We start from the raw sequence: 109,219 nt of genomic DNA, 5'->3' as shown, positions 1-109,219 counted from the left end.
GCTCGCAGCTCCGCGCCCTTGCCCGCGAAGCCCGCGAGCGCGGTGGTCTCCGTCGCTTGCGCCAGACGGCGTTCTAGGTCGCGTATGCGGGAGTGGATCGGGTCGCGCGCCGCGATCCACTCCCGTATCGTGATCGCCTTCTCCGCGTACAGCGCGGCCAGCTCCTCCAACTGCCGTTGGTCCTCGGTCAACGCCTCCGACAACGCCGCCGTCTCGACGTCTTCGCTCTCCTTACCGCTCATCTTCTTCGCCACAGCCGGGGAGTCCAACAGGTCGAGCACGGCATCGGTGATCAACTCCTCCACCGGCTCGGCCACCACGGTGAGCCGCCCGCAGCCGCCGTGGTCGGGGCCTTTGAGGCACACATACCGCCTGGTGCGGCGCTCCACGCCCTCGTACCTGGCTGCTGAGAACAACGTGTTCCCGCACTTCCCGCACCGCAGCATCCCCGACAGCAGGTAACGTCGCACGGCGCGCTTGCCAGAGCGCTGCCGAGCGGCGAGGCGGGCCAAGACCCGTTCGCGCTCGTCGGTCGTGATGATCGGCTCCCACACCGCCTTGCCCACGATTTCGCCGTTGTGCTCCCTGAGCCCAGCGATACGCGGGGAAGTCAGGATCTGCCGCAGCGTGTGCGTCTTCCAGACCGACGTGCCCGACATCGTCGGCACCCCGGTCTCGTTCATCCACGTCGCCAACGAGCGCATCGACTCCCCGGCCAACAGGCGCGCCACCAGTTCGCGGATGATCGCGGCCTCGGGTTCGCGGATCGTGGTCTTGTCGTCCTCGTACCCGAACGCGCGGCGGCTCCCGGTCGGCAGCCCTGCGAGCGCGCGCTGCTCCAGCTCCCGTTTCACTCGCGCGGACTTCCTGCCGGACTCCTTGGCCGCGAACGCCGCGAAGATCCGCGCCATGAAAAGGCCGTCGTCGTTGCCGAGGTCGATATCAGCGGTCACCGTCGCCACGTCGTGCATGCCCGCCTCGTCGCACAACGAGATGAACGACTCCAACTCGACAGGACGACGGTGCAAGCGGTCCAAGTTGTAGACGATCACCGCGTCACGCGAGCCCGACCGCAGATCCTCCAACATCCGCCCATACGCCGGGCGATCCTTCCCCGAGTACGCGGACACGTCGTTGTCCACGTACTCTTGACCCACCGGCCAGCCACGCGAAGCGGCCAGCTTCCGGCAGTCCTCCAACTGCCGCGCCACGCCAAGGCCCTCCCCCAATTGGTCGGACGAGATGCGCGCGTACACCGCCGCAGACTTGATCACACGTTTCGCTTCGCGAGCCCCAGAACCCATGAGGGCAGTTTAACGACATCTCGGCAACCTCAAACGATTGTGCCGACACCACCACCGAGCAAAAACACACGGACGCTGGCGAGACCAACAATCACCCGACGGAACCGTCCACTGGACCAGCCCAACCGGCCAGCACCACCTCACCAGCCCAGGCTGATCAGGCCAGCTCGTCCTCGGAGTCGAGCGGCGCGGTCTCGTCGATCTGGCCGGACAATGCCTCAAGGAAGGACCGTGCCCAGCGCCCCACGTCGTGGGAGAGGACTTGGCGGCGCAGCGCGCGCATCCGACGACGCGCTTCTGCGGGATTTTGCTCGATCGCGGCGACGATGTTCTCTTTCACGCCGTCCAAGTGGAACGGGTTGACCAGGTGGGACTGGCGAAGCTCGGCGGCGGCTCCGGCGAACTCGCTGAGGACCAACGAGCCGCCGAGGTCGCTGCGGCAGGCGATGTACTCCTTGGCGACCAGGTTCATGCCGTCCGCGAGCGGGGTGACCAGCATGACGTCGGCCGCCACGTAGAACGCGAGCAGCTCTTCCCGCGCGACCGGGCGGTGCAGGTAGTGCACAATCGGCCTGCCGACCTGCCCGTGCTCGCCGTTGATCTTGCCGACTTCGCGCTCGATCTCCGCGCGCAGCGTCTGGTAGCTCTCCACGCGTTCCCGGCTCGGGGTGGCGAGCTGCACGAACACCGTCCGCTCCGGGTCCATGCGCTTCTCTTCCAGCAGCTCCTCGATGGCCCTCAGGCGCACGTCGATGCCTTTGGTGTAGTCGAGCCGGTCCACGCCGAGCAGGATGTGGTCGGGGTTGCCGAGCTCGTCGCGGATCGCGAGGGCGCGGGTGCGCACGGCGCGGGTCTTGGACTGCTGGTCGATCTCGGCGGAGGCGATGGAGATCGGGAACGCGCCGACCCGCGTCGAGCGGAAGCCGGACCGGACCACGCCGAAGCGCCCGCGCACGCCGACCGCGTTGCGCGACGTCTCCTGCCCGGTGAGCTCGCGGGCCAGCCAGAGGAAGTTCTGCGCGGCCTGCGGGCGCTGGAAGCCGATGAGGTCGGCTCCGAGCAGGCCCTCCACGAGCTCGCGCCGCCACGGCAGCTGCATGAACAGCTCCACGGGCGGGAAGGGGATGTGCAGGAAGAAGCCGATGGTCAAGTCGGGGCGGAGCATGCGCAGCATCTTGGGCACCAGCTGCAACTGGTAGTCCTGCACCCAGACCGTGGCCCCCGGCGCGGCGCATTCGCTCGCGACCTGGGCGAAACGGCGGTTGATCTCCACATAGGAGAGCCACCACTGCCGGTGGAACTCCGGTTTGACGATGAGGTTGTGGTACAGCGGCCACAGGGTGGCGTTGGAGAAGCCCTCGTAGTAGTCGGCGACCTCTTGTCCGCTCAGCCGCACCGGCTGCATGGTGAGCCCGTCGTCGAAGACGATCGGGCTCTCGCCGACCCTGGGGTCAGTGGTGCCTGGCCAGCCGACCCAGGCGCCGCCGCGCTCGCGCAGCAGTGGTTCGAGCGCTGTGACCAGGCCCCCTGGGCTGCGCCGCCATTTTCCCGATCCGTCGGGGGTGCGTTCCCAGTCCACGGGGAGCCGGTTGGCGACGATGACGAATTCGCCTGTGCCCGCCTTGCCCGAGTCGGGCTCTGGGCCGTGCGGCACGGGGCCGTCAGACATCGGCGCGCTGGACAGGCCCAATCCCGAGCATCGCCAGCAGGGTGCGGCATTCGTCAACGTCGTTCGCGTATGCCGCGACGACGCGGCGGGCTTGCAGTGCGGTCTCGTCGGCCAAGGGCTCGAGCTCCTCGTCGAGGTCGAGTTCCCCCTCGGTCACCACGTCCGGTTCCTTCGTGGGCATGCTTCGCCTTTCTTCAGCTTCGGGCCTTCAGCAGTCTATTCTACTCTGCGGCGGTCTGTCGGTTATGCTGGACTTCCCCCGTCAGGGGCTGGCCGGAGTAGCTCAGAGGCAGAGCACCTGTCTTGTAAACAGGCGGTCGTGGGTTCAATTCCCACCTTCGGCTCACCGGGCTTCACGCCCAGAATGACGCCGCTTCCTGCTGCGATCCTCATCCGGCGTTCCGCTCGGCGAAGCTGCCGTCTTCCCGCTTTTGGGGCTCGCTGTCACGCAATGTCACAACTCGCCCGCAACTCTTCGCGGGCGTCGACGGGCTTTCCCGCCGGGGAGCCGGGGGCCGGGATCGTTGCGCCATGCCGCCGCGTGAAGTGCGAACCCGCACGTCATAGGCTATCCTGGGCTATTGTCCGCCGCCGCCCGGCGAGCGGATGCGATAGCATAATGTCTTGGCCGAGCGCTTGTCCTGTCAGCAGGCGGTCGTGGGTTCGATCCCCGCCTTCGGCTCTCCGGGGCGTTTGCCGCCCGAATGTGGACTGAGTGAAAGAACGACTGTCGTATGCAAGGTGCTCGTACCAGGCGGACAGCCGTGCTCGTCCTGGTGCTGGCGCTGGTCACAGCGGCTGCGGTCACCGCGTTCGTCGCCCTCGCGGCCAAACGCGCGCCAGGACAAGTGCTGCCGGTCCAGCCGATCCAGGGCAGCAGGATCGGGACGACTGTTCTCGGGACCAACGGCTGGCAAGTGATGAGCAGCGCGGACATCGCCGACCGTCCGTCGCAGATCTCGGACCCCTCGCATGCGGGCAAGGGCTGGCTCGTGGTGAAGCCGGACGACGCCGGGGCCCCGGGGACGCTCATCAACGCCCTCCTGCAGAACGGGGAGTGCCCGAACGTCTTCTACTCGCAGAACATGCGCGACTGCTTCGGCTATGTCACCGCGCCGGGGCCGGTCGAGACGCCGAGGTTCGCCGTGCCGTGGTGGTACCGGACCGATTTCGACATCGGCCCAGGCCTTGAGCCGGGGCAGCGCGCCGAGATCGAGATCCCTGGCGTGATGGGCGAGGCCGATGTGTGGCTGAACGGGACGGAGATCGCCACAAGGGACATGGTCAGCGGCGCGTACGCGCGACATGTGCTCGACGTGACCAGCGGTCTGCGTCCGGGCAAGAACTCCTTCGCCCTCATGCTGTACCCGAACGACCCGGCGGGGATGTTCACCACCTCCAGCGCCGACTGGAGCCAGATCCCGCCCGACAACAACACCGGCGTCCAGTATCCGGTCAGCCTGCACGTCACCGGCGCGCTCGGCCAGACGAACGCGCATGTCGTGCAGAACAACGCCCCGGACCTCTCCAGCAGCGAGCTCACAGTCAAGGCGCGGGTCGTCAAACACGGCGACCAGCCGATGCGCGGCGAGGTCCGCGCCAAGATCACCCCGCCCGACGGCGGCCCGCCGGTCGAGCTGCGGGCCGAGGTGGACCTGCCCGCGGACCAGAACTTCAAAGACGTGGTCTTCGACCCGACGACGATCCAGCGCCCGAAGGTCTGGTGGCCGTACTCGATGGGGGACCAGCCGCTGTACACGCTCGAGGTCGCGGTCGCGCAGAACGGGGTCGTGACGGACTCGTCGAAGAAGACGTTCGGGATCAGGACCGTCGAGTCCCGGCTGGTGGGCCAGACCCCGGAGGCCCCGGGCGGGTGGCGGCAGTTCAGCGTCAACGGGAAGGACCTTTTGATCCGGGGCGGCGAGTCCGCGCCGGACCTCTTCCTGCGCTACTCGAAGCCGGAGGTCGCGCGGCAGGTCGCGTTGGTGCGAAACCTCGGCCTGAACGCGATCCGCCTGGAGGGGCACGACCAGCCGGACGACTTCTACGAGCAGATGGACCGGGCGGGGATCCTGGTCCTCGGCGGGTTCATGTGTTGCAACGCGTGGCAGCCGCCGAGCGACGCGATCCTCACCGACCGGGACGAGCGGATCATTTACGAGTCGGCCCGGAGCATCGGCGAGCGCGAGCGCGGCCACCCGAGCGTCGTCACGTACGGCTGGAGCGACAACGAGCCGACGCCGACGCAGGAGCGGGCGACCCTGCGCGGCTTCCAAGAGTCGGACTTCGACGTCCCGGTCATCGCGGCCGCCATGTACAAGAACACCCCGACGTTGGAGTGGTCCGGGGAGCGGGAAGGCCCGTACGACTGGGTGCCGCCGTACTTCTGGTACGAGAACGGCCGGATCGGCCCCAACAACGAGACGCTGACGAATATGAGCGGCTCGCGCGGTTTCGGCAGCGAGCAGGGCGCGGGCGACAGCATCCCGACGCTGGCCTCGCTCAAGCGCTTCCTCTCCCCCGAGGAGCTGGACCGGCTGTGGCGCGACCCCAACTACAACCAGTACCACACGAATTTCCAGCCTGCTCGGGGCGGCAAGAACCTGCACGGGCCCGCGACCGGGGACGGCTACGCGTTCGGGACGCTCTACAACTTCTCGACGGCGCTCGCGCAGCGGTACGGGCAGTGGTCCGATGTGGAGACGTTTGTGCAGCTGGCGCAGCTGGCGAATTACGAGAGCGTCCGCGCGCAGTTCGAGGCGTTCATCCGGTACTCGACCGATCCGACGAACCCGTCGACGGGGCTGGTGTACTTCATGATCAACCAGGGCTGGCCGTCGCTCCTGTGGACGCTGTACGGCAGCGACGGCGACCAGCCCGGCTCGTATTTCGGGGCGGTGGAGGCCAACCGTCCGGTGCACGCGCTGCTCAGCTACGACGACAACACCGTGACGGTGGCGAATTTCGGCCTCGGCTCGCAAGACCATCTCGTGGTGCAGACCAAAGTCGTCGGCGTCGACGGGAACGTGCTCGACGACCAGTCGGCCTCGGTCGGCGCGCTCGCCAGCCAGGAGGTCAGGGCCGGGCTGCTGGCTCCGAGCGTCCCGGTCGAGGGGCCCGCGTACTTCGTCGAGGTCCTGCTCAAACGGGGCGACGAAGTGCTCGACCGCAATGTGTACTGGCGCTCCACCGTGCCGGACGAGGTGGATTGGGAGGCCAACGGCGGCAACCGGGTGAACTTCCCGAACGCGCCGATGCGGCAGTACGCGGATTTCAAGGCCCTGCGCGACCTGCCGCCCGCGCAGGTGGCGGTGACGGTCGGCGACCTTGGCCAGGGCAAGGTCTCGGTGCGGCTGGTCAACAACTCGGACAAGGTCGCGTTCTTCTTGCGGGCGGACGCGCCGAACGCCGCGTCCGCCATGTGGGACCAGAACGACATCACCCTGCTGCCGGGGGAGTCGCAAACGATCACCGCGACATACGAGCCGCAGCCGGGGTCGGGCCAGAAACCTCAGATCACCGTCTCGGGGATGAATGTCGCGGCGGTGACGGTCAACTAGCGGAACGAGCGGCGCGGGCGCCACTGCAGCACGTACGCGTCGAGCTTGTGGTAGCCGCGCACTTGCAACGCCCGGCGCAACGCCTTGATCTGCATCTCTTTGTCTTCGACGATCTCTGCGGCCAGCCCGTCGTCCACGAGGACTGCTCCCGGCTTGGCCGAGGTGGTCAGCCGCGAGGCGACGTTCACCGTCGTCCCGTAGAGGTCGCCGAAGCGGGTGAGCACTCGTCCGTACGCGACCCCGACCCGCAGCTCCGGCACCTCGTCCCCGTCGGGCACGAAGTCCTGGAGCGTGAGGGCTATCCGCGCGGCGGCCTGCGGCGACGTCGTGGCGAACATGACCTCGTCGCCGAGGTTCTTCACGACCCAGCCGCCCTCCTGGGTGATCACCGTTGTGGCCGTGGACTCGAAGGATTCGAGCAGGCGCTCGAGCTCGCGCTCGTCGAGGTTGCGGGAGAGCCTGGTGTAGCCGACCATGTCGGCGAAGCCGACGGCGAGTTTGTGCTCGGTCTGCCCCCCGACCCGCTGCGCGTGGGCAGCGAGATGGCGCCGCCAGAGGTAGCTCTGGACGAAGTCGAAGGCGGGCAGGACCTCGTCGAGGAGCGAGTCGGCGAGCGTGCCGGTCAGCGCCGTCACTTCCATCTGGGAGCCCTCGGGCAACCGCTCGACGGCCTCGGCCCGGATCCGGTCGTACGCGGACTCGGACTGCCATTCCGCGAGCCGGGCGAAGCCCTGGCCCAGATTCCGGGCGACGGTGTACTCCATCTCGGGGGCGAGGAGGTCCCGGTCGACCAGCGTGGTGAACAGGCGCAAGGCCTGGAGGTCCCCGTCGGTGAACATCTTCACCTCGGGATCGGGGTCGGTGGCGAAGCCGAACGCCACCCAGAGCCGCGCGATGCGGTACGGCTGCACCCCGATCAGCTCGGCGATCTCCCTGCGGTTGTATTTGCGCTCGCCGCCGAGCAGCCGGTCCTGCACTCGTTTGCGCATTTTTCTGCGCTCGGAGTCGGCGGCCTCGTCCGATTCGGAGTCGGCGGCCTCGTCCGACTCGCTCGTGCTGGCGCCGTCTTCGTCGGGCAGGCTCGGCTCCTGCTCCTGCGAAGCGGTCTCGTCCATGCCCCATAGCCTATATCCGTCTGTTGGCGAGGTCACCGGCGCTTGGCCCTCATCGCCCCGCCGCCCCGAACAGGTTCTTCGCGGTCGGCGAGGCGGGCACGGCAGACGGGTCGGGACAGGTGCCGAGGAGCTTGTCGGCGGTGCCGGACGAGGTGACGGTGAACCAGTAGTGCTCGTTCTTGTAGTGGTGGTGGCGGTGGTTCTGCCAGATCGCGCGGTAGAGGCGGCTTTTCGGCTTGTAGTCGGTGTGGATGAGGTAGTGCGTCCACTCGTAGACCATGCCGAGCGAGCCGACCGTGGCGAGAAAGGTGAGGCCGAGCGCGCGGCGGCGGAAGGCGGTCAGCCCGATGGCGACCAACGCGGCGATCACGCCGCAGAGGGTCTGCCACGGGATGAAGACGAGCGGGACGTCCCTCGGGTCGACATGGTGCGCGCGATGGTCCCGCGCCAGCTGGAAATCGAGCGTGACCCGCCCGACCTTCCTGGGTTTGAAGTGCAGCGCCGTGGTGTGGACGACCCATTCGACGAAGGGGAAGAGCAGGACGGCGACGACGGGCACGCGCGCGTCGCCCCAGCGCCAGTCCTTCGCCGAGATCCGCCCGGCCACGGCGGCCACGAGCGTCGTGGCGATCAGCCACGGCGACCGGTGCCGCCAGAACTCGGGGGCGACCGCGCGGAGCGTCGTCGCCGGGTTTCTGCGCTGCCGTGGCGTGGTCATGAGAGGGCTCCTTCTTCGAGCGTGGTGGCGAGGGCTTCGAGGGCGGAGGTCCCTCGGGCGAGGAGCTGGCGGGCGAGGGAGCGCGCTTCGGCCTCGTCGCCGTCGGCGACGGCGACGGCGAGGCCCGCGTACGCGCCGGCAGCCCCGACTTCGGAGCTGAGGACGACGGCCAACGCCTCGATCGCGGGCTCGTAGGCCTTCCACAGGCTGTTCGCCATGAGCCGGTGGGCGATGGAGTCCGCGCCGTCGACCAGCACGTCCCAGTAGGCCAGGGCGAGGCGCTGCTTGCCGACGGGGTCCTCCTCCGCGCCGAGGACTTCGCGGACTTCCGCGACGCTGCGGATGACTTTCGGGTCGGGGCTGCCGTCCCGCACGAGCAGCGCGGGCAACAGCTCCGGCCCGGCCTCTCGCCGGTAGTCCACGACCGTGGTGCCTTCGCCGTGCCGCGTCGCGACGAGCCCGGCCTGGGAGAGTTTCTGGATCGCCTCGCGGACCACGGGCCGCGAGACTCCGAACGCCTCGGCGAGGGCGCGTTCGCCGGGGAGCCCGTTGCCCGGCGCGAGCCTTCCGTCGAGCACTTGGGCGCTGATCTGCGCGAACACCGAATCCGCCACGGAGGTCCGCTGGATGGGCGAGAAGGTCATGTCCCCAGCATGCGCCCCCATTGGACAGATGTCAACTGGTCATACCAGTTGGATGCGACCATGCTGCGCCGAATGCCGGGAATAGCGCCGCGCCGGACCGGGTTGCCCTGGGGGTGAGCGAGATCCAACTTGGCCAATACGGCGTCTTCGGCGCGTTCGAGTACTTCGCCGGGCGCGCCGCCGCGATCGAGAAGCTGGGCTACGGCGCCATCTGGATCGGCGGTTCGCCGCCGTCCGACCTGGCCTGGCACGCGGCCGCGCTCGAGGAGACCGAGCGGATCGTCGTCGCCTCCGGCATCGTCAACGTGTGGACGGCCCCGGCGGGCGAGGTCGCCGAGACCTACCATCGCTTCGAAGAGCGGCACCCTGGCCGGTTCCTGCTCGGGATCGGGGCGGGCCACCCCGAGGCGCAGGCCGAGTACCAGAGCCCGTACCAGAAGGTCGTCTCTTATCTCGACGAGCTCGACGCGCATGGCGTCCCCAAGGGGCGGATCGTCCTCGCCGCGCTGCGCGGGCGCATGCTCAAGCTCGCCGCCGAGCGCACGGCGGGCGCGCACCCCTACTTCATGCCGGTGGCGCAGACCAAGTTCGCCCGCGAGGCGCTCGGGACGGGGCCGCTGCTCGCGACGGAGGCGAAGGTCGTCCTCGAGACCGACCAGGCCAAGGCCCGTGAGGCGGGCGCGGACACCGCGCGTTTCTATTTGGGCCTGTCCAACTACGTGAACGCGTGGCGCGAGTTCGGCTTCCCCGGCCTTGGCGTCGGCGACGACGCGAGCGGCGAATTCCTCGACGCGCTCGTCCAGCGCGGCACCCCCGAGCAAATCGTCGCAGGGCTGCGGGCGCACCTCGCGGCGGGCGCGGACCACGTCGCGGTCCAGGTGCTCCCGGGGAAGAGCGACCCGGTCCCCGTGCTGGCGGCGCTGGCCGCGCAGCTCGGCCTGGCCACCGAGGCCGGGCAGTGACCACGCCGCCGCTCGGCAAGGTCGGAGTCTGGGGCCTCTTCGACCGTTTCGGCGACGAGAAGGCTGCCGAGGTCGAGCGCCTCGGCTACGGGGCGATCTGGGTCGGCGGGGTGTTCGAGTCGGACCTCCGCAATGTCCAGGGGGCGCTGGAGCATTCGGAGTCCATCACCGTGGCTTCGGGGATCGTGAACATCTGGACGGCGCCCGCGCAGGAGGTCGCCGCCTCGTACCACCGGCTCGACGCGCGTTTCCCCGGCCGCCTCGTGCTGGGGGTGGGCATCGGCCACCCGGAACGCAGCGCCGCCGTCTACAAGACGCCGTACCAGGCGCTCGTGGCGTATTTGGACGAGCTCGACAGCGCCGGAGTGCCGAGGGACCGCCTGGTGCTCGCCGCCCTCCGGTCGGGGGTGCTCAAGCTCTCCGAGGCTCGGACTGCGGGCGCGCACCCGTACCTCACCCCCGTTGCGCACACGAAATTCGCCCGCGAGGCGCTCGGGCCGGGCGTGCTGCTCGCCCCCGAGCACAAGGTCGTGTTCGAGACCGACCCCGAAGCCGCGCACGCGGTGGGCCGGGAAGCGGTCGACTTCTACACCGGGCTGAGCAATTACGTCAACATGCTGCGCGAATTCGGCTTCCCGGACCTCCACGTCGGCGATTCCGCGTCGGACGAGCTGCTCGACGCGCTGGTCTCCTACGGCACGCCGGAGCGGATCGCCGCAGGCGTCACGGCCCATCTGGAGGCGGGCGCGGACCACGTCTCGGTCCAGGTGCTCCCCACGAAGGGCGACCCGATCCCAGGGCTGGCCGCCCTCGCGGAGGCGCTGGGGCTGCGCTCGGCTGCTTCGGGCTAGGCCGCGACAGCCCGCCAGCGCTGCCTGCCGCCCCATTCGTCGGTGAAGACGTCTTGGAACCCCGCAGTTTCGAGGCGGCGCGCGAGCGACTGCGGCGGCACCGGGTTGTAGGTGTCCCCGATGTGCAGCGCGCGCATGAACAGGCTGTGCACCAGGTCGCATCCGGCGAACACGCCGCCGGGCTCCAGCACGCGCCGTGCCTCGGCGAAGAGCTCGTTCTGCCCGTGCGGGGTGGGGACGTGGTGGAGCATGGTGAAGCAGACGACGGAGCTGAACTGGGAATCCGGCAGGTCGAGGTCCGTGCCGTCGCCCTCGACGATCCTGGCTCGGGAGCCGTGGCTGCGCCGAAGGCCCGCCGCCATCGCGGGGTCGATCTCCACGGCGGTAAGGCGCTCGGTCCGCTCGACCAAGACCTTGAGGTTCGCGCCGTAGCCGGGGCCGATCTCCAACGTGCTGTCGCCGAGCTCGACGCCCAAGAGCGCCCAGGGCAGCATCTCGTCGCGGACCGAGGCGGCCCATTTCTCCGAGCTGCAAATGCGTCGATGTATCCAGTTCATAGCCATGGCCTCGACGGTAACGGCCTTCGACGATGTCTGAAAGACGATAAGATGACACAGTATGTCGCAAAACAGCCACGACGCGCCTGCTGCGGCCGAACTGGTCGGCAGGCTCGTCGAGCCTGGGCATGCGATGGTGCTCGGCGACGTGCGGCTGCGCTCCGGCCACTGGTTCTCCGAGCATGTCCACGACGACCACCACCAATTGGTCTGGGCCGCTCGCGGCGTGGTCGCCGTTTCGGTGGAGATGGGCGCAGCCGCAGGGAAAGCGCAGTGGGTGCTCCCAACGACGCGGGCGTTGTGGCTGCCCGCAGGGGTGGCCCATCGCACCGGCGCCATCGGCGGCGCGGTGCTGCGCGGCGTCTACTGCCCGGCGAACCGGACAGGCGGGAGCCTGCCTCATGGCGACTGGCGGGCGCCTCGGCTGATCCGGGTCGGCCCGTTGTTGCGCGAGCTGCTGGGGCACTTGCTCCGCGCGGACCTGGCCCCGGACGCGCGGGAGCGGGCCGAGGCGGTGCTCTTCGACCTGCTCGAACCGATGTCCGTGATCCCGATCCGCGCTCCCATGCCGACCGACCCCAGAGCGGCAGAGCTCGCGAGACGGCTGGTCGCGAACCCCGCGGACGGCGCTGTCTTGCGTGATCTCGCTCGTGGCGTCGGCGCGTCGGAGCGCACGCTCTCCCGGATCTGGGCCGCGCAGACGGGGCTCAGCTTCGGGCAATGGCGCACGCAGGTCCGACTGCGCGCGGCACTGCCGCTCCTCGCCGAGGGCAAGACCGTCGAGCGCGTCGCCGAGCGGACGGGCTACTGCTCCGCGAGCGCGTTCGCGGCCGCGTTCCGCCGCGCGGTGGGTGTTTCGCCTGCCCGCTATTTCGCGTGACGCGCCCTGACTTATGCTGAACCGATGGTTAGCCACCTCACAGCAGAGCAGCGGCCGGCGAAGCCGCCGCTCGCGAAGGTGCTTTTCGTGTCCGCCTCCGCCGCGATGAGCGGGTTCCTGTTCGGCTACGACACGGCGGTGATCAACGGAGCCGTCCCCGGCATCCGAGGTCATTTCGCCATCGGCGACGTGGCGGTTGGCGCTATCGTCTCCACGGCCCTGCTCGGCTGCGCGGCCGGGGCGATGGGCGCGGGCAGGCTCGCCGAGCAGTTCGGGCGGCGAACGGTCATGCGCGTCGCGGCGATCCTCTTCCTGGTCAGCGCGCTTGGGTCGATGTTCCCGTTCAGCCCGTGGCTGCTCGCGCTCTGGCGGGTCATCGGCGGCACGGCCATCGGCGTGGCCTCGGTCATCGGGCCGCTGTACATCGCGGAGGTGTCGCCTCCCGCGTACCGGGGCCGCCTCTCGTCGCTGCAGCAGCTGGCCATCGTCGTCGGCATCGCAGTCTCCCAGCTGGTCAACTACCTGATCGCGGACGCCGCGGGCGGAGGGGTCCGCGACACGATCGCGGGCCTGGAGGCGTGGCAATGGATGCTCGGCGCCTGCGCCGTGCCCGCGCTCGTGTACTTCCTCCTCGCGTCCACCATCCCCGAATCGCCGCGATACCTCGTCGCCAACGGGCAAGACGACCAGGCCCGCGCGGTCTTCGCCGAGCTGGAAGGCCCCGACGTCGACGCCGAAGCCCGCGTCGCCGAAGTCAGGGCCGCCCTCGTCGCCGACCGCAAGCCCCGCTTCACGGACCTGCTCGACCGAAGGTCGCTCCTGCCCGTCGTCGTGTGGGTCGGCGTCGGCATGGCGGTGTTCCAGCAGCTCGTCGGCATCAACGTGGTCTTCTACTACTCCGCGACGCTCTGGCAGTCCGTCGGCGCGGACCAGGCGGATTCGCTGCTGCGCAGCTTCTCGACCGCAGTCATCAACATCGTCGGCACTTTCGTCGCGATCGCCCTCATCGACAGGATCGGGCGCAAAGCGCTGCTGCTCGCGGGCTCCGTTGGCATGGCGCTCGCCCTCGGCGCGGAAGCCTGGGCCTTCAGCCATCTCCAACGCCAGGGCGAGCACGCCTTCCTCCCGCACGACGCGGGCCTGACCGCGCTGGTCGCGGCGCATGTGTTCGTGTTCTTCTTCGCGCTCTCCTGGGGCGTGGTGCTCTGGGTGATCCTCGGCGAGATGTTCCCCGCCCGCCTGCGCGCCGCCGCGATCTCGCTGTCCACCGCTTTCAACTGGCTCGCGAACTGGTTGATCACCGTCTCGTTCCCGAGCCTGTCCACCTGGAACCTCTCGCTCACCTACGTCGGCTACGCGCTGTTCGCGGCGATCTCGTTCTTCTTCGTGCAGTTCCTGGTGCGCGAGACCAAGGGCAAGACCCTCGAAGAGGTCTGACAGCCGGGGTCCGCGCGGCGATACCTCAGACGGGCTTTTCGTCGGTGCAGTGAGAGAATGATCCTATGGCTGCTTCCTGGGATCCGAAGGTCTACCACCGGTTCAGCGACCAGCGCGACCGCGCCTACTTCGACCTCCTCGCCCGCGTCCCCGACATCGCGCCGAAAAAGGTCGTCGACCTCGGCTGCGCGACCGGGCGGCTCACGGCGGCGCTGGGCGAGCGCTGGCCCGAGGCGGAGGTGGTCGGGATCGACTCCTCTCCCGCGATGGTCGCCGACGCGGCCACGGGCCTGCCGGGCGGCGGCAGTCTTCCGAGAAATGTGCGCGTCGAGCTCGGCGACATCGCCGACTTCTCCGCCGAGGGGGTCGACCTCCTCTTCACGAACGCCGCGCTGCAATGGCTGCCGCAGCACCGGGAGCTCCTCGCCGGGTGGGCCGGGCAGCTGGGCTCGGGCGGGGTGATCGCCTGGCAGGTGCCGGGCAACTTCCTCGCCCCCTCGCATGTGCTGATGCGCACGCTCTCGTTGGGGCCGAAATGGAAGGCGAAGCTCGACGGGGTGCTGCGCGGCGGCGAAAGCACCGACACCCCGGAGCAATACGCGCGCCTCGCCCTGTCCGCCGGGCTGGTCCCCGACGCGTGGGAGACCACCTACCTCCACCTGCTCGAAGGCGACGACCCCGTGCTCGGCTGGGTCCGGGGCACCGGGCTGCGGCCGGTTCTCGACGCGCTGTCGCCAGAAGACGCGGCGCAGTTCGAGCGCGAATACGCGGGCCTGCTCCGCATGGCGTACCCGAAGGCGGGCCCGCTCACCCCGTTCCCGTTCCGAAGGATCTTCTGCGTCGCGGTCAAACCGTGACGGGACAGGCGCCGGTGCGCCCGGTCCGCGTCCTGGTCATCTGCTGCCTCAGCATCTTCGTCGTCATCCTCGACGCGAGCGTCGTGAACGTGGCGCTTCCGGCGATCGGCCACAGCCTTCGCTCCGGGAAGGAGGAGCTGCAATGGGTGGTCGACGGCTACACGCTGACGTTGGCGAGCTTCCTGATCTCCAGCGGGGTCCTCGCCGACCGGGGCGGCAGGCGACGGTTCTTCCGGTACGGGCTGGTCCTCTTCGGCCTCAGCTCGCTCTTGTGCAGCGTCGCCCCGACGATCCATGTGCTGATCGCGGCGCGGGTGCTGCAAGGGATCGGCGGGTCCATGCTCAACCCGGTCGCTCTCGCGATCATCACCTCGGTGTACTCCGAGCCCGCGAAGCGCGCCAAGGCCTTGGGCGCGTGGGGCGCGGTCGTCGGGATCGCCATGGCGCTCGGCCCCGTGTTCGGCGGGTTCCTGGTCGACACGGTCGGCTGGCCGTCGATCTTCTGGATCAACGTCCCCGTCTGCGCCGCCGCAGTCTGGGCGACCCGCTTCCTGCCGGAGTCGTTCGGCAAGCAGGCGCGCGGCCTCGACGTGCGGGGCCAGGCCTTCGCGGTCGCGGCCATGTTCGGGCTCGTCCTCACGATCATCGAATTGCCCCGGCGCGGGTTGTCCTCGCCGTGGATCTGGGCGGCGTTCGCCTGCTTCGTGCTCTGCGCCTTGGCCTCGGGGCATGCGATGCGCCGCGCGGAGAGCCCGTTCATCGACCTGCGCGCGTTCCGCAGCGCGCCCTATGCGGCGGCGAACCTCGGCGGGTTCTCCACCTCGCTCGGGCTCGGCGCCCTCGTCTTCACGGTCTCGCTCTACCTGCAGGCGCATGTCGGGGAGTCCGCCGCGACAGCGGGGGCGCACCTGCTGCCGATGGCGGTGGGGATGTTCGTCTTCTCGTCGGTGAGCGGCAGGGCGATGGCCGCGTTCGGCGCGAGCCCGCCCCTGGTGTTCGGCGGTATCGGCATGGCGGCCGCAGGCGTCGTGCTGGCCGCGCACATCTCGTCGCCGACCCACTGGATTCTCATCGGCGCGGGTTTGTACGGGGTCGGGCTCGGCCTGGCGAACGCGCCGATCTCCGCGATGGGGACCACGGGCATGGGCGCGAACGCCGGAGCCGCCAGCGGCGTGGTCTCCACGAGCAGGCAGCTCGGCATAAGCGTTGGCGTCGCGCTCGCAGGCTCGGTCGCCGATCCGGCTGACGGCAAGGTCGGGCCGTCCTGGGCCTTGTTGTGCGTCTGCGGCGCGGTCGTCACGTCCGTTGGGGCAGTGCTGTGGCTGCGCCAGAAGGCGGACGCGCCCGCCGTGTGAGAGCCTGGGGCGTATGCGTGTTCTCTCGGTCTGTTTGGCTTTGCTCGCGGTCGTGGCTGCTGGTTGTTCGAAGTCGGAGCCTGCGGGGAAGCCGCCGATCTCGGTGAAGGTCTTCGTCGGGGCGATGTTCGAGAAGGGGAAGAACACCGGGGACGCGCCAGGCGAGTTCCAGCTCTGGTACGAGAAGTACTTCAGCCATGCCGCGCCCGTCGAGGTCCGTGGCGCGGCGAACCCGGTGTACTGCACGGACTCGGGGATCTGCGGCGCGGTCCTCGGCATGGGCAAGGTCGGGTCGACCGCCTCGATGCAGGCGATCCTCTTGAACCCGGCCTTCGATTTCGACAAGGCCTACTACCTCTTCACCGGGGTGGCGGGCACCCCGCCGGAGCGCGGCTCGATCGGGGACGCGAGCTGGGGCAGCTGGCTGGTGGACTTCGACCTCGGGCACAAATGGGGGGACAAGGACGGGGCGCCGGGGGACGGCGGGTTCCGGGCGAGGGCCGAGTACGACGACTTCGCCCGCATCCGGCTCGACCCGAAGCTCGTCGCGGCCGCCGTTCGGCTGACCGAGCGGTTGCCGCTGCGCGACTCCCCGCAGACCCAGGCATATCGGGACCGTTTCCCGTACCCGGCGGCCCGGCGTCCGCCCAAGGTCGTCGTCGGCTCGCATCTGACCGGAGACACGTATTTCGTCGGCGCGGAGCTCTCCGAGCAGGCGCAGTTCATCGCGAAGCACTACGGCGCGGACGACTACGTCATGACCGAGATGGAGAACCTTGCCCTCGCCCGCACGGTCGGGCGCACCCACGGCACGGGCCGGGTGCTCTCGCTGCGCGGCGCCGTCGACTACGACCACGCGCCGCCGGGGGAGGCGCCGCTGTCGGTGCTCACCCCGGTCCCCGGGGTGACGTTCGCGGGCTTCGACGAGGCGGTCGAGAACCTGCTGCTGGTCGGCTCGGCTGTGGTGGACGACGTCGTCGCCCGTTGGGGCCAGTGGCAGAACGGCCCTCCTGCCTAGAGGCCAGGCCCCGCAGCCTTAGCTCCGTCCAGCTCGCCGTTTGCCATCCTGCCGACCACTTCGACAAGCACGCGCAGCCCGGCGAGCAGGTCCTTGTCCTCGGTGAACTCCCGCTCGTTGTGCGAGATGCCGTCGACGCTGGGGATGAACAGCATGACGGTCGGCACGAGGTCTTTCATGTTCGTCGAGTCGTGCCCCGCCACCGTCATGATGGTCCGTCTGGGCAGGTCGAGGCCGTCCACCACGTCGAGCGCGAGCTTCACGCCCTCGGACTGGTAGGCGAGGTTGCCCCACTCGTGCGCCGCGACCTGCTCGATCTTCACCTGCGCGCGCTCCTCGATCTGCGCGATCGCCGCGAACAGGTCCGCCTTCGCCTGCTCCAGCACGCGCTCGTCCGCGCAGCGGCTGTCCACATGCAGGCGCACTTCGCGGGCGGTGGTCACCGGGGAGTTCGGCTCCAAGGTCAGGTAGCTGACGCAGGCGTGCAGCGGCACGTCGGCGTGCCGGTCGGCCTGGTCGCGCACCGCAGCGATGACCAAAGCTGCGCCGAGCAGGGCGTCGTGCCGGAACTCCATCGGCGTCGAGCCGGTGTGCGACTGCTCGCCGCGCACCACGAGCTCGAACTTCTTCGCGGCCCATGTCGCGTCGACCACGCCGATGGCCAGCCCCTCCCGCTCCAGCTCGGGGCCTTGCTCGATGTGGATCTCGGCGTAGGCCGCAGGGGTGGGGGCCTCGCCCTCCGGGTCGATCGTGCCGATGTCGGCGAGCGCTTGGGCCACGGTGATCCCGGCGTCGTCGGTGATGGCGAGGGTGGCTTGGAGGTCGAACTTCCCGGTGTACACCCCGGAGCCTTGCAGGCTCGGACGGAACCGGCAGCCCTCCTCGTTGAACCAGTTCACGACGGCGAGATTGTATTTCGGCTCGGTCCCCTCGGCTTGCCACCGCTGCGCGAGCCGCCACGCCGCGTGCGCCCCGGCGAGCACGCCGTACGCCCCGTCGAACCGCCCGCCGAGGGGCTGGCTGTCCAAATGCGAGCCGACCAGCACGTACGGCGCGCCCGGCACGAGGTCGAGGAGCCCGAACTGGTTGCCGATCTTGTCGTAGCGGACCGTGAACCCCCGCTCGGCGAGCCAGCCCGCGAGCCAATGCCGCTGCTCGCCGTCAGCCGCTGTGGCGGCTTGGCGCTCCACGCCGTGCGCCGGGGTGGCCCCGAACGTGGAAAGCGTCCGGAAATCGTCGAGGAAAGCCTGGTCGAGCTGCGGTGTTGCCATAGGGCATTCTCGCACGCGCGGCCGTCGCGCGCATGTTGCGCCTGCCACATTCGGTGATCGATTCGCGCGTTCGCACTAGCCGGCTTTGCGGCCGAGCCGGTAGGATGGCCCAAGTGATCAATCCCCGCGCGTTGCTCGACCGCAGGAGGAGTGTCTCTGCAGCTCTTGTTTTGGCCCTGCTCTGGAGCGGCCAGTGGGCGATGGAGCCCGCTCGCTCCGAGGGCGACTCGTTCGCCGGGGCCTTGCTCTCGGGAGAGGTCAACGAGGCGGCGGCGGAGCCGGACGGGCAGTTGGACTTCGCGAGGCGCTACCCGGAGCTGATCGCCAACCGGGACGGGGTCACGGCGAGCGCGAGGGACCAGGCGAACCGCTCGCTCATCCCGAAGCGCCGAGCCGAGCTGGAGGCCGAGCGCGACCGGCTGCGGCGCGATCTGTCCGCCGACAAGTTCCACGGCGCGTTCAACGACAAAGACTCCGAGATCTTCTACGTCGAGCGCAAGCTCGAAGGCCTCGCGGCGGTGGAGCGCTCGCTCGCCGCGCATCCCGAAGCCAAGCTGCTGCTCCTCGACATGAGCGCGGGGGAGCGCGGCAAGGCCGCCGTCGCGGTCGGCGACCCGGACTCCGCGGACCACATCGCGATCACCACGCCGGGGATCAACTCCTCGCCGGGGCAGACGCTGGCGGGCATGGTCGACGAGGCCGCGAAGCTCAAGAGCGAGGGCGAAACCATCCTGCGCCAGCAGGGCGCGTCCTCCTCGGTCGCCGCCATCGCCTGGATCGGCTACGACCCGCCGCAGTTCAACTGGGACGGGGTCAACCCCGGCCCCGGCTGGGGCGACGAGCTCAAAGGCGTGTTCGAGCTCAGCCAGGACACGCGGGCGCGGGCCGGGTCGGAGAGCTTCGCGCGGTTCTGCCAAGGCGTCGCGGCGGTGTGGCGCCCGGCCCAGGGATCCGCGGCGCGCCATCCCGACATCACCGTGCTCGGCCACTCGTACGGCTCGCTCGTCGTCTCGCTCGCGCTGCAGCAGCTGCCGAAAGGGACAGTCCGCAGCGCCGTGTTCTACGGCTCGCCCGGCATCGACATGACCGAGACCGGCAACGCCGACCAGCTCGGCCTGGAGCCGGGCCGCGTGTTCGTGCTCGAATCCGACAACGACCCCATCCGGCGCATCCCGGAGTGGGGGCCGAAAATCGCGTACGGCGGCTTCCCGAGCATGTTCCCGTGGACCGTCCGGCTCTCCACGCACGAAGGGGTCGGGCCCGGCGACGGCCTGCGGCACGAGCAGGCGCACGGGCATGCGGAGTATCCGCGCACGGCGGCGGACGGCTCGCTCCGGATGAGCGGCTACAACATGGCGACAGTGGTCGTCGGGCGCCCGGACCTCGCGGTGCGGGGACGCTGAGGGCGCTGCCCGCTCAGGCGGGCACGGGCTCGCGCCCGCTTTCGAGCGTCTCGCGCATCTGCTCCTTGTCGAGCTGGCCCTCCCAATTGGCCACGACAAAGGTGGCGACGCAGTTGCCGAGCAGGTTGACCGAGACCCGCATGGAGTCCATGATCCGGTCGGCGCCGAGCAGCAGCGCGACCGCCGCGACGGGGATCGAGCCGTGGCCGATGGCCGCGATCGTCGCGGAGAGGGCGAGGAAGGACGAGCCGGGCACGCCCGCCATCCCCTTCGAGGTGAGCATGAGGACGAGCATCGCGGCGACCTGCTCGCCGAGGGTGAGGTTCACGCCGAGGGCCTGGGCGAGGAACAGCACGCAGATCGACAGGTACAGCGTGGCGCCGTCCAAGTTGAACGAGTACCCGGTGGGGACCACGAGGCCGGTCGTGGCGCGCGAGCAGCCCGCCGCCTGCAGCTTCGCCATGATGCGCGGCAGCGCGACCTCGGTGGACGCGGTGCCGAGCGCGAGGAAGAGCTCGTCTTTGATGTAGACGACGAACTTCCACAGGTTCAGGCCCGCGCCGAGCCGCGCGACGACCGCGAGGACCAGGATGAACAGCACCGCCGCGAGATAGCAGCAGGCGATGAGCTTGGCGTAGCCGCCGAGCGTCGCGATCCCGTACTGGCCGATGATGAAGACCATCGCGCCGAACGCGCCGAGCGGGGCGAGCCGCATCACCCAGCCGATGATCGTGAAAAAGAGCTTGCTCAGGTGGTCGACCAGCTCCAAGACGACCGGGGGGCCGGTCTCGCCGAACTTCGCGAGCGCCAAGCCGAACAGCACAGAGAAGAACAGCACCTGGAGCAGCGCGTTCTCCGCGAACGCCCCGACCACCGAAGTCGGGATGACGCCGAGCAGGAACTCGACCGTGTGCGGCAGCTCGCCGTTCCCGGTCTTCTTCGCGATCGCCTCGGCGCCGGTGGCCAGCGTCTTCGGGTCGACGTGGAAGCCAGAGCCAGGCCGGACGAGGTTGCCGACGAGGAGGCCGAACACCAAGGCGAACGTGGTGATCGCCTCGAAGTAGACCAAGGCCTTGATCCCGATCCGCCCGACCGATTTGAGGTCCCCGGCATGCGCGATGCCGAGCACCACCGTGCAGAACACGATGGGCGCGATGAGCATCTTGATGAGCTTGATGAACCCGTCCGCGAGCGGTTTGAGATCGGCGCCGACCTTCGGCCACAGCCAGCCGACGACGGCGCCGAGGACGATAGCCGCCGCGAGCTGGAGGAAGAGCGTGGACCGTTTGCCCTGTTGGTCTGCCATCCACGCAATCTACAACCCATGTGTTTCGGGAAGATCATCGACGTGTGTTCCACGTCGCAACGCGGACGTAACAGGCCGGACTGTCAGGGGAGGGGTGCGAGGTATGCCGGGTCGCCGGTGGACAACGAGGCTTTGACCTCGCGGGTGCGCTGGTCGACGAGCACTTCGTCCAAGTCGTCGGCGAGGCCTCGCAGGGCGGTCCGGGCGACGTCTTCCGGGGAGTTCTTCGCGCCGTCGACGCCTGCGGTCATGTCCGTGTCGACGAATCCGACGTGCACGCCGACCATCTGGACCCCCTGCGGGCGCAAGGCCCGGCGCAGCGCGTTCGTGACGGCCCATTGCGCCGCTTTGCTCGCCGCGTATCCCGCGAAGTCGGTCCGGCCGCTGGCCCAGGACGCGACGGAGAGCATGTTCACGACCGCCCCGCCGCCGTTTCGGGCGATCACGGGCGCGAACGCCTGGGTGGCCGCCCACGTGCCGAGGCAGTTCACTTCGAACTGCTCGCGGGCGTCGTCGAGCGAGGCTGCGAGCGGCGGGGTGGGGAGCAACAGGCCCGCGTTGTTGACGAGGATCGAAACGTCCCCGGCGAGTTCGGCGGCCTCCGCGACGCTCGCCGGATCGGTCACGTCGAGCCGGATCGGGACCACGTCGTCGTCGACGATCGAAGCGACGTCCCGCGCGGCGGCGTAGACCTTCGTCGCGCCGAGGCGGCGGAGCTCTCGCGCGAAAGCTTTGCCGATCCCCCGGTTCGCCCCGGTGACCAGCGCGACCCTGCCCTCGATCTGCATCCGTGCCTCCTGTTCGTGTTCGTCGGGTTCAGCCTAGAGCCTGGAGCGCCCTCCAGCGCAAGTGTGACGCGTGCCCCACTTGACCTAGAGCGCCCTCCAGGTTCTACGGTGTAGGCATGACCGCAGTGCGCATCAGGGAGCTCACCATCGGCGAAGTCTCGGCCGAGACTGGTCTGTCGATCGACTCGTTGCGCTGGTTCGAGCGCGAGGGGCTCTTCCCGGCGATCCGCCGAAACGCGGGCGGGCAACGCCGGTTCTCCGAGTCCGATGTGGAGCGCATCTCTCTGATGCTGTGCCTGCGGCGCACCGGGATGCCGGTCAGGGACATGCGCCGGTTCATCGAGCTGCTCCAAGGCGGGGAGGAGACCCATTCGGAGCGGCTGGAGCTGCTGCTCGCCCAGCGCGCGCGGATCTTCTCCGAGCAGGAGCGGCTCATGGAAGACCTCTCGGTGGTGGAGCACAAGGTCGCGTACTACACGGGCCGGGTCGGCAAGGCCGCGTGCGGCTCCGCCCCCTTGGCTGCCGAGCAGGAGTAGGGCGCGCCGCGCTCACGGCTGTCTATAGTTAGCAATAGCGAATCTTGTGTTCGCGGGCTGCATCGGACGGAAGGACGGCTATGGGCGACAACGGAGAGCGGGCGCAGCGCCTCTTCCAGCGGATCGAAGAGCTGCGCGCGACCGATCCCCAGTTCGCGGCGGCCGCGCCCGCGCCAGAGGTCGTGGCGGCGGTGTCGGAGCCGGGGCTCTCGCTCGTGCGGTACCTGGACGTCCTGATGAAGGGGTACGCGGAGCGTCCGGCGCTCGCCCACCGGGTCGGCGCGGGCTACCAGACGACCAGCTACGGGGAGCTGTGGGCGCGGGTCGGGGCGATCGCGGCGGCGTGGCAGGCGGACGGGCTCGTCCCTGGGGACTTCGTCGCCACTATCGGCTTCACCAGCCCGGACTACGCCGCTGTCGACCTGGCCACGGTCCGGTCGGGCCTGGTGTCCGTGCCGCTGCAGGCGGGAGCCTCGATCACGCAGCTCGCCGAGATCCTGGCGGAGACCGCGCCCAAGGTGCTCGCGTCGAGCGCGGACAGCCTGAACGGGGCGACAGCCTGCGCGCTCGGCGCTGCGAGCGTCGAGCGCCTTGTCGTGTTCGACGTGCGCGAGGAGTCGGACGAGCACCGCGCGGCCATTGCCGCAGCGCGGGAGAAGTTGGCACAGGCGGGCAGCGCCGTGGCCGTCGAGACGCTCGCCGAACTGGTCGCCCGTGGCGAGTCCTCGCCGGAGGCCCCGCTCTTCGAGCCCGCCGAGGGCGAGGAGGCGTTGGCCCTGTTGATCTACACCTCCGGCTCGACCGGCACGCCGAAGGGCGCGATGTACTCGCAGCGCCTCGTGGCCCAGTCCTGGGGGAGGGCCTCGGTCGTCCCGGGGATGCCGAGCATCTCGCTGCACTACATGCCGCTGAGCCACTCGTACGGGCGGTCGATCCTCAACAGAACGCTCGCCGCCGGGGGGATCGCGTACTTCACCGCGAACAGCGACCTCTCGACTCTCTTCGAGGACATGGCTCTGGCCCGCCCGACGTTCTTGGCCCTCGTCCCGCGCGTCTGCGAGATGCTTTTTCAAGAAAGCCAGCGCGGTCAAGAAAGCCAGCGCGGTCAAGAGAGCCAGCGCGGTCACGGCGGTGTCGCGGAGCTGCGGGAAAAGGTGCTCGGCGACCGCCTGCTCGCCGCGGTCTGCGGCTCCGCGCCGCTGTCGCCGGAGATGCGCGCCTTCATGGAGGACCTGCTCGGCTTCCCGATGTTCGACGGCTACGGCTCGACCGAGGCGCTCGGAGTCATGCACGACGGGGTCGTCCAGCGCCCGCCGGTCATCGACTACAAGCTGGTCGACGTGCCCGAGCTGGGCTATTTCACCACCGACAAGCCCTATCCGCGCGGGGAGCTGCACATCCGCTCGGAGAGCCTCGTGTCCGGCTATTACAAGCGCCCCGAGGCCACGGCTGAGGTGTTCGACGCGGACGGCTACTACAAGACCGGCGACGTGATGGCCGAAATCGCGCCGGACCGCCTCGTCTACGTCGACCGGAGCAAGAACGTCCTCAAGCTCTCGCAGGGCGAGTTCGTCGCCGTCGCGAAGCTCGAGGCCGCGTTCGGCACGAGCCCCTACGTGAAGCAGATCTTCGTCTACGGCAACAGCGAGCGCTCCTACCTCCTCGCGGTCGTCGTGCCGAACGCCGAAGCGCTCGAAGCCGAGGCGCGGAGCCCGGAGGCGAAGGCGCTCATCGCGGCCTCGCTGCAGAAGATCGCCAAAGAGGCGGGCCTGCAGTCCTACGAGGCGCCGCGCGACTTCTTGGTCGAGACCGAGCCGTTCACCACGAAGAACGGCCTGCTCTCCGAGGTCGGCAAGCTGTTGCGGCCAAAGCTCAAGGCGAAGTACGGCGCGGCGCTGGAGGCCAGGTACGAGGAGATCGCCCACGGGCAGGAGAGCGAGCTGCGCGAGCTGCGGGCGGGGGCGGGCGGGCGCCCGGTCGTCGAGACAGTCGCGCGGGCCGCCGCCGCGCTGAGCGGGATCGGCGGGACGGAGGGGGGCGAGATCGGCCCGGAGGCGAACTTCACGGACCTCGGCGGCGACTCGCTCTCGGCGCTGAGCTTCGCGAACCTCCTGCAGGAGATCTTCGAGGTCGAAGTGCCGGTGCGGATCATCATCGGTCCGACCGCCTCGCTCGGCGGGATCGCGAAGCACATCGAGGCCGAGCGCGCGGGCGGGACGGGGCCGACGGCCGCCTCCGTGCACGGCGCTGGCGCGGCGACGATCCGCGCGAGCGATCTGACGCTGGACAAGTTCCTCGAAGCAGGCCTGCTGGCCGCCGCCAGGGACCTCCCGGCGGCGGGCGAGGCCCGCACCGTCCTGCTCACCGGCGCGAACGGCTGGCTCGGACGCTTCCTCGCGCTGGAGCAGCTCGAACGGCTCGCAGCGGTCGACGGCGGCAAGCTGGTCTGCCTGGTCCGGGGGAAGGACGCCGCCGCCGCGCGCGCCCGGATCGACGAGGCGCTCGGCACCGACCCGGTGCTCGCCGCGCGGTTCGCCGAGCTGGCCGACGGACGGCTGGAAGTGGTCCCCGGCGACGTCGGCGAGCCGAGATTCGGCCTGGACGACGCGACGTGGGACCGCCTCGCCGCAGACGTGGACGCCATCGTGCACCCGGCGGCCCTGGTGAACCACGTCCTGCCGTACAACCAGCTATTCGGGCCGAACGTGGTCGGCACGGCGGAGATCGTCCGCCTCGCGATCACCGCGAAGCTCAAGCCGGTCACCTACCTCTCGACGGTGGCGGTCGCGGCGGGCACGGCGCCCGCCGAGTTCGACGAGGACGGCGACATCCGGGCCGTGATCCCCGAGCGCTCCGTGGACGAGGGCTACGCGAACGGCTACGGGAACAGCAAATGGGCGGGCGAGGTGCTGCTGCGCGAGGCGCACGACCTCGTCGGCCTGCCGGTGGCGGTGTTCCGCTCGGACATGATCCTCGCGCACAGCGAGTACGTCGGGCAGCTCAACGTCCCCGACCAGTTCACCCGCCTGGTCCTGAGCGTCTTGGCGACGGGGATCGCGCCGAAATCCTTCTACCGGCTGGGGGCCGGGGGCGAGCGGCTCCGGGCCCACTACGACGGCATCCCGGTGGACTTCACCGCCGAGGCCATCACGGCGCTCGGAGCCCGGCCCGGCTCCGGGTTCCACAGCTACGACGTGTTCAACCCGCACCACGACGGCGTCGGCTTGGACGAGTTCGTGGACTGGCTCGTCGACGCGGGGCACCCGATCTCGCGGATCGACGACCACAAGGAATGGTTCGCCCGGTTCGAGACCGCCGTGCGCGGACTGCCGGAGCGCCAACGCCAGCATTCCCTGTTGCCGCTGTTGCACGCCTACGCGTTCCCGCACCCCGCCGTCGACGGCAGCGTCTACCCGACCGGGGAGTTCCAGGGCGCGGTCAAAGCGGCCGAGGTCGGAGCCGACCACGATATCCCGCATCTGGCCCGTGGTCTGATCGTGAAGTACGCGGACGACCTCAAGGCGCTCGGCCTCGTGTGATATGTTCCTCAGGTCATATCCAATGTGGCGCATCTTGTGAAAATCCATTGTGACCTGCGGCATATGTCAGGTCTAAGATGGACTGCAGAATCCGAGAAAGGCAGCCCCATGTTCGACGTCATCGTGAAAAACGGCTTGTGGTTCGACGGCACCGGCTCGGACCCCGTCCACGCGCATGTGGGCGTCAAGGACGGCCGCGTCGCGGCGGTCTCCTCGGTTCCGCTCGACGAGTCCGGCTGTCCCGAAGTGATCGAGGCCGAGGGCAAATGGCTGCTCCCCGGCTTCGTCGACATGCACACCCATTACGACGCGGAAGTGCTGCTCAACCCGGGCCTCGGCGAGTCGGTGCGCCACGGGATCACCACGGCGATCTTGGGTTGCTGCTCGATGTCGACGGTGTTCGCGTCCAACGAGGACGCGGCGGACTTGTTCAGCCGGGTCGAGGCGGTGCCCCGCGAGTACGTGATCAAAGCGCTGGACGACTTCCGGACCTGGTCGGACGCGGAGGGGTACGTGAAGGCGATCGACTCGCTGCCGCTCGGGCCCAACGTCAGCTCTTTCGTCGGGCACTCGGAGCTGCGGGCGGCGGTCATGGGCCTCGGCAGGGCCACCGACAAGCGCGTGCTGCCCAAGCGCAAGGAGCTCGACAAGATGTCCGCGCTCTTGGAGGAGGCCATCGACGCCGGCCTGCTCGGCCTCTCGGGCATGGACACCGCGCTCGACAAGCTCGACGGGGACCGCTACCGCTCCCGCGCCCTGCCCTCCACCTACGCGTGGTGGCATGAGCGGCTGCGGCTCATCTCGGTCCTGCGCCGCCGGGGCCGGATGCTGCAAAGCGCGCCCAATAGCAAGAACCCCAGCACGGCGTGGCTGTTCTTCCTCGCGTCGAGCTCGTGGTTCTGGCGCAAGCCCTCGGTGCCGGTGAGCCTCTTGGTGGCCGCCGACGCGAAGTCCTTCCGCTACGCGCACCTGCTCATGCGGTACGGCGCGGCTGTCAGCAACTGGTTCTTCGGCTCGAAGGTCCGGTTCCAGCACGTCCCGGTCCCGTTCGAGCTGTACTCGGACGGGATCGACCTGCCGGTGTTCGAGGAGTTCGGCGCGGGCACTGCAGCTCTGCACCTGCGCGACCAGTTGGAGCGCAACAAGCTCCTGGCGGACCAGGGCTACCGGCGCAAGTTCCGCCGCGAGTTCGCGATCAAGCGCAGGGTGCCGGGCTTGTGGCACAAGGACTTCCGCGACGCGGTGATCGTGGAGTGCCCGGACCGGGCGCTCGAGGGCAAAAGCTTCGCGCAGGTCGCGGAGGAGCGGGCCAGGCAAGAAGGAAGCCCTGTGCACCCGCTCGACGCGTTCCTCGACGTCTTGGTCGAGCACGGCGAGCGGAACGTCCGGTGGAAGACCACGGTCGCCAACCACCGCGAGCGGGAGCTCGACGCGATGGCGAAAGACCCGAATCTGCAGATGGGCTTCTCCGACGCGGGCGCGCACCTGCGGAACATGGCCTTCTACAACTTCCACCTGCGGTTCCTCAAGCGCATGCGCGACGCGGAGCTCGCGGGCAAGCCGATCTTGCCCATGGGGCAGGCGGTGCGCCGCCTCACCTGGGAGCTCGCGGAGTTCTTCGGCCTCGAAGCCGGACGGCTGCGGCTCGGCGACCGGGCGGACTTCGTGGTGGTCGACCCCGAGCGCCTCGACGACTCGCTCGGGCAGTACCACGAGGCGCCCGCCGAGTTCTTCGGCGGCCTCAAGCGGATGGTCCGGCGCAACGACGCGACGGTGCCCGTCGTGGCGGTGGGCGGCGAGGTCGTCTTCCGCGACGGCCAGTTCGCCGAGGGCTACGGCCAGCAGAAACAAACCGGGCGCTACCTGCACGCGGTGCAGGCGTAGTCCTCACGGATGTGTGACGCAGGCCTTGTTGCTGGATGCGATGTGACCTAGGATCGCGCTATGGGACGACTGAGCTCCTTCACGAACGACGGCTTGACGTTCGACGTGCTGGACGAGGGCAGGCTCGACGGCCCCGTGGTGATCGCTCTGCACGGTTTTCCGCAGACCTCCAGCAGCTGGTCGGGCGTGATTCCGTTCCTGGTCGCGGCGGGCTACCGCGTGCTCGCCCCGGACCAGCGGGGCTACTCTCCGGGCGCGCGCCCGGAGGGGGTCAAGCCCTACCAGCTGGAACGCTTGGCGGAGGACGTGGTCGCGTTGGCCGACCAGGCGGGCGCGGAGCGGTTCGACGTGATCAGCCACGACTGGGGCGCGGGGATCGCATGGCGGCTGGCGGCGGCCCGCCCGGACCGGGTCCGCACGCTTGTCGCGCTGTCGGTGCCGCATCCGAAGGCGTTCCTGCTCGCCGGGCTGCGAGGGTCGCAGCTACTGCATTCGTGGTACATACTCGTGTTCCAGCTGCCCTGGCTGCCGGAGCGGTTGTGGCAGTTCTCGTGGGCGCGGACGAGGCTCGTCAAGCTGCTCGGCGCGCCGGAATCCGCGCTGCCCGACATCGAGTCCGTGCTCGGCGACCCGGATCGCGCCAAGGCTGCGATCAACTGGTACCGCGCGCTGCGACTGCCCTCGTCGCTGCGTGGCATTCCAGGGCGGGTCCATGTTCCGACGCTCTTCGTCTGGAGCGACGCGGACGTGGCGGTCACCAGGAAAGCGGCAGAGCTCTGCGGCGAGCAGGTCGACGGCCCGTACCGGTTCGAGGTCTTCGAAGGCGTGTCGCACTGGATCCCCGACGAGCGGCCCGAGGAGGTCGCCGAGCTTGTGATCGCGCACCTCTCGGGGCACGCGAAGGCCCAGGGGTAAGAAGGCCCAGGGGTGAGAGGCGGAGGCTAGCCGTTTGCCGCGGCTGGCTCCGGGGGCTGCTGCTTCGCGGCGAAACCGCCCGCGATTGTCGTCGCGGCGACTGTGATCAGCGCCCCGAAGATGAGCGCCGAGCCCTCTCCGGGGACCAGGAGGCCCATCTGGTCGCCCACTTTCGCGGCGGCGACCGGCACGCCGAGCTGGGCTGCGGCGAGCACGGCCAGCGGGATCGGCTGCCCGAAGAGCCGTCCGGTCAGGTGCGCGGCCAGCGCGCCGCCGCCGAGGGCGAGGCCGAGCAGGACCAGCGATGGATGCTGCAGCAGCTCGCGGACGTGCAACGAGGCGCCAAGCCAGACGAAGAACAGCGGGCCGAAGAAGCCTTCGGTGATGCCGAAGAGCTGGCGGGCCAGCCGCCGTGGCTCGCCGATAGCGGCGATGACCAGGCCGAGCGCGAACCCGGCCAACATGATCGAGACATGGCCTCGGACGGCGAGCGCGGCGAGGAAGAACAGGATCGCGAGGTTGATCCGCAGTTCGAGGGCGAGCTTGCGCGCCTTGGAGTAGTCGTGCATCCGGTCCAACCAGCCCGAGCGGTCGGCGGCCCGCATGAGCAGGAACACCACGACCGCGCAGCCCGCCACCGCGAGCGCCCCCAGCGCCGCGCGCCCGGCATGGCGCAGGTCGATCACCAGCGGGAGCGCGATGATGCAGGCCGTGTCGGCGATAGCGACCTGTGCCGTCGTGGCGAGGACCGCCGGGCCGGTCAGGCGCAGCGAGTCCACCACCGGCAGCACCAGTGCCGCGGAGGAGGAGGCCATGAGCACCGCGTAGACGGCGGCATGGCCGGTGTGGAACCAGGCGGCGAGGCCTGCGCCGAGGAGCGCGGCGGCCACCCCGACGGGGACGCAGCGCAGCAACGCTTTCGGCAGCGCCGAGCGCATTTCGGCGTTGCGGACCGGGACGTGGGTCCCCGCGACGAACATGACGAGGCCGAAGCCGATGTCCGCGAGGAACGCGAACGTGCTGTCGTCGGTGTCGAGCACGGCGAAGCCGCTGCGCCCCACGAGCACCCCGACGAGCAGCTCGCCGATCACCACGGGAACACGGGCCTTTGGGATCGAGGCAAGGAGCGGGCCCGCCAATCCGATGACAGCCACAAGGCAAAGCGCGCCGAAACTCATGGGACGAGGGTAGCCGCTGGTAGTCTGCGCGGATGGCGGCGGAGAGGGATTTGGGCGAGCCGGTCGCGCTGCGCTGGGCGCGCAAGGCCACGGCGACGGCGATTTTCCTCGCGCCCCTGCCGGTGGTGGGCGTCGTCTTCGCGGGGCGGCTGGGGGCGTTCCTCATGGGCGTGTGCTTTTTCCCGCCGATCTGGCTGTGCTGGATGGTGTTCGCGTTCGTCGTGCGGTCCTCGCGCCCGAACGGGTTCGCGCTGCGCGCCCCGCGCGCGCTGCTCTGGGCCGTGATCGGGATGCTCTGGGTCCAGTTGCTCGTCTTTTTGGCGTTCTGCTTGTTCATGCCGGGGGATCAAGACTGCTTCCAGGACTGCGAGGGGGTTCCGGTCGGGCCCTCGTTGTCCGAGTATCTGCTCGGGATTCGGACGGGGAGTCCGGGGGTCGGCGTGCTGACGATGCCGAACGGAGTGCTCACGGCGCTGTTCCAAGGGGCCTGCCTGTGCTTCGTCGCGGTCCCCGTCCTGTGGGCGGGCTGGCTGGTGTGGGACTACGTCAGCCGCAGGTCGCGGCCCTCGTCCAGCGGTTCTGCCTAGCGGTTCTGCGCGAGCTCCCAGGCCAAGGCGGAGATCTTGAGGCCGCGCGCGGTCCGCAGCGCGGTCGTGACGCGGTCGCCGACGTCGTTCCAGACGAGCGCGTAGGAGAGGCCGGTGTCCTGGTCGGCCCATCCGGTCGACCCGCCGATCCCGTCGTGGCCGAAGGCGCCGTCGGAGCGGCTCGGGACGCCGGAGGCCTGGTGGTAGCCAAGGCGCCACCGCATCTTCGCGCCGAGGATGACCCGGTCGCGCCGGTCGGTCTGCACGTCGCGGAGCCCGCGCGCGGTCTGCGGCGAGAGCAGCCTGCGTCCCCCCAGCTCGCCGCCGTTGGCGAGGGCCGCGTACATCGCGCACAGCCCGCTCGCGGTCACCATGCCGTTGCTCGACGGCATCTCGGTGTCGAGGATCCGGCCGCTGGCGATATGGCGCTCGACGCCGGGCGCGTAGAGCGCGCCGAGGAAGCCCGGCACGTACGGCGACTTGGACCAGACCGGCTCGAATGCGACCAGCGCCCCGCAGAGCTCCGGCATGGCGCCGACGGTCTCCGCGATCGGCACGCCCGAGGGCGGGCGGCCGATGTGCAGGCCGTCGAGGCCGAGCGGCTCGGCGATCTCCTCCTGCACGAGCTGGCGCATCCCGCGCCCCGTGAGCTTGCGCGCCAGCCCGGCGGCGAGCCAGCCGAAGGCGATCGCGTGGTAGCCGGGCACGCCGACGGACGAGGTGATCGGGGCCGCCGCGAGCCGTTCCTCCATGAGGAGGTGGTCGAGCCAGTCGCCCGGCTCGCGCACCAGCGGGCGCACATCCCACAAGCCCGCGCAATGCGAGAGCAGCTGGCGCACGGTGACGCGCTCCTTGCCCGCCTGGGCGAACTCCGGCCAGTAGGCGGCGACCGGGGCGTCGTAGTCGAGGAGCCCCCGGTCGGCGAGCCGGTGCAGGACGGTGGAGGCCAGGCCCTTCGCGACCGAGAAGCCGAGGCAGGCGGTGTCCGGGGTCCACGGGCGGGTTCTGGCGCGATCGGCCCATCCGCCGCAGATATCGACGAGGACCTGGTCGCCGCGCCGCAGTGCCAGCGCCCCGCCGCCCCGCCCGAGGGACGCGGCGAAAAGCTCGGCGAGCGGCTCGAACCCTGGGGCGACGAATCCGTTCGGCTCTGGCGCGGCGGCGCCTGCGGGGGGCATGCCGCCAATCTACCCGCCGGGCCGGAAGACGGGGGGAATCGCCCGCGCGAGGCCGCTGCGCCGGGAATTTGCCCTTCGGCAGTTGTTCCGCTAGGCTTGTCGAGCTGTCTTGAACAGACCTCGGCCGGTTCCACGGCCCTGCGTGTTCATGACACAAAGCCATACGCCCCACACCGATCGTCTCGATGGGGGTTGGGCGTTGGCTGCACTCGATGGAAAACAGTCCAGGAGAGAAGTACGTGATTCAACAAGAGAGCCGGCTGCGCGTGGCCGACAACACCGGTGCCAAGGAGATCTTGTGCATCCGGGTGCTCGGCGGCTCCGGCCGTCGCTACGCCGGGATCGGCGACACCATCGTCGCCACCGTCAAAGACGCGATCCCCGGTGGGAACGTCAAGAGCGGCGACGTGGTCAAGGCCGTCGTCGTCCGCACCGTCAAGGAGCGCCGTCGTGCCGACGGCTCTTACATCAAGTTCGACGAGAACGCCGCCGTCATCGTGAAGAACGACGGCGAGCCGCGCGGAACCCGCATCTTCGGCCCGGTCGGCCGCGAGCTGCGCGAGAAGCGCTTCATGAAGATCGTCTCGCTCGCCCCGGAGGTGCTGTAGTCCATGGCTGCGAAACTGAAAGTGCAAAAAGGCGACACCGTTCTGGTGATCGCGGGCAAGGACGCGGGCGCGAAGGGCAAGGTCTTGCAGGCCTACCCCGCCGAGCAGCGTGTTCTGGTCGAGGGCGTGAACCGGGTCAAGAAGCACACCCAGACCTCGCGCACCGAGCGCGGCGCGGCCTCGGGCGGCATCGTGACCCAAGAGGCTCCGATCCACGTCTCCAACGTGCTCGTCGTCGGCTCCGACGGCAAGCCGACCAAGGTCGGCCTGCGCGTTGACGAGGACGGCAAGAAGATCCGCGTCTCGCGCAAGACCGGGAAGGACATCTGACCATGACCGAAGCAGTTGAGAAGATCCAGCCTCGGCTGAAGCTGCGCTACCGCGAAGAGATTCGCCCGGCGCTGCTGGAGGAGTTCGCCTACGGCAACGTCATGCGCATCCCCGGCATCACCAAAGTTGTGGTGAACATGGGCGTCGGCGACGCGGCCCGCGACGGCAAGCTCATCAACGGCGCCGTCCGCGACCTCTCGCTCATCACCGGCCAGAAGCCGGAGATCCGCCGGGCCACCAAGTCCATCGCCCAGTTCAAGCTGCGCGAGGGCATGCCGATCGGCGCGCGCGTCACGCTGCGCGGCGACCGGATGTGGGAGTTCCTCGACCGGCTGATCTCCATCGCCCTCCCGCGTATCCGCGACTTCCGCGGCCTCTCGGACCGGCAGTTCGACGGACGGGGGAACTACACCTTCGGCCTCAACGAGCAGTCGATGTTCCACGAGATCGACATCGACTCGATCGACCGCCAGCGCGGCATGGACATCACGATTGTGACCAGCGCCAACACCAACGACGAAGGTCGCGCGCTGCTCCGCCAGCTCGGCATGCCCTTCAAGGCGAACAGCTGAGGCCGAGATGAGACAGATCGACCGCAGGACGCTGTACAAGGGGGCGAAGGCCCCGAGCTACATGAGCAGGACCAAGAAACTTGTGACCATGACGAATGTCGCCACAGGCCCCTCCTTCGAGGGGAACCGTGGCGAGAAAGGCGTGTCAGCTAAATGACTATGACTGATCCGATCGCGGACTTCTTGACGCGGTTGCGCAACGCTCAGACGGCGTACCACGACCAGGTGGTCGCGCCGCACTCGAAGATCAAGGAGAACATCGCCGAGATCCTCGTGAAGGAAGGCTACGTCTCCGGGTACCGGGTCGAGGAGAAATCCCCCGGCAAGAACCTGATCGTGGACCTGAAGTACACCCCAAGCCGCGAGCGCGGCATCGAGGGCCTCAAGCGGGTCTCGAAGCCGGGCCTGCGCGTGTACGCCAAGTCGACCCAGCTGCCGAGGGTGCTCGGCGGCCTGGGCATCGCGATCATTTCCACCTCCGCAGGTTTGCTCACGGACAAGCAGGCGGCCAAGCAAGGAGTGGGCGGGGAAGTCCTCGCCTACGTCTGGTAGGAGGAAACGCAGATGTCTCGTATTGGTAGAGCGCCGATCCAGGTCCCGTCCGGCGTGGACGTGACCATCGACGGCCAAGACGTCAAAGTGAAGGGCCCGAAGGGCGAGCTCGGCCTCACCCTCGTGGAGCCGATCACGGTCGAGCGCGAGGACGGCGTCCTCACGGTCGTCCGCCCGAACGACGAGCGGCGCAACCGCTCGCTGCACGGCCTGTCCCGCACGCTGGTGAACAACCTCGTGGTGGGCGTCACCCAGGGCTACACCAAGCAGCTGGAGATCGTCGGCGTCGGTTACCGCGTCCAGCAGAAGGGCAAGGACCTCGAGTTCGCCCTCGGGTTCAGCCACTCGGTGCCGGTCACGGCCCCGGACGGCATCGTCTTCGCGGTGGAGACCCCGACCAAGTTCTCGGTGTCCGGCATTGACAAGCAGAAGGTCGGCGAGGTCGCGGCCAACATCCGCAAGTTGAAGAAGCCGGAGCCGTACAAGGGCAAAGGCATCCGCTACGCGGGCGAGGTTGTTCGTCGCAAGGCTGGTAAGGCAGGGAAGAAATAATGGCTAAGGCACAGAAGGCTGCCCCGAAGGCTGGCGGCAAAAAAGGCGCCCCGATCCGGCGCAAGAAGAAGCTCGCGATCGAGGTCACCGGGATTCTCGGCGTCGGCAAGCCGACCGAGCGCCGTCGCCTCCGCGCGTCGCGCCACGACCGGCTCCGCAAGCGGATCGAAGGCACCCCGGCGCAGCCCCGCCTCGCGGTGCACCGCTCGGCCCGGCACATCCACGCGCAGCTCATCGACGACAAGGCGGGCGTGACGCTCGCCGCCGCCTCCTCCATCGAGGCCGACGTCCAGGCTGTGAGCGGCGACAAGAAGGCCAAGGCGGGCAAGGTCGGCGAGCTCCTCGCCGCCCGCGCCAAGGCCGCAGGCGTCGAGGCCGTGGTCTTCGACCGCGGCGGGCACGTCTACCATGGCCGGGTCGCGGCGCTGGCTGACGGCGCGCGCGCCGGAGGCTTGCAGTTCTGATGCGGCGCCCAGTTCAGGTCATGTGCCCAGCGCAAAAGACAGAGACGTTCAACAACGGAAAGGTTTCGTGATGGCAGGAAGGCCACGCAGCGGAGGCCCCACGAGCAACGGACAGCCCGGCGATTCGGGCTCGAACGACCGTCGGGACCGCCGGGACCGTCGGGAAGCCGAGGCTCCCCAGGACAAAGAGAAGAAAGACCACATCGAGCGCCTGGTCGCGGTCAACCGCGTCGCCAAGGTGGTCAAGGGCGGCCGTCGCTTCAGCTTCACGGCCCTCGTGATCGTCGGCGACGGCAAGGGCCACGTCGGCGCTGGCTACGGCAAGGCGAAAGAGGTTCCGGCCGCGATCGCCAAGGGTGTCGAAGAGGCTCGGAAGAACTTCTTCCGCGTGCCGCTCATCGGCTCCACCATCCCGCACCCGGTGCAGGGCGAGGCCGCCGCTGGCGTGGTCATGCTCCGCCCGGCCAGCCCCGGTACCGGTGTCATCGCCGGTGGCGCGGCCCGTGCGGTGCTGGAGTGCGCAGGCGTGCACGACGTGCTCGCCAAGTCCATGGGCACGGACAACGCGATCAACGTGGTCCACGCCACGATCGCCGCGCTCAAGGGCCTCAAGCGTCCGGAAGAGGTCGCGGCTCGCCGTGGCCTTCCGCTGGAGGACGTCGCCCCCGCAGGCCTGCTCCGGGCCCGCGAGCGCGCGTTGCAGGAGGCCGCGCACGCATGAGCGAGTTGAAGGTCACCCAGATCAAGAGCACCATCGGGGTCAAGCCCAAGACGCGTGAAGCGTTGCGCACGCTCGGCCTCAAGCGGATCCGCCACAGCGTGGTCCGTCCGGACGACGCGCAGAACCGCGGTCTGCTTCAGGTTGTGCGCCACCTCGTGGTCGTCGAGCCTGTCGAGGCAGCCAAGAAGGAGAAGAAATGAGCGAGCAGGAGTCGAGCGTTATCAAGCTGCACGACCTGCGTCCGGCTCCGGGGGCCAAGAAGGCGAAGACCCGGGTGGGCCGCGGTGAGGGCTCCAAAGGAAAGACCGCTGGTCGAGGCACCAAGGGCACCAAGGCCCGTTACCAGGTCCCGCAGTGGCTCGAAGGCGGCGGCATCCCGCTGCACATGCGCATGCCGAAGCTCAAGGGCTTCAAGAACCCGTTCCGGGTGGAGTACCAGATCGTCAACGTCGGCGACATCGCCGAGCTGTTCCCCAAAGGCGGCCAGATCGGCCCCGAGGAGCTCGTCGCCATCGGCGCCGTGCGCAAGGGCCAGCTGGTGAAGGTGCTCGGCGACGGGGAGATCTCGGTCGCTGTGCAGGTCACCGCTGACAAGTTCTCGGCAGTCGCGAAAGAGAAGATCCTCGCCGCAGGCGGCTCCGTCAGCGAGCGCTAGACCCACGCGGTGTAGAGTATCCCGGTCCGGTCGTAGGACCGCGCTGAACTGACCCACGAGACCTCAGGAGTATTGTTGCTTTCCGCCTTCGTTTCGGCATTCCGAACGCCTGACCTTAGGCGGAAGATCCTGATTTCGGTCGGGATTGTGGTGCTCTACAGGCTCGGAGCGACGTTGCCGTCGCCTGGCGTGAACTACAAACAGGTCCACGCGGCGTTGGACGACCTCTCCAAGAGCGACCAGAACGGCGTCTACTCGCTGATCAACTTGTTCTCGGGCGGCGCGCTCCTGCAGCTGTCGATCTTCGCCATCGGCGTAGTGCCGTACATCACGGCGAGCATCATCACGCAGCTGCTGACCGTGGTCATTCCCCGGTTCGAGCAGTTGCGCAAAGAGGGGCAGAGCGGCCAGACCAAGATGACCCAGTACACCAGGTACTTGGCCGTCGCGCTGGCCCTCTTGCAGTCCTCCGCCATCGTGGCTCTCGCGAACCGGGGCCAGCTGCTGCGGGGCCATGACATCCTCGACAGCCACGAGATCTTCCAGCTCGTCGTGATGGTGCTGGTCATGACTGCGGGCGCGACGCTGGTGATGTGGTTCGGCGAGATCATCTCCGAGCGCGGCATCGGCAACGGCATGTCCCTCTTGATCTTCGCGGGCATCGCGGCCCGCATCCCCGCCGAGGGCAAGCAGATCCTCGAAAGCCGGGGCGGCGTCGTCTTCGGCCTGGTCTGCGTCGCGGCGGTCATCATCATGGCCAGCGTCATCTTCATCGAGCAGGGCCAGCGCCGCATCCCGGTCCAATACGCCAAACGCATGGTGGGCCGGAAGATGTACGGCGGCTCGTCCACGTATCTGCCGCTGAAGGTGAACCAGGCGGGCGTCATCCCGGTCATCTTCGCGTCCTCGCTGCTCTACGTGCCCAACCTCATCACGCAGCTGCTGGCGGGCAAGGGAACGAGCGGGTGGCAGCGCTGGGTCCAGAACTACCTGGTGAACCCGTCCAGCTACGTGTACATCGGGGTCTACTTCTTCCTCATCGTCTTCTTCACGTTCTTCTACGTGGCGATCACCTTCAACCCGCAAGAGCGGGCGGAGGAGATGAAAAAGTACGGCGGGTTCATCCCCGGCATCCGCCCTGGGGCTCCCACCGCCGAGTACTTGAACTTCGTCCTGAGCCGGATCACCCTCCCTGGGTCGATCTACCTCGGTGTCATCGCCATCCTGCCGAACCTGTTCTTGCAGATCGGCAACAGCGGCGGAGCCCAGAACCTCCCGTTTGGCGGGACGGCCGTGCTGATCCTCGTGAACGTTGGTCTCGACACGGTGAAACAGATCGAGAGCCAGCTCATGCAGCGTAACTACGAAGGATTCTTGAAATGACGCGAGTGATCATGTTCGGCCTGCCCGGCGCTGGCAAAGGGACTCAGTCCGTGCTGTTGGCGAAATCGCTCGGCGTGCCGCACGTCTCCACTGGAGATTTGTTCCGCGCGAACATCGGCGAGAACACCCCGCTCGGCCAGGAGGCGAAGAAGTACCTCGACGCCGGCCAGCTGGTGCCGAGCTCGGTGACCAACGCGATGGTCAAGGACCGGCTCTCGCAGCCGGACGCGAAGGACGGGTTCATCCTCGACGGCTACCCCCGCACCCTCGACCAGGCCGAGGCCCTCGCAGGCATCCTCGACGAGCTCGACCAGAAGGTGGACACCGTGCTCTCGTTCGTGCTGCCGGAAGACATCGTGGTGGAGCGGATGCTCTCCCGAGGCCGCGCGGACGACACCGAGGAGATCATCAAGGGCCGTCTCGCGATCCACAAGAACGAGACCGAGCCGCTCCTCGACTTCTACAAGGACCTTGTCGTCTCGATCGACGCGGTCGGCAGTGTGGACGAGGTCCAGGCCAGAGCATTGGCAGCGCTCGGCAAGTAAGCAGCAAGCATGATGCTGAAACGCCGTAAGAAGGACCAGACGGTCCCGGTCCGCAGCGCCGCCGAGATCGAGCTCATGGCGGCGGCGGGCGCTGTCGTCGCGCAAGCGCTCATCGAAGTGCGGGCCGCCGCGGCGCCCGGCGTGAGCACCGCGAAGCTCGACAAGATCGCCGAAGAGGTGATCCGGGGCCAGCAGGCGACCCCCTCGTTCCTCGGCTACCACGACTATCCCGCCTCGACCTGCATCTCGGTGAACGACGCCGTGGTGCACGGCATCCCCTCCAAAACGTTCGTCCTCGCCGAAGGCGACCTCGTCTCGGTGGATTGCGGCGCGGTCCTCGGCGGGTGGCACGGCGACTCTGCGATCACCTTCGGGATCGGCGATCTCGCGAAGGAGGACGAGGACCTCTCCGACGCGACGCGGGAAGCGCTCTGGGCCGGGATCGAGGCGATGCTGCCGGGCAACCGGCTCACCGACGTCTCGCACGCGATCGAGCAGTCTGTCGCGCGCTCGGGGCTCAAGTACGGGCGGCGGCTCTCCATCGTGGCCAATTTCGGCGGCCACGGGATCGGGGACCAGATGCACTTGGACCCGTTCCTCCCGAACGAGGGCAAGCCGGGCAAGGGGCCGCTGCTGGCGGTGGGCTCGACGCTGGCCATCGAGCCGATGATCGCCCTCGGCGGACGCAAGACGCTGACGTTGCCGGACGGCTGGACCGCCGTGACCAAAGACGGCGCGCGCGCGGCGCATTGGGAGCACACCGTCGCGGTCGGCAAGGACGGGCCGAGGGTCTTGACGTTGCGGCCCGACGAGAAGCCGCCGGTATAAGGGGCGCGATGACTGCGGCTGAGCCGAGCCCGGCACACCCGAAAGACGCGGCGAGCGTCGTCCTGGTCCGACAGGGCGGCAGCGGCGTCGAGGTCTTCCTGATCCGTCGCGTGCCGCAGATGGCGTTCGCCCCAGGTTTCACGGTGTTCCCCGGCGGCGGCGTTGACGAGCAGGACCGGTCCGCCGAGACGACGTGCCCGGAGCACTGGCCCGCCCGGTTCCAGGACACGCCCGGACAGGTCGCGGCGCTCGGGCGCGCGGCGGCCCGCGAGCTCTTCGAGGAATGCGGCGTGCTGCTGGCGCGTGGCGCGTCGGCGCTCGACGGCGGGCGCGCCTATGCCGCGCGGGGGCGCATCGACGCGAAAGAGCTCACGTTCGGCGGCTTCCTCGGACATGAGGGGCTCTCGATCGATTTCGAGCTGCTCAGGCCGCTGGCCCATTGGATCACGCCCGTCTCTGAGCCCCGCCGTTTCGACACCCGTTTTTTCCTCGCCGTGCTGCCCGAGGGGCAGGAGGCGGACGGGCACACCACGGAGTCGGCGCAGTCCGTGTGGCGCAGCCCGGCGGAGGCGCTCGATCCCACGAGCGCGCAGCCCTGCCTGCTCTTGCCGCCGACCTGGTCGCTGCTGCGCTGGCTCGCCTCGCACGAGACGGTGGCAGGCGTGGTCGAGGAGCTCGACGCGCGCCGGGAGCCGATCCCGTCGGTCATGCCGGCCGCGGCCGCGTCGGAGGACGGGCGCTCGTGGAGCTTCCCCGGCGCGGAGGAGTATCTCGCCTGGTCAGCGGCGCTTGCCGCCCGGTAGTCGGCGGGCAGGCGCAGGTGCGCCTGCCTATGCGCAGTAAGCTCGGAGACAGAGCCGGAAACGACAACCATGAGGAGCTATGTCCATGTTGGGGATGAGACTGTGTCTCGTGGGCTTGTCCGTCGTCGGCGCGCTCGCCGGATGCGATACGGGGCGGCGGGTCCTGCCGCCGCTCGGCCAGCCGTCCGCTGCTCCGGTGGAGGTGTCGTCGGCGGCTCCGAGCCCCGTGCAGGACGGCTTGCTCCCGGCGACCGCGGTCGGGCGCGTCCCGCTCGGCATCGACGACGTCAACCGGCTCGCGGGCAAAGGGCTGTTCAAGACTGGCGACCGGCCGTTGACGGCTCCGATGGAGGTCAAAGGGACGGTGAAACCCCCGGAGTGCCAGATCGCGTTGCACGCTTTGCAGAACAAGGCGGTCGCCGGTGCGGCGTTCAACGCTTTCCAATTCGTGGTGTTCCCGGCCTCGGACGGCTCGAACGGAGTCTTCGAGGAAGCGGTCGTGACGTATCCGGAGCTCGCGTCCGCGAGCTCGGTGTTCCACAAGCTCGCGGACGCGGTCGGCCCGTGCGGGGGGAAGACCGTCGACGAGCAGCAAGAAGGCTCGAGCCAGTCGGTCTCCTATGAGATCGCGGTCGAAGACACCGACGAGGGCGTGCTGCGGTGGACCGAGCATGAGAAGGGCGCGGCCAAGGACGATGTGTGCGTGTTCGAGTCGCGCATCGTCAAGAACCTGGTCTTCGAAGTGGTCGAATGCGGCCCCGGGGCGGGCGACCTCGCGACGAAGGCGGCGGACGCGCTGGCTTCGAGGGCGGTGTGACATGTGCGAGACAGCGCGGCGGAGCAGTGTGTTTCCAGCAGTCGGGGTGTTCGCCGGGCTCGGGCTTTTGTTGATCGCGGGCTGCTCGGGCGAGATCGGGCGGCCGAAGCCGGTCGCGACGACCTCGCCCGCCTCGACCGTGGCGAGCACGGCCACCGCCGTGCTCGCGCCCACTGCGCCGCCCGCTCCGAGCGCGCTGTCGGCGAACCAGATCGTGTTGAGCCTCGAGGAGCTCAACGATCTGGTCGCCGAGGCGAAATACCGCAGCGGCCCGGAGCTCGCGGACGCGCAGGCGCCGCTGCAGGCGGGCGGCAGGGTCGACCCGCAGGAATGCGCGCCAGCGCTGCGCGGCCTGCAGAACAAGTCCGTCGCGGGCGACGGGACGACGTCGTTCCGGGTCGTGGAGTCGGTGACTGTCGGAGACTCCTCGCTTCCGGAGGCGAAACGGCGCAAGGACGACTTCGTCCAGGTCGTCGCGGTGTATCCGGACGCGGAAGCGGCGAAAAGCGTCTTCGCCGCGCTCGCGAACGGGGTCGCGGCCTGCCAGAACCGGAAAGCCACGGACGTCGAGCCGGGCGAGGAGGCGAAGACCGAGTACACGGTCAGGGCGGAGCGCGTCGTCGGCTCTGAGGACGACGGGTCCGCCAGAGTCCGCTGGAGCCAGCACCAGAGCGGCTGGGGGGAGAACCAGCAGTGCGTGTTGGAGGCGAGGGCCGCGCGGAACGTCGTGCTCCAGGACATCGAGTGCGGCCTCGGCACGGCGAAGGGCCCCGTCGGGCAGCTGCTCGCCCCGGCGCTGGACAAGGCCCTCGCGAGAGTCGGCTGAGTCACGTTCGCGGAGCCTTCCTCGGCTCCGGGCTCTCGGGATTTGCGGCAGGCTTCTTGACAGGAGAGTCGACAAGTCCTACCCCGCGTGAAGCAAGTGAGTAAGCACTGTATGATCGCCAAACGTGGAGAAAATCACTGTGCGCCCTCGCCGTTCGGCGGAAGACTTCCCGCTTGAGCAGCACCTGGCCTGGAAAGTAGCCCAAGTTGCCGCAGACCCGGTCGCGGTCGAGCCCGAAGTCGCCGAGATGATCATCAACCGGATCATCGACAACGCGTCGGTGAGCGCGGCCTCGTTCTCCCGGCGCCCGGTGGCGAGCGCCCGCGCGCAGGCTGTGGCGCACCCCTACGAGCCCGGCGCGAAGGTCTTCGGCGTCTCGGGCCGCTACAGCCCCGAATGGGCCGCTTGGGCGAACGGCGTCGCCGTCCGCGAGCTCGACTTCCACGACACGTTCCTCGCCGCAGAGTACTCGCACCCCGGCGACAACATCCCGCCGATCGTCGCGGTCGCCCAGCACGCCAAGCGCTCCGGGACCGACCTGATCCGAGGGATCGCGACCGGCTACGAGATCCAGATCGACCTCGTCAAGGCGATCTGCCTGCACAAGCACAAGATCGACCACGTCGCGCACCTCGGCCCGTCGGCCGCGGCGGGCATCGGCACGCTCCTCGGCCTCTCCCCGGAGATCATCTACCAGGCGGTGGGCCAGGCCCTGCACACCACAACCGCCACCCGCCAGTCCCGCAAGGGCCAGATCTCCAGCTGGAAGGCGTACGCGCCCGCCCTCGCGGGCAAGGTCGCGGTCGAGGCCGTCGACCGCGCGCTGCGCGGCGAAGGCGCCCCCGCGCCGATCTGGGAGGGCGAGGACGGCGTGATCGCGTGGCTGCTCGACGGCCCCGACGCGGAGTACCATGTCCCGCTGCCCGCGCCGGGCGAGCCCAAGCGCGCGATCCTGGACAGCTACACCAAGGCGCACTCCGCCGAGTACCAGAGCCAGGCCGTGATCGACCTCGCGTTCCGGCTGCGCTCGAAGATCTCGAACTTCGACGACGTCGAGTCCATCGTCCTGCACACCAGCCACCACACGCACTACGTCATCGGCACCGGCTCGAACGACCCGCAGAAGTTCGACCCCACCGCGAGCCGCGAGACCCTGGACCACTCCGTGATGTACATCTTCGCGGTGGCCTTGCAGGACGGGTCGTGGCACCACGAGCGCTCGTACGCCCCGGAGCGGGCGGGCCGCCCGGACACCGTGGCGCTGTGGAAGAAGATCTCGACGGCGGAGGACCCGGAGTGGACCCGCCGCTACCACTCCACCGACCCGAACGAGCTCGCGTTCGGCGCGCGTGCGGAAATCCGCTTCAAGGACGGGTCGGAGCTCGTGGACGAGCTCGCCGTCGCGGACGCGCACTCCCTCGGCGCCAAGCCGTTCGCGCGGGCCGACTATATTGAGAAGTTCCGCACCCTCGCGGAAGGCGTGATCGACGAGGGGGAGCAGAATAGGTTCCTGTCCGTCGTGCAGCGTCTCGGCGAGCTGGAGGCGGGGGAGCTCGACCACTTGAACGTGGTCGTGACGGACGAGGCGGTCCGGCGGGCGCCGGCAGTGCCGAAAGGAGTTTTCTGATGACCAGTGGGGTAGAGACGCAGCCAGAGATCCGCAAGGGCCTCGCCGGAGTGGTCGCCGACGTGTCGGCGGTCTCGAAGGTGGTGCAGGAGACCAACACGCTCACCTACCGAGGGTACGGGACCGACGACTTGGTCGCGAACTGCTCGTTCGAGGAGGTCGTGTACCTGCTTTGGCACGGCGAGCTGCCGACTCCCAAGGAGCTTGAGCAGTTCCAGCTCTCGGAGCGGGCGTTCCGCACGGCGGACCCCGGCCTCTTGCAGACCATCGCGAAGCTGCCGACCAAGAGCCACCCGATGGACGTGGTGCGCACGGCGACGAGCTTCTTCGGCGCGACCAACCTCGCCACCACCGACGAGTTCGTGCCCGCCGAGCAGGTCAACCTGGCGCGCGCGCTGAAGCTTTTCGCGGTCGTCCCGACCCTCGTCGCGGCGGACCTGCGCCGTCGCCACGGCAAGCTGCCGTTGCCGCCGAACCCGGACCTCGGGTACAGCGAGAACTTCCTGTGGATGTGCTTCGGCCGCAAACCGACTGCCGAGCAGGTCACGGCGTTCGAGACCACGATGATCCTCTACGCCGAGCACAGCTTCAACGCGTCGACGTTCACCGCGCGCGTCATCGCGTCGACCCTCTCCGACATCTACAGCGCGATCACCGGGGCCATCGGGGCGTTGAAGGGGCCGCTGCACGGCGGGGCGAACGAGGCCGTCATGCACCACATGAACGAGATCGGCGACCCGGCGAAGGCGCGGGACTGGGTCAACTCCAAGTTCGCGAACAAAGAGAAGATCATGGGCTTCGGCCACCGCGTCTACAAGGACGGGGACTCCCGCGTGCCTCGTGCGTACGCGGCGTTCAAAGAGATCGCGACCACTGAAGAGGGCCAGCGCTACCTCGCCATCTACCACGAGATGGAGGCGGCGGTCGTGGAGTCCAAGGGCATCAAGCCGAACCTGGACTTCCCCTCCGGCCCGCTGTACGCCCTCTTGGGCTTCGACGTCGAGTTCTTCACCCCGCTGTTCGTGATGAGCCGGATCGCGGGATGGACCGCGCACATCGTCGAGCAGTACGCCGCGAACGCGCTGGTGCGCCCGCTCTCCTTGTACAACGGCGTGCCGCAGCGCCCGGTGGTCAAACCGCAGGAGTGAGCGGGCCTCCCGTCGCGGGACGGGTGAGAACAGTCCTAGCAGGAAGCTGACAGCCAAACCGGGTACAGTTCGTAAGCGCAACGCCGAAGGGCTGCGACGAAGGAGCCCGTGATGAAGGAGCACCGTATGCCGAAAATCGCAATTGTTGGTCTGCTCGCGGGAGTCGCGTTCGCCCTCTCCCCGACGGCGGCTCTCGCCGACCCGGACGACAGCAGCGACGGCGGCGGTGGCGGCCGGGCGTACCCGTGTCCGAACGGGCAGTTCTGGTACCCGCAGTTCAACCAGTGCGTCGTGATGTGCAAGCCGGGGTTCGACCACAGCAGCGGTCCCGACTCCTGCGACAAAATCCCCACCACGTACCGGGACTCGTACCAGGGCGGCGCGGCGCGGCGCGCCTCGGCCAGCGCGTAGCGGGCCGATATGAGGCGCGCTCTCCTCGTCCTGCCCCTCGCGGCCCTCGCCCTCGCCGGATGCGACGACGTCCGCAAGGGCGCCGCGTCGGCGACGACCACGCAGCTGGCCGTCTCGTCGTCGAGCCAGGCGCCGTCCACAGCAAGGACGAATGCCGCGCCCACGACCTCTGCCTCGACCGGCGCAGGCGCCGACGCGGGCCTGAGCGCCTTCGTCGGCGTGTGGAACGGGCACGGGCGTGTGCTCACCGTCGGCGCGGACGGCGCGGGCAAGATCGTGGCGCGGACCTACCAGAAATGCGGCGACCCCGGCGTGAGCAGCCCATGCGACACGTTCGACGGAGACGAGATCAAGCCAGGCGCGGTCACCCAGATCAAGCTCACCGGGGCGCATGAAGCCGTGGACGTCCTCATCGCCGACTTCACCGTCGGGGAGACCACGTTGGACCTGCCGCCGGACAGCACCGGCACGCTCGTCCTGAACCAGGCCCACGGCGCTCTGCAAATCACGATCAACGGCAAGCAGGGCGACGGCTACTACTGCGGGCCGAAGGCGGACCCGGGCTACTGCGGGGCCTGACCGCAGGCCCAGCTCGCGGTCTGCGGCGAGCTTCGTCCGTACACTGGACGGCATGACAGAGGCCACCTCGTCGAAGCCAGTCCCGGATGTGCCGCCCGTGCGTCCGGCCCTGCCCGAGCCGGACTCGCCCGACGTCCCCGATGTCCCGCCGCCGCCAGATATCCCGATCGTGCCGCCCGCGCCGGACGTCCCCGACATCCCTGCCTCGCCCGATGCGCCGTCGACCCCGTCGACCCCCGATGTCCCGGATATGACGTAGCACCTGCTGTTCATCCGGGGCCGGTAAGCATGCGGTGTGGCTGAAGCGTCGTCATCCAGGGTCTCGCGCCGAGGGCTTCTCACCACTGCGGCAGGAGCCGCCGTGGTCGGAGCCGGGCTCGGCTACGCGGGCGCAGAGCTGTCAGGCTCCGGACGGAGCACGGGCGCGCCGGACCTGTGGCGCTCGGTCGGCGGCTCCGGCGCGCCGAGGCCTGCGGGCCTGCACGTGCAGTTCGGCGCGGACGCCTCGGGCGAGGTCGTCGTCAGCTGGCACACCCCGGTCTCGGTCAAAAGCCCCCGTGTGCTGCTCGGCGCGCCGGACAGCGGTTTCGGCGACGTCGTCGCGGCGGAGACCGTCGCCTACCGGGACGGCCAGTCCGGAACCGAGGTGCAGGTCCACCACGCGCGGATCAGCGGGCTGCGCCCCGAGTCCGACTACGTGTACGCGGCCGCGCACGACGGGGCGGCGCCCGAGCTCGGCACCTTCCGCACGGCGCCGCGCGGGCGGGGGAAGTTCACCTTCACCAGCTTCGGCGACCAAGGCACCCCGACCCTCGGCAAGCCCGGCCCCGCCGACCCGCAAGGCGGGACGCTGTACCTGAACGACAACCTCGGCTCGCCCGCCGCAGGCGACGTCACGGCGGGCGTCGAGCAGATCGCGCCGCTGTTCAACCTGGTCAACGGTGATTTGTGCTACGCGAACCTGTCGCAGGACCGGGTGCGCACGTGGTCGGACTGGTTCGAGAACAACACCCGTTCCGCGCGCCACCGGCCGTGGATGCCCGCCCCCGGCAACCACGAGAACGAGCGGGGCAACGGCCCGATCGGCTACCAGGCCTTCCAGACGTATTTCCGGGTTCCCGACTCCGGCGCGGACCAGCAGTTGCGCGGCCTCTGGTACGCGTTCACCGCAGGCTCGGTCCGGATCGTCGTCCTCGCCAACGACGACGTCTGCTACCAAGACGCGGGCAACACCTACGTGCGCGGATATTCGGGCGGGGCGCAACGCCGCTGGCTCGCGGACGAGCTGGCGAAGTCCCGCGCGGACCTCGGGATCGACTGGATCGTGGTGTGCATGCACCAGACCGCCGTCTCCACCGTCGACCACTTCAACGGAGCGGACCGCGCGATTCGCGAGGAGTGGCTCCCGCTCTTCGACCAGCATGGCGTCGACCTCGTGCTCTGCGGGCACGAGCACCACTACGAGCGCACCCACCCGGTGCGCGGCGCGCAGCCGAACGACACGCTCACGCCGACCCCGGTGGACACCCGCCTCGACGAGATCGACGCGACGAAGGGGACGACGCATCTGGTGATCGGCGGCGGCGGCACATCGCGCCCCTCCAACCAGCTGTTCTTCCCAGGCCGACAATGCCGGGTCATCACATCGGCAGGCGAAGTCGACCCGGCGACAGGGAAGAAGGCGCCGGTCTATGCGATGGAGGACGCGCCGTGGTCGGCGTACCGCGACGCCGAGCACCCGTACGGTTTCGTGGCGTTCGACGTCGATCCTGGAGCGGCGGGCGGCGACACATCCATCGCCGCGACGTATTACGCGGTGACCGGCCCGTACGGCCGAATCGAGGCGGTGGACAAGTTCACCCTGCGCAAACCGCGCCGGGGATGACGGCGATCGCGTGCTCCTGACGGAAGGCGCGACAGGGGGAAACCAAGCAGATCCACAGCAGATCCACAGCGGATCGGCGGCAGATCGCCAGGGCACGGGCCGGGCTGGCGGTTAGGATCGCCGATGTGAGAATTTCCACGATATCCGCAGCGTCCCTGCTCCTTCTGGCTCTGCCGCTGGCCGCTTGCCAAAACGACAAGGCCGCTCCGAGCACTTCCAGCTCCACCTCGGCTTCGACCACGACGGAGACCGTCCAGGGCGGCGGAGACGGCGAGCACCACCACGCCCCGGCCCCCGAGCCCACGACCGCCACCTCGACGGAGACCGCGACCGAGACCTCGACGGAGACTGCGGAGCCGCGCCACCACGAGCACCCGCAGCAGCCCCAGGCGCCGCAGGCGCCTGAGGTCCCGCAGGTTCCTGAAGTTCCGCAGGTCCCGCAGGTCCCCCAAGTGCCGCAGGTCCCCCAAGTGCCGCAGGTGCCCCCGGTCCCGCAGATCCCGTAGGCCCCCCGTCCCCTCCATGTGTTCCGAGAGCCGCCCCGCCGGGGCGGCTCTCGGCAGTTTGCCTCGCGTTCATTCTGAGCGAGTACGGATACCGTCGTGAGGATCACGCCCGCCCAAGTCGCGCTGCCCGTCGTCGCGCTCGTCGCGACATTGCTCTCCGCCTGCTCCCACCCCGCTCCCCAAGAGCCCAAGCCGTTCGCGACGCTCGACGGCTCGCAGCCGCTGGTGATCGCGCACCGGGGCTTGCCAGGATTGCGCCCGGAGGAGACCCGGCCCGCGTACGAGCTGGCGGCGGACGACGGGGCGGACGCGCTCGAGGAGGACTTGCACCTCACGAAGGACTGCGTGCTCATCGCCCGGCACAACCCGTGGATGTCCGACAACACCGACGTCGTGGAGGTCGCGAAGACGAACCCGGAGGTCGCCGCGCGCAAACGCGTGGTCCCCGGTGTGGAGCGTCCCGCGCCCGCAGGGGCGGGACCGACGACCTACCTCGTGGACCAGACCGACCCGGCCGACCCGAAGTCCGTGCTGAAGTCTCTGGTCGTGGACGGCGAGGACCACGTCGGAGACTGGTCGGTCAGCGATTTCACGGCCGCCGAGCTGCAGCAATGGTTCCACGGCACCACCTACGACGCGAAAGACGAGCGTCCTGCCGAGTACAACGGGAAGTACCCGATCCTCACGTTCCAGCAGATCATCGATATCGCGAAGGCGAAGAGCGCGGCCACCGGCAGGAAGATCGCCGTCTACCCCGAGACGAAAAACCCGACCTGGAACAACGAGCAGGCTGTCGCCAACGGCTGCGGCGCGCCGGGCAGCCGTCCCCTGGAGGACGCGTACCTCAAGATCTTGGACGACAACGGCCTCAACAGCAAGGAAGCCCCGTTCTTCGCGCAGAGCTTCGAGCCGTCGAGTCTGAAATACCTGCGCGAGCACGGGCTGAAGACGAAGGCAGTGCAGCTCGTCGGGGGAGACTCGGTCGACTACCGCGCAGGCGGCGTCGTCTACGACGACATCACCAACAGCCGCCCATACGACTGGACGGTCGCGGGCGACGCGCGGTGGTTCTCGGCCCTGCTCACCCCGGAGGGCCTCGCCGAGGTCAAGACCTACGCGGACGGGATCGGGCCGTGGAAGCCGCAGCTCGTGCCGGTCAAGATCGACCCCTACCCGAGCGACCCCGCGTTCAAGCCCTCCATGGACAAGGCGGCGGCTGGCGCGCCGAACTCCGTCGTCGCGGACGCGCACAAGGCGGGCCTGTTCGTGCACGTCTACACCTTCCGCAACGAGCGCAAATACCTCGCGGGCAGCTACCGGGGCGACCCGCAGGCGGAGTACCTGCAGTTCTTCCGACTCGGCGTGGACGGCGTGTTCACCGACTTCACCAACACGGCGGTCCCGGCCCGCGCGGCGTACCTCAAGGAGCTCGACCGCTAGTCGCGGGAGTCCCCCGACGGGCAGCTGTCTGCCGACGGCTTTGCGCCGCACACGGCGTTGTTGCCGGATCTCGCGACCCAGAGCCGCTCGAAGGCCAGGCTGAGCGCGAAGACGAGGACGAACACCGCAGGCTCGAAGCCTCCGATCAGGCTGTGCCCGAGCGCGCTCCCGGCGAGGGACACCCCGCACAGCAGCAGCCAGCCGCCGCCGGTGACCAGGCAATGCGCGTGGCGGCAGCGCCAGAAGTTGCCGGAGCACCACAGGCCGCCTGCGAGCGAGCCCAGCCCGACGGAGGCCAGGCCGAGGCGCGGTGGCAGCACCAGCCCGGCGAGGACGAGCGCGCAGGCGCAGCCGAAGTAGAGCGCCGCAGGCGCCCCGGTCGCGGGCATGGTTTTGTCGAGCCAGCGCTTGGCGCGCGTGTCCGCCACGAGCCTGGGCGGCGACCAGCCGAACAGCGCCCGCTGCTCCCCAGCGCCGCAGCAGTCGTCCTTGTGCTCCGAGCTCATGCCCCGTCGACTCCTCGCAACGCCTCGAGGACCTGGGCGCGAGACGGCATGTCGAGCCTGCAGCAGGCCGTCGTGCCGACCGGCAGCCCCGTCGCCACATCCCTCCCGCCGACGACGAGCGTCGGCGACGGGTAGTCCCCCACGACATGCTCGACCTCGTGGGCGGAGCCCGACACGTCCATGCACTCGGCGACCAGGCCCGCCAGCCGGTCCACAAGCGGGCAATCGGGCACTTGCAATATCCGCACCGCCGCCGGGCTCACGCGACGTCCTCCGAGCCCAGCGCCGCGAGCAGCGGGCACGCCCCCTGGCCTGCGGGCGAATCGCAGGGCTCGGCGAGCGCGGCGAGCACTGCGCGCATCGACATCAGGTCGGCGATCCGGCGGTCGAGCTCGGCGATCCGCGCCTCTGCGGTCGCTCGCGCCGCCTCGCACGAGCCTGTTCCGGCATGGGCGGATCGGAGCAATTCCTCGACATTGTCCAGGGTCAGCCCTGCCTCCTGCGCCCGCTTCACGAAACGCACCACCCGCACCGCTTCCGGGCCGTAAGCCCGGTAGCCCGAAGACGAGCGCTCCGGCTCCGCGAGCAATCCGCGCCGCTCGTAATAGCGCAGCGTTCCGACGTGCACGCCCGCGTTCGCGGCCACTTCACCAATTCGCATGCCTCCATCATGGACCCTGCACCATGCTGCAGGGTCAAGCGCGACAGGCCGGCGGCCCTCGCCGTGGCGGGCGAGCTGGGGAGTTAGCGGGAGCGCAGCTGCGCCGCGATGGCCTCGACCGCCCCGCGTGCGCGGCGCGCGTCCTCGGGGACGAGGCCGATCCGGGTGCGCCGGTGCAAGACGTCGTCGACATCCATGGCGCCCTCGTGGGCGAAGGCGAATTCGATTTCGGCGCGGCTGACGTCGATCCCCTCGGCGATCTGCGCCCCGGGGTCGGACGTGGTCGCCGAGCCGAGCACCAGCCCGGCCTCGCCGCCGTAGCGCGCGGCGAGCGGCCCCGAGGCTCCTGTCCGTCCGCAGGCTCCGACGAGGGGGAGCGACTCGGTCGCGCACGGGCCTGCGTGGAGCTTCGCCCGAGCCGTCGCCGCGTCGACCGCGTCTTGCGCCATTTTCCGGTAGGTGGTGAGCTTCCCGCCCACCACGGTGATCGGCTTGCCCGGCGCGGCGAGCACCGCGTGGTCCCGCGAGAGGTCCGAGGTGGCTCCGTCCCCGCCGTCCAAGAGCGGCCGGAGCCCGGCGAAGCGTCCGCGCACGTCCGCGCGGGACAGCGGGCGGGCGAGCGCGGACGAGACCGTGTCGAGCAGGAAGTCCACCTCCGACTCGGCGGGCTGCGGCTCGTCGGGGATCTCGCCGGGGGCCTCCTCGTCGGTGAGCCCGACGTAGACCCGGCCCAGTTGCTGCGGCAGGGCGAAGACGAAACGGTTGAGGTGGCCGGGGACCTGCACGGTCAACGCGCCGGTCGGATCGCCGAGCGCGGACGCGTCGAGCACGAGGTGCGTGCCCCGGCTCGGCCGGAGCTTGATCCGCGGGTCCACCTGGCCCGCCCACACGCCCGCCGCGTTGACCACCGCGCGGGCCGACACGTGGAAGCTGCGCCCGGCGAGGGCGTCGACAAGCAGCGCCCCGGTGTCGGTGACCTGCTCGGCCCGCGTCCTGGTCAGCACGCTCGCCCCGCAGCCCGCCGCCGTCCGGGCCACGGCCACCACGAGCCGGGCATCGTCGACGAGCTGGCCGTCCTGCGCGGTGAGCGCCCCCGCCAACCCTGCGGTCCGCAGGGCTGGCACCAATGCGAGCGCGGCGCGGGCGTCGACTTTGCGGGGGCGGCTCAGGGTCTGCGGCGAGGTCCCGGCCATCGCGCGCAGGCCGTCGCCGAGCAGGAACCCGGCGCGCACGAGCGCGCGCGAGAAGTGGCTGAACTCGGGCAAGAGCGGCACCACTTGGGTCATCGGGCGGATGAGGTGGGGCGCGATGGCAGTCATCAAGAGGTGGCGCTCGCGCGCGGACTCCCGCGCGATGCGGACGTTCCCGCTCGCGAGGTAGCGCAGTCCGCCGTGCACCAGCTTCGAGCTCCAGCGGCTCGTGCCGAAAGCGAGGTCGCGGGCCTCGACCAGCGCGACGGACAGCCCTCGGGACGCGGCGTCGAGGGCGATGCCCGCCCCGGTGATCCCGCCGCCGACGACGAGCAGGTCGAGCGGTGCCGAGCGGTCCGCGAGCGCGGCGAGCTGGCGCTCGCGGGTCGTGGCGTTGAGCGAAGTCGTCATGGTCGCAGGTATCCGTCCAGCACTCGGGCCAGCTCGTCGGCCCAGCGGTCGTGCAGGACCGGTTCGAGCAGGCGGGTCGATTGGGTCACCGATTGGGCGAGCACCAGGGTCATCAGCGCGAGCTCCTCCGGAACGCCCGCGCGGACCTCGCCGAGGCGTTGCGCCCGCTCGATCTCCTCGCGCAGCGCTTTGATCGCGGAGCGTTGGCTCGTGCCGATCCGGTGGAAGACGTACGTGGCCAGCATTTCGCGTCGTTCGTCCAGCAACGCGCGCAGGAGCTGGTCCTCGTTGGCGGCCTTCGCGAAGGCGACGACGCGCCGCACCAAGTCCTCGCGCCGCCCGTCGCCAGGCCCAACGCGCTCGAGCAGGCCCGCCACTTCCCTCGTGACCAAGTCGCGGACCAGGTCGTTCACATCGCTCCAGCGACGGTAGATCGTCGGCCTGCTGACGCCCGCGCGCCGGGCCACGTCGGCGAGCGCGACCCGGCCGGGGTCTCGGATCAGGCAGTCGCGCGCGGCGGCGAGGATCTGCTCGTCCATGCGCGCCTCCTTCGTGACATCTTGACAGTATGTGTAAAACTGTAACGCATGGCCGATGATATTGCCCACCGCCTGCCCCTCCCGACGATGCGATGGAACGCGTGGGGGGTGGCCGCCGACCAGACGCACCTGTCCGAAGGGATCAAGGGGCTGCTCGCCGCCGCGCTCGGGGTCGCCGGGCCGCCGAGCGCGTCGCCCGCGCCGGACTCGGTGCGGTTGGCGGACTCGCTCGTCGGCGAGGCCGACCTCGCGGCCTTCGCCGAGATCGTCGGAGCGGAGCACGTCAGCGCGGAGCCCGGCGACCGGCTCCCGCGCGCAGGCGGCAAGAGCACCCCGGACCTGCTACGCCGCAAACAAGAAGAGCAGGACGCGCCGGACGCGGTGGTGCTCCCCGGCGACGAGGGCGAAGTCGCCGCCGTGCTGGCGTATTGCGAGGAGGCCGGGATCGCCGTGGTCCCCTTCGGCGGCGGGACCAGCGTCGTCGGCGGCCTCGACCCCGTCCGGGGCGGCTCCCGCGCGGTGGTCGCGCTCGACCTGCGCCGGTTCGACAAGCTCGTGGCGCTGGACGAGGTCTCGCAGCTCGCGACGCTGCAGGCCGGTCTCACAGGCCCGCAGGCGGAAGAGCTGCTCGGCGGGCGAGGCTACCGGCTCGGGCACTATCCGCAGAGCTTCCAGTTCGCGACCATCGGCGGGTTCGCCGCCGCCCGGTCCTCCGGGCAGGCCTCCTCCGGCCATGGCCGTTTCGACGAGATGGTCGTCGGGCTCACGGTCGTCGCCCCGCGCGGGACGCTCGTGCTCGGCCGGGCGCAGAAGTCCGCCGCGGGGCCGGACCTCCGGCAGGTGTTCCTCGGCTCGGAAGGCGTGTTCGGCGTGATCACCGAAGTTGTCGTCCGAGTGCGGCCCAAGCCCGCGAGCGTGCGCAGGCAGGCGTGGCGGTTCCCCGACTTCGCGAGCGGCCAGACGGCGCTCCGCGTCGTGGCGCAGAGCGGTTTCCGCCCCACGACGATGCGGCTGTCCGACGAGATGGAGACCGGGGTGAACCTCGCGACGACGGCCAAGATCGGCGACGGGGACTCGCCGGGCGGGGCGCTGTCGGTGACCACGTTCGAGGGCCCGGAGGACGAGACCGCCGCGTTCGCGGAGCTCACCGCCACGGCCTTCCGCGCTGCGGGCGGGACCGAGCTCGGCCCGGCGCTCGCGGATTCCTGGGACGCGGGGCGCTACTCCGCCCCCTACCTGCGCGACGCGCTCCTCGAGGCGGGCGCGGGATGCGAGACCTTGGAGACGGCGGCCATCTGGAGCAAGGTGGACGAGGTCAAGGCCGCCGTCACCGGCGCGCTCCTCGAAGCGCTCGCCGCATCCGGATCGAAAGCTCTGGTCATGTGCCATATCTCCCATGTGTACCCGACGAGCGCCTCCCTGTACTTCACCGTGGTCTACGCGATGGGCGCGGACCCGATCGCGCAATGGGCCGAAGTGAAGCGGGCCGCGTCGCAGGCCATCGTCGACTCGGGCGCGACCATCAGCCACCACCACGGGGTGGGGGCCGACCACCGCGCGTGGCTCGCCGACGAGGACGGCGAGGCGGGCGTCGCGATGCTGCGCGCGGTCAAATCGGCGCTGGACCCGAACGGGATCCTCAACCCTGGGAAGCTGATCCCGTGAGCCAGTTCGATCCGGTCGGGCGGATTCGTTCTGCGGAGCTGTTCGTCAATCCTTCCGCCGCGCAGGCGGGCGAGGCGGCGCGCGCGGTGCTGGACGACTACGGGATCGAGGCGGTCTGCGGGCCCGCGGACGCGCTGGTCGTGGTCGGCGGCGACGGCACGGTCTCCAGGGCCTTGCCTGCGGCGCTGCGCCAAGGCGCGCCGGTCGGGCTGATCCCCTCCGGCACCGGCAACGACCTCGCCAGAGAGTTCGACATCCCAAGGCACGATCCGGAGGAAGCCGCGCGGATCGTCGCACGGGGGCGGACCCGCTCGTTCGACGTCGGCTCGATCCTCGTCGAGGACGAGGGCCGCGAGACCCCGTTCGCCACGGTGGTCGCGATCGGTTTCGACGCGCTCGTCAGCGAGCGGGCGAACCGGATGCGTTGGCCGAAGGGGAAGGCGCGGTACGTCCTCGCCACGTTCGCCGAGCTGGGCCGCCTCGCCCCGCGCAGGCTTCGCTTCGAAGTGGACGGCGAGGTGTTCGAGCACGACGCGGCGCTCGCCGCGATCGGGAACACCAGCAGCTACGGCGGCGGGATGCGGATCTGCCCGGACGCGGACCCTGGGGACGGGCTCCTGGAGCTCACCGTGGTCGAGCACGGGTCCCGTCGGCGCCTGCTGCGCTTCTTCCCGACCGTGTTCGGGGGGTCGCATGTGCGCCTGCCCGAGGTGGCGACCTACCGGGGCGCCTCGATTAGCGTGCGGTGCGTGGACTCGGCGCGCGGGGCGGGTCCTGTGACAGAGCAGCCTTTGGTCTACGCGGACGGCGAACGGGTCGGGACCCTGCCATGCGCGATCACGGTGCGCCCGGGGGCGTTGCGGGTCTTTGTGCCGTGAGCTCAGCCTTTGTCCCGTGGGCGAGGGTCCGGCAAGCCTGGGGGGCAGAACGAGCGAGGCCCGGCAGGAAAATCCTGCCGGGCCTCGCCTCTGCTCTGAGCCAGAGGACTGAGATCAGAGGGTGGCGCGCACCTGCTTGGTCGCCTCCACCAGGTTGACCAGCGAAGCCTTGGTCTCGGCCTCGCCACGGGTCTTCAGGCCGCAGTCCGGGTTGACCCACAGGCGGTCGACCGGCACAGCCGCGAGGGCCTCTTTGAGCGAGGTGACGATCTCGTCCACCGACGGCACGCGCGGGGAGTGGATGTCGTAGACGCCCGGGCCGACGCCGTTCTTGAACCCGGCGGCGTTGAGGTCGTCCAGCACCTCCATGTGCGAGCGGGCGGCCTCGATCGAGGTGACGTCCGCGTCCAGGTCGGCGATGGCCCCGATGACCTCGCCGAACTCGGAGTAGCACAGGTGGGTGTGGATCTGGGTCGAGTCCTCGACTCCGGAGGTGGAGAACTTGAAGGAGCCGACGGCCCAGTCGAGGTAGGAGGCCTGGTCGGCCTTCTTCAGCGGCAGGGTCTCGCGCAGCGCGGGCTCGTCCACCTGGATGACCTTGATCCCGGCGTTCTGCAGGTCGACGGTCTCCTCGCGGATCGCGAGCGCCACCTGGTACGCGGTGTCGCCGAGCGGCTGGTCGTCACGCACGAAGGACCAGGCCAGGATGGTGACCGGGCCGGTGAGCATGCCCTTGACCGGCTTCTCGGTGAGCGACTGCGCGTACTTGCTCCACGCGACGGTCATCGGGGTCGGGCGCTTCACGTCGCCGTAGAGCACCGGCGGGCGCACGCAGCGCGAGCCGTAGGACTGCACCCAGCCGTTCGAGGTGGCGAAGAAGCCCTCGAGCTGCTCGGCGAAGTACTGCACCATGTCGTTGCGCTCGGGCTCGCCGTGCACCAGCACGTCCAGGCCCAGCTCCTCCTGGAGCTTGATGACCGAGGCGACCTCGTCGCGCATGTTCTGCTCGTACTGCTCCTCGGTGATCTCGCCTTTGACGAGCTTCTGGCGGGCGACGCGGATCTCGCGGGTCTGCGGGAAGGAGCCGATCGTGGTGGTCGGCAGCTTCGGGATGCCGAGCGCCTCGTTCTGCTGCGCGATGCGCTGGTCGGCGGGGCCGCGCTGGCCAGCGGTCTCGCGCAGCTTCGCGATCTCGTCGCGCAGCGCCTTGTCGTTCAGGCGCGGGTCGGTCGAACGGGCGGCCTGCGCCTTGGCGCTCGCGTCGAGCTCGGCGGCGATGGCGCCCCGGCCCTCTTTGAGGCCCTTGGCGAGGGTCGCGACCTCGGCGATCTTCTCGTCGCCGAACGCCAGCCAGGAGCGCAGCGTGTCGTCGAGGTGCGTCTCGGGCTTGAGCGAGTACGGCACGTGCAAGAGCGAGCTGGAGGACGAGACGGCGACCTGCACGCCCTTGGCCTTGAGGCCTTCGAGCACGGTCAGCGCCTTGTCGAGGTTGGTGCGCCAGATGTTGCGCCCGTCGACAACGCCCGCCACGAGGAGCTTGCCGTTGAAGTGCACGCCCGCGAGGTGGTCGGCCGAGCCGTAGACCAGGTCGACGGCGATGCCGTCCACACCGCTGGAGAGGACCTTCTCCAGCGCGGAGCCGAGGCCCGCGAAGTAGGTCGCGAGCAGGACCGAGGGGCGGTCGGACGCGGAGGTCAGCTGCTGGTACGCGGAGACCGCGACATCGATGGCGGCCTGGCCCTTGTCGGTCACGAGCACCGGCTCGTCCAGCTGCACCCACTCGACGCCCTTGGCCTTGAGCTGGGCGAGGAGGTCCTTGTAGAGCGGGATGAGCTCGCCGATCCGGCCGAGCAGGTCGCCCTGGCCGTCCACCGGCTTGGACAGCAGGAGGAAGGTCACCGGGCCGACGACGACCGGGCGGGCCGGGACGCCGAGCGCCTTGGCCTCTTCGAGCTCGGCGAAGATCTTGCTCGGGTCGAGGGCGAACTTCGTCGACGGGGAGATCTCCGGGACGATGTAGTGGTAGTTCGTGTCGAACCACTTCGTCATCTCCAGCGGCGCGACCTCCTGGTTGCCGCGGGCGGCGGCGAAGTAGCGGTCGAGGTCGTTCTCGATGCCCTTGACGCGCTCCGGCAGGGCGCCGAGCAGCCACGCGGTGTCCAGGATCTGGTCGTAGTAGGAGAAGGTGTTCACCGGGACGGAGTCAAAGCCCGCGTCCTTCAGCTTCGTCAGGGTGTCGGCGCGGAGCTGCTTCGCGACAGCCGCGAGGTCCTCGGCGCTGGACTTCTTGGCCCAGTACGACTCGACGGCTTTCTTCAGCTCGCGGTTGGGGCCGACGCGGGGGGAGCCGAGCACGGTCGCGCTCAAGGGAGTGAAGGACATGGGATTCTCCTTGTTGTTCTTGGACAGGTCGCAGGCCATCCCTCTTGATGAGGAAGTCTGCATGCGTTGTCGCGTTGGGGGCTCCCGTTCCGACAGTGCTTATCATAATACGAAACAGACGGCTGACCTTGAAGCCGCTGGTCAGCCGTTCAGCTGAGCCAATCGCGCCAGGGCCTCGTCGAGCACCTCGGGCCGCTTGCAGAAGGCGAAGCGCACCAGGCTGCCGTAGAGGTCGTGGCGGTCGGACAGGCCGGCGTAGGGGATGGCGGCGACCCCGACCTCGTTCGCGAGCCAGTGGCAGAACTCGACGCCGTCCGGATGGCCCAATGGGGCCGGGTCGGCGGTGAGGAAATACGTCCCCGTCGCCGGGTACACGAGGAAGCCCGCGTCGGCGAGGCCCGTCGCGAGCCGGTCCCGGTTGTCCAGCAGCGAGGCCCGCAGGCCCCTGATCCAGCCGTCCTGGGTGCGCAGGGCGAGGGCGACGGCCGGCTGCAGCGGGGCGGCCCCGACGAACGTGACGTACTGCTTGACGGCGAGGACCGCGTTCACGAGGCTGGCAGGCCCGCAGACCCATCCGGTCTTCCAGCCGGTGGCGTTGAAGGTCTTGCCCGCGCCCGAACAGCTCAGCGTTCGCTCCGCCATGCCGGGCAGCGCGGCGATCGGACGGTGCTTGAGGCCGTCGAAGATCAGATGCTCGTAGACCTCGTCGGTGAGCACGATCAGGTCGTGCTCGGCCGCGAGGCGGGCGATCTCGCCGAGCTCGTCGTTGGTGAGCACCGTCCCCGTCGGGTTGTGCGGGGTGTTGAGCAGGAGGAGCCGCGTGCGCGGGGTGATGGCCTCGGCGAAGCGGCCGAGGTCGAAGACGAACTTCCCGTCCTTGGGCACGAGCGGCACCCCGACCAGCGTGCCGTGGGCCATCGCGACGGCGGGGGCGTAGCTGTCGTAGCAGGGCTCGAGCGCGACGACCTCCTCGCCCGGCTCGACCAGGGCGAGGATCGCGCAGGTGAGGGCCTCGGTGGCGCCGACGGTGATGAGGATCTCGGTCTCGGGGTCGTACACCGTGCCGTACCGCGTGGCGCGATCGTTCGCGATCGCCTGGCGCAGCGGCAGGTAGCCACGGCCCGGCGAGTACTGGTTCACGCCCTCCGCGATGGCTTTTTGCGCGGCCTCCAGCATGGCGGGCGGGCCGTCGGTGTCGGGGAAGCCCTGGCCGAGGTTGATCGACTGGGTTCGCTTGGCCAGCTCGGTCATCTCCGTGAAGATGGTCGAGGAGAACGGGGCGAGGCGCTCGGCGAGGCCTCGGCGGGCGGCGGTGGGTGTGGTCATAGTCGTCGTTCCTGGCAGTAGGGGAAGCTTGCATCATAGCTCCGGATCGGCGGCTCGTAGGGCCGCGAGCGGGCGTCCAGTCTGAAGAGACTGGATTTGTTCTGGCAGAATGGCGCGCATGGGCAAGAGCGAGAAGAAGCAGTACGTCGATCCGGGCTGGCCGCAGCGCGAGCACCCTGTCTCGGAGCTGGCGACCGACTGGAGCGGCGCGCTGTCGCCGTTCGGCGAGACGGAGTTCCCCCTCCCCGCGGCGCAGCTGCCGTACGTGCATCCGTCCACGCGGATCAACCGCTAACCACGGTGGCCGAGTCCCCCGCTCAGCTCACCCATCTTGACGAGTCCGGGGCGGCCCGGATGGTGGACGTGTCCGGCAAGGAGCCGGGCAAGCGGCGCGCGACGGCGACGGGGCGTTTCCATGCGAGCGAGGCCGCGCTGCGGGCGTTGGCCGACCCGACGGCGAAGAAGGGGGACGCGTTCGCCGTCGCGCGGATCGCGGGGATCATGGCCGCCAAACGGACTTCGGAGCTCATTCCGCTCTGCCATCAGATCGCGCTCACCAAGGTGGCGGTGTCCTTCGAGCTCGACGACTCGGGCGTCGACGTCGAGGCGGTCGCGGAGACCACGGACCGCACCGGCGTGGAGATGGAGGCGCTCACCGCCGTCGCGGTCGCCGGTCTGACGCTGCACGACATGGTGAAAGCCGTCGACCCGGCCTCGTGGCTCGGCGAGGTGCGCGTGGTGCGCAAAGAAGGCGGCAAGACGGGGTTGTGGACGGCAGGGCCGGAATGAGCGCCGCGCCGAGGGCCGTGGTCCTCGTCGCGTCGACCCGCGCGGCCTCGGGCGTGTACGAGGACAGGACCGGGCCGCTGATCGCCGCATGGCTTGCGGAGCGCGGTTTCCAGGCCGCCGTTTTTGTGCGGGCCGACGGCGAGGACTTCGCCGGGACGCTCGCCCTGGAGGTCGCCGGGCAGCCGGACGTCGTGATCACCACCGGGGGGACGGGGATCTCCGTGGCGGACCGGACCCCGGAGGCCACCAAGGCGCTGCTCGACTACGAGATCCCCGGCCTCGCGGACGCGATCCGCAGGTCCGGCGAGAGCAAGGTGCCGACCGCCGTGCTCTCGCGCGGGACGGCGGGGGTGGCGGGGCGCACGCTCGTGGTCAACCTGCCCGGCTCGCGGGGCGGCGTGCAGGACGGGCTCGCCGTTTTGGACGGGGTGCTCGGCCACGCGTTGCAGCAGCTCGCGGGGGGAGACCATTGAGCATGGAGATCGTGCGGGCGCAGGTCGGGGAGGACCCGATCTCGCTCGCCGAGCATGAGGCGCTGGTGTCGCAGGCGGCGGATGGCCATGCGGGCGCGGTGGTCGGGTTCAGCGGGAACGTCCGCGACCACGACGCGGGCCGCAGCGTCCTCGAGCTCGAATACCGGAGCCACCCGACTGCGGGGCAGCGGCTCGCCGAGGTCGTGGCCGAGGTCTCGGCGGGGCGGGCGGGCGTCCGGGCGGTGGCCGCGAGCCACCGGGTGGGCAGGCTGCGGATCGGCGACGCGGCTTTGGTGGTGGCCGTGGCCGCCGACCATCGGGCCGAGGCCTTCGACCTCTGTCGCGACCTCGTGGACGAGATCAAACGCCAGATTCCGGTGTGGAAGCGGCAGCACTTCGCGGACGGCTCGTCCGAATGGGTGGCGGGGGCCTAGTTCGGAAACTGGTCGAGTCGGGAGCGAAGCAGACGAGCAGGGCGCGGACGGCTCGTCCGAATGGGTGGCGGGGGCCTAGTTCGGAAACTGGTCGAGTCGGGAGCGAAGCAGACGAGCAGGGCGCGGATGGAACCTCTGAATGGGTGGCGGGGGCCTAGTTCGGAAACTGGGGGTCGACCGTGCCCGCGAAGGCCAGCAGCCGCTCGGCGAGCGCTTCGGGCTGCTCCTCCGGAAGCCAGTGCGTGCCGCCGTCGATCGTGTGGAACGAAATGTCCGCCCCGGCCTGCCCCGCGCGCAGCAGCGCTCGCTCGCCGAGCAATTGGTCCTGCGCGCCACGGACGAGCAGAGTCGGAAGAGGCGGCGGACCGGGCACGTACGTCCCAGCCGCCAGCTCGGGCCACTCCGAACGGACGAACGTCCGGTAGAGGGCGGACCCGGCGGCGGCCCGTGCGGGGTCGCGATAGCGCTCAAGGAAGACCTCGACGTTCTCCTCGGTCCGCGAGCCGGGGACGACGCCTTTGCTGTAGAGCAGGCGCAGGAAGCGCTGTTTGCCCGCTCGGATGAGCCACGGGCCCAACGCGCTGGCGAGGACGTCCTGATAGAGGAGGGCGCGCGGGCGTTTGGCGGGGAACGAGCTCCACGGCGCGGGCACGGCGACAGAGGCCACCGCCGTGAACGCTTCCGGGTGCAAGGAGGCGGCGACCAGCGAGGACCAGCCGCCCCAGTCGTGCCCGACCAGGACCGGTTTGTCCAGCCCGAGGGCCGCGACCGCGGCGACGATGTCCCTGGCGAGCGTCTTCTTGTCGTATCCCTCGTCGGGCACGTCCGACCATCCGTGTCCGCGCAGGTCGAGCGCGACGACATGGCGGTGCTCCGCCAGCAGCGGGATCACGCCGCGCCACGTCCACCAGTGCTGCGGGAACCCGTGCACGAGCACGACCGCCTTGCCGGGGCGCTTCGCCCCTGCGCCGACGGCATGCCCTGCCTCTGCCACGTGGAAGCGGATCCCGTTGGCTTCGACCCAGCGGTGCTCGACGCCGGGCAAATTCGGCGACTGGTTCATGGCTGCTCCTCGCGTGCGGTTGAGGGGGAGTGCGGGCGGGAAAAGGAAGAGGCCCATGCCGCCATATTTGGCGGCACGGGCCTCTTCGCTGTGCCTTAGGGCCTTGCTACGTCTTTAGACGTTGACCTCGATGCCTTTGTCCTTCGCCGCGTCGACGAAGCTGTCCAGCGAGCCCGCGTCGGCTGCGGCTTCGACGGTCTGGACGTCGTCCGCCGGGGCGGCCTCGTCGGTCTGCGCGACGTCCACGGCCTCCGGAGCTTCCTCCTCCACCGGGGCGGTCTCGGCCACAGGGGCCTCCGCCTCGGGGGCTTCGACCGCAGGAGCGTCGGCGTCGTCGGCCGGGTCGACCGCAGGGGCCGGGGCGCGGAGGTCGTTGGCCGGGCCGATCTGCATCTCGGAAGCGATCTCCGCGAACGAGGCGGCCTGGACGGGTGCCGGGGCGGCCGAGACCGACTTGGCGACAGCCGGGGCGGCGTGGTCGGAGATGGCGTCCTTCTCGACGTTCGAGACCATCACGACGTCCGGGGCGGACTGCTTCGGCTGCACGGTCTCAGGAGCGTGCGGGGCGGGGGCGGCGTTGCGCAGCGTGGCCGCGCCGAGGCCGTGGCCGCACACCGGCCATGCGCCGCGGCCCTGGGAGGCCAGGACGCGCTCGGCGACGGCGATCTGCTGCTCGCGGGTGGCGAGGTTCGCGGCAGGGGCGAACTGGCCGCCGCCGTGCGCGTTCCACGTGCTCGGGGAGAACTGCAGCCCGCCCTGGTAGCCGTTGCCGGTGTTGATCTTCCAGTTGTTGCCGGACTCGCAGGCCGCGACACGGTCCCACTGGTCGTCGGTCGCGGCCTCTGCGGCGCTCGCGAACCACATGCCGGCACCGGTCAGCGCGAGGCCGGAGAGTGCGGCCTTGCCGGCGATGTTGCCGGACTCGCTCTGTTTACGGTGGCGTCCGCTCATAGTGTGTGTTCCTTTCCTTCCCCCGTCTGGTGGGGTTTTCGGGATCCGGCTTCGGAAGACCCAGATGGCTCGAAGGGCTCAATATCGTTGGGTCTCACCGGGAAACCGGGGTGTGTCGGAGGGGTCCGACCTGAGCTGACACTAACGGCTTGCCGCGTCGGAAGCAGCTGCCATTAGAGATCTCTTAGAGTTCGTGGCGGCGCTCCGAAAACGCGAAATTTCCGGGGACCCCTTCATCCCGCCTGGTCAGCTCAGCGTGTCAGCGGCTCGCCCAATCTGTTACCCAAATGTTATTGTGACGAAGCTCATAGTCGTTGGAAACGAAATCTAAGAGAGTTTTTTGTACGAAACCACCAAAGAATCTGGGAATTCGTGTCGAAACCCCCAAGGCGCCTCGGAGCGAACTGCCAGGAAAGGCTAGCCGCCTGAGAAAGGGGGGAGCACATCGACCGTGCCACCGGGGGAAAGGCGCTGCTGGGGGTCTCGCGCGGCCACACTGTTATAGAGGTAGGAGCACGAGGGGAGCACGCCCGCGAGCGCGGGTTTCGCTCGGACGAGCTCGTCGAGCAGCCCGCCGAGGGTGGCTCCCCCCGCGAGCGGCCAGGTCGTCTCCGCCTCGCCTGCGGCCTCCTCCGCCGCCGCGAAGAAGCGAACGGTCACGTCGCCCATGTTGTCCTCGTCCACTGCGCGCCCTACCCGCCGATCGCGCTCATCGGCCGCTCGGGCTGTTGGAACCAGGGGTCGTCCATGCCGTGCCCGGTCCGTTTCGTCCACATGGCCTGGCGCCAGCGCAGCGCCAAAGCCTCGTCGAGGGCCTCTTCGTCCAGGCCTGGCGAGCGGAGCAGCGCCCGCAGGTCGGTCTCCTCGGCGGCGAACAGGCAGTTGCGGACCTGTCCGTCGGCGGTGATCCGGGTCCGGTCGCAGTCGGCGCAGAACGGCTTGGTCACCGACGCGATCACGCCGACCGAAGCCGGGCCGCCGTCCACCAGCCACCGCCCAGCGGGCGCGCTGCCCCGTGGGGCGGGGTCGGGGCTCAGGCGGTGGCGGCTGCCGAGCGCCTCCAGGATCTCGTCGGCGGTGATCATCTCCGCGCGCGTCCAGGACCGCCCCGCGTCCAGCGGCATCTGCTCGATGAACCGCAGCTCGTATCCCGAGGCGAGACAGAGGTCGAGCAGCTCGGCGGCGACGTCGCGCCAATCCTTGCCCCCGGACGAGCCGCGCCGGGTCAGCACGGCGTTGACCTTCACCGGGCGGAGGCCTGCGGCGGAGGCGGCGGCCAGACCCGCGATCACGTCGGCGAACCGGTCCCGCCGGGTCGACTCCGCGTAGGTGGCCGGATCGGCGGCGTCCAGCGAGACGTTCAACCGGTCGAGGCCGCAATCGGCGAGCAGCCGCGCCTTCTGCTTGAGGCCGAGGCCGTTCGTGGTGAGCGAGAGCTCTGGGCGGGGGCGCAGCGCGGCGGCGGCGCGCAGGATCTCGGGCAGCTCCCTGCGCAGCAGCGGCTCGCCCCCGGTGAAGCGGACCTCGGCGACGTGCAGCCGGGTCACGGCGACACGGACGAGCCGGGAGATCTCCTCGGCGGCGAGCAGGTCGTCGTCCGGCAGCCAGGACATGCCCTCCTCGGGCATGCAGTACGTGCAGCGCAGATTGCACCGGTCGGTGAGCGACACCCGCAAATCGGTCGCGGCCCTCCCGAAGCGGTCGAGCATCGGCCCGGTCGTCGGCATGCCCGCGAAGCCTGTCTCCCCGGCTCCGGGTTGCGATCTAGGTAAGCCTAATGCGACGACGGCCATACGCCCAGGGTACGCGGAGTCACGAACGTATGGCGCGGAACCTGGGCGCGTGCAGTCATGAGTGCAAAGAACGGAATCTGGACGCGTGGAAGACCAGCGGCTCCGCGCCGGGGTCGACGGCCAGGGACCGAATGCGCAGCACGACGATGTGGTGGTCGCCTGCGGGGATCTCCTGCTCGACCGCGCACTCCAGCCACGCGGCGGCGTCCGCCAAGAACACCGCGCCGGTGGGCGAGGAGTGCCAGCGCACGTCGTCGAACCGCTTTTCCGCCGGTCCGGCCAGCGCCCTGCCATGGGCGTGCTGATGGCCCGCGAGCACGCTCAGCCCGATGCTCGGGGCGGTGTTGACCTGCGGCCAGGTCTGCGACTCGTTGCGCACGCACACCGAGACCAGCGGCGGGTCGATGGAGACCGAGACGAACGAGCTCGCCGCGAGGCCGACCGGCTCGCCGTCGAGCAGGCGGCACACGGCGACCACGCCGCTGGGGAAGGATCCGTACGCGTCGCGCAGCGCGCGCGGGTCGGCCAAATTGTCGCTGAGGTCGGCGAGATGCAGGACCATGCGTTCAGCCTAACCCGGTTTTTCCGCTTCTCTTTTCGCCGTGGAGGAACTACACTGACCCGGCAAGTTTTCGGTCGTCCCGCCGGCGCTCTCCTTGGGCGCGCTCTGGGACATGGAATGAGAATGGTGATGACTGTGCCCACGGGGAAGGTCAAGTGGTATAGCGCGGACAAGGGCTTCGGCTTTTTGACGCAAGAGGACGGCGATGACGTCTACGTCGGCTCTGCGGCGCTGCCTGCGGGGCTGGATGGGCTCAAGCCCGGGCAGGTCGTCGAGTTCGGCATGGCGGACGGGCGCCGTGGCCCGCAGGCGCTCTCGATCCGCGTGCTCTCCACGCCTGCGGTGGCCGAGGAAGGCCGTGGCCGGGGCCGCTCCGAGCGCCCCGAGCGCCCGACGCAGAAGCACTCTCCCGAGGAGCTGCACGGCATGATCGAGGACATGATCAAGGTCCTCGAGGCGAAGGTGCAGCCCGACTTGCGCCGCAGCAAGAACCCGGACCGGGCGACCGGCCGCCGGATCGCCGAAGTGCTGCGCGCGGTCGCGAAGGAGCTGGAGGGCTAGTCCCGCTTCTCCTTATAGTTACTACGTCATAGTTACTACGTCTTTTCGCGGAACGTCCCCCAGGCCCTCGGCCGTGGGGGACGTTCCGTCTCCGGGTTCGGCCCTAGCCGCTGGCCCGGAGCCCGCCGCAGTCGTCCGCGCAGGCGATCCACACGGCACGGGAGAGCACGTTGTCCTGCGCGGGGTCGAGCACGCGCGAGGGGGCTTCCACGGCCAACGAACGCAGCCGCCAGCCGTCCCCCTTCGGCTCGATCCACGTCGCGAACGTCGGATCCCCCTTTTTCAGGAAGGTCTGGGGCTGGGGGTGGTACACCTGCACGCCTTCGGGGGTCTCGCGGAACCAGACCAGGTCGAGGAGCCAGCCCTTCGCGACGTCCTCGGGGACGGAGACCAGCACCCGGTCGTCCGGGCCTGCCTGGATGCGCGTGGGCTTGCCCGAGCCGGGCGGGGTGCGGCATTCCTTCAAATCGAAGTCGCAGTCGTACACCGGGCGCACCTGCGTGTAGGTCCCGGACGAGATCCACAGCGCGAGCGCGGGCGACTGCTTGGGCGCGCGCAGGGCCAAGACAGTCGAGACGACGGCGACGAGGACCGCGACGACGGCGACGAATCCGAGGACGAACGCTGGTTTTTTGAGCCCCGCGGGCCAGGTCGACATGGGATCAGCGTACGCGGCCCGCGCGCGGCGCTGTGCCTCACGAGCCCGCGCGCGGCGTTGTGCCTCCAGAGCCGGCGTGCGGTGCTGTGCCTCCAGAGCCGGCGTGCGGTGCTGTGCCTCCAGAGCCGGCGTGCTCGGGCCGTTTGCCCCCGAGGTTCGGGACGAACGATCTGCCGATATGGCTCGCGTAGGTTTGCGCGCCGCCCAGCACGAGCACGGCCGAGGCGATGAGGAAGCCCCACTGCAGCTCGGTCGGGGCCAACAGGCCCATCGCGGCCCCGACCACCCAGCTGAGCTGCAGCACCGTTTCGGACCGGCCGAAACCGCTGGCCTGCGACTCCTCCGGGAGATCGTCTTGGATCGAGGCGTCGAGCGCGGTTTTGGACACGGCGGCGGCGAAGCCGACGACGAATCCGGAGATCGCGGCGGTCAGGATGGTGTGGGTGAGCGCGGTGATCGCGCTGACGCCGATGACGGAGCCGAGCAGGGCGAGGATGACCCGCTCGTGCTTGCCGAACGTCGTCTTCGTGCCCATGGCGGTGCCCGCGAACGTGCCGACCCCCGCCGCCCCGCCGATGATCCCGAGCGTGAGCAGCGACTTGGGCCCGCCCTCGTGGTGCGCTTTCGAGAAGAACGCGACATAGAGGAAGAGGTAGCCGACCATCCAGCGGATCGTCCCCGCCCCCCAGAGCCCGGTGATCACGCCCCGCCCGAACGGGACCTTGGTCTTGCCGAGGCCGCGCAGCTTGTCCCACCAGCGCCCGCCCCGCGCCTCGGCGGGCTGGGCCTCCTCGTGGTAGCTCAGCGTGGCGGGCACCTCGCCCTCGGTGATCTCCACCCACTTCGGGATGCGCAGGCACAGCCACGCCCCGAACGCCCCGAACACGATGATGAGCAGCATGCCGCCGGGCTGGTGGAAGAGCTTGCTGGCGACGAACTCCACGACGATGGCGACCGCGCCGCCCGCGATGGACCCGCCGACCAGCGCGAACATGTTGAGCCGCGCGTTGGTGCGCACGAGGTCGATCTCGCTGGGCAGCACGCGCGGGGTGACGGCGGCCTTGAGCAGCACGAACGATTTGCTGAACACCATCATCCCGAGCGCGCACGGGTACAGGACGTACGGGTCGTAGTGCAGTTGGCCGCTCGCCTGGTCCCAGGCGCAGTTGGACGCGATGACCAGGGCGAGCACGGCCCTGCCTGCGAACGAGACGGCGAGCGCGGCGCGGCGGCCCTGCTGGATCCGGTCGAGGAAGGGGCCGATGAGCGGGGCGATGAGGGCGAACGGGGCGATGTTGACCAGCAAGTACAGCAGCACCCGCGTCTGGCTCTCCGCCTTCGCTGCGGCGAAGAAGAGCGTCGAGGCGAGGGCGATGGCCATCGCCGCGTCGCAGGCGCTGTTGACGATGACGGGGTAGGTGAGCGCGGCGAGCCCCGACTGGTCGGCGCCGTCCGCGTTCGCGGCCCTGCGGAACTGGGCGATGCCCTTGGAGGTCAGGTCCTTGCTCTTCGCGGCCATCCTCCGGTGCAGCGGCCTCGGCTCCTCCGGGTCGGCGGCGGGCCCGTCGTCCGCCCGCGCGGCTTCGGGGTCCACTGGCTGCTGCCGGAAGACTCCGCCCTGCACGATCCGGCTCGCCGGGGTGGCCTCAGGCTGTCGGGGCAGCTCGGGGGGCGGTTCGTAGGCAGGCGCGGGCGGCGTTTGGCCCTGTTGGTACGGGGAGAGCCCCCGGTCGGGCGGCAGCGGATACCGGGCCTGTCCCGGATGCGGCATGAGGCGTCGGTCCAGCCCGTTCGGGTCGACCATCATCACCGCCTCGTCTGTCTCGCGTCTTCACGTTATTATGACTGAATGCTCATCACGATGGTGGAGGCTCCGGCCGACGAGGAACTCCTGGTTCGCCTGGAACAGGCGGCCGATCTCGCGGCCGACGCGCTCAAGGCGCGGTTCGGCGACGACGAGTCCCTGGCGGTCGGGGCGCACCTCGGCAGCGCCAGGGAAGGCTCGGCCTCGGTCACGCACTTCTTCGAGTCCCTGCTGCCAGGATACCGGGGCTGGCGCTGGTCCGCCGTGGTCGCGGGCTGCCCCGACCAGGACAAGATCACTGTCAGCGAGGTCGCGCTCCTGCCCGGGCCCGACGCGCTCGTCGCGCCGGAGTGGGTGCCGTGGGAGCGCCGGGTGCAGGCCGGGGACCTCGGCGTCGGCGATTTGTTGCCGACCCCCGCGAACGACCGGCGCCTGGTGCCCGCGCACGCAGGCTCCGGCGACGAGGACTTGGACGAGCTGATGGGCTCCGTCGACATCGGCCGGACCAAGACGCTGAGCATCGTGGGCCGGGCGCAAGCCGCGCAGCGCTGGCACGACGGCCTGTTCGGCCCGTCGGCGCCGATGGCCGTTGTCGCCCCGAAACGGTGCGCGGCCTGCGGCTTCTATGTCCCGCTCGAGGGCTCGCTGTCGGCCTCGTTCGGCGTGTGCGCGAACGAGTACGCGGCGGACGGGCGAGTGGTGGACGCGAACTACGGCTGTGGGGCGCACAGCGACGTCGTCGTCGAGTCGGATGTGTCGATCCCGCAGAAGGCCCAGGTGGCCGGGGGCGTGACCGAGCTCGTCGAGGGCATCGAGATCGTCGCGGAGCCCGTCGTCGAAGAGTCTGAGGCTGTCGCTGAAGAGGCCGTCGCCGTCGTAGAGGCCGAGACTGCCGAAGGGGCTGAGGCTGCCGTCGTCGCAGAGGCTGAGACCGGCGAAGCCGCCGAGACTGTCGCCGACGAGACTGCATTCGCCGAGACTGTCGAATCCGCAGAGACTGAGGCCGTCGCCGAGACTGTCGAATCCGCAGAGACTGAGGCCGTCGCCGAGACTGTCGAATCCGCAGAGACTGAGGCCGTCGCCGAAGCCGCCGAAACCGAATGAGAGCCGCTTGGTGACCGTGCCCGCCGTCGACCAGCAGGCGCACGACTGGTTCGTCGCCCATCGCGTCGGCTGGCTCGACCCGGTCGAGAAGGCGATCAGCCTGTTCGGCAGCACCACCACCGTGGTTCTGGTGACGATGCTGCTCTCCGGGCTGCTGCTGTGGCGGGCCCGCGCGCCCAAGCAGGCCACGTTCCTCGCGATGACCACCACGCTCAGCTGCGTGGTGTTGTTCTCGGTCAAGATGCTGGTCAAACGTCTGCGTCCGCCGTCGGCCCAATGGCTGGCCGACGGGCCGGGCTACTCCTTCCCCTCCGGGCACGCGACGCTTTCGGCCGCGCTCGCCACGGCACTGGTCGTGCTGGTCCTGCGCCGCGCGGCCCAGGCATGGGTGTGGCCGGTCGTCGGCGCGGGCGTGCTGTTCTCCCTGCTCGTCGGGGTCTCGCGGCTCTATCTCGGCGTGCATTGGCTCACCGACGTGCTCGCCGGGTGGACGCTCGGCGTGCTGGTGGCGCTCGCCGCGGGCGCGGTCGTCCGGAAATTCCCCTCGCCCGAGACGGCCCAGTTCGAGAATGCCCAATCCGAGAAGGCCCAGTCCTAGGAGGCTCAATGTCAGCGTTGACGTACGCGCAGGCCGTGGTGATCGGCGCGCTGCAGGGGGTGACCGAGCTGTTCCCCATCTCCAGCCTCGGGCACTCCGTGCTGCTGCCCGCCTGGCTGGGCGGCTCGTGGAACGAGCTGGTCACCCAGGGCGACTCCGGCAAGGGCACACCGTACCTGGCGTTCGTGGTGGCCTTGCATGTGGCGACCGCGCTGGCGCTGTTGGTGTTCTACTGGCGCGACTACATCGCGGTCGTCAAGGCGTTGGCGACCTCGGCGCGCACGCGGCGGGTCGAGACGTCCGAGCAGCGCCTGGCCTGGCTCTTGGTCATCGCCTGCGTCCCGGTCGGCGTGCTGGGCCTCGCCTTCGAGCACCCGCTGCGGGTGCTGTTCGCGAAACCGCTGGCGGCGGCGGTCTTCTTGACGATCAACGGCTTGATCCTGGCGGGCGGCGAGGTGCTGCGCCGCCGGGAGTCGGCAACGCGCGAGCTCGACCAGGTCGGCGTGGCAGGCGCGGCGGGCATCGGAGCCGCCCAGTCGCTCGCCCTCTTCGCGGGGATCAGCCGCTCGGGCGTCACCATGGTCGGCGGCCTGGTCCGAGGCCTCAGCCACGAGGACGCGGCGAAGTTCGCGTTCCTGCTCGCGACCCCGGTGATCCTGGCGGCGGGCGTTTTGAAACTGCCCGAGCTGGCCGGACCGCAGGGCCAGGCTGTCCTGGCGCAGGCGTTGGTCGGCTCGCTGGTCGCGGCGGTCGCCGCGTACCTGTCGGTGAAGTTCCTGACCCGCTACTTCCACAATCACACGCTCGTGCCGTTCGCGGCGTACTGCCTGGTCGCGGGCGTGGCCTCGGTGATCCGCTTCGCGTGAGCCGCGCGGCCCCGGCGAGCCCGCGCGCCGACAAACCCCGCTGCCCCTATAGCCCCCGCTGCGCTGTGCGGTCGCCGCGCCGCGCGGCGCGGCGCTGGCTGAGGAACAGCGCGAACCCGAGCGTCCCCACCACGAGCCCGGCGAGGCAGGCCTCGCCCCAGCCCGACCAGTGGCCGGTCGCCAGCGCCGCGAAGAGGCCGAGGAGCCAGAGCGCGCTGATCGCGATCACGACGGGGGCGGGGTCTTTCCACCTTTGTCCCAGCTCAACGGGCTGCGCTCGCTCGGTCCGCTCGTTCGCCATGCGTCAACCGTACTCGCCCGTTAAGGTCGGCGCATGAGCACGACCCTGCCCGCCGAGGGCACGCGCAACACGCCGCTGTCGGCGGTGGACCGGTTCTTCTCCATCACCGAGCGGGGCTCCAGCGTCGGCGCCGAGCTGCGCGGCGGCGCGGTCACCTTCGTCGCGATGAGCTACATCGTGGTGCTCAACCCGCTCATCCTCGGCGGCAAGCCGGACGTGCTGGGCCACGCCCTCTCCATCGACCAGGTCGCCGCCGTCACGGCGTTCGTCGCGGGCGGGATGTGCCTGCTCTTCGGGGTCGTCGCCAACTACCCGTTCGCGTTCGCGGCGGGCCTCGGCATCAACGCGCTCCTCGCGACCAGCGTGGTCCTCAAGGTCAGCTGGCCCGAGGCCATGGGCCTGGTGGTCGTCGAGGGCCTGCTCATCGTGCTGCTCGGGGCCAGCGGCCTGCGCGAAGCCGTCTTCCACGCGATCCCGCCCGAGATGCGCGCGGCCATCGCGGCGGGCATCGGCTGCTTCATCACGCTCATCGGGCTCGTGGACGCGGGGTTCGTCCGCCGGGTCCCCGACGCGGCGGGGACCACCGTCCCCCTGGGCCTGGGCATCGGCGGGTCCATCGCCAGCCTGCCGACGCTCGTCTTCGCGGTCGGGCTGGGGCTCATGGCGGTGCTGGTGGCGCGCAAGGTGCGCGGCGGGATCCTGATCGGCATCGTCGCGATGACCGCCGTCTCCCTCGCCGTGCAGGCGTTCGCGAAGCTCGGGCCCGGCCCGAAAGGCTGGGGCCTCACCGTCCCCGCCCCGCCGACGGCGGTGCTCTCCGTGCCCGACCTGTCCCTGCTCGGGCAGTTCAGCGTGCTCGGAGTCTTCCACCATATGAGCGTCCTCGGGGCGGCCCTCCTCGTGTTCACCCTGCTCCTCGCGAATTTCTTCGACGCGATGGGCACGATGGCCGGGCTCGGCAAACAGGCCGGGCTGATCAACCCGGACGGGTCGCTGCCGCGCCTGGGCCGCGCGCTCACCGTCGAGGGGTTCGGCGCGGTCGCGGGCGGCGCGGGCTCCGCCTCCTCGAACACCGTGTTCGTCGAGTCCGCCACCGGCATCGGGGAGGGCGCGCGCACCGGCCTCGCCAATGTCGTCACCGGGGCACTCTTCCTCTTGGCCATGTTCCTCACCCCGCTCTACAAGGTGGTGCCGGTCGAGGCCGCGACCCCCGCGCTGGTCGTGGTGGGGGCGATGATGATCGGCAACGTCCGCGAGATCGACTTCGCCAAGTTCGAAGTCGCCCTGCCCGCGTTCTTGACCATCGTGGCGATGCCGTTCACCTACTCCATCGCGGACGGCATCGGCGTCGGCTGCATCGCGTGGGTGCTGCTGCGCGTCGGGACGGGGCGCTGGCGCGAGGTGCACCCCCTGCTCGCCGTCGTGGCGGTGGCGTTCCTGGTGAACTTCGCGGCGGGCCCGATCGAGGGCCTGCTGCGCTAGCTGCGCGCGGGCCGTTCGTCGGCGGAAAGCTCGGATTGACAGCATTCTCGGGATGCGGGAGGATGGCCGCGTGTGCGCCCGAGGGGTGTCGGGATTGCGGAGGAGGATCGGATGCGACGTGCGCTGTTCGGAGTGCTCTCGGTGGCCGTCGGCGTCGCGGGCTGCTCGCATCTGTACGAGCCCCGGGTGGTCACAGTGGCCCGGGAGGCCCCCGCCGGGGCGACTGCCCCGGTCGACGCGGCTGCGGCGAAGAAGGCGTTCTGCGCCGTGTACGCGCAGGAGGTCCGGAAGGTGGAAAGCGCCACCGATCGGTTTATCGCAGCTTCTGCGGGGGACGAGCTGCATCCGGACACCAATTGGGACGACCCGGACCATTGGTTCAGCGACATGGCCGATGACGCGAGCATCATCTTCGGCTATGCGGCGGACGCCGTGGAGCCGCAGATCGCGTCGTCGCTGCCCGGCGATCTGCGCGTGAAGGCGCAGGCCCTCGTCGCGTCGATGCGCACGCTCCAGGACCTCTATGCGCGGCATTCGGCTGTGCGAGACCTCAAAGCCGAGTCCACCGAGCAGTACGGCCCGACGGCGAACGATATCGACAAGCTCTGCGGATTGGCCTGAATCCTGCCGCGCGACGGCTGCGGCCTGGGCCGGTATGCTGGGCGCGTGGTCGTGGGTTCTGGTTTTGTCGTCGTGGGCGATGTCTGGATATGAGGAGGGCTGCGGTGCGGGCGTTCATGGCGATGGTGCTCGGCGGGCTGGCTTTGTGCTTCGCGGGCTGCTCGCATCTGTACGAGCCCCGGGTGGTCACGGTGGCGCGGGAGGCCCCCGCCACGGCGGCGGCCCCGGTCGACGCGGCTGCGGCGAAGAAGGCGTTCTGCGCCGTGTTCGACCAGGAGATCCAGAAGACCGAGGACGCGACAACTCGGTTTGGCGCAGCCTCTGCGGGGGACGAGCAGCACCCGGACACCAATTGGGACGACCCGGACCACTGGTTCCGGGATATGGCCGATGACGCGAGCATTGTCTTCGGCTATGCGGCCGACGCGCTCGAAGGCCAGATCGCATCTTCATTGCCCGGTGATCTGAGCGCGAAGGCGAAAGACCTCGTCGCGTCCATGCGGAAGCTGGGCGAGCTCTACCGCCAGCATAAGGCGGTGGCGACGGTCAAGGACGAGACGTTGCACCAATACGGCCCGACGGCAGACGACATCGACAGGCTCTGCGGGGCGGCTTGATCTCGCCTCTCGGCGCCCGTGGCCCGGGCCGGTATGCTGGGCGCGTGGTCGTGGGTTCTGGTTTTGTCGTCGTCGGCGTGCTGGGCGATGTCTGGATATGAGGAGGGCTGCGGTGCGGGTGTTCATGGCGATGGTGCTCGGCGGGCTGGTTTTGGGTGTCGCGGGCTGCTCGCATCTGTACGAGCCCCGAGTGGTCACGGTGGCGCGGGAGGCCCCCGCAGGGGCGGCCGCCACGGTCGACGCGGCTGCGGCGAAGAAGGCGTTCTGCGCCGTGTACGCGCAGGAGATCCAGAAGACCGAGGACGCGACGGGTCGCTTTATCGCTGCCGCGACCGGGGACGAGCAGCACCCGAAACCGCAGTGGGGCGATCCCGACAAATGGGTCTCTGACTCGGCAGACGACGCGGGGATTGTTTTCGGCTACGCCGCCGGAACGCTGGAAGCCCAGATTGCGCCCTCGCTGCCAGCCGATCTGGGCGAGAAAGCCGAGGCGCTCGTCGCGTCGATGCGCAAACTGCAAGACATTTACACCAACCACCAGGCCACACAACTAGAGCGCGTGTCGAAAGAGGAGTACGGGGCAACGGCCGAGGCCATCGACAAGCTCTGCGGCATCGCCTGACCCCCGCCGGGCGAACGCCAGGGGCAACGCCCGCCTCGGCGTCTCCTCGTGCGGAGGGCTGCCGAGCGGGCCGGTATGCTCGGGCCATGTTCGTGGGATCTCCTTTTGCCGTTGGCGCCGTCGTTGTCATTGCCGCAAGTTTCGGCCTCGCTGGCTGCGACAGGAGCGGCGCGTCCGGGCCGTCGCCCAGCAGCGCCGCCGCCGCGAGCTCGAGCAAGGCCCCCTCGGCGTTGGAGGCGGCCTCGGCAAAGACTGCCGCCTGCGCGGTCTTCAACAAGGCGGTGGAGAACGCGCGGGTGGCGGACAGCGGCTTCCACCACGCCGCAGAGGACCCGAAGCGCCCGCAAGGGCAGTGGACCAGGCCGGTGAGCGATGCGGCGGACAACGCGGCGGTCATCCTCGCTTATGTCGCCAAGGACGTCGAGGCGAACACGGCCAAGCCGCAGCTCGACCCGGCCCTCGCCGCCCAGTTCAAGCAGTTCGTGCAGCTCGCCCGTGACCGGGCGGCCTTGCTCGGCGGGCATGCGGGCCCGGACCGGCTCGACCCGAATGCCGCGCAATGGGAAGGCGTGGCCGACAAGCTGGCCGCCACCTGCAAGTGAGGCAGGGGGCCGCGCGCTTCGCGGCCCGCCCGCCCGTTTTGGCAACTCTTGTGCAGGTCCGGGGGATGCGGTAGCCTCGTCGGCACAGAGATTCTAGCGATTCCAGGGATTCCAACGGGAATCGAGGGCGACGAGGCGGAAATGAGGGCCGATATGGCGAGCGGGATCGAGAACGCCGACGCGGGGCACATCCACGACGAGGTCGCGGCCCTGTTGAACCGGGCCGACGACATCGCGCACAAGGCGGTGGGCCTCGCCGAGCGCTTCCACGAGGCCTCGACCGGCGTGCAGTACCCGGACAACGCCATCGGCGCGTCCGCGCGGCGGGTGCTCGAATCGCACACCGCCAACCGCGTGGGGCAGATGGACAGCTTCGTGGCACGGCTGGACGGATTGATCGCCAAGACCCGCGCGGGCGTCGGGGTGCAGGACGAGCACGACGGCTCCTCCGCAGGCCAACTCGCCGAAGTCGGCCGCGAGATCTAAGGCCCGCTGCGGGTAGGCTTCGAGAAATGGGCCTGCTCTACAACCCGTTCGCCGGACGGGTCTCTCTCGAGGCGCTCGGCCGCGCGGGCCAGTACGGCCCGCCCGCAGGCCTGCCCGAGCCCGTGCCGATCCCCGCCCTGGACTTGCACGAGCGCGGCGTCTCCGAGCTCGGGGCCGACTTCCCCGACTTGTACCAGCGGGTCGTCGGGCGGCGCGGGACCCTCGCGGACCAGGCCCAGCGGCTGTTCTCCGGCGTCGGCCAAGGGTTCAGCGGCGCGGCGCAGGTCGCCCAGATGCTGGTGGGCGGCTGGCCCGCGGGCGTGCTCCTCGACCACGGCTCCGCCGCGTCCAAAGCCGCGCTGCACGCCTGGAACACCGCGTTCTTGGGCGCGAGCGCGCTGCAAGCGGGCTTCGGCCTCGGCGCGCGGTTGCCCAAGGACGAGCAGCGCCGGGCCGATGCGCTGCGCGACCGGCTCGCCGAGGAGGACTGGCAGGAGCGCGGCAAGGCGAAAGGCGCGCCCAAGCCCGCGAACGGCCTGGTGGAGCTGGTCACGGCGGTCCCGCCCGAGTTCGTCGAGCTGTGCGCGGTCGACAAGTCCTCGCTCGTGCGGAACAAGGCGCGCGCCGAGGAGCGGCTCAAGGAGCTCGACGCGGTCGCGGCCCTGACCGAAGACCCCGTGTCCCGCTACCGCGAGCTGGTGCGCCGCCAGGGCCGGACCAGCCCCGCCCCCTGGTCGCTCGCGGTGGAGTGCGTCTACGCGCTGGAGAACGAGGAGTTCGGGGTCGGCCTCGCCGTCGAGGTGGACCCGTGGTCCCTCCTCGTCGTCGGTTCCTCCGCCCCGGCCTCCTCCGAGCGCGACCTGGTGTTCGCGCAGTGGGCCGCGCACGACGACGCGGTCCTCACCCAGCGCGGCTCCGAGGACGAATGGACCTCAGGGGCATACGAGCGCTACATCGAGCAGTACACCCAGGTGACCCGGTGGGGCCGGGACACCAAGCAGACCCGACCGCCCCGCCCCACCGTGTTGGAGCTGCTCGCGCGCCATCCGCTGCAGGAGTGGGCGGAGCCTGCCGCCGAGGAGTACGTCCAGTCCCGCACCCTCCTCGTGGGCCACAACCGGCCCCCGCCGAGGGAGTCCCCGGCGGGCCCGCGCGAGGGTTGACAGGACGGCCGGGTTGCCCGATGATGGTCGGTATTGATCTGCTCGGCGCCGAACGCGCCGTTCGAGAAAGGAACGGGAGCTCATGGCGGGGTTGACGATGGACTACCTGACCGGCGACCTGAAGAGCGCCGCCCAGCTCATCGACCAGAAGCACTACTTCCCCGACTTCGACGAGGCGCAGTTCACGCAGCTCGCGGCCCTGGCGCAGGAGATCCAGGCCGAGGTCGAGGAGCTGCACGGCGACCTCGCCGAGCTCAAGGCCAAGACCGCGCAGGCCGCGGCGGGCGCGTTGGAGCGCGGGATGCACACCGAGCTCGCGGAGGCCTCGCAGGACGCCCAGTCGGCCCTCGCGGACTGGGGCGAGACCGCCGCCGCCCTGGCCAAGGGCGCGGACTGGGTGCAGTCGCGCCGCGCGGGCTTCTTCAAGATCGTGCTCGTCTACTGGCAGCAGGCCCAGTCCTTCGGCTGCCCAAACCCCGGCAGCCTCGACGCGGTCCTCATGTCCGACACGTACGGCGTGCTGGAAGAGGCCCGCCGCGCCTGGGAGGGCATGGTCGAGAACTACGAGGCGTAGCCGCCAGCCTCGCGTGTTAGGCTCGGGATTATGACGGGTCGGTTTTCTGTGGGTGGGGTGTTGGCGCTGCTTGCTGGTGGTTTTTTGGTGACGGGTTGTGGTTGGAGTCCGGTTCAGGCTCCGCGTGTGACGATTGTTTCGTCGGTGTCGCCGGGCGCGGATCCTGCGGTTGCGGCGCAGAAGGCGGCGTGCGCGGCGTTCCGCGATGGGGTGGCGAGTTCGAACACGGCGAACCAGACATATTTGAACGCGGTCAACGATCCGAAGCGCGTGGGCAACCAGTACGACAAGCCGACCACGGATGCGGCGAATGCTGCTGCGGTGATCTTCATGTACGCGTCTGACCAGATCGAAGGGGCGATCACGCCGCAGGTGCCGAAAGATCTGGCGGGCAAGCTCATGGACTTCGTGCAGATCTTGCAGGAGCGGGCGAACCTCTATGCCCAGCACAAGGGGGGCGCGGAGCTGAACGTGAGCGCCGATAAGTACACGCCCGCTGTGGAGGGACTGCTGAAAGCGTGCCCGACGGGTTCCTCCGATGCCACGCCGCCGAAGCCGACCGTTGCCTCGGCATCGAACGCTGATCAGGCGAAACAGGCTTTTTGCGGCGCGTATGGGAAGCAGATCCAGCAGACGGATGACGCGAAGGAGCGTTTTGCTGCTGCTACAAGAGGCGACGAGCGTCATCCGGACCCGCAGTGGAAAGACCCGGATCAATGGCTTGCTGGGCAGGCGGCAGACACCGGCATCGTTTTCAAGTACGCGGCAGATCTCGTAGAGGCGCAGATCGCGCAGCAGCTTTCCGCGGACATTGCCGATAATGGGAAGGCTCTCGTGGCAGCCATGCGGCAGCTTTCGAAGTTATATACGGACCAGGCCGGTACGGATGATCGGTCTGCGGTCTTCAAAAGCGACTATGCCCCTGCTGCGGATGCCCTCGACGCGGCCTGTGGGATTGCTTGAAGACTGAGCTGCTTGGGCGGTACTGGGTTGACGGCGGGGTTTCGCTGGTCGTGTTAGGCTCGGGATTATGACGGGTCGGTTTTCTGTGGGTGGGGCGTTGGCGCTGCTTGCTGCTGGTTTTTTGACGACGGGTTGCGACCGGGGGCTGATCGAGGCTCCGCATGTGACCATTGTTTCGTCGGTGCCGCCGGGCGCGGATCCTGCGGTTGTGGCGCAGAAGGCGGCGTGCGCGGCGTTCCGCGATGGGGTGGCGAGTTCGAACACGGCGAATCAGACGTTCCTGCACGCGGTGGACGATCCGAAGCGTGGGAGCGTGAGCTACGACAAGCCGATGGCGGACGCGGCGAACGCTGCGGCGGTCATTCTTCCCTATGTGGCTGATCAGATCGATGCTGCGATCACCACGCAGGCACCGAAGGATCTCGCGGGCAAGCTCGGTGATTTTGTGCAGATCTTGCGGGAGCGGGCCAACCTCTACGCGCAGCACGCGGGCGAGGACGAGATGAACGCGAACGGGAACAAGTACACGCCGACAGCTGGGGACCTCCTGAAAGAGTGCCCGGCAGGCTCATCCGACACTACGCCACCGAGGCTGCCTGTCGCTCCTGCATCGAGCGTTGACCAGGCGAAGCAAGCTTTCTGCGGCGTCTACACGAAACAAGTTCAAAATGCAGAAGATGCGACTGACCGATTCCTTGCTGCTGCTAGCGGCGATGATCGTCACCCAAAACCGCAGTGGGGCGACCCGGATCAATGGGTGGCTGGTGCAGCTGCCAATGCAGCGATTATCTTCAAGTACGCAGCGAGTACCCTCGAAGCTCAGACCCCACCTCCAGGTTCCATAGAGAAGGTGAAAGCGCTGGTTACTGCCATGCGGAAGCTGGAGGAACTTTATAGCGCACAGAAGGCAACGCAGCTTCAAAGCGCGACCGAAGATGAGCTTGAGCCTGCAGCTGCTGCTGTTGGTTCGGCGTGCGAAACCTCCTGAAACCGAGCTGCCTGATCGGTATTGGGTTGACCGGCGGGAGCGCGTCGAAGCGTGTTAGGCTCGGTCTATGATCGCTCGGTCTTCACTTAGCGCAGCATTGGCGCTGCTCACGGCAGGTTTTATGGTTGCTGGATGCGAGAGGGGCGGGGCGCGGACTCCGGGTGCGAGCGGCAGCTCGTCGGCCAGTGTGTCCGCGACATCGAGTGTCGATCCTGCGGTTGCGGCGCAGAAGGCGGCGTGCGCGGCGTTCCGCGATGGTGTGGCGAGCTCGAACACGGCGAACCAGACGTTTTTGCATGCGGTGAATGATCCGAAGCATGAGGGAGATCAGTACGACAAGCCGATCACGGATGCGGCGAACGCTGCTGCGGTGATCTTCATGTATGTGTCCGATCAGATTGAGGGGGCGGTCACGCCGCAGGTGCCGAAGGATCTGGCCCGCAAGCTCATGGATTTCGTGCAGATATTGCAGGAGCGGGCGAACCTCTATGCCCAACACAAGGGCGGCGTGGAGCTGAACGTGAGCGCCGATAAGTACACCCCTGCCGTCGACGAACTGCTGAAAGAGTGCCCATCGGGATCTTCGGATGCTGCGCCGCCGAAGCTGACACCTGCGTCAGCTTCGAGTCCTGACCAGGCGAAACAGGCTTTTTGCGGTGTGTTCAACAAGAACATCCAGCAGACAGAAGACGGGATCACAAGGTTTGGGGCCGCAACCCGCGGAGATGAGAATCATCCCAACACCCAGTGGGATGACGCGGATCAATGGCTTACTGGTCAGGCTCAAGACACGGGGATTATTTTCAAGTATGCGTCAAATGCGATTGAAGCCCAGGTCGTGTCCCCGTTATCCCCGGACTTAGAGGGGAAGGGGAAGGCGTTAGTCGCAGCTATGAGAAGACTTGGATCCCTCTATGCGGATCAGAAGAGCACAGATTCGATGAAGCAAGCGATACATGAGCCCGGCGGTTATGGAGAGAGCGCGGAAGCGGTAGACAACGCGTGCAAGGCATCGTAGTTGCTGCTACTCTGACTCCCGAGTGGCCTGCGATACTTGCCGGTCACAGAATCCATGGGTGATGTTACTGGCAGGGCGTTAGCAGTAAGGAGCGGACGATGGAGTTTGGAGGGTCTGGTGATGCCTATGTAGGTAAGGGTGACTCCACGCTCACGAAACGACCGGGTATAGAGGCGCAGGCTCAGGAGGGTAGGGCGGACGCGAATCCAGGAGCGCCCAAGCGCCGCTTTGGCACAGGCGGCGATCAGGTGAGTCATAAGGAGGACCGAGGTCCGGCTGGCGGGGCGGATACGGGTAAATACAGAGATAGTGCTGACTCCTATGAAGGGAAGGGCGATAAGGTCGCGCCAGTAAAAGATGCGGCTAAGGAGCAGTCGGCGGCGAGGGTAGCTCCTGTAAAGCTGGCAAACGCGCCGACTGCGAGTGGCGGGACGCAGGCTCCTGTCGGGGGTTTTGCGGGAGGAAGTGCCCGCATTGACGATGTTTCACATGTGGGTACAGAACAAGCTGCTGCCTTCAACGAGTTCGGGTCCACGCAGGCTCCGTCGGTGATGTTCACCCCGCCGCCGTCGGCCCCCGCGTCCTCCGGCTTCCGCTCGTCGGCCCCGTCCGCGCCGAGCACCCCGGCGAGCGCGCCCGTCGCGAACTCGCTGATGAACAACAGCGGCCTCGCCGCGAGCAACATCGCGCAGCAGCCTGCCAATATCAACGCGATTCAAAACGCGGACGCCGCGAAGCAGGCCGCAGCCGCGAACCCGCAGCAGGGCGCCGCGCTGAGCCAGCAGCAGGCCCCGCAGCAGCAGGCGACCCCGGCGGCGCAGACGCACAGCGCGCCGCCCCCGGTGGCGCAGCCCGCCGCGCCCGCGCACCCGACCCCTGCCGCGCAGACCGTCCAGGCCTCCGCCTCGGCTCCGACCTCCCCGATGTCCCCGGGCATCCGCGAGGGCGCGATCCCGCTGCACCAGCAGCCCGCCTCGACGGGCTACCAGGCGGTCCCGGCCCAGCCGGTCGCGCCGCCGCCCGTGCAGCCCGGCTACCAGCAGATCGCGCGCGGCGTGGACCCGGTCACCGGCTCCTACACGGGCACGCAGGCCACCGGAGCCAACCCCTATCCGGTGCCGACGCAGGCCCAGGTCTTCCCGTGGCAGGACCGCGACCGCCGCAAGAGCTTTTTGACCGGCGCGCCGTCGGCCGCCGCGTGGTGGGACGAGGCGGTGCGGATGCTGCTCAAGGGCCGCCGCATGCGCGGGGACGACGACGGCTCCCGGCTCTCGCGCATCGCGCGCCTCCTGGTCGCGCCGCCCGCCGAGGGCGCGCCCGGCTGGGGCCTGGTGGACGGCGCGCTCGCCCCGGAGTACGCGTTCGTCTTCGCCCGGCATGTCGACCTCGGCCCGGTCTGGTACTTCACCTCGAACCAGGGCCCGCAGCTCGCGCCGCTCTCCGCCGACGGCGTGCCCGCCGAGGTCCGCCCCGCGCTGGAGTCCTGGCCCGGCGAGTGGTCCGAGGCCATGGCGCTGTTCGGGCGCAGCGAGTCCGCCTCCCTGGCGGCGGTGCGCTTCGCGGAGGGCATGCAGCGGCTCAAGAAGATCGACCAGGTCTACGCGGTGGTGTCCACCGAGAAGCTCGGCCAGGACGCGCGCGACGCGGCCTCGCGGCTGAACGCGAACGTGGCGCTGTCCGAGGACGAGCACCTCGCCGAGACGGTCGTCCTCGACCTCCCCACCGCCGTCGCCTCGGTGCCGGGCTTCCAGACGATGAAGCTCGGCGAGACGGCGTGGGCGCACCCGCTCGCGACCGCGAACCGCCCCCTCTACGACCGCCTCGGGCGGCTCGCGAACGCGATCCCCGAGAAGGGCGAGCAGGGCTGGGGCGCGCCGGGATGGCGCGCGGACGCCCTCAGCTGGCTCGGGACGGTGTGGATCGAGTCCGCGCTGCGGGCCGCGCCGACGAACTGGGCCAACGGGGCGCACGGCTGGAGCGCGTTCGTCTCGGTCGTCACGGACTCGCTCGCGAATATCGCGCCGGGCGCGGTGCCCCGCCCCCGGCTCGACACGCTCTGGCAGGCGTTCGACAACGACGCGAAGGCGTACGCGCCGATGACGCTGCGCTCGGCGCGGGCCTGGCAGATCGGCAATATCGCCGGGGTGCCCGAGTCGGAGCGCTGGCAGCTCGAGGCCGCGCTCGACCCGGCGCAGGCGGGCATGCGCGCCGAGCGCGCCGGGTTCACGTTCGATATCGCGTGGCAGGTGGTCCTCGCGTGGCAGGCCGCGCGGGTGGTCGGCTCGAAGGCGTGGGGCGCGGAGGACAACGCGCCGCAGCACCCCCAGACGTGGATCCACGACCTCGGCTACCTCGTGCACAAGCTCCGCTCGGGCAACCTCGCGGGCGCGGGCGCGGCCCTTGGGCAGCTCGACCGCTTCGAGGCCTGGGCTTCCGCCCACGACCCGCACGGCTCGGCGCCCATGCCGGACCTGCGCCGCTTCACGGTCTAAGGCGAGGCCCGCTGCCCGTATGATGGGCGCCAGCATGGTCGAAGAAGAACACGAGCTGCGGCAGGAGCCGCAGGACGCGCAGCCAGATCCCCCCGTCCCCGAGGAGGAGCCGGGCGAGGAGCCCATCGCGCCGGACACCGTCCGGGTCGGCTTCGCGCTCTCGCTCTACGCGGCGGCGGCCACGGCGGTCGTGGTCGTCGCGGTGACGCAGGGGCTCTTGGAGCTGCAAGTCGCCTTCCCCATCGGCCTGGTCGTCGCGCTCGTCGTGAACATCGGCGTGGTGGCGGGCGTGATCCCCGCGATGCAGGTCTGGCGGCGCACGCCGGTGCTGCGCTGGCTGGTGTGGGGCAGCTGGGCGGGCGCCTTCGTCGGCTGGGCCGTCGTGATCTTCCTGGCGGTCCTCACCGCGATCTGAGCGGTCCTCAGCCGGCGATCTGCCGTCCTGGCCTTCGGCTCAGGAGCCGGAGCGCACGCCGATCAGGACCTCGTCCCACGAGGGCAGCGCGGGCTTGCGGCCCTTCTTCCCGGCCGGGTGGTTGTCGGCGGGCGGATGCTCCAGCGCCGGGGCCTCGGGCGCCTTCGGCGCGGCGGCCTCGTGGGCGGGCTGCGCGGGCTTCTGCGGCGCGACCGAGCGCAACAGAGGGGCCTTCTCCGGCTCCACGATCGCGGCGGCGTGCTCGTCGAGGGCGGTCACGGTCCCGCCGTGCGCCCCGGGGAAGAACTGCCAGTGCGCCACATTGTGCGAGCGCCCGACCTTCCAGCGCAGCTGCACGATCCACACCCCGTCGCGGCGCAGCGCGTCCCAATGCGCGGCCTCCGGGTCGTGGCCAAGGCCGGTGAGGCGGGCGGCCACCAGCTGGCCGAGGTTCTGGGAGTGGTCCGAGCGGGCCGGGAACGCGGCGGAGGCGAGGCTCGCGACGCGCGAGCGCTCCAGCAGCACCGGGCCCGCGAAACGGCGGACCCGTTCGAGCGCGACGTCCGAGTTCGCGGCGACTTGCTCCACGGTGGCCCCGGCGCGGATACGGGCCTGGATGTCCCTGGGCGAGAGCGCCCCCTCGGCCTCCATGTGCAGCTGGCCGAGCTTGGGGCGGTCCCCGTTCGCCGCCGCGCGCAGCGTCGGGTCCGCGGGCACCGAGAACTGCTCGCCGTCGTGGGGGTCTTCGAGCAGCACGTTCTCCCCGCCCGGTTCGAGGCCGACCACCCTCAGCGCGCGCATACCGCCTCCTCAGGTGTCGTTTCATCTCGTCGCGGGCCCGCTCACGGACTCGTCTCGACAGAGTAACGCCCCCGTGACCCGAAGCCCGGCAGACACGCTGGGCGCGAGCGTTGTCGAGGCCCGATGGAACCGATCGGGCCCCGCGCGCGTCATACTGAATGGCAGCGCCGGCGGGGACCGGCGGAAACGACGTCGGGCCTCGGGCCGGGCGGTTGGCGAGGAGCGGTTCATGTCGGTCAAGGCGAAAGCGCATTCTTCGGCGGGGCATATCGACGGGAAGGCGAGCAAGGCGAAGGGGACCGACCCCGAGGCCGAGGTCGGCGTCGACGCGGTGGGCATGGGCTCGTTCGACCCGTTCCAGATCCTCTCCAGCTTCGTCCTGAACCTCATCGAGGCGCACGTCCCCCCGGTGAAGCACGCCCTCGACGTCGTGACGGTGAACGAGGGCGCGGCCCGCCAGCAGGCCGAGCTGTGGACCTCGGGCCTGCCCGGGGAGCTCATGGACCAGCACGGCGAGATGGCCACGGTCGCGGCGGGGGTCGCGGCGAACTGGACGAGCAGCGGGGACGACACAGCGGCCTCGGTGGAGTTCCTCGCCCGGCACATGGCGCTGCAGGAGCTGATCCGCGCGGTGTGCAAGGGCTGCGAGGGCGTCGGCTGGCTGATCGGGAAGGCCACGGACCTCATGGTGAAGGTCCGCGACAAGATCAAACAGTGGGTCTCCGAGCTGTTCGCGAAGATCATGGAGCGCGCGGCCATGGCGCTCGCGACCAGCTGGATCCCGGGCGTGGACGTGGCGACCACCGCAGAGTTCGTCATCGAGTCGGCGATCCGGATCGCGAACTTCCTCCAGGACGCCTACGACCTGTTCACCAGGGTGAAAGACGCGCTCAACACGGCGCAGCAGGTGATGGCGGACCTGAAGGACGGGATCGACCAGATCCACGACATCCTCGGGGCCATGGGCGTCGACGTGCCCGCGCTGACGACCCTGAGCAAAGGCGTGGAGGCGATCTCGGCGCCGATCAACAAGGCGGCCGAGTTCGCGAACCAGGTCGACGACAAGATCGCGCCGACGGCGGCGGCCCTCGACCAGGCCGCGGGCTCGGTCGACGAGTTCAAGGCCCACAAACCCGACCTCAAGCGCCCGAAGGGCGGGCACGGGGGAGCGGGCTCGGAGTCCCATGACGGCCACGGGGGCGGCGAGCACGGCGGCAAGGACCACACGCCGATGCAGGGCCCCCACAGCGGGCACGAGGGCAACACGCCCCACGGGTCGGGCGGCGGCACGCAGCACAGCGGCACGTCCGGCGGCGCCGGAGGGAACGCGCCCATCGGCATCATGCCGAAGAGCCCCGGCGGGTCGCACAGCGGCGGCGGGCTCGGGGGGATCGGCGGCGCCTCGAAGCCGTTGCCCCATGTCGACGGCAAGCCCGTGAACCCGCACCAGTTCGCGGCGATGGCGAACCACGGCAAATCCGGCTCCGCCACCGGCGGCTCCCAGCACGGCGGCACGGGCGCGACGCACGGCGGGGCGGGCACCCAGCACGGCGGCACGGGTGCGACGCACGGCGGGGCGGGCACGACGCACGGCGGGGCGGGCACGACACAACAAGGCGGAACCGGCGCTCAGCACAGCGGCGCGGGATCGCAGCATTCGGGCGCGGGGCTCTCGGCAGGCTCGCAGCATTCGGGCGCAGGAGCGGCCACCGGCTCGATGAGCGCGGCTCCCGTGGCGGAGAAACAAGGAACCGGCACGTCCGGCGGCCCCCAGCACGTCAGCGCGAATGCGGGTGGCGCGGCTCCGAGCCAAGGCGGGCAGCAGCACGGCGGAGTCCAGCACTCCGGCGCGAACGCGGGAACGCAGGGCGGGGCTCCGCACGCAGGCGCGAACACGGGCGGCGGCTCCGGCGCCACTGGCGCCGGCTCGTCCGCCACATCCGGGTCGACGAGCGGGGACCACGGCAGCAAGCCGCACCACGCCGAGTCCAAAACCGCTGGCGGCTCAGAGCAGACAAAGCCCTCCGCCACGGATCCGAAGCACACCGGTGGCACGCAGCAGCATCACGACGAGAAGCGAACCACGGGCGCTCAGGACGCGAAGCACACTGCTGATCCGAAGCACACAGGCGCCCAGGATGTGAAGCATCACGACGAGAAACACGCTGGCGCGACTCCGCAACATCACGACGAGAAGCATGCGACGAGCGGCCAGGACGCGAAGCACACCGGCGCGGGCCAGCAGCCGGTCGACCATCATGCAACTCAGCAGGCGACTCATTGGCAAGATTCGATTCACTCTGGCCAGCAGCATGGGGGAGATTGGGATAGGCGGCACGACGACCCGGACGAACACAAATTCCGTACACATGGACAGGACTACGGCCAGCCCTTGGATCAGCACGGGACCGCCCCGGACTACCCGCATAGGACTGACGAAAACGCGCGTACGCATGATCTGATCCGTGATCACGGTGCTCCGTGGGGGCGTGATGAACACGGCAATCCCCTCGATAAGAATGAGTACGACCGCCGTTACTCCGAACCTCCGGTGCCTGGGGAGAATTGGGAACATCCGCATTATCCGCCAAACGCGGGCGCTGTGCCGGGAACAAGGGTGGAATACCACTCGATGGATGCTTTCCGGCGGGACTATGGTTCGCAGCTCGACAGGATTGGCCATCCTGGTGGGGAATACCTGGGGCTGCGCCCGGAAGGTGTTCCTGCCTCTTTCGAGCAGCGGGGACTCCCCGTCTCATCGTTGGGCAAGCCTTACCATGAGTACGAGTTTTCGGGAACCTCGCTCCCGAGCAACTGGAAAATAGAAGTGTCCGAGATTGCTCCGGCTTTCGGGCGCGAAGGTGGCGGCACCCAGGTAGTTGTGAAAAACCACCTGGGCAATCCGGTATCGGTCAATGACCTTAAGGAGATGGGAATATTATGACGGCCACTCTTGCTTTTAGTCCCGAGCTGATCGAATGGGCTCGTCGGACCTACTGGGACTTCACCCCTTCGAACGAGGCGGGCGGAGCGACCTTTTGGTCTGTTCCTGACGGAGAAACTCGCTATGACGTGAGTGCTGCGCCATCTGGTTGGCTTGAGGTCGTGAGATTGGGCCGCTACGGCGAACGGAGCGCGGAGTTCTCGGTTTCCGAGGTTAAGGTCGCAGAGCATTATTTTTGGGGAGAGTTCGGCAAGGATGTCCGCGAGAGCTTGTCGCTTCCTCGGCTTAAATTCCCCAGGGACAAACAAGATGTTGCGCCCGGTTACAGCATAAAAGAGCAAGGCGAGCTGCTCGAGTTGGTTGATTCTCTCGGAAACGCTGTTGCGCGTAGTGGGACCGGGGTTCTCGAAGTCATGAGATTCGCCCAGCTTTCCCATTTTCTTAGCGCTTCACTAGAAGACATCAAGGCGTCGTTTCTGAGTCAAGACGGCAGCCCGTTACTTGCGCTGCATGGCTGAGGGATCGAGGGATAGCTGCTGATCGGGAGCCGCGATCCCGCGAAGAAAATTTTCGGAGACGCGCGAGCGGGTCAGCGACAAGAGAACCTCTGAGCGGGCGAGTCGCCTCAGCCTGCGTCCGGCTTGTCTCGGTCGAGCTCGGCGCGCAGGTCGGCGAGCTTTTCCGAGGCGGCGCGGCGCAGCTCCTCCTGGCGGGCTTCTTCGCTGACGGCGGGGGCGGACTGGCCGAAAACCTCTTCGGCGGCGAGGCTGGTCGCGATGCGTTGGCGTACGTAGTCGAGGGTCGGGACGCCGCCGGGGGTGTAGCCGTCTGCGGCGGGCAGGCCGAGCGGGGGCGCGGGGATGCTCTCCGGCTCGGCGTCCACGAGCTCGGCTTCGACGATCTCGATCGGCTCGGAACCGCCGGGCAGGAGGGCGAGCTCGCGCCCCCGCTCGGCCCCCTCGGGGGCTCCGGCTGCGCTCGGCGGGCCGTCTGGGCGGGATTCGGCTTCACGACCGGACGGTTCTTGGCCGGACAAGCGGTTCTCCTGTTCGCAGCGGGTGGGACGTGGCTCGCGTAAACCCGGACCACGCGGTGGCGATATTACTACCGGGAGGGAAAGTGTGAGATGCTGGAACGTATGACCTGGACCGGTTCTCCGGAGTACCGGCCCTCTCCCGTGAGCGGCTGGGGAGCTGAGCCTATTCCCTATCAGCCGCCCGCTCCGCCGCAGCGCAGGCCGCTGGTGAAGGCGCCGCTGCGGGCGCGGGTGGATCCGGCGGGCCTGGAGAGCCGTGCGGACCGGGGCGCCCCGAAGGCGCGCGCGCCGCGCCGCAAGCAGGGCTGGTTCGGCCGGGTGATGCGGCTTTACGGCTGGCGGGTCTACATGATCCCGGTGCTGGCGGTGATCACGACGCTGATCGCGGTGGACGGTTTCCGGCCGCACAACACGAGCGCGGCGGAGACCGCCTCGGCCTCGCGCACGCGCGACGGGCACTCCCTCGGGGGCAAGGGGATCGGCATCCCGATCGGCAACACACTGTCGGACCGGACGAAGAAGACCGGGGCGCTGCCCGAGGGCGTGGCGTTCACCCAGGGCGCGCGGGGGACGTGGGCGGTCGTCGCGGGCCCGAACGACCGGTACGGCCCGGGCGACGCGAAGAAGTTCTTCCGCTACACCGTGGAGGTGGAGGACGGGGTCGACCTCGGCCCGCTCATGGGCGTGGACGGTTTCTCCTCCGGCGTGGACAGCACCCTGCGCGACCCGCACAGCTGGATCGGGGGGACGGACCAGATCCCGGGCAGCGAGGGCGACACCTACGCGTTCCAGCGGGTCTCCACTCCCGAGGAAATCCGCGCCGCCGAGTCTGCGGCGGACGCGGACGACAAGAACCACAGCGGCGTGGGCCCGACCGGCTTTTTCCGGATCTCCCTCACGTCGCCGGAGACCACCCGGCAGGAGTGCGGCTACGATATCCAGTTGGAGACTTCCTGCTACAAGCCGCAGGACCGGCGGGTGGTGCTGAACTTCGCGCGGTGGGTGCGGGGCGCGATCGCTTTCAACGGCGACCGGATCGAGTACCGCAAGTACATGGTGAACCACGAGGTGGGGCACGCCATCGGCCACCCGAACCACCAGCCGTGCTACACGGACGGCTCGCTGGCCCCGATCATGATGCAGCAGTCCTTCGGGGTGGCGAACAACGACATCGCCGACCTCGACCCCGCCGGGGTGGTCCCCCCGGACGGCAAGGTGTGCAAGCCGAATGCTTGGCCCTATCCGTAGTCCTGGCCCACCGCTCAGCACGCGATCTCCTTCGTTGTCCCCCGCAAGCGGGAGGTGCCCCCACCTCGCCTCGCGTACCCCGCTCGTTCCTCGCTGTGTCCGTACGCCACGGCTCGGTGCGCCTTGGATCTCATCGCGCTGAGCGGCGGGGATTGAGAGGAACGCGGCGGGACTATTCTGGAAGGATGCCGTCGCTGCCTCCGCTGGTCTCCCCAGCCGCCGAGCTCACCCCCGCCGAGCGGGAGCGCTATTCGCGGCAGACGATCCTCCCCGAGCTGGGCGAGGACGGCCAGCGGCGGCTGAAGAACGCGAGGGTGCTCGTGATCGGCGCGGGGGGGCTCGGCTCGCCGATCCTGCTCTATCTCGCCGCCGCCGGGGTGGGGACGCTCGGGGCGGTGGACTTCGACGAGGTCGAGCTGTCGAACCTCGGGCGGCAGATCGTCCATGGCTGCGCGGACGTGGGGCGGCTGAAGACGCAGAGCGCCGCCGACCGGATCGCGAGCCTGGACCCGCAGATCCGGTTCCAGCAGATCCAGGAGCGGCTGACCTCCGCGAACGCCGACGACTTGTTCCGCAAGTACGACCTGGTGGTGGACGGCTCGGACAATTTCGCCACCCGCTACCTGGCGAACGACGCGGCGGCGCGGACAGGCAGGCCGTACGTGTGGGGCTCCATCCACCGGTTCGCGGGCCAGGTGTCGGTGTTCTGGGCGGACGCCCCGGACGGGCGGGGGATCGACTACCGCGACTTGTACCCCGAGCCGCCCGCCGAGGGCTCCGTGCCGAACTGCGCCGAGGGCGGCGTGCTCGGCGTGGTCTGCGGCGTGGTCGGCTCGCTCATGGCCGCCGAGGCCGTCAAGCTTGTCGCCGGGGTGGGCGAGCCGCTGCTCGGCACGCTGCTGCTGTACGACGCGCTCGCCGGGCGGGTGCGGACGGTCTCGGTGCGGCGAGATCCTGATCGAGCTCCGGCGGACCAGGATCCCGCCGCTGTGGCCGAGGAGCCCGCCCAGCCCCGCGCGTTGCGGCCCGCCGAGCTCGAGGAGCTGCTGTCGGGCGCCCGCCCGCCCGCGCTCGTGGACGTCCGGGAGGACTCGGAATGGGCCAGGGGGCACATCGCTGGCGCGACGCACATCCCGCTCGGGCGGATCGAGTCGGCGGCCCGGGCGGGCGAGCTCCCCACGGACCGGATGGTCGTGGTCTATTGCGCGCTCGGGCCGCGCTCGGCCCACGCGGCGAGGCTCCTCCAGGCGGCGGGCGTGGACAACGTCGGAGAGCTCAAGGGCGGGCTTGTCGCCTGGCAAGCGGCCCGCTCGGGCTGAGACGGCGAGCTCCCGCGCTGCGGCAATGGCCGCGCGGTGTGAGGTGTGATGACAGTTTGCTAACACATCCGTGTCCTCGCTGGACTCTGGCCTTCGCGGCGGTACGGTCGAGTCAGCGCGACGACTGCCTGTGCCGGGACACGCCCTGTGCCGGGACAAGGCAGCAGGTCGCCGGGACAGTGTTGTCGCCGGAGAGCGCGATCGCGAAGTGTTGATTCGAGCAGTGTTTATTCGAGACAGTGTTGATTTGAGAAAGATCCGTTCCGGAAGGTGGCCAGTGATGGACTTCATTCGCACAGCCGAGGTGGCCCGGTGAGCGCCGCCCTGGAACTGGACACCGTCTCGCCCCCCGCGCATGTGGTCTCGGCGTTCGGCCTCGAGTCCGGCGCGCCCGTCCCGCTGGACGGGGGCGTGTTCCGCTACGGCGACGTGGTGCTCTCCGCCGCGGGCGACCCGGCGCGCTCGGGCTGGTCGGCCAGGGTCCGCGAGACGCTCGCGCCCGCAGGGTTCCGCGTGGCGCGCCCGGTGCGCTCCAGCGACGGCCGCTACATCATCTCCGGCTGGCGCGCGGACACGCATGTCGAGGGGCGCGTCCAGCCCCGGTTCGACGAGCTCGTCGCGGCTTCGATCCGGCTGCACCAGGCGCTGGCCGGGCTGGCCCGGCCCCGGTTCCTCATCGGCCCGGTCGCGGTGCCGCTCGCGGATTCCGACGTGTACCTGGTCGCCGACCGCGCCTCGTGGGAGCCGGACCCGTCCCGTTACCTCGCCGGGGCCGCGAACTGGCCGGGCGAGGCGGTCCTCGCGGAGCACCAGGAGCAGGTCCTGGCCATGTTCCGGGCGCTGACCCCGCTGCGCGAGCCGGTGAGCTCGCCGAACCAAGTGGTGCACGGGGATTGCTTGGAGACTGTCGTCTTCCACGGCTCCGCCGACCCCGGCGTCCTCGACATCGTCCCCTACTGGCGGCCTGCGGTGTGGGGGACCGCGCTCGTCGTGGTCGACGCGCTCGTGTGGGGCGACGCGGATCCCGCGCTGCCGGGCCGCTGGGCGCATCTGCCCGAGTTCCCGCAGCTGATGCTGCGCGCGCTCTTGTTCCGTTTGGCGGTGCATCTGCTGCATCCGCGCGCCACCGAGGCGACAGGGCAGCGGCTGGGACGCGCGGTGGACGTCGTCCGAAGCTTCCTCTAGAGGATGAACTCGCCCGCGTTGGCGCGGGCCGTCTCGCCCGTGGCCTTCGCCTGCTCGTTGTCGAGGAGGGCGGTGAGGATGTCGCTCATGATTTGGAAGGCCGCCTCGTCCTTCCCCGCGATCACGGTCTCGACGAGGGCCTGGTAGCGGGCCCCGAGCGGGAGCGAGTTGCCTTTGTCGAACCATTGCTTGCTCTGCGCGATGAGCGTGGGGACGAGCGAGTCGTAGACCTGGAGGTACACGGCGTTGTGGCCTGCGGCGACGATGCCCCGGCGCAGGGCGACGACCGCGTGGGCCGCGAGCTCGTGGTCGTCGGAGCCCACATGCGTCTCCTGGTCGGCCAGGAGCGTGCGCAGCTGCTCGATGTCCTCTTCGGTGCGCCTGCGCGCGGCGAGCCGGGCGGCGGTGGTCTCCAGGGCGAGGCGCAGTTCGAGGATGTCGTAGAGCTCGGCGCGCGAGAAGCACCGGTCCAGCGCGCCGCCGAAGTCCGAGGCGCTCATGACGTAGGTGCCGGAGCCCTGCCTGCGTTCGAGCATCCCGGCGTGGACGAGGGCCTGCACCGCTTCGCGCACGGTGTTGCGCGACGCCCCGGTGAGCTCCGTCAGCTCGGTCTCGTTGGGGATTTTCTCGCCGATCTGCCATCGGCCGTTATGAATTTCATCACTGAGCAATGTGATGATTTGGTCGATCAGGCCAGATCGCGCCACAGTGCGCACTCGATTCTCCTCAGCTCTTCCGGTGTCCGGAACGGGGATCCGAGCGAAACTCGTTCGAGTTCATCAGCAGATCATCCTATGATTGTCCAACATGGTGACTCACGAGGCTCGACTAGGACAAGACCATGAGTCTGAGATCACATTAAAGCACGTCGCCCCTCCGGTTCGCGCAGCTCGTGGTCGAATGATCGTCTTTTTGGCCATTGTCGCCTCGGCGTTGACGCTGCGGATGGCCGTCACCTCGCTGACGCCTCTCCTGGGCGAGCTGCAAAACCAGCTCGGATTCTCCACCACGATGATGGGCGTGTTCGGCATGGCCCCGGTGGCGATGTTCGGGCTCGCCGGGCTGCTCACGCCGCTTTTCGTGCACCGGGTCGGCGTGGAGCGCCTCGCCATGGCGGGGGTGGCGACCACGTTCCTCGGCCTGTTCGGCAGGGGGTTCGCCGTCGACGCATGGGACGAATTGTGCTGGTACAGCCTGGCCCTCGCGGGCATGGGCGTCGGCAACGTCGTCACGCCGCCGCTGGTGAAACGGTATTTCCCCGACCGGATCACGAAGGTGAGCACCTGGTACACCTTCGCGGTCCAGCTCGGCGCGGTGTTCCCCCCGCTGGTCGCGGTGCAGGTGCAGCAGCATTACGGCTGGCGGGTGTCGCTGGCCTGCTGGGCGGTGATTCCGTTCTGCGTGATCCCCTTGCTCGCGGTCGTGGCCGCGCGCAGGCGCGACGTGGCCCTCCCGGACGGGCCGGGCGCCGTCGTCCGCGTGCCGTTCTCCGCGCTCGCTCGCTCGAAGCTGGCCTGGGGCATGGCGGTCCTCTTCGGGGTGACGAGCCTGAACTCCTACGCCGTCATGACCTGGCTGCCGAAGCGGCTCGCGGCCGTCGGCATGCCCGCCGAGCGCGGCGCGCTCATGCTCGCCCTGTACTCCATGATCGGGATCGCCGGGCCGCTGGTCGTGGTCCCGCTGCTCCACCGGGTGCGCAGCCCGTTCGTCTTCGTGCTCGTCGGCGGGTTCTGCCACATCGCCGGATACGCCGGGCTGCTCTGGTCGCCGAGCTCCGGCACGGTGCTCTGGACCGTGCTCGTCGGCCTCGGCCCGATCACGTTCGCGATGAACCTCACGCTCATCGGCATGCTCACCCGCACGAGCGAGCACGCGGCGGCGCTCTCGGGCTTCGCGCAGGGCTTGGGCTACGTCGTGGCGATCTCCGGGCCGTTCCTGTTCGGGGTGCTGTACGGGCAGACGGGCGGGTGGGGCGCCTCGTTCGGCTTCCTCGCCTGCGCGACGGCGGTCGGGATGGTCGGCGGCTGGTTCGTCTGCCGGGGCGGCTACGTCGAGGACGAGATCGCGGCGCGCGGCCAGGACGAGGGCTGCGGCGTTTGAGCCGCGTTCTCATTTCGCCCGCGTCTTGGTTGTGAGATTCCTTTGACGGTTCGGTGACTCGGCGAGACTTGCGGCGCAACATCGCGCTTTTACGGTGATGCGGTCACCACCGCCGTCACGACAGAGGAGTCGCCGATGACAACCGCAACGCTTGAGGCTCGGCAGGACCAGTCCGCCAGCCGCGCCGACGTCCTTCGTGAATGGGATCCGGAAGACGTCGCGCTCTGGGAGGCGGCGGGCAAGAAGATCGCCGCCCGCAACCTCTTGTGGTCGGTCGTCGCCGAGCACATCGGCTTCTCGATCTGGTCGATCTGGTCGGTGATGGTGCTGTTCATGGGCCCCGAGTTCCACATCAACCCGGCGCAGAAGTTCGTGCTGGTGGCGGTGCCGACGCTGGTGGGCAGCGTGCTGCGCGTCCCCTACACGCTCGCCCCGGCCAGGTTCGGCGGCCGGAACTGGACCATCGTCTCGGCGCTTTTGCTGCTCATCCCCGCCGCGGCGACCCTGTGGGCGATGACGGCGAAGCCGAGCTTCGACGTGATCCTTCTCGTCGCCGGGCTCGCGGGGCTGGGGGGCGGGAACTTCGCCTCCTCCATGTCCAATATCAACTCCTTCTACCCCAAGCGGCTCAAAGGCTGGGCGCTGGGCCTGAACGCGGGCGGCGGGAACATCGGCGTTCCGGTCATCCAGCTCATCGGGCTCCTGGTCATCTCGACGCTCGGCCCCAAGCACGCGTCGGTGATTTGCGCGATCTACCTCGTCCTCATCGCCGTCGCCGCAGTGGGCTGCGCGATCTGGATGGACAACCTGCCGCGCCGCAGGGCGAGCTTCAAAGACCTCGTCGCCTCGATGCGCCACCTCGACGCGTGGCTCATCTCGATCCTGTACATCGGCACGTTCGGCTCGTTCATCGGCTACAGCTTCGCCTTCGGCCAGGTGCTCAACCTGAAGTTCACCAGTGCGGGCGAGACCGCCGCGCACGCCGCGCTGCACGCGGCGGAGCTCACCTTCCTCGGCCCGCTCCTCGGATCCGTCTCCCGCCCGTTCGGCGGGCTGATGGCGGACAAGATCGGCGGCGGCAAGATCACAGCTGGCGTGTTCGTCGCGATGCTCGCCTCGGCGGGACTGGTGATCGCGCAGAGCAGCTGGGCGCTCTTCTTCACCGGGTTCATCCTCCTGTTCGTCCTCTCCGGCGTGGGCAACGGCTCGGTCTACAAGCTCATCCCGGTCATCTTCACCCGCAAGGCCGCCGAGCAGGACGGCCTGTCCGAGGAGGAGCGGGCCGAGTGGGCGCGGGCCATGTCCAGCTCGCTGATGGGCATCGCAGGCGCGATCGGCGCGCTCGGCGGCGTGGGCATCAACCTGCTGCTGCGCGCCTCGTACGGCTCGGCCGCGCATTCGGCGACGATGGCCTTCGAGGTGTTCGCCGCCGTCTATCTCGTGTTCGCTGTGCTCACCTATGTTCGCTACGTCCGCACGGGCCACTGATCACGGGGTCCACGCGGCGCTAAGCTGCAAATGAAGAGAGCCGATGCCAGTGGCATCGGCTCTCTTCATGAATCACTCGTGCGGGGCGAGACGGGTTCAGCTCATGTGCCTGTCGAACCATTCGATCATCTGCTCCGGGTGTTCGGGGAAGTAGTTGTAGCCGTCCCAGCGCCGGGTGCTGCCTTCGATCCAGAACAGCTTTTTGTCGGCGACGGGGATGTTGTCGAAGATCGACTGCACGTCGGCGGGTTTGGTCAGCAGGTCGTCGCGCACCTGGATGATGAAGGTCGGCACGTGGCAGTTCTTGGCGTATTCCAGCGGCGACAGCTGGTCGATGGTGAAGCTGGTGTTCAGCTGGATTTGCCAGTCGACCGCGTCGAATTGGTCTTCGGCCCCCATCATCGCGAGGTTGTTCTCGACGAAGGGGCGCAGCGAGGTCGGCTGCGGGTTGACCAGGCAGCGCACGTCCGCGAAGAGCTCGGGGTACCTGGTCATCGCGACGTAGGTGGCGTTGCCGCCCATGCAGCGGCTGAGCAGGCCCACGGTCATGGTGCGGGTGTCGGGGCGGGACTTGATGTATTGCAGCGAGCCTGCCACGTCGCGGGATTCGAAGAGGCCCCAGGTGAAGACGCCGCCATTGGCGGCGGCGCTGTTGCCGAAGTTGCGCGAGTCGTAAGTCAGCACGTTGTAGCCAGCGGCGTGCAGGTTCTTGTAGTCCGCCATGTAGTTGACCTCGACGTCGTTGCCGCCGGGCGTGGCCCACGGCTCCAGGTGCGAGGCGATGCCGTAACGGTTGAAGTTCATCGGGTGGTTGGCGATGACCAGTTTGTCCGAGCCCGGACAAGGGATCCACCACGCTTCTAGCGGGGTGCCGTCGACGGATGGGAACGTGATGTCCTCATACGCCAGCCCGTACTCGTCCGGCGTGTGCAGGATGGGTGAACGGACCGGGGTGACGAGGCCTTTGCCCAGGACTTTGATTGCTTGCGACATATCGGCTATGGCAGTTTCTTGTTCTCTTTCCGGCGCGGAGTGGGTCATCTCGGGTTCCTTTCGAATGGGGGCGCAAACGCTACGCGGGCGGGCGCCAGGTTTGTTTGTCGATGTTCGCGGCGAGTTTCGCGGCGAGCACGGCGAATTGTTTTTGTTCTGGTTCGGTCAGCCCGGCCGCAGTAATGTCTTCGAGCTTCGCCCAGACCTCAAAGACCTTCTCGCGGAGCTCGACCCCTTTCGCGGTGAGGGCGACGAGACTGACGCGCTCGTCGTGCTCGGCCTTGCTCCGCGTGACGAGTCCGGCTCTCTCCAGCCGGGCGACTGATTTCGCGACGGTGGAGTGGTCCGCCCTCAGCAGCTCGCACAGCGACTTCTGCGACCGTCCCTGCGCGCCGTCCAGCTGCATCAGCATGACCTCTTGGCCGAGGTGCAGGCCGATCTCGGAGAGCATCGCGGCCGCTGCCGACCGGTGGGTCCTGGCCAGCCCGAAAATCGCGAAGCCGACCGGGAAATCGTTCGCGGCTTCGGGCAGGTCAGGCACGGAGGACGCGTCGAGAGCCTTTCGGGTTTTCATCATTGTTCAAACCTACGCGTTCACGCCTCTGCGTTGGCGAGCGTCGGGTAGTCGGTGTAACCAGCGGCTCCGCCGCCGTAGAAGGTGCTCGGGTCCGGCGCGTTCAAGACCGCGCCGAGGCGAAGCCGGTCAACGACGTCGGGGTTGGCCAACGCCGACCACCCCAACGGGGCGATGTCTGCCAAACCGCGCGCCACGTCGTCGCCGATCTGCTCGACGCCTCGTCCGTTTCGGACCAACAGCAACGTGTTCGGCCACAGCGAGCGCAGGTCGCGCAATAGGCCGTCGTCCTCGGCGAAGTAGTACAGGTGCAGATAGAGCAAGTCGAGTTTTGCGAGCTCGGCGACGAGGTGCCGGTACAGCTCGCCGCTTTCGGGCCCCTCGTCCAATCCACCGAGCCGCGCGCCGGGCGAGAGCCGGATTCCGGTGCGCTCGGGACCGATCGCGTCGGCGACAGCCGACGCGACCTCCACGGTGAACCGCGACCTGTTTTCGATCGATCCTCCGTACCGGTCCTCACGGACGTTCGCGTTCGGCGCGAGGAACTGCTGCGGCAGGTATCCGTTGGCCCCGTGGATCTCGACTCCGTCGGCCCCTGCCGCGACAGCGGCCAGAGCCGCCCGGCGGAAGTCGTCGACGGTCGCCCCGATCTCGTCGGTGCTCAACGCGCGGGGCGTGGGAATGTCTTTGCGTCCGGCGGCGGTGTGCGTCTGCACGCCGGGGGCGATCGCCGAGGGCGCCACCGGCTGCCGATGGTGCGGCGTGTTGTCCGGGTGCGACATCCTCCCGACGTGCATCAATTGGATGATGAGGCGAGCGCCCTCGTCGTGGACGGCGTCCGCGACGGCCCGCCATCCTTCGATATGGGCTTCGGTGTAGATGCCGGGGGTGTTGAGGTATCCGCCCTGGCCGTCGTCGGAGGGCTGCGTCCCCTCGGTGATCAACAGGCCGAGCCCGGCCCGCTGCCGGTAGTACTCGACCGCGAGCGGCCCTGGGGTGCCGTCCGCGTTAGCCCTGCTCCGAGTCATCGGAGACATCGCGAGCCGGTGCTCCAAGCGGAACGGCCCCATTTCGTAGGGGTCCCAGATCGTGGTCATCGTGCAGCTCCTTCGGTCATTTATGTTGCCAACCACATAATAACATATACGTTGCCGACCACATAAATATTGTGAGCGACGACACGTGCTCTTCGTCGCGGATGTGGCGGTCAGAGCTCGGTGCTGCGCGGCGGGGTGGCCGTGCCGTGCACCCGCTGGGAGTGGGCCGCGAACGCCGACGCGGCCAGCTCCTTGATTGCGGGGCTGGTGTCGGCGGATGTGGTGGCGATGACCTGTTCGACACTCTCGGGGTCGCCCTCGTACATCATCATTCCGAGCAGGAGCGGGGCGTAGTCCGGGTCGACCGAGCCTGATTCGCCCTTCAGGAACCCGGTCCATTCGGCGGCCGTGATGCGTTGTTCCATCAGTGGCACGACGAGGCCCTCCTCGGTGTCCAGGTGCTCCTTCAGCACGGGTGCCAGTCGGTCGAGCACGTCGGCCAGGGCCTGTCGGGATGCGGCGGTCGGGCTGTCGCGCCAGGCGCTCACGGCCGCGTCGACCTGGGGGATCAGCTCGGCGAGCTGGTGGTGCTGGGCCTCCATCAGCTCCATCAGCGAGGCCACCGACTCGCCGCAGCGGTCGAGCAGCAACGGCCAGACGTTGTCGTCTTCGAGGACGTGGTGGGTGTGCAAGAAACTCGTTATGCCTGCGATGTGGTCGCCAATGACGCCCGCGCGGTCGCGATCGCCTGTCGCGACGTCGAGAACGAGCCTCGGCATGAGGGCGAACTCTCGCCGAAACATGTCGTGCACTATGAGCATTTCGCCTCGGCGGAAGCGCGGTTGCGTGTCGACTTGCTCGTGGTGGGCCATCTTCGATTCCTTTGTCGTGTTGGGCTTGCGCCGGGTGGCGGGGCCGTCTTTTGGCGACGGCCCCTCGATAGTTTATGTTGCCGGCAACATATTAACGTATGCGCCGCCGCGCGGCTCTTCGCAGGGCCACGCTTTCGGGGGCCGGCTCCTCGCCGCAACAAAAATGAACATGAAACGAAGAGGGCCGATGCGAATTCGCATCGGCCCTCTTCGTTTGCTCCCCGAAGGGGTTGCCGGGACTAGTCGTTACCCCTGGCTTTGCGCAGGAGGTCCCAGGGGCTCAGCGTGCCGGGGGCGCCGGGGTGGTGCTTGCCTGCGGAGATGAAGCGCGAGTCTTCCTCGTCCGGCGACTGGGGCTGGTGCTCGCCCGGCTCGGGGGCGGATTGCTCCGGCTCGTCCGGGCTCGCCGCCCGCGGGGCCTCCACAGCGGCCTCCCGGTACGCCTGGGGCTGCTCGACCGGCTCCGGCTGCGGCGCGGGGGCGCTGCCCGCCCGCAGGGCCTCCACGGCGGCCTCTTGGTAGGCCTGGGCCTTCTGCTTGGCCTCACGTTGCGAGGTGTAGTCGCCCGGAGCCGTGTCCCACGCGGGTGGGGGAGAATCGCCCGGAGCCGCCGTGTCCCATGCGGGAGCCGGAGCGCTCGGCGCAGGAGCGGTCCAGGCGGACGGGGGGGCTTCCTGCGGCTGCGCGCCCCATGCGGCCAACTGCTGCGGCGCGGGCTCTGCCCGCCGCGACGGCGCGGGGGGCACGTCGTGCGTCGACCAGTACTCCTGCTGGTCGATGGGCCCCTCGTCGTCGATGACATAGATCGGCTGGGTCGGGGCGCCGTCGCCGAACTTGGCGAACTGGTCCGTCTCGGGGGACTGGCCCGGAACCGGCTGCTGCTGCTGCTCGGCGGAGCCCTCCCAGCCCTGCGGGCGCTGGGTGTGCACGACGGGCGGGGCGGGCGCGGAGCCGCCTGCGGCGGCGGGGATGAGGTGCCGCTCGTCCGGCAGCTCGATCTCGCCGAGGCCGAGGCGCTCCTGGAGCCTGTGCATCCACTTCGGGGCCCACCAGTTCTCGTCGCCGAGCAGCTTCATGGTGGCCGGGACGAGGATCATTCGCACGGCGGTGACGTCGATGAGCAGCGCCGCGATGAGGCCGAAGGCGAGGTACTTCATCATCACCAGGTCCGAGAAGCCGAACGCCGAGGCCACCACCAGCAGCACGAGGGCAGCCGCCGTGACGATCCGGCCGCCGCTCGCCGCGCCTTCGCACGTCGCCTCTTCGGTGGACAGGCCCCGGCCCCTGGCCTCGACCGTCCTCGCGAGGAGGAAGACCTCGTAGTCCGAGGACAGGCCGTACACGAGGGCGACGAGCAGGGCGAGCACCACGGCCATCAGCGGATACGGGGTGAAGTTCAGCAGGCCGGAGCCGTGGCCCTCCTGGAAGATCCAGGTGAGCACGCCGAGCGTGCTGCCGAGCGAGAGCACCGACAGGATGACCGCCTTGATCGGCAGCACCACGGAGCCGAAGGCCAGGAACATCATGATCGTGGTGATGATGACGAGCAGCACGCTCATCAGCGGGAAGCCGTCGAAGACCGCGTCGATGCTGTCCTGCTCGAGCGCGGGGGCGCCGTACACCCAGAGCGTGGTGCCTGCCGGGGCCTTGATCTCCCGGAGCCGGTGCACGGCCTCGCCCGCCGTGCCCCGGTCGATGAGCCCGTTCTCGGCGACGGCGACGCCGTCGGTCAGGTGCGTCGGGTCCGGGTGCGCGGCGTCGGGGAAGGCGAAGTGCCCGGTGAAGCCGGGGATCGCGTTCGCCTGGCTCGCGATGTCGCCCAGCTGCTGCGGATCGCCGCCGAGGACCATGAGCTTCAGCGTCTCGGTGCGCTCCTTCGGGAAGGTCTCCTCGAAGTGCTGCAGGCCGAGGCGGGTGGCGTTGTCCGGCGGCAGGTACTTCTCGCTGATGCCCGCGAACTGGATGTTGAGCGCGGGGATGATGAGCAGGACGAGGACCGCGACGACCGGGATGATGAGCTTGACCGGGTGGTTCATCACCCACGCGGACAATTTGCCCCAGAAGCTGTCCATCACCTGCTCGCGGCTGCGGGTGCGCTTGAAGTAGCGCATGATCGGCAGGTCGGCGATGAACTTCAGGCGCAAGAAGCGCAGGATCGTGTCGAGGCTGAGCGCGTCGACGCGCGGCCCGAGGACGGCCAGCATCGCGGGGAGGACGGTCAGCGAGATGAAGGCCGCGAACGTGATCGAGACGCCGCAGGCGTATGCCACCGACCGCAGGAAGCCCTGCGGGAAGAGCAGCACGCAGGCGATGGAGACGACCACCAAGAGCGCCGAGTAGACCACGGTGCGCCCCGCCGATTGCACCGTGCGGCGCACCGCGACCTCGGTGGGGTAGCCCTCGGCGAGCTCTTCGCGGAAGCGGCTCACGATGAACAGGCCGTAGTCCACCGCGATGCCGAGGCCGACCAGGCTCACCACCGGCTGCGCGAACGCGCTCACGTCGGTGAGCTCCGAGAGGATCTTCATGAGGCCGTAGCCGCCGAGGATGGCGAGCCCGCCGACGATGGCGGGCAGGGCCGCGGCCACCACGCCGCCGAAGACGAAGAACATGATCAGCGCGGTGAGGGGGACGGCGAGGATCTCCATCCGGAAGACGTCTTTGCCCATCGTCTCGTTGATCGCGTCGGTGACCGAGAGCAGGCCGGTCACCTCGACCTTCGCGCCGGGCACAGAGAAGTTGAACGCGTCTTTCACCGCGCGGTAGTTGTTGACCCGCTCGGTGTCGTCCTTGCCCGCGACACCGATGCTCACGAAGGTGTGCTTGCCGTCGGGGCTCTCCAGCCTCGATTTGACGATCGGGATCGCGGCGGGGGCGTGGCCGTCCGCCGTCGGCTGCGGCCAGGTCTGGGGCGCGGCGTGGTTCCAGACCCCCCACAGGCTGAAGACGTCGACCGTCATGTCGGCGTGGTCGTGCTTGATCTTCTCCAGCTGGTTGAACACCGCGTCGGCGATCGCCGGGTTCTCCACGCTCCCGCCCTCGTCGGTGGCGCTGATGAAGAGGATGACGTCGGACTTGGTGTCCTTGCCGAACTTCTCGTCGGCGAGCTGCGAGGCCCGGACGGACTCGCTGTCGTCGGCGTACCAACCCCCCTGGGTGAGGTGTTTGGGCAGGTCGATCCCGTAGATCCCCAGCGCGACGAAAATCGCGGCCATCACGACGATGACCGGAATACGTGCCCTATAGACAAAGGCTCCGATGGCTCCGAACAAGTCTGTGTGCTCCTCAATCGTTTCCGGGCTCGTGTCCAGAGCCCGTGGTTCGCTTGCTGACGACGAACTCGGTCACCGAGCGGCCAGCCCGCTGCGCTCGCGCCTCGAACGCCGTGGTCGGACGGCTCGGAACGGAGCGCTCCGCTGGCAAAGCGACAAGGCGCGGCTCGTCGGCAAGGCTGCCAGCTATCGCCTCAGCATAGTTCGCGTCGTCGGTCGCGACGTGCAGGACACCGCCGACACAGAGGCGTTCGGCGATTTGGGAGACGGTCCACAGGTTCACGAGACGGCGTTTGTGGTGCCTCGTTTTCGGCCACGGGTCGGGAAAAAGCACGCGGACCATGGCGACGGAGCCGGGGGCGAGCCGGTCGAGCAGGCCGGTCGCGTCGGTGCGCAGCAGCCGGACGTTCGCGACGCCCCGCTCGCCGAGGCTTTGGAGCAGTTGGGCGAGTCCGGGCTTGTAGCGCTCGACGCCGATCACATTGTGGTCGGGGAGCTGCTCGGCCAGGGACAAGGTGGCCGCCCCGTTGCCGAAGCCGATGTCGAGGACGAGCGGCGCCTCGCGGCCGAACCACTGCGCGAGGTCGGGGAGCGTCCCTTCGGGGTCGCCCTCCACAATTCGGTGGCCGAGCTGCGGCCACAGCCGGTCCCACACGTCCTGCAGGGCGGGGGAGAGCGTGCCCCGGCGGCCGACGGTGACGGCGACGGGGCGGCGGGGAGTCTGTGCGGTCATAGGCCTACCAGTGTGCCGGATCCGGGAGGTTTCTTCACGAAGCAACGCCTCCCCAGGTCGGAGGCGTTGCGTTGGCCCTCGTGGCGAAACCTCCGGAGAGGGTCGTGCGCCGTGGCGCGCTCTGACTTTTGCTAGAGTGCCCGTCAGGCATGTGCAGCGCGCCTGGGGTTGGGAGCGCCGCATGCGTGGAATTAGGAGCGGCGATGACGAACGGACTCCCGGACATGGGAGGCCATGGGGAGCGTTCTGCAGGCCCTCGCGACATCGGTGGGGGCGGACAGGGGACCTGGGGGGCGTATCGCTGGTCTTCGCGCGGGGAGGCCAATGCCCTGGTGTCGTCGCTGCGGGCGGCGGCCGAGCGGTCCGGCCCACGGGCACTCGCGGCGGCGGACGAGCTGGGCAAGGTGCTCTCCGCTCCGATCCGGGTCGCGGTGAAAGGCCGAGAGGGGGTGGGGAAGTCGAAGGTCGTCCAGGTCCTCGCCCCGCCGTTGGAGGGCGAGCTGGCGTTCGTCGAGTGCGACCTCGAACAGAGCCAGGAGCCGCCCGAGATCGTCCTGCATGTGCTGGCCGCCGCCGCGCGGAGCGCGGACAAGGACGCCAGCAAAGCTGTGGACAACACGATGGCCTGCGGCTTGCTCAACAAATGCGACACCATCTCGACCCCCGGCGACTCCGGGCTGTGGGACCAGGCGGGCGAAGCGGCCGCGCGGTCGACGAGGGAGCTGGGGTATCCGGTCTTCCCCGCCGTCGCCCTGCTCGCGAACGCGTCGGTGGACGCGGTCACGTACGGCTGGCTCCAGGCCATCGCGGACGCGGAGGAGACGATGCCGCCGTCTGCGGAGCTGTTCCTCGAAGCGGGGCGCGGCTCGCCGGTCGGGACCGCCGAGCGCGAGCGCCTGCTGCGCGAGATCGGGATCTACGGGCTGTACTGCGCGTTCGGCGCGCTGCATGTGGAGGCGTACCGCGATCCGGAGGTGCTGACCGACCTGCTGCGGGAGCTCAGCGGGTTCGGCGCGTTCATCCCGAGCCTGCAGGGGCTTGCGGTCAAGGCCAGGGCCCGCCGGATCAGCGAGTTCCTGGCCAAGCTGGAGCAGGCCGCCGCGCTCGGGGTGCTGCGGGACGAGATCGAGACGATGCTGGCGGGCGCCCCGGTCGCGCGGCTGCGCATGGACGCGGCCCTCGGCAGCGGCGTGCTCGGCCAGGACGAACTGGGGGACGGCGCGGGCCCGTCCGCCGATCCGCGCGCGGCGTTGGACCGGGCGGTCCGATTCCGCGAGCTCGGGACGCGTTCGTCGGATCCGAGGGCGGCGGGCCTCGCATGGGACTTGCACGTCGGTTTTCTCCGGTCGTGGGCGGAGCGCTCACGACCTGGTCATCCGGCATGAGCGTGAGCCGGGACGGCGCTCAGGAGGACTGGCCTGTGCGGGCCCGCTCCATCTTGCGCAGGCTCCAGCCGGACCTCGTGCTGGACGCCGCGACGCCCGCGACGGGGCCGATCGCGGTCGTCGGCGCGGCGGGCAGCGGGAAGAGCGAGCTCATCGCGGCGTTGGCGGAGGAGGCCCCCGGCATCGACGTGCGCGAGGTCAACGAGGCGGACCTCGCGGCGTTCGCGTTGATCGGGGCGAAAGCGGCGCTGGTCGTACTCGACGCGGGGGCGCCGGTCGACAAGACGGACCTTGCCGTGGTGCGGGCCGTCGCTGGGCGGGTGCACCACATCGCGTTCGCGGTCACGAAGATCGACGCGTACGAGAACTGGCGCGGGACGCAGGCCAGGGACGCGCAAGCGCTCGAAGGCCTCGGCCCCCGGTTCGCCTCCGCCCGGCTGCACCCGGTCTCCGCGCGGTTGCACCATCTGGCGATGAACGCGCACGACCCGCTGCAGGTGCGGCAGTGGAGCGCGGCCTCCGGCCTGCGCGAGCTGGCCGCCGACCTGCGCCGGATCGAGAGCGTGCCCGCTGAGACGCGGACGTATCAAAACTGGCTGCGCTACCTCGACGGGCAGCTCTCCGAGGCCGGGATGCGCTCGCAGGACCCCGCCCCCGAGGAGGCGCTCTCGGCGGAGCACCGCAGGGTGCTGCGCGAGCGGACCCAAGAGCACCGCAACCAGGACGCGAGCCGGACCGAGAGCCGCGACATGCTGCGCAGCCAGCTGCAGCTGGCGCGGGTCGACCTCGCGGTCGAGCTCAACTCCATGGCCCGGTCCACGTCGGCGCAGGTCCGCGAGCGCGCGTCCAAAGCGTCCGGGCGCGAGCTGAAAAACCTCATCGAGGTCGTCAAGCCGAAAATCCTCGAGCTCGACCAGCGGGTGACCATGTCGTGCCAGGGGCGGATCGCGGCGATCAGCTCGGCGGTCCTCGGCCGCCCGGACCTGCGCGCCATCTCGCTCTTCGCGCAGCCCGAGCTGCGCCCGCAGGAGCATCTCGACCCGCCGAAGTTCGGCTCCTGGGGCATCGAGGACTTCGTCGTCGTCCTCCTGGGCGTCTCGGCGGGCGTCGGCCTCGGGCGGATCGCCGTGCTGCCGTTCCAGCGGGTGCCGGGGCTCGCGGCGTGGAGCGTGCCGCTCGTCGCGGTGCTCGGCCTCGCGATTGCGATGGCCGTCGTCTCCATCCGCAGGCTCTCGTCGGGCAGGCAGATGGCCGTGGCCTGGGTCACGGAAGCCGTGGCCTACCGCCGGGGCCAGTTGGAGCAGATGATCACCGCGGGCCTGCTCCACGCGGAGACCGAACTCACACAAGTCCTCGACGACCTTTTCGTGCGGCAGCGGCTGCGGAGCGAGCAACGGATGGACGAGCTCGAGCAGACCGCGAAGGACATCGCCACGCGGCTGACCCGGTTGCGCTCGCAGCGCGAGCGCGAGCGGTCGGAGATCTTCACGATCCGCAAAGGCCTCGTGGCGCTCGCGAACGCCGCAGATCAACACGGTTAGCGAGATCTCGGGCGGGAAGCGCCGCCTGCGGTTGCCGCGCTCGCTGCGAGGGGATAGAGTTTGAGGATGGCCGATGAATTCTTCTCCGCCTTCACGGGGCTGCCCTCTGCCCCGGAGGGCATTGCGGACGGGCATGGGGGCAATGGGCACATGTGGGCAGAGCAGGGGACGAGCATGGTCGACCTCGGCCCCCCGACGGTGTCCGCGAACGGGGACGGGATAATGGACACGTGCACCGTTGCCACTGATCACGACATCACGGTGTACACCGATGTCGACCACGACGGCGTCGCCGACTACGCGTACCGGGTGGACCATGAGGGCCACTACGAGCGTTGGCATTTCGCGGCTGACGCGGCTTCTGCCGCCCAGCCGACCGGCGACCGCCAAGGCGTGCACAGGCATTGGGAGATGATGGACAGCGGGCAACTGCTCTGACGAAAAAATCCAGGAAGGGTCGGAACTCTTGAGCCAGAACATCGCCGAGGCCGCGTCGACGCAGCAGGGCTTCAGCCAGCCCGTCCTCGAAAAGATCTTGGAGCAAGCCCCGACCCAGCACCAAGAGGTGCTCTCCTGGGTCCGCGAGGTCGCCGAGCTCACCACTCCCGACGACGTCGTCTTCGTCGACGGCAGCGAAGCCGAATGGGACCGCCTCGCGGAGAAGCTCGTCGCGGCGGGCTCCTTCGTCCGGCTGAACCCCGAGCGCAAGCCGAACTCGTTCCTCGCCCGCTCGGCCGCCGCAGACGTGGCCAGGGTCGAGTCGCGCACGTTCATCTGCTCCGAGGACGAGGCGGACGCCGGGCCGACCAACAACTGGGTGGCGCCCAAAGAGATGCGGGAAACGCTGACCGGGCTGTACAAGGGCAGCATGCGCGGGCGCACCATGTACGTGATCGCGTACTGCATGGGCCCGCTGGACGCCCCCGAGCCCAAGCTCGGCGTCGAGCTCACCGACTCCGAGTACGTGGTGCTGTCCATGCGGATCATGAGCCGCATGGGTGTCCCGGTGTGGGAGCTGCTCGGCAAGGACGGGAGCTACGTGAAGGGGCTGCACTCGGTCGGCGCGCCGCTCGCCCCCGGCGAGGCCGACGTGCCGTGGCCGTGCAACAGCACCAAATACATCACCCACTTCCCCGAGACCCGTGAGATCTGGAGCTACGGCTCCGGCTACGGCGGGAACGCACTCTTGGGCAAGAAATGCTACTCGCTGCGCATCGCCTCGGTCATGGGCCGGGACGAGGGCTGGCTCGCCGAGCACATGCTGATCTTGAAGCTCACCTCCCCCGAGGGCGAGGTCTTCTACATCGCGGCGGCCTTCCCCAGCGCCTGCGGCAAGACCAACCTGGCGATGATCCAGCCCACCATCCCCGGCTGGAAGGCGGAGACCATCGGCGACGACATCGCGTGGATCCGCTTCGGCGAGGACGGGCGGCTGTACGCGACCAACCCCGAGGCGGGGTTCTTCGGCGTCGCGCCCGGCACCGGCGAGAGCTCGAACCCGAACGCGATGACGACGTTCGCCGGGGGCAACTCGATCTTCACCAACGTCGCGCTCACCGACGACGGCGACATCTGGTGGGAAGGCATGGGCGGCAAGCCCGCGCATCTGACCGACTGGGAGGGCAACGACTGGACCCCCGAGTCCAAGACCAGGGCGGCCCACCCGAACTCCCGCTACTGCGCCCCGATCGAGCAGTGCCCGACCGTCGCGCCCGAGTGGCAGGACCCGAAGGGCGTGCCGCTCTCAGCGATCCTTTTCGGCGGCAGGCGCAAGACCACGGTCCCGCTGGTGTCCCAGTCCTTCGGCTGGCGCCAGGGCGTGTTCCTCGCGAGCACGCTCTCCTCGGAGCAGACCGCCGCGGCCGAGGGCGAGGTCGGCGCGATCCGGCGCGACCCCATGGCCATGCTGCCGTTCATGGGCTACCACATCGGCGACTACCTGCAGCATTGGATCGAGGTCGGCGAGAAGGCCGACGAGTCGAAGCTGCCGAAGATCTTCTATGTGAACTGGTTCCGCCGCGGCGACGACGGCAGGTTCCTGTGGCCGGGCTTCGGCGAGAACTCCCGTGTGCTCAAATGGATCGCCGAGCGGGTCCAAGGCAAAGCGCAGGGCGTCGAGACCCCCATCGGTGTCGCGCCGAAGTTCGAAGAGCTCGACCTCGCCGGGCTCGAAGCCGACCGCGCCGATGTCGAAGAGGCGATCGCGGTCCGCGCCGAGGAGTGGCAGGCCGAGGTCCCCGGCATCGAGCAGTGGTTCGAGTTCATCGGCGACCGGCTCCCGAAGGGGCTCGGGGAAGAGCTTCAGGCCCTCCGCTCCCGCCTTTCGTAGTGCTCACTGCCCAGATGGCGCCTCGCGGCGTTCTCGGCTCCTCGCGTACCCCGCTCGTTCCTCGCTAGCACGTACGCGTCGTCGCCTGCGGCCTTGCGATGCATCCATCTGGATCAGCGAGGGCTTTGCGATGGTGCTTCGACGCGCATGCTCGTGGCGGCAAGAGGTGAGACATAGAGGCGTCCTCAGCGCGAGTACGCCTGAGGAATGGGACGCGCTGCTGGGCCGGTCAGCCGTTCTCTTTCGAGCAGTCCTCGGAGATCTGCTGCTCGTAGGGCAGGAACCGGGTGCGCCAGTCGATGTCGCCGAACATGCCGCCGGTGCTGTTCTCGTACGCGGGGATGACCGAGCCCGCGTCGGTGGCCTCACGGGTGCGGATGAGCCAGTTCAACAGCCATTTCTGCCTGCGGCTGCCAACCGGTCCGGACTTGATCTTCGCGATCTCCTCGGGCGCCACCCGCTCCATCGCGTGGTAGATCTGCCACGCGGAGCATTTGGTGTTCTTGAAGAAATCGAGGCCGATCGCGTTGTCGTCCGCGGCGGCGTTCGGGCTGGAGCCCATGGTCAGCACGGCAAGTCCGGCGAACGCGAGACCGGCGCTCCGGCGGGCGGAAGACAACCTTGGCATGACCACTCCTGATTCGCAGCTCCCTGAGCTGGCTTTCGAGCAGCTCAGGGCTACGAGTGTATCAGGAAGCCGCTTTTCGTTCACCCGATGTTTGAAAACATCGGGTTACGAGAAAGAGCGTCCGGCGCCTCTGCGGGGGGCCCTAGTGGACGGTCGCGGGCGGGCCCGAGCTGTAGTCGGGATCGAATTTCGGAGCCTTCTTGCCCTTCGGGCCGGTCTTGTCCGCCGGGCGCAGATCGCCGCCGCTGCACACCTCCGCGATCTGGTCCTGGTACGGAGTTATCTGCTTCCAGAACGATTCGCCGAAGAGATTGTCGATTTCGTCGACGTCGAGGATGCCGGGACGGGCGCCGACGGACCCGATGATCATGACGAGCCAGTTGCGGACCCACTTCTGTTTGCGGGACCCGTTCGGCTCCTTCTTGATCAGCGCCCATTGGTCGGGGGCGACCTTTTGAATCGCGTCGAGAATTTGATCCGCGTTGCACGGGGTCTTGCGGAAGAACGTGAGGTCGATGGCCTGGGAGGTGTGCTTCGCCGAGTTCGACGGGTCCTGCGTCGGGGTCGTCGCGGGGACGGGGTCGGCCGCCGCCGTCGGGGCGAGTCCGCCTGCGGCGGCACAGACTGCGAGCACGACGCTGGAGAGACGTCGAGAAACAAACGGTGGCATGGGGCTCTCCGGTGGCGCTGGCGGTGGACGATATCCAGCCAAGGTACGTCCGGAGAATGTCCGCATGCCGTCGTCGTAGTGACAAGGAAACGGCGGAAAAATTGACGCGCGGCGCCGAAAAGCTCACAAGCCCAAGGATCGGATTATGCAGCCGAGGGCGAGGTCGGTGCAGGGCCGCCCGAGCTAGCGCTGTCTGCCGCCAGGGGGGAATTTGCCGCACGCGGCGACGACCGCGTCCATCCGGCCGCCGACGTCGTTGATCCAGTACGGCCGGTATTCGTGGGCGTTGGGCGCTTTGGAGTTGATCCGCCGGTTCCCCGGCTGGTTCTTCAGGTAGCCCAGCAGCCAGTTGCGCGCTTGGATCATCGATTTGCCCTCGCGCGCGTCGCTGGCGTTGAGCTTGGCCCAGACATCGGGAGTGACCTCTTGGACCGCGTCCAAGACCTGGTCGGCGGTGCACGGCGCGGACTCGAGCGGGCCGGGATTGGGGTACCACGAGGGCACCGGATGCGGCGGATCGCCCGGATCCGCCGAGGCGAGGGGCGCGCTGACCGCCGCGAGCGCCACAAGGACGCCCGCGAGGGGCCAGCGCGCCGCGCTCGGTCGAGACATGCTCAGAACTGGCCGCAGGTGTTGAGGACCTGCTCGGTCGTGGGACCGTACTGGACGAGCGAGGTGATGATGCTCGGGCCGCCGTCCGGGTTCGGCTTGTGCAGCGAGGCCTTGCGCCCGGCGGGGGACT

111 protein-coding genes and 1 tRNA gene (1 of these 112 cut by a window edge) are annotated in these 109,219 nt (G+C 69.3%); 73 read left to right on the top strand and 39 right to left on the bottom strand.

Annotation, left to right across the window (positions count from 1 at the left end):
* The 3 genes from ACRC20_RS07135 to ACRC20_RS07125 all read right to left on the bottom strand — a co-directional run.
* Positions 1-1,304, bottom strand: the 5' portion of a protein-coding gene (locus tag ACRC20_RS07135) for a recombinase family protein (RefSeq protein ID WP_438685660.1). 136 nt of this gene lie to the left of the window's left edge; the window shows 1,304 of its 1,440 coding nt (coding positions 1-1,304); the start codon lies at positions 1,302-1,304; its stop codon lies beyond the left edge, outside the window.
* 157 nt (positions 1,305-1,461) lie between these two features.
* Positions 1,462-2,973, bottom strand: coding sequence for an alpha,alpha-trehalose-phosphate synthase (UDP-forming) (locus tag ACRC20_RS07130; RefSeq protein ID WP_438685659.1), 1,512 nt, complete (start codon positions 2,971-2,973; stop codon positions 1,462-1,464).
* Positions 2,966-3,154 carry a hypothetical protein gene (locus ACRC20_RS07125; RefSeq protein ID WP_438685658.1) on the bottom strand — a complete coding sequence of 63 codons (189 nt, stop codon included), beginning with the start codon at positions 3,152-3,154 and terminating at the stop codon, positions 2,966-2,968. The genes ACRC20_RS07130 and ACRC20_RS07125 overlap by 8 nt, the downstream gene beginning before the upstream one ends.
* Before the next feature lie 91 nt (positions 3,155-3,245).
* Here ACRC20_RS07125 and ACRC20_RS07120 point away from each other — a divergent pair.
* Together ACRC20_RS07120 and ACRC20_RS07115 are read left to right on the top strand one after the other, a co-directional pair.
* Positions 3,246-3,317, top strand: a tRNA-Thr gene (locus tag ACRC20_RS07120).
* Positions 3,318-3,707: 390 nt separating this feature from the next.
* Positions 3,708-6,533, top strand: coding sequence for a glycosyl hydrolase 2 galactose-binding domain-containing protein (locus ACRC20_RS07115; protein ID WP_438685657.1), 2,826 nt, complete (start codon positions 3,708-3,710; stop codon positions 6,531-6,533).
* Here ACRC20_RS07115 and ACRC20_RS07110 read toward each other — a convergent pair.
* Genes ACRC20_RS07110 through ACRC20_RS07100 form a run of 3 tightly spaced genes read right to left on the bottom strand, consistent with a single transcriptional unit; the run spans position 6,530 to position 9,010 of the window.
* Positions 6,530-7,648 (bottom strand): adenylate/guanylate cyclase domain-containing protein, encoded by a 1,119-nt coding sequence (locus ACRC20_RS07110; RefSeq protein WP_438685656.1) that lies wholly within the window; start codon positions 7,646-7,648, stop codon positions 6,530-6,532. The two genes, ACRC20_RS07115 and ACRC20_RS07110, sit on opposite strands and share 4 nt — an antisense overlap.
* A gap of 49 nt (positions 7,649-7,697) precedes the next feature.
* Positions 7,698-8,366: a sterol desaturase family protein gene (locus ACRC20_RS07105; protein WP_438685655.1), complete on the bottom strand. Its 669-nt coding sequence runs from the start codon at positions 8,364-8,366 to the stop codon at positions 7,698-7,700.
* Positions 8,363-9,010 carry a FadR/GntR family transcriptional regulator gene (locus ACRC20_RS07100; RefSeq protein WP_438685654.1) on the bottom strand — a complete coding sequence of 216 codons (648 nt, stop codon included), beginning with the start codon at positions 9,008-9,010 and terminating at the stop codon, positions 8,363-8,365. Before ACRC20_RS07100 ends, ACRC20_RS07105 begins: the two co-directional genes overlap by 4 nt.
* 113 nt (positions 9,011-9,123) lie before the next feature.
* On the opposite strand from ACRC20_RS07100, the gene ACRC20_RS07095 reads away from it, so the two are divergent.
* Both ACRC20_RS07095 and ACRC20_RS07090 read left to right on the top strand, forming a co-directional pair.
* On the top strand, positions 9,124-9,972 hold the full coding sequence (locus tag ACRC20_RS07095) for a TIGR03620 family F420-dependent LLM class oxidoreductase (RefSeq protein ID WP_438685653.1): 849 nt from the start codon (positions 9,124-9,126) through the stop codon (positions 9,970-9,972).
* The gene (locus tag ACRC20_RS07090) at positions 9,969-10,823 is read left to right on the top strand and encodes a TIGR03620 family F420-dependent LLM class oxidoreductase (RefSeq protein ID WP_438685652.1); all 855 of its coding nucleotides are present in this window, start codon (positions 9,969-9,971) and stop codon (positions 10,821-10,823) included. The genes ACRC20_RS07095 and ACRC20_RS07090 overlap by 4 nt, the downstream gene beginning before the upstream one ends.
* Here the strand turns inward: ACRC20_RS07090 and ACRC20_RS07085 are convergent.
* The gene (locus tag ACRC20_RS07085) at positions 10,820-11,386 is read right to left on the bottom strand and encodes a class I SAM-dependent methyltransferase (protein ID WP_438685651.1); all 567 of its coding nucleotides are present in this window, start codon (positions 11,384-11,386) and stop codon (positions 10,820-10,822) included. The two genes, ACRC20_RS07090 and ACRC20_RS07085, sit on opposite strands and share 4 nt — an antisense overlap.
* 55 nt (positions 11,387-11,441) lie before the next feature.
* Between ACRC20_RS07085 and ACRC20_RS07080 the strand changes: the two genes are divergently transcribed.
* The 5 genes from ACRC20_RS07080 (at position 11,442) to ACRC20_RS07060 (ending at position 16,927) form a co-directional block, all read left to right on the top strand.
* Positions 11,442-12,260: an AraC family transcriptional regulator gene (locus ACRC20_RS07080; protein ID WP_438685650.1), complete on the top strand. Its 819-nt coding sequence runs from the start codon at positions 11,442-11,444 to the stop codon at positions 12,258-12,260.
* A gap of 24 nt (positions 12,261-12,284) precedes the next feature.
* On the top strand, positions 12,285-13,697 hold the full coding sequence (locus ACRC20_RS07075; RefSeq protein WP_438685649.1) for a sugar porter family MFS transporter: 1,413 nt from the start codon (positions 12,285-12,287) through the stop codon (positions 13,695-13,697).
* 65 nt (positions 13,698-13,762) lie between these two features.
* Positions 13,763-14,554: a methyltransferase domain-containing protein gene (locus ACRC20_RS07070; RefSeq protein WP_438685648.1), complete on the top strand. Its 792-nt coding sequence runs from the start codon at positions 13,763-13,765 to the stop codon at positions 14,552-14,554.
* The gene (locus tag ACRC20_RS07065) at positions 14,551-15,909 is read left to right on the top strand and encodes an MFS transporter (RefSeq protein ID WP_438685647.1); all 1,359 of its coding nucleotides are present in this window, start codon (positions 14,551-14,553) and stop codon (positions 15,907-15,909) included. The genes ACRC20_RS07070 and ACRC20_RS07065 overlap by 4 nt, the downstream gene beginning before the upstream one ends.
* 13 nt (positions 15,910-15,922) lie before the next feature.
* Positions 15,923-16,927, top strand: coding sequence for a phosphorylase family protein (locus ACRC20_RS07060; RefSeq protein WP_438685646.1), 1,005 nt, complete (start codon positions 15,923-15,925; stop codon positions 16,925-16,927).
* Here ACRC20_RS07060 and ACRC20_RS07055 read toward each other — a convergent pair.
* Entirely contained in the window at positions 16,924-18,198 is a 1,275-nt protein-coding gene (locus tag ACRC20_RS07055; protein WP_438685645.1) for a M20 family metallo-hydrolase, read from the bottom strand. The two genes, ACRC20_RS07060 and ACRC20_RS07055, sit on opposite strands and share 4 nt — an antisense overlap.
* 104 nt (positions 18,199-18,302) lie before the next feature.
* Here ACRC20_RS07055 and ACRC20_RS07050 point away from each other — a divergent pair, with 104 nt between their 5' ends.
* Positions 18,303-19,601 (top strand): alpha/beta hydrolase, encoded by a 1,299-nt coding sequence (locus ACRC20_RS07050; RefSeq protein WP_438685644.1) that lies wholly within the window; start codon positions 18,303-18,305, stop codon positions 19,599-19,601.
* 13 nt (positions 19,602-19,614) lie between these two features.
* Here the strand turns inward: ACRC20_RS07050 and dctA are convergent, their stop codons facing one another.
* Positions 19,615-20,907, bottom strand: coding sequence for a C4-dicarboxylate transporter DctA (dctA, locus tag ACRC20_RS07045; protein WP_438685643.1), 1,293 nt, complete (start codon positions 20,905-20,907; stop codon positions 19,615-19,617).
* Positions 20,908-20,990: 83 nt separating this feature from the next.
* Positions 20,991-21,695, bottom strand: a complete 705-nt coding sequence (locus ACRC20_RS07040; protein WP_438685642.1) for an SDR family oxidoreductase — start codon at positions 21,693-21,695, stop codon at positions 20,991-20,993.
* 116 nt (positions 21,696-21,811) lie between these two features.
* Between ACRC20_RS07040 and ACRC20_RS07035 the strand changes: the two genes are divergently transcribed.
* The 4 genes from ACRC20_RS07035 (at position 21,812) to ACRC20_RS07020 (ending at position 28,569) form a co-directional block, all read left to right on the top strand.
* A complete protein-coding gene (locus tag ACRC20_RS07035; RefSeq protein ID WP_438685641.1) occupies positions 21,812-22,231 on the top strand; it encodes a MerR family transcriptional regulator in 420 nt (139 codons plus the stop codon).
* 80 nt (positions 22,232-22,311) lie between these two features.
* Complete coding sequence (car, locus tag ACRC20_RS07030) at positions 22,312-25,770, top strand: carboxylic acid reductase (protein WP_438685640.1); 3,459 nt, start codon at positions 22,312-22,314, stop codon at positions 25,768-25,770.
* A 108-nt stretch (positions 25,771-25,878) separates the two neighbouring features.
* Positions 25,879-27,654, top strand: coding sequence for an N-acyl-D-amino-acid deacylase family protein (locus ACRC20_RS07025; RefSeq protein ID WP_438685639.1), 1,776 nt, complete (start codon positions 25,879-25,881; stop codon positions 27,652-27,654).
* Between the two features lie 60 nt (positions 27,655-27,714).
* Positions 27,715-28,569, top strand: a complete 855-nt coding sequence (locus tag ACRC20_RS07020; RefSeq protein WP_438685638.1) for an alpha/beta fold hydrolase — start codon at positions 27,715-27,717, stop codon at positions 28,567-28,569.
* 26 nt (positions 28,570-28,595) lie between these two features.
* On the opposite strand, the gene ACRC20_RS07015 is transcribed toward ACRC20_RS07020, so the two are convergent.
* The gene (locus ACRC20_RS07015; RefSeq protein ID WP_438685637.1) at positions 28,596-29,747 is read right to left on the bottom strand and encodes a cation:proton antiporter; all 1,152 of its coding nucleotides are present in this window, start codon (positions 29,745-29,747) and stop codon (positions 28,596-28,598) included.
* Between the two features lie 32 nt (positions 29,748-29,779).
* Here ACRC20_RS07015 and ACRC20_RS07010 point away from each other — a divergent pair, with 32 nt between their 5' ends.
* Positions 29,780-30,334 carry a hypothetical protein gene (locus ACRC20_RS07010; protein WP_438685636.1) on the top strand — a complete coding sequence of 185 codons (555 nt, stop codon included), beginning with the start codon at positions 29,780-29,782 and terminating at the stop codon, positions 30,332-30,334.
* Here ACRC20_RS07010 and ACRC20_RS07005 read toward each other — a convergent pair.
* Positions 30,331-31,512 carry a serine hydrolase domain-containing protein gene (locus ACRC20_RS07005; RefSeq protein ID WP_438685635.1) on the bottom strand — a complete coding sequence of 394 codons (1,182 nt, stop codon included), beginning with the start codon at positions 31,510-31,512 and terminating at the stop codon, positions 30,331-30,333. The genes ACRC20_RS07010 and ACRC20_RS07005 overlap by 4 nt on opposite strands.
* Positions 31,513-31,751: 239 nt before the next feature.
* On the opposite strand from ACRC20_RS07005, the gene rplN reads away from it, so the two are divergent.
* The 24 genes from rplN (at position 31,752) to ACRC20_RS06885 (ending at position 48,764) form a co-directional block, all read left to right on the top strand.
* Positions 31,752-32,120: a 50S ribosomal protein L14 gene (gene rplN, locus ACRC20_RS07000; protein ID WP_438685634.1), complete on the top strand. Its 369-nt coding sequence runs from the start codon at positions 31,752-31,754 to the stop codon at positions 32,118-32,120.
* A gap of 15 nt (positions 32,121-32,135) precedes the next feature.
* A complete protein-coding gene (rplX, locus tag ACRC20_RS06995; RefSeq protein ID WP_438685682.1) occupies positions 32,136-32,450 on the top strand; it encodes a 50S ribosomal protein L24 in 315 nt (104 codons plus the stop codon).
* A gap of 2 nt (positions 32,451-32,452) precedes the next feature.
* Positions 32,453-33,022 carry a 50S ribosomal protein L5 gene (gene rplE, locus ACRC20_RS06990; protein ID WP_438685633.1) on the top strand — a complete coding sequence of 190 codons (570 nt, stop codon included), beginning with the start codon at positions 32,453-32,455 and terminating at the stop codon, positions 33,020-33,022.
* A 7-nt stretch (positions 33,023-33,029) separates the two neighbouring features.
* Complete coding sequence (locus ACRC20_RS06985) at positions 33,030-33,179, top strand: hypothetical protein (RefSeq protein ID WP_438685632.1); 150 nt, start codon at positions 33,030-33,032, stop codon at positions 33,177-33,179.
* The gene (gene rpsH, locus ACRC20_RS06980) at positions 33,176-33,574 is read left to right on the top strand and encodes a 30S ribosomal protein S8 (RefSeq protein ID WP_438685631.1); all 399 of its coding nucleotides are present in this window, start codon (positions 33,176-33,178) and stop codon (positions 33,572-33,574) included. Before ACRC20_RS06985 ends, rpsH begins: the two co-directional genes overlap by 4 nt.
* 12 nt (positions 33,575-33,586) lie before the next feature.
* Complete coding sequence (gene rplF, locus ACRC20_RS06975) at positions 33,587-34,126, top strand: 50S ribosomal protein L6 (RefSeq protein ID WP_438685630.1); 540 nt, start codon at positions 33,587-33,589, stop codon at positions 34,124-34,126.
* Positions 34,126-34,590, top strand: a complete 465-nt coding sequence (gene rplR, locus ACRC20_RS06970) for a 50S ribosomal protein L18 (protein ID WP_438685629.1) — start codon at positions 34,126-34,128, stop codon at positions 34,588-34,590. The genes rplF and rplR overlap by 1 nt, the downstream gene beginning before the upstream one ends.
* Before the next feature lie 70 nt (positions 34,591-34,660).
* Positions 34,661-35,311, top strand: coding sequence for a 30S ribosomal protein S5 (gene rpsE / locus ACRC20_RS06965; RefSeq protein ID WP_438685628.1), 651 nt, complete (start codon positions 34,661-34,663; stop codon positions 35,309-35,311).
* Positions 35,308-35,511, top strand: coding sequence for a 50S ribosomal protein L30 (gene rpmD, locus ACRC20_RS06960; protein WP_438685627.1), 204 nt, complete (start codon positions 35,308-35,310; stop codon positions 35,509-35,511). The genes rpsE and rpmD overlap by 4 nt, the downstream gene beginning before the upstream one ends.
* A complete protein-coding gene (rplO, locus tag ACRC20_RS06955) occupies positions 35,508-35,966 on the top strand; it encodes a 50S ribosomal protein L15 (protein ID WP_438685626.1) in 459 nt (152 codons plus the stop codon). Before rpmD ends, rplO begins: the two co-directional genes overlap by 4 nt.
* A 75-nt stretch (positions 35,967-36,041) precedes the next feature.
* Entirely contained in the window at positions 36,042-37,349 is a 1,308-nt protein-coding gene (gene secY, locus ACRC20_RS06950) for a preprotein translocase subunit SecY (RefSeq protein WP_438685625.1), read from the top strand.
* On the top strand, positions 37,346-37,894 hold the full coding sequence (locus ACRC20_RS06945) for an adenylate kinase (RefSeq protein ID WP_438685624.1): 549 nt from the start codon (positions 37,346-37,348) through the stop codon (positions 37,892-37,894). The genes secY and ACRC20_RS06945 overlap by 4 nt, the downstream gene beginning before the upstream one ends.
* Positions 37,895-37,903: 9 nt before the next feature.
* Entirely contained in the window at positions 37,904-38,722 is an 819-nt protein-coding gene (map, locus tag ACRC20_RS06940) for a type I methionyl aminopeptidase (RefSeq protein WP_438685623.1), read from the top strand.
* An 8-nt stretch (positions 38,723-38,730) separates the two neighbouring features.
* Positions 38,731-39,525 carry an NUDIX hydrolase gene (locus ACRC20_RS06935; protein ID WP_438685622.1) on the top strand — a complete coding sequence of 265 codons (795 nt, stop codon included), beginning with the start codon at positions 38,731-38,733 and terminating at the stop codon, positions 39,523-39,525.
* Positions 39,526-39,634: 109 nt separating this feature from the next.
* Complete coding sequence (locus tag ACRC20_RS06930) at positions 39,635-40,342, top strand: sensor domain-containing protein (protein ID WP_438685621.1); 708 nt, start codon at positions 39,635-39,637, stop codon at positions 40,340-40,342.
* Positions 40,343-40,370: 28 nt separating this feature from the next.
* The gene (locus tag ACRC20_RS06925) at positions 40,371-41,168 is read left to right on the top strand and encodes a sensor domain-containing protein (protein ID WP_438685620.1); all 798 of its coding nucleotides are present in this window, start codon (positions 40,371-40,373) and stop codon (positions 41,166-41,168) included.
* A gap of 124 nt (positions 41,169-41,292) precedes the next feature.
* Positions 41,293-42,795, top strand: a complete 1,503-nt coding sequence (prpD, locus tag ACRC20_RS06920) for a 2-methylcitrate dehydratase PrpD (protein WP_438685619.1) — start codon at positions 41,293-41,295, stop codon at positions 42,793-42,795.
* Positions 42,795-43,943, top strand: coding sequence for a bifunctional 2-methylcitrate synthase/citrate synthase (locus tag ACRC20_RS06915; protein WP_438685618.1), 1,149 nt, complete (start codon positions 42,795-42,797; stop codon positions 43,941-43,943). The genes prpD and ACRC20_RS06915 overlap by 1 nt, the downstream gene beginning before the upstream one ends.
* 126 nt (positions 43,944-44,069) lie before the next feature.
* The gene (locus tag ACRC20_RS06910; protein ID WP_438685617.1) at positions 44,070-44,354 is read left to right on the top strand and encodes an rDNA silencing protein; all 285 of its coding nucleotides are present in this window, start codon (positions 44,070-44,072) and stop codon (positions 44,352-44,354) included.
* A 9-nt stretch (positions 44,355-44,363) separates the two neighbouring features.
* Positions 44,364-44,933 (top strand): hypothetical protein, encoded by a 570-nt coding sequence (locus tag ACRC20_RS06905; RefSeq protein WP_438685616.1) that lies wholly within the window; start codon positions 44,364-44,366, stop codon positions 44,931-44,933.
* A gap of 52 nt (positions 44,934-44,985) precedes the next feature.
* A complete protein-coding gene (locus ACRC20_RS06900) occupies positions 44,986-45,192 on the top strand; it encodes a hypothetical protein (protein WP_438685615.1) in 207 nt (68 codons plus the stop codon).
* Between the two features lie 36 nt (positions 45,193-45,228).
* Positions 45,229-46,818, top strand: coding sequence for a purple acid phosphatase family protein (locus tag ACRC20_RS06895; RefSeq protein WP_438685614.1), 1,590 nt, complete (start codon positions 45,229-45,231; stop codon positions 46,816-46,818).
* A gap of 125 nt (positions 46,819-46,943) precedes the next feature.
* Positions 46,944-47,324 (top strand): hypothetical protein, encoded by a 381-nt coding sequence (locus ACRC20_RS06890; protein ID WP_438685613.1) that lies wholly within the window; start codon positions 46,944-46,946, stop codon positions 47,322-47,324.
* Positions 47,325-47,420: 96 nt separating this feature from the next.
* Positions 47,421-48,764 (top strand): glycerophosphodiester phosphodiesterase family protein, encoded by a 1,344-nt coding sequence (locus ACRC20_RS06885; RefSeq protein ID WP_438685612.1) that lies wholly within the window; start codon positions 47,421-47,423, stop codon positions 48,762-48,764.
* Here ACRC20_RS06885 and ACRC20_RS06880 read toward each other — a convergent pair.
* The 5 genes from ACRC20_RS06880 to ACRC20_RS06860 all read right to left on the bottom strand — a co-directional run bounded on the left by ACRC20_RS06880 (position 48,761) and on the right by ACRC20_RS06860 (position 52,071).
* Positions 48,761-49,270 carry a hypothetical protein gene (locus ACRC20_RS06880; protein WP_438685611.1) on the bottom strand — a complete coding sequence of 170 codons (510 nt, stop codon included), beginning with the start codon at positions 49,268-49,270 and terminating at the stop codon, positions 48,761-48,763. The genes ACRC20_RS06885 and ACRC20_RS06880 overlap by 4 nt on opposite strands.
* Positions 49,267-49,533: an alkylmercury lyase gene (locus ACRC20_RS06875; RefSeq protein WP_438685610.1), complete on the bottom strand. Its 267-nt coding sequence runs from the start codon at positions 49,531-49,533 to the stop codon at positions 49,267-49,269. Before ACRC20_RS06875 ends, ACRC20_RS06880 begins: the two co-directional genes overlap by 4 nt.
* Entirely contained in the window at positions 49,530-49,931 is a 402-nt protein-coding gene (locus ACRC20_RS06870) for a MerR family transcriptional regulator (RefSeq protein WP_438685609.1), read from the bottom strand. Before ACRC20_RS06870 ends, ACRC20_RS06875 begins: the two co-directional genes overlap by 4 nt.
* 83 nt (positions 49,932-50,014) lie before the next feature.
* Positions 50,015-51,532 carry a glycerol-3-phosphate dehydrogenase/oxidase gene (locus ACRC20_RS06865; RefSeq protein ID WP_438685608.1) on the bottom strand — a complete coding sequence of 506 codons (1,518 nt, stop codon included), beginning with the start codon at positions 51,530-51,532 and terminating at the stop codon, positions 50,015-50,017.
* Entirely contained in the window at positions 51,529-52,071 is a 543-nt protein-coding gene (locus ACRC20_RS06860; RefSeq protein ID WP_438685607.1) for a TetR/AcrR family transcriptional regulator, read from the bottom strand. Before ACRC20_RS06860 ends, ACRC20_RS06865 begins: the two co-directional genes overlap by 4 nt.
* A 48-nt stretch (positions 52,072-52,119) precedes the next feature.
* Here ACRC20_RS06860 and ACRC20_RS06855 point away from each other — a divergent pair, with 48 nt between their 5' ends.
* Complete coding sequence (locus tag ACRC20_RS06855) at positions 52,120-53,736, top strand: FAD-binding oxidoreductase (RefSeq protein ID WP_438685606.1); 1,617 nt, start codon at positions 52,120-52,122, stop codon at positions 53,734-53,736.
* Positions 53,733-54,614, top strand: a complete 882-nt coding sequence (locus tag ACRC20_RS06850) for a diacylglycerol kinase family protein (protein ID WP_438685605.1) — start codon at positions 53,733-53,735, stop codon at positions 54,612-54,614. Before ACRC20_RS06855 ends, ACRC20_RS06850 begins: the two co-directional genes overlap by 4 nt.
* Positions 54,615-54,728: 114 nt before the next feature.
* Here the strand turns inward: ACRC20_RS06850 and metE are convergent, their stop codons facing one another.
* Positions 54,729-56,996 (bottom strand): 5-methyltetrahydropteroyltriglutamate--homocysteine S-methyltransferase, encoded by a 2,268-nt coding sequence (gene metE, locus ACRC20_RS06845; protein ID WP_438685604.1) that lies wholly within the window; start codon positions 56,994-56,996, stop codon positions 54,729-54,731.
* 141 nt (positions 56,997-57,137) lie between these two features.
* Positions 57,138-58,322 carry a pyridoxal phosphate-dependent aminotransferase gene (locus ACRC20_RS06840; protein WP_438685603.1) on the bottom strand — a complete coding sequence of 395 codons (1,185 nt, stop codon included), beginning with the start codon at positions 58,320-58,322 and terminating at the stop codon, positions 57,138-57,140.
* A gap of 118 nt (positions 58,323-58,440) precedes the next feature.
* On the opposite strand from ACRC20_RS06840, the gene ACRC20_RS06835 reads away from it, so the two are divergent.
* From ACRC20_RS06835 to ACRC20_RS06820, 4 genes are read left to right on the top strand one after another with little or no spacing between them, the layout of a single operon-like run.
* Positions 58,441-58,617, top strand: coding sequence for a hypothetical protein (locus tag ACRC20_RS06835; protein ID WP_438685602.1), 177 nt, complete (start codon positions 58,441-58,443; stop codon positions 58,615-58,617).
* Positions 58,618-58,676: 59 nt separating this feature from the next.
* The gene (gene moaC, locus ACRC20_RS06830; protein ID WP_438685681.1) at positions 58,677-59,111 is read left to right on the top strand and encodes a cyclic pyranopterin monophosphate synthase MoaC; all 435 of its coding nucleotides are present in this window, start codon (positions 58,677-58,679) and stop codon (positions 59,109-59,111) included.
* A complete protein-coding gene (locus ACRC20_RS06825; protein ID WP_438685680.1) occupies positions 59,108-59,584 on the top strand; it encodes a MogA/MoaB family molybdenum cofactor biosynthesis protein in 477 nt (158 codons plus the stop codon). Before moaC ends, ACRC20_RS06825 begins: the two co-directional genes overlap by 4 nt.
* Complete coding sequence (locus ACRC20_RS06820) at positions 59,581-60,018, top strand: molybdenum cofactor biosynthesis protein MoaE (RefSeq protein ID WP_438685601.1); 438 nt, start codon at positions 59,581-59,583, stop codon at positions 60,016-60,018. Before ACRC20_RS06825 ends, ACRC20_RS06820 begins: the two co-directional genes overlap by 4 nt.
* 154 nt (positions 60,019-60,172) lie before the next feature.
* Here ACRC20_RS06820 and ACRC20_RS06815 read toward each other — a convergent pair whose 3' ends face one another.
* From ACRC20_RS06815 to ACRC20_RS06795, 5 genes are all read right to left on the bottom strand, one after another.
* Entirely contained in the window at positions 60,173-61,081 is a 909-nt protein-coding gene (locus ACRC20_RS06815) for an alpha/beta fold hydrolase (RefSeq protein ID WP_438685600.1), read from the bottom strand.
* A gap of 114 nt (positions 61,082-61,195) precedes the next feature.
* Complete coding sequence (locus tag ACRC20_RS06810; protein WP_438685599.1) at positions 61,196-62,032, bottom strand: transglycosylase family protein; 837 nt, start codon at positions 62,030-62,032, stop codon at positions 61,196-61,198.
* Between the two features lie 417 nt (positions 62,033-62,449).
* Entirely contained in the window at positions 62,450-62,701 is a 252-nt protein-coding gene (locus tag ACRC20_RS06805; protein WP_438685598.1) for a MoaD/ThiS family protein, read from the bottom strand.
* Between the two features lie 23 nt (positions 62,702-62,724).
* On the bottom strand, positions 62,725-63,825 hold the full coding sequence (moaA, locus tag ACRC20_RS06800; protein WP_438685597.1) for a GTP 3',8-cyclase MoaA: 1,101 nt from the start codon (positions 63,823-63,825) through the stop codon (positions 62,725-62,727).
* 55 nt (positions 63,826-63,880) lie between these two features.
* A complete protein-coding gene (locus ACRC20_RS06795) occupies positions 63,881-64,387 on the bottom strand; it encodes a flavin reductase family protein (protein ID WP_438685596.1) in 507 nt (168 codons plus the stop codon).
* Positions 64,388-64,522: 135 nt separating this feature from the next.
* On the opposite strand from ACRC20_RS06795, the gene ACRC20_RS06790 reads away from it, so the two are divergent.
* Positions 64,523-64,948 (top strand): cold-shock protein, encoded by a 426-nt coding sequence (locus ACRC20_RS06790; protein WP_438685679.1) that lies wholly within the window; start codon positions 64,523-64,525, stop codon positions 64,946-64,948.
* Positions 64,949-65,051: 103 nt separating this feature from the next.
* On the opposite strand, the gene ACRC20_RS06785 is transcribed toward ACRC20_RS06790, so the two are convergent.
* Both ACRC20_RS06785 and ACRC20_RS06780 read right to left on the bottom strand, forming a co-directional pair.
* The gene (locus tag ACRC20_RS06785) at positions 65,052-65,606 is read right to left on the bottom strand and encodes a DUF2771 family protein (protein ID WP_438685595.1); all 555 of its coding nucleotides are present in this window, start codon (positions 65,604-65,606) and stop codon (positions 65,052-65,054) included.
* 37 nt (positions 65,607-65,643) lie between these two features.
* Positions 65,644-67,413, bottom strand: coding sequence for an MFS transporter (locus ACRC20_RS06780; RefSeq protein WP_438685594.1), 1,770 nt, complete (start codon positions 67,411-67,413; stop codon positions 65,644-65,646).
* 42 nt (positions 67,414-67,455) lie between these two features.
* Between ACRC20_RS06780 and ACRC20_RS06775 the strand changes: the two genes are divergently transcribed.
* Genes ACRC20_RS06775 through ACRC20_RS06765 form a run of 3 tightly spaced genes read left to right on the top strand, consistent with a single transcriptional unit; the run spans position 67,456 to position 69,978 of the window.
* Positions 67,456-68,514: a DUF3027 domain-containing protein gene (locus ACRC20_RS06775; RefSeq protein ID WP_438685593.1), complete on the top strand. Its 1,059-nt coding sequence runs from the start codon at positions 67,456-67,458 to the stop codon at positions 68,512-68,514.
* 10 nt (positions 68,515-68,524) lie between these two features.
* Complete coding sequence (locus ACRC20_RS06770) at positions 68,525-69,112, top strand: phosphatase PAP2 family protein (RefSeq protein ID WP_438685592.1); 588 nt, start codon at positions 68,525-68,527, stop codon at positions 69,110-69,112.
* 8 nt (positions 69,113-69,120) lie between these two features.
* The gene (locus tag ACRC20_RS06765; protein ID WP_438685591.1) at positions 69,121-69,978 is read left to right on the top strand and encodes an undecaprenyl-diphosphate phosphatase; all 858 of its coding nucleotides are present in this window, start codon (positions 69,121-69,123) and stop codon (positions 69,976-69,978) included.
* 46 nt (positions 69,979-70,024) lie between these two features.
* Here ACRC20_RS06765 and ACRC20_RS06760 read toward each other — a convergent pair whose 3' ends face one another.
* Positions 70,025-70,279, bottom strand: a complete 255-nt coding sequence (locus ACRC20_RS06760) for a DUF2530 domain-containing protein (RefSeq protein WP_438685590.1) — start codon at positions 70,277-70,279, stop codon at positions 70,025-70,027.
* A 33-nt stretch (positions 70,280-70,312) separates the two neighbouring features.
* Between ACRC20_RS06760 and ACRC20_RS06755 the strand changes: the two genes are divergently transcribed.
* The 13 genes from ACRC20_RS06755 to ACRC20_RS06695 all read left to right on the top strand — a co-directional run bounded on the left by ACRC20_RS06755 (position 70,313) and on the right by ACRC20_RS06695 (position 82,322).
* Entirely contained in the window at positions 70,313-71,761 is a 1,449-nt protein-coding gene (locus ACRC20_RS06755; protein WP_438685589.1) for an NCS2 family permease, read from the top strand.
* Between the two features lie 111 nt (positions 71,762-71,872).
* A complete protein-coding gene (locus ACRC20_RS06750; RefSeq protein ID WP_438685588.1) occupies positions 71,873-72,382 on the top strand; it encodes a hypothetical protein in 510 nt (169 codons plus the stop codon).
* An 89-nt stretch (positions 72,383-72,471) separates the two neighbouring features.
* Positions 72,472-72,999, top strand: a complete 528-nt coding sequence (locus ACRC20_RS06745; protein ID WP_438685587.1) for a hypothetical protein — start codon at positions 72,472-72,474, stop codon at positions 72,997-72,999.
* A gap of 97 nt (positions 73,000-73,096) precedes the next feature.
* The gene (locus tag ACRC20_RS06740) at positions 73,097-73,621 is read left to right on the top strand and encodes a hypothetical protein (RefSeq protein ID WP_438685586.1); all 525 of its coding nucleotides are present in this window, start codon (positions 73,097-73,099) and stop codon (positions 73,619-73,621) included.
* Between the two features lie 86 nt (positions 73,622-73,707).
* The gene (locus ACRC20_RS06735; RefSeq protein ID WP_438685585.1) at positions 73,708-74,223 is read left to right on the top strand and encodes a hypothetical protein; all 516 of its coding nucleotides are present in this window, start codon (positions 73,708-73,710) and stop codon (positions 74,221-74,223) included.
* Between the two features lie 153 nt (positions 74,224-74,376).
* Positions 74,377-74,709 (top strand): hypothetical protein, encoded by a 333-nt coding sequence (locus ACRC20_RS06730; RefSeq protein WP_438685584.1) that lies wholly within the window; start codon positions 74,377-74,379, stop codon positions 74,707-74,709.
* 26 nt (positions 74,710-74,735) lie between these two features.
* Positions 74,736-75,872, top strand: coding sequence for a hypothetical protein (locus ACRC20_RS06725; RefSeq protein ID WP_438685583.1), 1,137 nt, complete (start codon positions 74,736-74,738; stop codon positions 75,870-75,872).
* Positions 75,873-75,954: 82 nt separating this feature from the next.
* Positions 75,955-76,446, top strand: a complete 492-nt coding sequence (locus ACRC20_RS06720; RefSeq protein WP_438685582.1) for a hypothetical protein — start codon at positions 75,955-75,957, stop codon at positions 76,444-76,446.
* 126 nt (positions 76,447-76,572) lie between these two features.
* On the top strand, positions 76,573-77,409 hold the full coding sequence (locus ACRC20_RS06715) for a hypothetical protein (protein WP_438685581.1): 837 nt from the start codon (positions 76,573-76,575) through the stop codon (positions 77,407-77,409).
* 67 nt (positions 77,410-77,476) lie between these two features.
* Positions 77,477-78,397 carry a hypothetical protein gene (locus tag ACRC20_RS06710; RefSeq protein WP_438685580.1) on the top strand — a complete coding sequence of 307 codons (921 nt, stop codon included), beginning with the start codon at positions 77,477-77,479 and terminating at the stop codon, positions 78,395-78,397.
* A 67-nt stretch (positions 78,398-78,464) separates the two neighbouring features.
* On the top strand, positions 78,465-79,415 hold the full coding sequence (locus ACRC20_RS06705; RefSeq protein WP_438685579.1) for a hypothetical protein: 951 nt from the start codon (positions 78,465-78,467) through the stop codon (positions 79,413-79,415).
* A 491-nt stretch (positions 79,416-79,906) separates the two neighbouring features.
* Positions 79,907-81,907 (top strand): hypothetical protein, encoded by a 2,001-nt coding sequence (locus ACRC20_RS06700; RefSeq protein WP_438685578.1) that lies wholly within the window; start codon positions 79,907-79,909, stop codon positions 81,905-81,907.
* 34 nt (positions 81,908-81,941) lie between these two features.
* The gene (locus ACRC20_RS06695; RefSeq protein ID WP_438685577.1) at positions 81,942-82,322 is read left to right on the top strand and encodes a DUF2537 domain-containing protein; all 381 of its coding nucleotides are present in this window, start codon (positions 81,942-81,944) and stop codon (positions 82,320-82,322) included.
* A 39-nt stretch (positions 82,323-82,361) separates the two neighbouring features.
* On the opposite strand, the gene sepH is transcribed toward ACRC20_RS06695, so the two are convergent.
* A complete protein-coding gene (gene sepH, locus ACRC20_RS06690) occupies positions 82,362-83,123 on the bottom strand; it encodes a septation protein SepH (protein WP_438685576.1) in 762 nt (253 codons plus the stop codon).
* A 229-nt stretch (positions 83,124-83,352) separates the two neighbouring features.
* On the opposite strand from sepH, the gene ACRC20_RS06685 reads away from it, so the two are divergent.
* A complete protein-coding gene (locus ACRC20_RS06685; RefSeq protein ID WP_438685575.1) occupies positions 83,353-86,067 on the top strand; it encodes a TNT domain-containing protein in 2,715 nt (904 codons plus the stop codon).
* The gene (locus ACRC20_RS06680; protein ID WP_438685574.1) at positions 86,064-86,585 is read left to right on the top strand and encodes a TNT antitoxin family protein; all 522 of its coding nucleotides are present in this window, start codon (positions 86,064-86,066) and stop codon (positions 86,583-86,585) included. The genes ACRC20_RS06685 and ACRC20_RS06680 overlap by 4 nt, the downstream gene beginning before the upstream one ends.
* A 107-nt stretch (positions 86,586-86,692) precedes the next feature.
* Here ACRC20_RS06680 and ACRC20_RS06675 read toward each other — a convergent pair whose 3' ends face one another.
* The gene (locus ACRC20_RS06675; RefSeq protein WP_438685573.1) at positions 86,693-87,103 is read right to left on the bottom strand and encodes a hypothetical protein; all 411 of its coding nucleotides are present in this window, start codon (positions 87,101-87,103) and stop codon (positions 86,693-86,695) included.
* Between the two features lie 90 nt (positions 87,104-87,193).
* Between ACRC20_RS06675 and ACRC20_RS06670 the strand changes: the two genes are divergently transcribed.
* From ACRC20_RS06670 to ACRC20_RS06660, 3 genes are all read left to right on the top strand, one after another.
* The gene (locus tag ACRC20_RS06670; RefSeq protein ID WP_438685572.1) at positions 87,194-88,351 is read left to right on the top strand and encodes a DUF3152 domain-containing protein; all 1,158 of its coding nucleotides are present in this window, start codon (positions 87,194-87,196) and stop codon (positions 88,349-88,351) included.
* A 185-nt stretch (positions 88,352-88,536) separates the two neighbouring features.
* Positions 88,537-89,670, top strand: coding sequence for a molybdopterin-synthase adenylyltransferase MoeB (gene moeB, locus ACRC20_RS06665; protein WP_438685571.1), 1,134 nt, complete (start codon positions 88,537-88,539; stop codon positions 89,668-89,670).
* 312 nt (positions 89,671-89,982) lie between these two features.
* The gene (locus ACRC20_RS06660; RefSeq protein WP_438685570.1) at positions 89,983-90,855 is read left to right on the top strand and encodes a TIGR02569 family protein; all 873 of its coding nucleotides are present in this window, start codon (positions 89,983-89,985) and stop codon (positions 90,853-90,855) included.
* Here the strand turns inward: ACRC20_RS06660 and ACRC20_RS06655 are convergent.
* Entirely contained in the window at positions 90,852-91,571 is a 720-nt protein-coding gene (locus tag ACRC20_RS06655) for a FadR/GntR family transcriptional regulator (RefSeq protein WP_438685569.1), read from the bottom strand. The two genes, ACRC20_RS06660 and ACRC20_RS06655, sit on opposite strands and share 4 nt — an antisense overlap.
* Positions 91,572-91,755: 184 nt before the next feature.
* On the opposite strand from ACRC20_RS06655, the gene ACRC20_RS06650 reads away from it, so the two are divergent.
* Together ACRC20_RS06650 and ACRC20_RS06645 are read left to right on the top strand one after the other, a co-directional pair.
* Positions 91,756-92,955: an MFS transporter gene (locus ACRC20_RS06650; RefSeq protein WP_438685568.1), complete on the top strand. Its 1,200-nt coding sequence runs from the start codon at positions 91,756-91,758 to the stop codon at positions 92,953-92,955.
* Positions 92,956-93,090: 135 nt separating this feature from the next.
* Entirely contained in the window at positions 93,091-94,443 is a 1,353-nt protein-coding gene (locus ACRC20_RS06645; protein WP_438685567.1) for a nitrate/nitrite transporter, read from the top strand.
* Between the two features lie 96 nt (positions 94,444-94,539).
* On the opposite strand, the gene ACRC20_RS06640 is transcribed toward ACRC20_RS06645, so the two are convergent.
* From ACRC20_RS06640 to trmB, 6 genes are all read right to left on the bottom strand, one after another.
* Positions 94,540-95,436 carry an alpha/beta hydrolase family protein gene (locus ACRC20_RS06640; RefSeq protein WP_438685566.1) on the bottom strand — a complete coding sequence of 299 codons (897 nt, stop codon included), beginning with the start codon at positions 95,434-95,436 and terminating at the stop codon, positions 94,540-94,542.
* 79 nt (positions 95,437-95,515) lie between these two features.
* On the bottom strand, positions 95,516-96,013 hold the full coding sequence (locus ACRC20_RS06635) for a MarR family winged helix-turn-helix transcriptional regulator (protein WP_438685565.1): 498 nt from the start codon (positions 96,011-96,013) through the stop codon (positions 95,516-95,518).
* 17 nt (positions 96,014-96,030) lie between these two features.
* On the bottom strand, positions 96,031-97,107 hold the full coding sequence (locus tag ACRC20_RS06630; RefSeq protein ID WP_438685564.1) for an alkene reductase: 1,077 nt from the start codon (positions 97,105-97,107) through the stop codon (positions 96,031-96,033).
* A 110-nt stretch (positions 97,108-97,217) separates the two neighbouring features.
* Positions 97,218-97,850 (bottom strand): hemerythrin domain-containing protein, encoded by a 633-nt coding sequence (locus ACRC20_RS06625; RefSeq protein WP_438685678.1) that lies wholly within the window; start codon positions 97,848-97,850, stop codon positions 97,218-97,220.
* Positions 97,851-98,158: 308 nt separating this feature from the next.
* A complete protein-coding gene (locus ACRC20_RS06620; RefSeq protein ID WP_438685563.1) occupies positions 98,159-101,134 on the bottom strand; it encodes an MMPL family transporter in 2,976 nt (991 codons plus the stop codon).
* A gap of 70 nt (positions 101,135-101,204) precedes the next feature.
* A complete protein-coding gene (gene trmB, locus ACRC20_RS06615) occupies positions 101,205-101,924 on the bottom strand; it encodes a tRNA (guanosine(46)-N7)-methyltransferase TrmB (RefSeq protein ID WP_438685562.1) in 720 nt (239 codons plus the stop codon).
* 203 nt (positions 101,925-102,127) lie between these two features.
* On the opposite strand from trmB, the gene ACRC20_RS06610 reads away from it, so the two are divergent.
* The 4 genes from ACRC20_RS06610 (at position 102,128) to ACRC20_RS06595 (ending at position 107,179) form a co-directional block, all read left to right on the top strand.
* Positions 102,128-103,309, top strand: coding sequence for a UbiD family decarboxylase (locus tag ACRC20_RS06610; RefSeq protein WP_438685561.1), 1,182 nt, complete (start codon positions 102,128-102,130; stop codon positions 103,307-103,309).
* Positions 103,306-104,850 (top strand): hypothetical protein, encoded by a 1,545-nt coding sequence (locus tag ACRC20_RS06605; RefSeq protein ID WP_438685560.1) that lies wholly within the window; start codon positions 103,306-103,308, stop codon positions 104,848-104,850. Before ACRC20_RS06610 ends, ACRC20_RS06605 begins: the two co-directional genes overlap by 4 nt.
* 66 nt (positions 104,851-104,916) lie before the next feature.
* Positions 104,917-105,288 carry a DUF6802 family protein gene (locus tag ACRC20_RS06600; RefSeq protein WP_438685559.1) on the top strand — a complete coding sequence of 124 codons (372 nt, stop codon included), beginning with the start codon at positions 104,917-104,919 and terminating at the stop codon, positions 105,286-105,288.
* A 94-nt stretch (positions 105,289-105,382) separates the two neighbouring features.
* Positions 105,383-107,179: a phosphoenolpyruvate carboxykinase (GTP) gene (locus tag ACRC20_RS06595; RefSeq protein WP_438685677.1), complete on the top strand. Its 1,797-nt coding sequence runs from the start codon at positions 105,383-105,385 to the stop codon at positions 107,177-107,179.
* A gap of 229 nt (positions 107,180-107,408) precedes the next feature.
* Here the strand turns inward: ACRC20_RS06595 and ACRC20_RS06590 are convergent, their stop codons facing one another.
* The 3 genes from ACRC20_RS06590 to ACRC20_RS06580 all read right to left on the bottom strand — a co-directional run bounded on the left by ACRC20_RS06590 (position 107,409) and on the right by ACRC20_RS06580 (position 109,089).
* Positions 107,409-107,807 (bottom strand): tat pathway signal sequence, encoded by a 399-nt coding sequence (locus ACRC20_RS06590; protein WP_438685558.1) that lies wholly within the window; start codon positions 107,805-107,807, stop codon positions 107,409-107,411.
* A gap of 142 nt (positions 107,808-107,949) precedes the next feature.
* Entirely contained in the window at positions 107,950-108,477 is a 528-nt protein-coding gene (locus ACRC20_RS06585; RefSeq protein ID WP_438685557.1) for a hypothetical protein, read from the bottom strand.
* 183 nt (positions 108,478-108,660) lie between these two features.
* Positions 108,661-109,089, bottom strand: coding sequence for a hypothetical protein (locus tag ACRC20_RS06580; RefSeq protein ID WP_438685556.1), 429 nt, complete (start codon positions 109,087-109,089; stop codon positions 108,661-108,663).
* Positions 109,090-109,219 lie beyond the last annotated feature (130 nt).

This window comes from Segniliparus sp. (genome assembly GCF_051660745.1).
GTDB lineage: Bacteria > Actinomycetota > Actinomycetes > Mycobacteriales > Mycobacteriaceae > Segniliparus.
The sequence above is the reverse complement of the archived record's forward strand: the minus strand, read 5'-3'. Positions and strand labels throughout refer to the sequence as shown.

What these genes read in the sequence shown, in the direction of transcription:
- rpsH (WP_438685631.1), top strand. Translation starts at nt 33,176, where the DNA reads ATGACTATGACTGATCCGATCGCGGACTTCTTGACGCGGTTGCGCAAC.
- ACRC20_RS06640 (WP_438685566.1), bottom strand. Translation starts at nt 95,436, where the DNA reads ATGTCGCAAGCAATCAAAGTCCTGGGCAAAGGCCTCGTCACCCCGGTC.
- ACRC20_RS06915 (WP_438685618.1), top strand. Translation starts at nt 42,795, where the DNA reads ATGACCAGTGGGGTAGAGACGCAGCCAGAGATCCGCAAGGGCCTCGCC.
- ACRC20_RS06945 (WP_438685624.1), top strand. Translation starts at nt 37,346, where the DNA reads ATGACGCGAGTGATCATGTTCGGCCTGCCCGGCGCTGGCAAAGGGACT.
- ACRC20_RS06720 (WP_438685582.1), top strand. Translation starts at nt 75,955, where the DNA reads ATGGCGGGGTTGACGATGGACTACCTGACCGGCGACCTGAAGAGCGCC.
- ACRC20_RS06605 (WP_438685560.1), top strand. Translation starts at nt 103,306, where the DNA reads ATGAGCGTGAGCCGGGACGGCGCTCAGGAGGACTGGCCTGTGCGGGCC.
- ACRC20_RS06760 (WP_438685590.1), bottom strand. Translation starts at nt 70,279, where the DNA reads ATGGCGAACGAGCGGACCGAGCGAGCGCAGCCCGTTGAGCTGGGACAA.
- moaC (WP_438685681.1), top strand. Translation starts at nt 58,677, where the DNA reads ATGGTGGACGTGTCCGGCAAGGAGCCGGGCAAGCGGCGCGCGACGGCG.
- rplR (WP_438685629.1), top strand. Translation starts at nt 34,126, where the DNA reads ATGGCTAAGGCACAGAAGGCTGCCCCGAAGGCTGGCGGCAAAAAAGGC.
- ACRC20_RS07055 (WP_438685645.1), bottom strand. Translation starts at nt 18,198, where the DNA reads ATGGCAACACCGCAGCTCGACCAGGCTTTCCTCGACGATTTCCGGACG.
- sepH (WP_438685576.1), bottom strand. Translation starts at nt 83,123, where the DNA reads ATGCGCGCGCTGAGGGTGGTCGGCCTCGAACCGGGCGGGGAGAACGTG.
- ACRC20_RS06905 (WP_438685616.1), top strand. Translation starts at nt 44,364, where the DNA reads ATGAGGCGCGCTCTCCTCGTCCTGCCCCTCGCGGCCCTCGCCCTCGCC.
- ACRC20_RS06780 (WP_438685594.1), bottom strand. Translation starts at nt 67,413, where the DNA reads ATGATGGTCGACCCGAACGGGCTGGACCGACGCCTCATGCCGCATCCG.
- ACRC20_RS07115 (WP_438685657.1), top strand. Translation starts at nt 3,708, where the DNA reads ATGCAAGGTGCTCGTACCAGGCGGACAGCCGTGCTCGTCCTGGTGCTG.
- ACRC20_RS07080 (WP_438685650.1), top strand. Translation starts at nt 11,442, where the DNA reads ATGTCGCAAAACAGCCACGACGCGCCTGCTGCGGCCGAACTGGTCGGC.
- ACRC20_RS06935 (WP_438685622.1), top strand. Translation starts at nt 38,731, where the DNA reads ATGACTGCGGCTGAGCCGAGCCCGGCACACCCGAAAGACGCGGCGAGC.
- ACRC20_RS07015 (WP_438685637.1), bottom strand. Translation starts at nt 29,747, where the DNA reads ATGAGTTTCGGCGCGCTTTGCCTTGTGGCTGTCATCGGATTGGCGGGC.
- ACRC20_RS06805 (WP_438685598.1), bottom strand. Translation starts at nt 62,701, where the DNA reads ATGGGCGACGTGACCGTTCGCTTCTTCGCGGCGGCGGAGGAGGCCGCA.
- ACRC20_RS06735 (WP_438685585.1), top strand. Translation starts at nt 73,708, where the DNA reads ATGTTCGTGGGATCTCCTTTTGCCGTTGGCGCCGTCGTTGTCATTGCC.
- dctA (WP_438685643.1), bottom strand. Translation starts at nt 20,907, where the DNA reads ATGGCAGACCAACAGGGCAAACGGTCCACGCTCTTCCTCCAGCTCGCG.
- trmB (WP_438685562.1), bottom strand. Translation starts at nt 101,924, where the DNA reads ATGACCGCACAGACTCCCCGCCGCCCCGTCGCCGTCACCGTCGGCCGC.
- ACRC20_RS07130 (WP_438685659.1), bottom strand. Translation starts at nt 2,973, where the DNA reads ATGTCTGACGGCCCCGTGCCGCACGGCCCAGAGCCCGACTCGGGCAAG.
- ACRC20_RS06755 (WP_438685589.1), top strand. Translation starts at nt 70,313, where the DNA reads ATGAGCACGACCCTGCCCGCCGAGGGCACGCGCAACACGCCGCTGTCG.
- ACRC20_RS07070 (WP_438685648.1), top strand. Translation starts at nt 13,763, where the DNA reads ATGGCTGCTTCCTGGGATCCGAAGGTCTACCACCGGTTCAGCGACCAG.
- ACRC20_RS06745 (WP_438685587.1), top strand. Translation starts at nt 72,472, where the DNA reads ATGAGGAGGGCTGCGGTGCGGGCGTTCATGGCGATGGTGCTCGGCGGG.
- ACRC20_RS07050 (WP_438685644.1), top strand. Translation starts at nt 18,303, where the DNA reads ATGGCCCAAGTGATCAATCCCCGCGCGTTGCTCGACCGCAGGAGGAGT.
- ACRC20_RS06600 (WP_438685559.1), top strand. Translation starts at nt 104,917, where the DNA reads ATGGCCGATGAATTCTTCTCCGCCTTCACGGGGCTGCCCTCTGCCCCG.
- ACRC20_RS07085 (WP_438685651.1), bottom strand. Translation starts at nt 11,386, where the DNA reads ATGGCTATGAACTGGATACATCGACGCATTTGCAGCTCGGAGAAATGG.
- ACRC20_RS06870 (WP_438685609.1), bottom strand. Translation starts at nt 49,931, where the DNA reads ATGCGAATTGGTGAAGTGGCCGCGAACGCGGGCGTGCACGTCGGAACG.
- ACRC20_RS06585 (WP_438685557.1), bottom strand. Translation starts at nt 108,477, where the DNA reads ATGCCACCGTTTGTTTCTCGACGTCTCTCCAGCGTCGTGCTCGCAGTC.
- map (WP_438685623.1), top strand. Translation starts at nt 37,904, where the DNA reads ATGATGCTGAAACGCCGTAAGAAGGACCAGACGGTCCCGGTCCGCAGC.
- ACRC20_RS07105 (WP_438685655.1), bottom strand. Translation starts at nt 8,366, where the DNA reads ATGACCACGCCACGGCAGCGCAGAAACCCGGCGACGACGCTCCGCGCG.
- ACRC20_RS06865 (WP_438685608.1), bottom strand. Translation starts at nt 51,532, where the DNA reads ATGACGACTTCGCTCAACGCCACGACCCGCGAGCGCCAGCTCGCCGCG.
- ACRC20_RS07125 (WP_438685658.1), bottom strand. Translation starts at nt 3,154, where the DNA reads ATGCCCACGAAGGAACCGGACGTGGTGACCGAGGGGGAACTCGACCTC.
- ACRC20_RS06900 (WP_438685615.1), top strand. Translation starts at nt 44,986, where the DNA reads ATGACAGAGGCCACCTCGTCGAAGCCAGTCCCGGATGTGCCGCCCGTG.
- rpsE (WP_438685628.1), top strand. Translation starts at nt 34,661, where the DNA reads ATGGCAGGAAGGCCACGCAGCGGAGGCCCCACGAGCAACGGACAGCCC.
- ACRC20_RS06910 (WP_438685617.1), top strand. Translation starts at nt 44,070, where the DNA reads ATGCCGAAAATCGCAATTGTTGGTCTGCTCGCGGGAGTCGCGTTCGCC.
- ACRC20_RS06620 (WP_438685563.1), bottom strand. Translation starts at nt 101,134, where the DNA reads ATGGCCGCGATTTTCGTCGCGCTGGGGATCTACGGGATCGACCTGCCC.
- ACRC20_RS06730 (WP_438685584.1), top strand. Translation starts at nt 74,377, where the DNA reads ATGGCGAGCGGGATCGAGAACGCCGACGCGGGGCACATCCACGACGAG.
- ACRC20_RS06705 (WP_438685579.1), top strand. Translation starts at nt 78,465, where the DNA reads ATGATCGCTCGGTCTTCACTTAGCGCAGCATTGGCGCTGCTCACGGCA.
- ACRC20_RS07025 (WP_438685639.1), top strand. Translation starts at nt 25,879, where the DNA reads ATGTTCGACGTCATCGTGAAAAACGGCTTGTGGTTCGACGGCACCGGC.
- ACRC20_RS06815 (WP_438685600.1), bottom strand. Translation starts at nt 61,081, where the DNA reads ATGAACCAGTCGCCGAATTTGCCCGGCGTCGAGCACCGCTGGGTCGAA.
- ACRC20_RS06750 (WP_438685588.1), top strand. Translation starts at nt 71,873, where the DNA reads ATGCGACGTGCGCTGTTCGGAGTGCTCTCGGTGGCCGTCGGCGTCGCG.
- ACRC20_RS06985 (WP_438685632.1), top strand. Translation starts at nt 33,030, where the DNA reads ATGAGACAGATCGACCGCAGGACGCTGTACAAGGGGGCGAAGGCCCCG.
- car (WP_438685640.1), top strand. Translation starts at nt 22,312, where the DNA reads ATGGGCGACAACGGAGAGCGGGCGCAGCGCCTCTTCCAGCGGATCGAA.
- moeB (WP_438685571.1), top strand. Translation starts at nt 88,537, where the DNA reads ATGCCGTCGCTGCCTCCGCTGGTCTCCCCAGCCGCCGAGCTCACCCCC.
- ACRC20_RS06590 (WP_438685558.1), bottom strand. Translation starts at nt 107,807, where the DNA reads ATGCCAAGGTTGTCTTCCGCCCGCCGGAGCGCCGGTCTCGCGTTCGCC.
- ACRC20_RS06740 (WP_438685586.1), top strand. Translation starts at nt 73,097, where the DNA reads ATGAGGAGGGCTGCGGTGCGGGTGTTCATGGCGATGGTGCTCGGCGGG.
- ACRC20_RS06580 (WP_438685556.1), bottom strand. Translation starts at nt 109,089, where the DNA reads ATGTCTCGACCGAGCGCGGCGCGCTGGCCCCTCGCGGGCGTCCTTGTG.
- ACRC20_RS06880 (WP_438685611.1), bottom strand. Translation starts at nt 49,270, where the DNA reads ATGAGCTCGGAGCACAAGGACGACTGCTGCGGCGCTGGGGAGCAGCGG.
- ACRC20_RS06650 (WP_438685568.1), top strand. Translation starts at nt 91,756, where the DNA reads ATGATCGTCTTTTTGGCCATTGTCGCCTCGGCGTTGACGCTGCGGATG.
- ACRC20_RS06695 (WP_438685577.1), top strand. Translation starts at nt 81,942, where the DNA reads ATGGTCGAAGAAGAACACGAGCTGCGGCAGGAGCCGCAGGACGCGCAG.
- ACRC20_RS06825 (WP_438685680.1), top strand. Translation starts at nt 59,108, where the DNA reads ATGAGCGCCGCGCCGAGGGCCGTGGTCCTCGTCGCGTCGACCCGCGCG.
- ACRC20_RS06645 (WP_438685567.1), top strand. Translation starts at nt 93,091, where the DNA reads ATGACAACCGCAACGCTTGAGGCTCGGCAGGACCAGTCCGCCAGCCGC.
- ACRC20_RS06860 (WP_438685607.1), bottom strand. Translation starts at nt 52,071, where the DNA reads ATGGACGAGCAGATCCTCGCCGCCGCGCGCGACTGCCTGATCCGAGAC.
- rplF (WP_438685630.1), top strand. Translation starts at nt 33,587, where the DNA reads ATGTCTCGTATTGGTAGAGCGCCGATCCAGGTCCCGTCCGGCGTGGAC.
- ACRC20_RS06630 (WP_438685564.1), bottom strand. Translation starts at nt 97,107, where the DNA reads ATGACCACGATCTGGGACCCCTACGAAATGGGGCCGTTCCGCTTGGAG.
- ACRC20_RS07010 (WP_438685636.1), top strand. Translation starts at nt 29,780, where the DNA reads ATGGCGGCGGAGAGGGATTTGGGCGAGCCGGTCGCGCTGCGCTGGGCG.
- ACRC20_RS07110 (WP_438685656.1), bottom strand. Translation starts at nt 7,648, where the DNA reads ATGGACGAGACCGCTTCGCAGGAGCAGGAGCCGAGCCTGCCCGACGAA.
- metE (WP_438685604.1), bottom strand. Translation starts at nt 56,996, where the DNA reads ATGTCCTTCACTCCCTTGAGCGCGACCGTGCTCGGCTCCCCCCGCGTC.
- ACRC20_RS06635 (WP_438685565.1), bottom strand. Translation starts at nt 96,013, where the DNA reads ATGATGAAAACCCGAAAGGCTCTCGACGCGTCCTCCGTGCCTGACCTG.
- ACRC20_RS06680 (WP_438685574.1), top strand. Translation starts at nt 86,064, where the DNA reads ATGACGGCCACTCTTGCTTTTAGTCCCGAGCTGATCGAATGGGCTCGT.
- moaA (WP_438685597.1), bottom strand. Translation starts at nt 63,825, where the DNA reads ATGGCCGTCGTCGCATTAGGCTTACCTAGATCGCAACCCGGAGCCGGG.
- ACRC20_RS06625 (WP_438685678.1), bottom strand. Translation starts at nt 97,850, where the DNA reads ATGTTTCGGCGAGAGTTCGCCCTCATGCCGAGGCTCGTTCTCGACGTC.
- ACRC20_RS06835 (WP_438685602.1), top strand. Translation starts at nt 58,441, where the DNA reads ATGGGCAAGAGCGAGAAGAAGCAGTACGTCGATCCGGGCTGGCCGCAG.
- ACRC20_RS06685 (WP_438685575.1), top strand. Translation starts at nt 83,353, where the DNA reads ATGTCGGTCAAGGCGAAAGCGCATTCTTCGGCGGGGCATATCGACGGG.
- ACRC20_RS07040 (WP_438685642.1), bottom strand. Translation starts at nt 21,695, where the DNA reads ATGCAGATCGAGGGCAGGGTCGCGCTGGTCACCGGGGCGAACCGGGGG.
- ACRC20_RS06785 (WP_438685595.1), bottom strand. Translation starts at nt 65,606, where the DNA reads ATGTCGACCTGGCCCGCGGGGCTCAAAAAACCAGCGTTCGTCCTCGGA.
- ACRC20_RS06810 (WP_438685599.1), bottom strand. Translation starts at nt 62,032, where the DNA reads ATGAGCGGACGCCACCGTAAACAGAGCGAGTCCGGCAACATCGCCGGC.
- ACRC20_RS06670 (WP_438685572.1), top strand. Translation starts at nt 87,194, where the DNA reads ATGCTGGAACGTATGACCTGGACCGGTTCTCCGGAGTACCGGCCCTCT.
- ACRC20_RS07035 (WP_438685641.1), top strand. Translation starts at nt 21,812, where the DNA reads ATGACCGCAGTGCGCATCAGGGAGCTCACCATCGGCGAAGTCTCGGCC.
- ACRC20_RS07100 (WP_438685654.1), bottom strand. Translation starts at nt 9,010, where the DNA reads ATGACCTTCTCGCCCATCCAGCGGACCTCCGTGGCGGATTCGGTGTTC.
- ACRC20_RS06840 (WP_438685603.1), bottom strand. Translation starts at nt 58,322, where the DNA reads ATGACCACACCCACCGCCGCCCGCCGAGGCCTCGCCGAGCGCCTCGCC.
- ACRC20_RS07005 (WP_438685635.1), bottom strand. Translation starts at nt 31,512, where the DNA reads ATGCCCCCCGCAGGCGCCGCCGCGCCAGAGCCGAACGGATTCGTCGCC.
- rplE (WP_438685633.1), top strand. Translation starts at nt 32,453, where the DNA reads ATGACCGAAGCAGTTGAGAAGATCCAGCCTCGGCTGAAGCTGCGCTAC.
- ACRC20_RS06775 (WP_438685593.1), top strand. Translation starts at nt 67,456, where the DNA reads ATGCTCATCACGATGGTGGAGGCTCCGGCCGACGAGGAACTCCTGGTT.
- ACRC20_RS06710 (WP_438685580.1), top strand. Translation starts at nt 77,477, where the DNA reads ATGACGGGTCGGTTTTCTGTGGGTGGGGCGTTGGCGCTGCTTGCTGCT.
- ACRC20_RS07060 (WP_438685646.1), top strand. Translation starts at nt 15,923, where the DNA reads ATGCGTGTTCTCTCGGTCTGTTTGGCTTTGCTCGCGGTCGTGGCTGCT.
- ACRC20_RS07075 (WP_438685649.1), top strand. Translation starts at nt 12,285, where the DNA reads ATGGTTAGCCACCTCACAGCAGAGCAGCGGCCGGCGAAGCCGCCGCTC.
- ACRC20_RS06765 (WP_438685591.1), top strand. Translation starts at nt 69,121, where the DNA reads ATGTCAGCGTTGACGTACGCGCAGGCCGTGGTGATCGGCGCGCTGCAG.
- ACRC20_RS07020 (WP_438685638.1), top strand. Translation starts at nt 27,715, where the DNA reads ATGGGACGACTGAGCTCCTTCACGAACGACGGCTTGACGTTCGACGTG.
- ACRC20_RS06725 (WP_438685583.1), top strand. Translation starts at nt 74,736, where the DNA reads ATGGGCCTGCTCTACAACCCGTTCGCCGGACGGGTCTCTCTCGAGGCG.
- rpmD (WP_438685627.1), top strand. Translation starts at nt 35,308, where the DNA reads ATGAGCGAGTTGAAGGTCACCCAGATCAAGAGCACCATCGGGGTCAAG.
- ACRC20_RS06855 (WP_438685606.1), top strand. Translation starts at nt 52,120, where the DNA reads ATGGCCGATGATATTGCCCACCGCCTGCCCCTCCCGACGATGCGATGG.
- rplO (WP_438685626.1), top strand. Translation starts at nt 35,508, where the DNA reads ATGAGCGAGCAGGAGTCGAGCGTTATCAAGCTGCACGACCTGCGTCCG.
- ACRC20_RS06795 (WP_438685596.1), bottom strand. Translation starts at nt 64,387, where the DNA reads ATGGTCCTGCATCTCGCCGACCTCAGCGACAATTTGGCCGACCCGCGC.
- ACRC20_RS06610 (WP_438685561.1), top strand. Translation starts at nt 102,128, where the DNA reads ATGACGAACGGACTCCCGGACATGGGAGGCCATGGGGAGCGTTCTGCA.